Raw genomic sequence first — 114,161 nt, forward strand, 5'->3', positions numbered from 1 at the left:
CGGAACTGCTTCGCGCATATTCCCCTTCTCCCGCAGTTGCATCATAAAAAATGGCGCATTTTGCCTAATTTTTGGCGAATTCCGAGGGTGAGTTGGGCTTGACTCTGGTGGCCGATCACGAGAGATCACGCTCCGGTGATAGTGGTTAATAAATAGTTAATAAGTTCTGGACCCGTGGTTTTTGGGTGACATTGCGCTCCGCCATTTGGGATTTGGCGGGATTAAGCAAAAGTTTTTTCATCACTAGATTTGGTGTCTGAATCTCACAAAACCACGATTTATTACTATGCCGTTCCCCTCATGTTCTCAGAAGGTTAACTTATCCACAGAGTTGTCCAAGGTCATTAACCAACTGTTAGCTAAAAACCTATTGCCTCCCGTAAATTCCCGTGGCATCCCTAACTCATCGCAAAGGCGGGAACATAGAGGCACAAAGACCTCACGGCGAAAAGAGCAGTTTCATACAGGCACCCCCTGACGCGAAAAAGAGAGATCCGGCGCGCGAGCGAGCAGACATCCCCCCAGGTGGCGCGCGCAGTCGGACAGCCCAGAGATGGGAACGAGGGCGGCGGATTGGGCAGTGGCAGCAGCTCAATCCGCCGTTTTCATTCTGACCCTTCGGGGTCGCCAATACACCCGACGGCCAGAGGCAGAAGGTGCGTCGAGAGGGGCAGGAGAGGGTTCGCAATTGGCGGGCATGTTCATAGGCGAATACACCTTCAAGGTGGACAGCAAGGGTCGCATGTCGATCCCGGCTGCGTATCGCCAAGAACTGGCCGACGGTGACCCGAGCCGCCCCAATCAGGACCGCCCCCGCATGGTGATCGTCTACGGGGCCGACAATCAGAAAATGCTTACGGTTTACACGCAAAGCGCCTTCGAGGCGCTTGCGGCCGATATCGCGGCCCTGCCGCGCGGCTCGAAAAACCGTACCATCCTGCAACGTATGGTATTGTCCAAATCGCAGCCGCTGGAGATCGATCCGGATGGCCGTATGGTCCTTCCGGCATTCCTGCGCGAAAAGATCGGTCTTGAGAACGAGGCCTATTTCGCCGGTGTCGGCGAGACCTTCGAGATATGGAAGCCCGAGACCTTCGAAGATGCCGATCAGGCCAATGTGGATCAATGGATCGACGAGATGGGCGATGATTTCGACCCGCTCTCGCTTTTGGGGGCCTAAACCATGAGCGCGCCTGGCCGTCCGCATATTCCGGTTCTTCTGCGTCCCTTGCTGAAGGCTGTGGCCCCTGTCGAGGGTATCTGGATTGATGGCACCTTTGGCGCGGGCGGCTATTCGCGCGGGCTTTTGGCGGAAGGTGCAGCAACGGTGATCGGTGTGGATCGTGACCCGATGGTCTTTGACATGGCCGAAAGCTGGCGCAAAGACTATGGCGACCGGCTGCAGCTGGTGCATGGCACCTTCTCCGAAATGGATGACTATGCCGCCGGGATCGCGCCCGAGGGGCGTGTGGATGGCGTGGTGCTGGATCTGGGCATCAGCTCGATGCAGATCGATCAGGCCGAGCGCGGCTTCTCCTTCATGCAGGACGGCCCTCTGGATATGCGCATGTCGCAGAGCGGGCCGTCGGCGGCTGATCTGGTCAATACGCTGGATGAGGAGGAGCTGGCCGATATCCTCTATCATTATGGCGAGGAACGCGCCTCGCGCCGGATTGCCCGCAATATTGTGAAAGCCCGCGAGATCGCGCCATTTGCTACGACCAAACAGCTGGTCGAGGTGATCGAGCGCTCGCTTCCGCGCCCCAAGCCCGGTCAGTCGCATCCGGCGACCCGCAGCTTTCAGGCGCTGCGCATTGCGGTGAATGATGAATTCGGTCAACTGATCGAGGGGCTTGAAGCCGCCGAGCGCGCGCTGAAACCGGGCGGGCTTCTGGCTGTGGTCAGTTTCCATTCGCTGGAAGACCGTGTTGTGAAGCGCTTCTTGCAGGCGCGCTCTGGCGGGGGCGGGCAGGGCTCGCGCTATGCACCAGTGCAGAAATCCGCCGTGCCGGGCTTTGATAAGCCCTCAAAGGCTATTCCTCCGGACGAAGAAGAGCTTATAGACAACCCGCGCGCCCGTTCGGCCAAATTGCGAGTCGCGCGTCGTCTTGATACCCCCGCCGCACCGGCGGACCGTAGCACGCTGGGGCTTCCTGCCCCTGTTCTGGAACCCGCTGGCAAAGCCACGCCGCATAAACGGAGAACTCGATGAGATCGTTGATCTATCTTGCAACGGCTCTGTGTGTGATGGGGCTGGCCTTCTGGGCGTATCGCGTCAATTACGATACTCAGGACAAGCGGGACGAGCTGCGCGCACTGGATCGCGAGATCGCGTCGCTGAACGAGGGTCTGGGCGTTCTGCATGCCGAATGGGCCTATCTCAACCGGCCCGATCGTCTGCGGGAACTGGTGAACCTGAATTTCACCGATCTCGAGCTTTTGCCGCTACAGGCCGACCAATTCGCCACCGTATCGGAAATTCCCTATCCGAATCCGGTCGAGATGGCGGATCCGGATGCCCCGCAGGAGCCGGATGTCTTGGCGCAGAACGGTCAGGCGGCGAAAAACGGGCAGGCACCAAAAGAGGGGTTGTAAGATGATCCGCATTCCGCTCCGGCCTTTGGCAAAGATCATTTCGGCCCGCAATCGCGGCGAGAACCCCGACGATATCGAACGCGAGAATACCCGCATCCGTGGCGAGGCCACCCGCGACCGTGCGCGGGTGCGTGCCGAGGGGCGGCTTCTGGTGATGGGGCTCGCCTTTGTGGCGGGCTTTACCGTTGTGGGCGTGCGGATGGGTTCGCTTGCGGCCTCCGAGCCGGTCGAGCCGCGCGCGGCCGCCCCTTCGGGCATCCATGCGCAGCGGGCCGATATCGTCGATCGCGAGGGCCGCGTGCTGGCCACCAATCTTGTGACCCACGCGCTTTATGCACAGCCGCCGATGATGGTGGACCCTGTGGGCACGGTTGACAAGCTGATCAAGATTTTTCCCGATCTTGACCATGACCGGCTGATGAAGGATTTCACCGGCAACCGAAAATTCGTCTGGATCAAAAAGAAGATCTCGCCCGAGCAGATGCAGGCCGTGCATGATATCGGCGAGCCGGGGCTGTTGTTCGGCCCGCGCGAGATGCGGCTTTATCCCAATGGTGCCGTGGCGGCCCATATCCTGGGCGGGTCGCGCTTCGGGGCCGAGGGGGTGAATTCTGCCGAGATCGTGGGGACGGCAGGTGTCGAGAAAGAATTCGATAGCTGGCTGCGCGATCCGGCCAATAAGGGCGCGCCGCTGAGGCTGTCGATCGACCTGACCGTGCAGGCGGCGCTGGAAGAAATTCTGGACGGCGGCATGAAGCTGATGAATGCCAAGGGCGCCACCGCGATCCTGATGCAGGTGCAGACCGGCCAGATCGTGGCGATGGCCAGCCTGCCCGATTTCGACCCCAACAAACGCCCGCGTCCGCTGACCACAGGCGATGCCTCCGACAGCCCGCTGTTCAACCGCGCGGTTCAGGGGCTTTACGAGCTGGGCTCGACCTTCAAGATTTTTGCGGTCTCGCAGGCGATGCAGATGGGGCTGGTGACCCCTACCACCGTCGTCGATAGCCAGTCGCCGATGAAAGTCGGGCGGTTCCGTATCCGCGATTTCCACAATTACGGTGCCCATCTGACGGTGACCGATGTCATCAAACACAGTTCGAACGTCGGCACGGCGCATATTGTCGAGATGTTCGGCCCCGATGCGCAGAAGAAGTTTCTTGCCAAGCTGGGCTTTCTCAAACCGACCTCGGTCGAGCTGATCGAGGCCGAGACGGGCCAGCCGCAACTGCCGCCGAAATGGGGAGATGTTTCGGCGATGACCATCGGCTATGGGCATGGTCTGGCGGCCAGCCCGCTGCATCTGGCGGCGGCCTATGCCACCATTGCCAATCACGGTATCCGCGTCGAACCCACACTTCTGGCGGGGGTGGATAAAGGTCATGGCGAGCGGGTGATCAGCGATGATGTATCGCGCAAGGCACTGGCGATGATGCGGATCGTTGTGACGCAGGGGACGGCCTCGTTCGGCAATGTGCCGGGCTATGAGGTGGGCGGCAAAACCGGCACCGCCGATAAGGTGAAGCCGACGGGCGGCTATTATGACGACAAGGTCATCGCCACCTTTGCCGGCGCGTTCCCGATTTCGGATCCGAAATATGTGCTGGTGCTGACGCTGGACGAGCCTTCGGACAATTCCGGCCCGATCCCGCGCCGCACCGCAGGCTGGACCGCTGTGCCCGTGGCCGCCGAGGTAATCCGCCGTTGTGCCCCGCTTCTGGGCCTGCGCCCGATGCCCGCGCATGACCAGATTGCCGGTATTCAGGTCACCAAGAAGCCGGGCGAGAAGACGGTCGCCGACGAGTGATCGGGGCAGGTCGCGGGGCCTGTCCGCACCGGTCGGAATTTGCCGATACGGTCGGGCGGCAGGCAGGCGATGCGTTGACCTTGTCCACTTGCCCGCGATAAATGAAGCCTATGGGGCAGGGGCCGCTTTTGACGGAAGGCGCGTCATCTCCGGCACCCTTTTCGCCGCGCGCCGAAATTGAAACAGAGAGCCATAATCATGCCGACAGATGTGCCGCAATCGAGCCTGATCGCATTGGGGCTGACCCCGCATTCGGGGGGGGACCGCCAGATTACAGGGCTTTCGGTCGACAGTCGTCAGGTCCGGCCCGGTCATCTTTTTGCAGCCCTTCCGGGCACGAAGGTGCATGGGGCCGATTTCGTGCCTGCCGCGCTGGCCAAAGGTGCGGTGGCCGTTCTGACCGACCGCGCGGGGGCGGCGCTGGTGCAGGCGGCTCTCTCCGAGGCGGGGGCGACGCTGGTTGTGGCGGAAGATCCGCGGCAGGCGCTGGCCTATGCGGCGGCGCTGTTTTTCGGGCAGCAGCCTGCCACGATGATCGCGGTGACCGGCACCAACGGGAAAACAAGCGTGGCCACGTTCACCCGCCAGATCTGGCAGGTTCTTGGCTATGAGGCGGTCAATATCGGCACCACCGGCGTAGAGGGGGCCTATTCCGCCCCGTCCAATCACACGACCCCCGAGCCGATCACGCTGCACCGCCTTCTGGCCGAGATGGCCAAGACCGGCATCACCCATGCCGCGATGGAGGCTTCGTCGCATGGTCTGGCCCAGAAGCGGCTGGATGGTGTGACCCTGCGCGCGGCGGCGTTTACCAACTTCACGCAAGACCATCTCGATTATCACGCCACCTTCGAGGACTATTTCGCGGCCAAGGCGGGGCTGTTCGGCCGTGTCCTGCCGGAAGACGGGGTGGCCGTTATCAATATGGATGACCCCAAAGGCGAGGCAATGGCCGAGATCGCCCATGCCCGCGGGCAGCGGGTGATCCGTGTGGGGCATGGTGAAGAATGCGAGATGCGGCTTCTGGGCAAGCGTCCCGATGCCACAGGGCAGGATGTGCGCTTTGCATGGGAGGGCAAGCCGCAGATGGTGCGCCTGTCGCTGATCGGCGAGTTTCAGGCGATGAATGTGCTGACGGCTGCGGCGCTGGTGATCGGCTGCGGGGCCGACCCTCTGTCTGTGGTGCAGGCGCTGGGGCATCTGACGACCGTCAGGGGGCGGATGCAGCAAGTCGCGGTGCGCGAGAACGGTGCGACGGTGTTTGTCGATTATGCCCATACGCCCGATGCGGTGGCCACGGCGCTGAGCGCGCTGCGTCCGCATGTGCTGGGCAAGATCGTGGTGATCGTCGGGGCGGGCGGGGACCGTGACCGGACCAAGCGCCCGCTGATGGGCAGGGCCGCGACCGATCATGCCGATATGGTCTTTGTCACCGATGATAATCCGCGCACCGAAGATCCCGCCCTGATCCGCGCGGCGGTGATGGAGGGCGCGGGCCCGACCGCAATCGAGGTGGGCGACCGTGCCGAGGCCATCCTGCTGGCGGTCGACAAGCTGGAACCGGGCGATGCGCTTCTGATTGCGGGCAAGGGCCATGAGACGGGGCAGGTGATCGGTACGGATGTCTATCCGTTCGATGATGCCGAACAGGCATCGGTTGCGGTGGCTGCACTGGATGGGAAAATCTGATGACACTCTGGACCACAGCCGAGATTGCCCGTGCCACGCGGGGACGGGCCACCCTTGACGCACAGATCGGCGGGATCTCCATTGACACCCGCACGATCGCGCGGGGGGATCTTTTCGTGGCGCTGACCGCGGCGCGCGACGGCCATGATTTCGTGCGGCAGGCGCTGGATAAGGGGGCGGGGGCGGCGCTTGTGTCGCGTATTCCCGAAGGCTGTAGCGAGGCCGATCCGCTGGTGCTTGTGGCGGATGTGCTGGAGGGGCTGCAGGATCTGGGCCGTGCGGGGCGCGCGCGCTCTGGCGCGAAGGTCATCGCGGTGACGGGGTCGGTAGGGAAGACCTCGACCAAGGAGATGCTGCGCGAGGTGCTCAAGGGGCAGGGCAAGACCCATGCGGCCGAGGCCTCTTTCAACAATCACTGGGGGGTGCCGATCACGCTGGCGCGCCTGCCGGCCGATGCCGATTTCGCGGTGATCGAGATCGGGATGAACCATCCGGGCGAGATCGCGCCGCTGGCGCGGATGGCACGTCCGCATGTGGCGATGATCACCACGGTGGCTGCGGCCCATCTGGCGGCATTCGACGACCTCTTCGGCATTGCCCGCGAAAAGGCGGCGATCTTCGAGGGGCTGGAGCCCGGGGGCACCTGTGTCGTGCCCTTGGGGCTTGAGGTGTCGGACGTGCTGGTGCAGGCGGCGAAAGCGGCGGGCGAGGTGGTGACGTTCGGGGCGGATGAGGCGGCAGATTACCGGCTGGTCAGGGTGGATATTCATGGCGATACTACCGTGGTGCAGGCCGATGCGCGCGGGCAGGATCTGCTTTTCAAGGTACAAAGCCCGGGGCGGCATTTTGCTTCCAACGCTTTGGGCGCGATTGCCGCCTGCGCCGCGCTTGGCTGCGAGCAGGCGGTGGCGGCCATCGATCTGGGGCATTGGGTGCCACCGGCGGGGCGCGGCACGCGCGAGAGGGTGCTGTTTGACCCGATCAACCCCGAACAGGGGATCGATCTGTTTGATGATGCCTTCAACGCCAATCCGACCTCGATGGCGGTGGCGCTTGAAATGCTGGCCGCCCAGATGCCGCAAGATGGTGTGGGGCGGGTCAAGCATGGCCGCCGTGTGGCCATTCTGGGCGAGATGCTGGAGCTGGGGCCGGGCGAGGCGGAGATGCATGCGGGGTTGGCGCGTCTGGCACCGATGGCGTCGATCGATGTGGTGCATATGGTCGGTCCGCGCATGGCGGCCTTGCGCGATGCGCTGCCTGCGGCCAAGCGCGGCGAGTGGTATGAAACGGCGCAGGACATGGTCAGCCGCGTGCGCCATCTGGTCGATGCGGGCGATGTGATTTTGGTGAAAGGCTCCAAGGGGTCGAAGGTGAGCCTTGTTGTCGAGGCGCTGCGTAAGCTTGGTCAGCCGGTTTCGACCGAGGTATAAAGGATAAGACGGAATGCTCTATTGGTTGACAAATCTTTCGGACGGGGGCGACCTCTTCAACCTGTTCCGTTACCTGACCTTCCGTGCGGGAGCGTCGTTTTTTACCGCGTTGATCTTCGGGTTCCTGTTCGGTCCGGCACTGATCAATTTCCTGCGTCGCACGCAGGGCAAAGGGCAGCCGATCCGCAGCGACGGGCCGGAAAGCCATCTGGCCAAAGCCGGTACGCCGACCATGGGGGGCTTGCTTATTCTGGCCTCCATTCTGGTGTCTACGCTGCTTTGGGCGCGGCTGGATAACGGCTATGTCTGGCTGGTTCTGATGGTGACGGTGGGCTATGCGCTGATCGGGTTCGCCGATGATTACGCAAAGGTCTCCAAGCAGAATACCAAAGGCGTCAGCGGGCGCGTGCGGATGGGATTGGGGCTTTTGCTTGCGGCGGTTGCAGGGGTGTGGGCGGCATGGCTGCATCCGGCAGATCTGTCGGGGCAACTGGCGGTGCCGGTGTTCAAGAATGTGCTGATCAATCTGGGTGTGCTCTTCGTGCCTTTTGCGATGCTGGTGATCGTGGGGGCGGCCAATGCGGTCAACCTGACCGACGGTCTGGACGGTCTGGCGATCATGCCCGCCATGATCGCGGCAGGCACTTTGGGGGCGATTGCCTATATCGTGGGCCGGAGCGATTTCACCTCCTATCTGGATGTGCATTACGTGCCCGGCACCGGCGAGATTCTGGTGTTTACGGCGGCACTGATCGGCGCGGGGCTTGGGTTCTTGTGGTATAACGCGCCGCCTGCGGCGGTGTTTATGGGCGATACGGGGTCTTTGGCGCTTGGCGGCGCGATCGGGGCGATTGCGGTGTGCACCAAGCACGAGATCGTTCTGGCGATTGTCGGCGGGCTGTTTGTTGTGGAGGCCATGTCGGTGATCATTCAGGTGGCCTATTTCAAACGGACCGGCAAGCGGGTGTTCCTGATGGCACCGATCCACCACCATTTCGAGAAGAAGGGGTGGGCGGAGAGCCAGATCGTGATCCGGTTCTGGATTATTTCGCTGATCCTTGCGCTGATCGGTCTTGCGACGTTGAAGCTGCGCTAAGAGAGGGGGCTGTCTGCCCCCTTTTGGGCCTTGCGGCCCAATTCACCCCCGAGGATATTTCGGGCAGCTGGAAACAGGCGACATGGGAAGGGTTTTGTCATGATTGCAGTACGCGGTGTCGAGGGGCAGAAGATTGCCGTTCTGGGCTTGGGCCGTTCTGGGCTGGCGACAGCGGCAGCGTTGCAGGCGGGCGGGGCCGAGGTGCTGGCGTGGGATGACAGTCCGGAGGGCCGCGCGCGGGCGGAGGCGGCGGGGTTTGTCTGCCGCGATCTGTCGAAGGCGGGGGCTTTCGAGGATGTCGCCTTGCTGGTGGTCTCGCCGGGGATTCCGCATCTTTATCCGCATCCCAACCCGATTATCGCGCAGGCGATGCAGATGGGTGTGCCGGTGGATAACGATATCGGGCTGTTCTTCCGCTCTTGGGCGGGGCCGGACTGGGACAGCTTCGACGTGGCCCCGAAGACGATCTGTGTGACCGGATCGAATGGCAAATCCACCACCACCGCGCTGATCCATCATGTTCTGACCCATTGCGGGCGTCGGTCGCAGATGGCGGGCAATATCGGGCGCGGTGTGCTGGATCTGGAGCCTGCCGAGGATGGCGATGTGGTGGTGCTGGAATTGTCGAGCTATCAGACCGATCTGGCGCGGGCCTTGACGCCGGATGTGGCGGTGTTCACCAATCTGTCGCCGGACCATCTGGACCGCCATGCGGGAATGGGTGGTTATTTCGCGGCCAAGCGGCGGCTCTTTGCCGAGGGCGGGCCGGATCGGGCGGTGATTGGTGTGGACGAGCCCGAAGGGGTCTATCTGGCCAATCAGATCGCCACCAACCGCGAGGATGACCGGCTGATCCGTATTGCCGTGTCGCGCAAGCTGGGCGATTGGGGCTGGTCGGTTTTCGCGCGCAAGGGGTTTCTGGCCGAATGGCGCAAGGGGCGGCAGGTGGCCTCTATCGACCTGCGCGCGATCAAGGGGCTGCCGGGGGCGCATAACCACCAGAATGCCTGTGCGGCCTTTGCGGCACTGCGCGCCATCGGGCTTGCTCCGCGCGAGATCGAGGCCGCTTTCCACAGCTTTGCCGGTCTGCCCCATCGCAGCCAGACCGTTGCCGAGAAAGGCGGGGTGGCGTGGGTCAACGACTCCAAGGCGACCAATGTCGATAGTGCGTCCAAGGCGCTTCAGGCTTTCAAGAATATCCGCTGGATTGCGGGCGGGCTTGGGAAAGAGGGCGGGGTTGCCTCGCTGGCCAAGGATCTCGAACATGTGAAAAAGGCCTATTTCATCGGCCACTCGGCGCGGGATTTCGCCTTGCAGCTGACGGGGCTGGACCATGAGATCTGCGAAACGATGGACGCCGCTGTGGCGGCCTGTGCGCGCGATGCGGTGGCCGGAGATACCGTGCTGCTGGCACCGGCGGCGGCCAGCTTCGACCAGTATGGCAGCTTCGAAAAGCGCGGCGAGCATTTTGTCGCGCTGGTTGAGGCGCTGGCCGACTGAGAATCGCAAAGGTTTTCCGTTGTATAAATCAGGCTTTCCCTTTTATGGGATGGCCATGCATTTTCCTGAGTAGGAGCGGCGCGCGTTCTGGCGCACAGATCGCGGCAATCTCGTGGCGAAATCCTGCGAAATGCGCCGTAAATCGGACATAGTTTATCTGGCCATAAGGCATAAATTGCGCTAGCATCGAAGGCAGACCCGGAAAACGGGCATTTTTTCGAGGCAGTACGGCAGTAACAGCCCATGACAGATATGGTTTTCGGCACCGCGCCTTCGCGCGTCGGTGAACCTGTACTTCCACGCTGGTGGCGGACCCTTGACAAATGGGCGCTGTCTTGCGTGTTGATCCTGTTCGGGATCGGGATGCTTCTCGGGCTTGCGGCCTCGGTGCCGCTGGCCGAGAAGAACGGTCTTGAGGCGTTTTACTATGTGAAGCGTCAGGCCTTCTTTGGCGGTGCGGGCATCGTTGCCATGCTGCTGACCTCGATGATGAGCCCGCGTCAGGTGCGACGTGTGGGCGTGCTGGCCTTCTTTGCCTGCTTTGCCGCCATTCTGGCCTTGCCCTTCGTCGGCACGGATTTCGGCAAGGGGGCGATCCGCTGGTTCTCGTTCGGTTTTGCATCCGTGCAGCCTTCGGAATTTCTCAAGCCTGCCTTCATCGTGACCGCAGCATGGTTCATGGCGGCGGCCCATGAGATCGCAGGCCCGCCCGGTCGGCTATATTCCTTCATCCTGATGGTCATCATCGTGCTGATCCTTGCGATGCAGCCCGATTTCGGTCAGGCCTCGCTGATCCTCTTTTCGTGGATGGTGATGTATTTCGTCGGGGGCGCGCCGATCATGCTGCTTGTCTCGATCGGGGGGCTGACAGCCATCGGGGGCTTTACCGCCTATAACCTTTCCGACCACTTTGCCCGCCGTATCAATGGCTTCCTGTCCTCGGAGGTCGATCCGCGTACCCAGATCGGCTATGCCACCAACGCCATTCAGGAGGGCGGCTTCTTTGGCGTGGGCGTGGGCGAGGGCACAGTGAAATGGTCGCTGCCCGATGCGCATACCGATTTTATCATCGCGGTCGCGGCGGAAGAATACGGCCTGATCCTCGTGCTGATCATCATCGCGCTCTATGCCACGGTCGTCATGCGCTCGATGCTGCGTCTGATGCGCGAGCGTGATCCCTTCACCCGTCTGGCAGGCTGTGGTCTGGCCGCGGCGTTCGGGGTGCAGGCCTTTATCAATATGGGCGTGGCAGTGCGTCTTCTGCCTGCAAAGGGCATGACGCTTCCCTTTGTCAGCTATGGCGGTTCGTCGATGATCGCCTCGGGGATTGCCGTGGGCATGTTGCTCGCGCTGACCCGCTCGCGCCCGCAGGGGCAGATTTCGGATATTCTGGCGCGCAACAAACGCGGTTGAGAGGGGCTGGCATGACACAGGAGGCGGCACCTCTATTGCTGATCGCGGCAGGCGGCACGGGGGGGCATATGTTCCCCGCGCAGGCTCTGGCCGAAGAAATGGTGCGCCGTGGATGGCGTGTGAAGCTTTCCACCGATGATCGCGGCGCGCGCTATGCGGGCGGCTTTCCGCATGTGGTGCAGGTGGAACAGGTCAGCTCGGCGACGTTTTCGCGCGGGGGCCTGCTGGCGCGTCTGCTGGTGCCGCTGAAAATTCTGGGCGGTATCGCCTCGGCGGTGGGGCGCAACCTGCGGGATAAACCTGCCGCTGTGGTGGGCTTTGGCGGCTATCCGACAATTCCGGCATTGGCTTCGGCACAGTTGCTGGGGCTGCCGCGTGCGATCCATGAACAGAATGGCGTGATGGGCAAGGTCAACCGCAAATTCGCCCCCAAGGTGAATGCGGTGGCCTGCGGCACCTGGCCGACCGACCTGCCTGCCGGTGTGCGGGCAATCCATACCGGAAATCCGGTGCGCGGGGCCGTGCTGGAGCGGGCAGGGGCCCCCTATATCGTGCCGGGAGACTATCCTATGTCGCTGCTGGTGATGGGCGGGTCGCAGGGCGCGCGCATCCTGTCGGATGTGGTGCCTGCCGCACTGGCCCTGCTGCCGCCCGAGATCCGGCGCAATCTGCGGGTGGCGCATCAGGCGCGGCCCGAAGATCTGGAGCGGGTGATTGCCGCCTATGAAGAGGCAGGGATCACCGCCGAGGTCCAGTCGTTTTTCAATGATGTGCCGCGCCGTCTGACCGAGGCGCAGCTTGTGATCTCGCGCTCGGGGGCGTCTTCGGTGGCCGATATCTCGGTGGTCGGGCGTCCGGCTATCCTGGTGCCTTTCGCCGCCGCTGCGGGCGACCATCAGAGCGCCAATGCCAAAGGGTTGACCGAGGCCGGTGGTGCGATTGTGATCCCCGAAAGCCGTATGACCCCGGAGACCTTGGCCGAACAGGTGGCCCTGGTGCTTGCAAACCCCGAGGGCGCCTTGCAGATGGCGCGCGCAAGCCAGAGCTATGGCATCACCGATGCCACGGCACGGCTTGTGGATATGGTGGAACAACTGACAGGAGACGCGCGATGAACGCGACGAAACTACCCGGTGAACTTGGCCCGATTCATTTCATCGGCATGGGTGGGATCGGCATGTCTGGCATCGCCGAAGTGCTTTTGACCCAAGGCTTTACGGTGCAGGGATCGGATGCGAAAGCCTCCAAGATCACCGACCGGCTGCAAGAGCTGGGCGCCACTTTCTATGAGGGCCAGCGCGCCGAGAATATCGGCAATGCGGGGGTCGTGGTGATTTCTTCCGCGATCAAGCGCGGCAATCCCGAGCTGGAAGAGGCGCGCAAGCGTGGCCTGCCTGTTGTGCGTCGCGCCGAGATGCTGGCCGAGCTGATGCGCTTGCGTTCGAATATCGCGATTGCGGGGACGCATGGCAAAACCACCACCACGACGATGGTGGCCACCCTGCTGGACAAGGGCAATTTCGACCCGACCGTGATCAATGGCGGGGTGATCCATGCCTATGGCTCGAATGCGCGGGCGGGCGAGGGCGAGTGGATGGTGGTCGAGGCCGATGAATCCGACGGCTCGTTCAACCGGCTTCCGGCGACGATTGCGATTGTCACCAATATCGACCCCGAGCATATGGAGCATTGGGGCAATTTCGATGCCCTGCGCAAAGGGTTCTACGATTTCGTCTCGAATATCCCCTTCTACGGGCTGGCGGTCTGCTGCACCGACCACCCCGAGGTGCAGACGCTTGTGGGCAAGCTGACCGACCGTCGTGTGACGACCTTCGGGTTTAACGCTCAGGCCGATGTGCGCGCGCTGAACCTGCGCTATGAACGCGGGATCGCGCATTTCGACATAGCCCTTCAGGGCGAGGAACATGACGAGGCAGGCCGCGCCAAGCTGATCGAGGGCTGCACCCTGCCGATGCCCGGCGACCATAACGTGTCCAATGCGCTGGCGGCTGTGGCCGTGGCCCGCCATCTGGGCATGAAGCGCGACGAGATCCGCGAGGCGCTGGCCAATTTCAAGGGCGTGAACCGCCGCTTCACCAAGGTGGGCGAGGTTCTGGGCGGCGTGGCGATCATTGATGATTACGGCCACCACCCCGTTGAAATCGCAGCCGTTCTGAAGGCGGCCCGTCAGGCTGTTTCGGGCACGCCCGGCGCGCGGGTGATTGCTGTGCATCAACCGCACCGCTATTCGCGCCTGCATTCGCTGTTTGATGATTTCTGCACCTGCTTCAACGAGGCCGATGTGGTGGCCATCGCCGAGGTCTATTCGGCGGGCGAGGACCCGATCGAGGGCGCGACCCGCGAGGGCCTTGTGGCGGGGTTGATCCAGCATGGTCACCGCCATGCCCGCGCGATCCTGTCCGAGGACGATCTGGCGCGGCTGGTGCGTGAACAGGCGCGCCCCGGCGATATCGTGGTCTGCCTCGGGGCAGGGACGATTTCGACCTGGGCCAACGGGCTTCCGGCAAAGCTGGGCGCCTGATCTGTTTCGTCGGCCTTGAAGGGGGTGGGCGTTTGACAAGTGTGGCGCATGCCGTCGGAAACCGGCGTATTGCGCGTTGAAAAACAGAGACATGTTTTGTCTCTGGACGATGTCCGGGCTGTCCGCCGGTCAGGATGTCGCACTGGGCCGGTCTGTCATGGGCCGGCCATTTCTTGCCAGCAACCCGATTGCAGGGGGGCAGCATCTGTTTTCCGGCAGCCGGACCCGACGCGGGGTCCCGTCACCAGAGACCCGAAGTCCAAGGCCGATATCAGAGGAATGGAGCCGTCATAATGTCACTCTCGCTCACCCTTGCCTGCCTATGGGGCGTCTTTGCCTCGGTTCTGGCGATGGGGCCGCAACGTTGGCACTGGGTCGCGGCTTGGGTGCTGATTGTGACGGGGGTGCCGATCCTCGGGGCGGTGACCTATCAGCAGGGGCCGCTTTGGGGCTTGGTGGTGCTGGCGGCGGGGATGTCGGTCCTGCGTTGGCCGCTGCACCGGCTGATTGCCCGCCTGCATGCCGAGCCGCGTCCGGCGGACAACCGTCAGGACGCCTGATCGCGATCCGCCTTCTGCGATAAATCGGGATAAATAGCGCGAGGGCTTGCCGTGCTGACAGGGCTTCGCTAGGAACGCCTGTATGACCGATATGCTTTCTCCCTCTTCCTATCAGCCGCGCGGTGCCCTGACGCCGCAGCGCGCATTGTCCGAGCTGACATGGCTGCGTGTGGGTGGTCCGGCCGATTGGCTGTTCCAGCCTGCCGATACGGACGATCTTTGCGCGTTTCTGGCGGGGCTGCCGGAGACGGTTGCGGTGTTTCCGATGGGCGTCGGCTCGAACCTGATCGTGCGGGATGGCGGGCTGCGCGCCGTGGTGATCCGTCTGGGCCGTGGCTTCAACGGGATCGAGATCGAAGGCACGCGCATTCGGGCGGGCGCTGCGGCGCTGGATGCGCATGTGGCCCGCAAGGCGGCAGCAGGCGGCGTGGATCTGACCTTTTTGCGCACCATTCCCGGCTCTGTCGGCGGCGCGGTGCGGATGAATGCCGGGTGCTATGGCACCTATGTGGCCGACCATCTGGTGGAAATCGGTGTGGTCACGCGGGCGGGGGAGGCACGTCGCCTTCATGCGGCCGATCTGCATCTGGCCTATCGCCAGAGCGCGCTGCCGGAAGGCTGGGTGATCACCGATGCCGTGTTCGAGGGTCTCCCCGCCGAACCCGCCGATCTCGAAGCGCGCATGGCCGAACAGATCGCCAAGCGTGACGCCTCCCAGCCCAGCAAGGAGCGCAGCGCAGGCTCGACCTTCCGCAATCCGTCGGGGTTCAGCTCTACGGGGCGGGCCGATGACGTGCATGATCTCAAGGCGTGGAAAGTCATCGACGATGCCGGAATGCGTGGGGCCCGTCTTGGCGGGGCGCAAATGTCTGAAATGCATTCCAACTTCCTGATCAACGCGGGCGGTGCCAGTGCCGCCGATCTGGAAGGTTTGGGGGAAGAGGTCCGCAAAAAGGTTTTGCTCAACAGCGGAATTGAGCTACAGTGGGAAATCATGCGCGTCGGAGAAAGATAAGGCCATAGAAGAAGGGCCGTCTTTTGGCAGTAACCGATGGGCTTAACCAAAAGCGCAAAACGGGGAAAACCCCGACGAGGCAAAGTATGGCGGGTAAGTCGAGCAGGACGACCCAGCTTGTGGCGGTATTGATGGGTGGCGCGTCCGCAGAGCGGGATGTGTCTCTTTCTTCTGGGCGCGAATGCGCCATCGCCTTGCGGGCTGCGGGATATGAGGTGATCGAGGTCGATGCTGGCCCCGATCTGGCGCAGCGTCTCACCGAAATCGAACCGGATGTCGTCTTCAACGCGCTGCATGGCCGCTGGGGCGAGGATGGCTGTGTGCAGGGGCTGCTGGAATGGCTGCGTCTTCCCTATACGCATTCGGGGGTGCTTGCCTCGGCCATCGCGATGGACAAGGACCGCTCGAAGCAGGTCTATGCACAGGCCGGTCTACCGGTGGTCGACAGTGTGATTGCCGCGCGCGACGAGGTGCGTAAGCGCCATGTCCTGCCGCCGCCTTATGTGGTCAAACCCAATAATGAAGGCTCCTCCGTCGGCGTCTATATCGTGCAGGAGGCGGCCAATAGCCCGCCGCAGCTTTCCGATGACATGCCCGAAAGCGTCATGGTGGAAACCTATGTGCCGGGGCGCGAACTGACCTGTGCCGTGATGGAAGACCGCGCCTTTTGCGTGACCGAGATCGTGACCACCGGCTGGTATGACTATCAGGCCAAATATTCGGCAGGTGGCTCGCGTCATGTCTGCCCCGCCGATATTCCCGAAGAGATCGCGACGGCCTGTCAGGATTTTGCGCTGCGGGCGCATAAGGCGCTTGGCTGCCGCGGTGTCTCGCGCACCGATTTCCGTTGGGATGACACGCGCGGATTGGCGGGGTTGTTCCTGCTGGAAACCAATAACCAGCCCGGTATGACGCCGACATCGCTGGTGCCGGAACAGGCGATGCAGGCGGGGATCGACTTTCCTGCGCTGTGCCGCTGGATGGTGGAGGATGCCTCATGCGGAAGGTAGGGGCGTCGCATGATCCGTCCAAGGCGGATGCGGGCAGATGGGCGGGCACACGCGCGGTTGGCGGTGCCTCGCGCAGCCAGCAGGGCCAGCTTTACGTGCGTCGCTCGTCGCGCCGTAAGGACCCTGCCCCCTCGCGTCTGGCCTTCCGGCTGAACCGGCTCTGGCTGACGCCCATCGTGCGGTCGCTGACCCGTATCGGGGTGCCGACCTTTGCCGTGGTGCTGGGGCTGGGGATCTATTTCGGGGATTCCGGTCGGCGCGCGGATATGCTGCAGACCTACGAGGATATCAAGGCCTCGATCCAGAACCGTCCCGAATTCATGGTCAATGAACTCAAGGTCGAGGGGGCAAGCCCCGAGGTCGAGCGGGCGGTCTATACGATGCTGCCGACCGGTTTGCCGGTCTCTTCCTTCAATATCGATCTGGACCAGTATCGCGAGACGATCATGCGGCTGGATGCGGTGGCGGATGCCTCGATCAGCATCAAATCCGGCGGGGTGCTGGATGTGGTGGTGACCGAACGCACGCCGGTGATTTTGTGGCGCACGGCGACGGGGCTGGAGATGCTGGACCACGGGGGGCATCGCGTTGCGACGCTGATCGACCGTGCCGCGCGCTCCGATCTGCCGTTGATTGCCGGTGTCGGTGCCAATCAGGCGGTGCCCGAGGCGTTGGCGATCCTGAAGGCGATGGGGCCGCTTCTGCCCAAAGCGCGCGGTCTGATCCGTGTGGGCCAGCGGCGTTGGGACATTGTTCTGGAGGGAGATCGCCGCGTGATGCTGCCGCAGGATACGCCGGTACAGGCGGTCGAGCGGCTTCTGGCGATGAATACCGCCGAAGATGTGCTTGCCCGTGATTTTACGCGGATCGATTTGCGTGACAAGGATCGCCCCACGATCCGGCTGACACCCCATGCGATGGAAAGTTATCGCGCCATCGCCCATAATTACTGAGCCATAGCTACCGAGATTGCATCCTATGCCCGATTTTTACCAAGCCCAGAGAGCGATGCGCAATATGCGCAAGGCCGCGATGCAGCGCGGTGTTGTTGCGCTTCTGGATATAGGCACATCGAAGATTGTGTGCTTGGTGCTGAAAATCGAAGGGCCGAGCGGTCTGGCAGAGATGGAGGGCGGCGGGCCTCTGGCGGGGCAGGCGGGCTTCAAGGTGATCGGTGCGGCCACCACACAATCGCGCGGGGTCCGCTTTGGCGAGATCGACACGATGGCGCAGACCGAGCGGGCGATCCGCACCGTGGTGCAGGCCGCGCAGAAGAAGGCCGCAATCCGTGTGGATCATGTGATTGCCTGCTTTGCGGGCGGCGAACCGCGCAGCTACGGGCTGACCGGCCAGATCGATATTGCCGGAGATCAGGTCACGGGGCAGGATGTGGGCCGCGTGCTGGCCGCCTGTGATGTGCCTGATTTCGGGGCAGGGCGCGAGGTGCTGCATGCCCAGCCCGTCAATTTCGCGCTTGATCACCGGTCGGGCCTGTCGGACCCGCGTGGCCATGCGGGGCGCAAGCTGGCAACCGATATGCACCTGCTGACGGTGGACGGGTTCGCGCTGCAGAACCTTGTGAATGCGATCCGGCGCTGCGATCTGGAGCTGGCCGGTGTGGCAAGCTCTGCCTATGTGTCGGGCGTGGCCAGCCTTGTCGAGGATGAACAGGAACTGGGGGCCGCCTGCATCGATTTGGGCGGTGGCGCGTCGGGCCTGTCTATCTTTATGAAAAAACACATGATCTACTCCGATGCCGTGCGCATGGGCGGTGATCATATCACCTCCGATATTTCGGCGGGGCTTCAGGTTTCGGGCCAGTTGGCCGAGCGGCTGAAGACAATTCATGGCGGGGTCCATGCGACCTCGATGGATGACCGCGAGCTGATCGAGCTTTCCGCCAATTCCGGCGATTGGGAAAAGGACAGCCGCACCGCCACCCGCGCCGAGCTGATCGGCATCATCCGGCCCCGCGTCGAGGAGATCTTCGAGGAGATCAAGGCGCGGCTGGATGTGGCGGGCTTCTCGCATATGCCCAGCCAGCAGATCGTGCTGACGGGCGGCACCAGCCAGTTGCCCGGTATTGACGGTATGGCGGCGCGAATCCTCGGCCATAACGTGCGCTTGGGGCGGCCGCTTCGCGTGCAGGGGTTGCCGCAGCAGGCGACATCTGCCGGTTTTAGCGCCATTGTCGGTCTGGCGCTGCATGCGACCAACCCGCAGGACGAGTGGTGGGATTTCGAGATCCCCGTCGACCGGCTGGGCGGGCGCAGCTTCCGCAGGGCGTTCCGCTGGTTCAAGGATAACTGGTAAAGCCCAGAGGCTTGCGCGCCAATCTTAATGTTGACGTAACTGTATCTGCCGCGAAAGCTAGGTCTTCCGGGGTGTTTTTTGTCATTCTACCATATCCGGAGAACTGCGCGAAATACCGCTGAGTCGCGCTTCGATCTGCCCAGATTTTGTGTCTTAACCGTGTTTTTCGCGTGACGACGCGTCGTTTTCTGGTAAAATAAGGGTAATTTTTCAAACGGCCGGGACAGGGCCAATCACCAAAAAAACAGGCGGACCTCTATGACCTTGAACCTCATGATGACCGATCAACAGGATCTGAAGCCGCGGATTACCGTCTTCGGCGTTGGTGGCGCTGGGGGCAACGCCGTCAATAACATGATCGAACAGGCGCTGGAAGGCGTGGAGTTCGTTGTTGCCAATACCGACGCGCAGGCGCTCCAGCAATCCAAGAGCCAGGCGCGCATCCAGATGGGGATCAAGGCGACCGAAGGTCTGGGCGCGGGCGCGCGCCCGTCTGTGGGTGCGGCTGCGGCCGAGGAGACGATCGAAGAGATCGTCGACCACCTTGCAGGCGCGCATATGTGCTTCATCACCGCCGGTATGGGCGGCGGCACCGGCACCGGTGCGGCACCGATCATCGCGCAGGCCGCGCGTGAGCTGGGCGTGCTGACCGTTGGCGTCGTGACCAAGCCCTTCCAGTTCGAAGGCACCAAGCGCATGCGTCAGGCCGAAGAAGGTCTGGAAGCGCTGCAAAAGGTTGTGGATACGCTGATCATCATCCCCAACCAGAACCTGTTCCGCCTTGCCAACGAAAAGACCACCTTCACCGAAGCCTTCGAGATGGCCGATGATGTGCTCTATCAGGGCGTGAAGGGTGTGACCGACCTCATGGTCCGTCCGGGCCTGATCAACCTCGACTTCGCGGATGTTCGCGCCGTGATGGACGAGATGGGCAAGGCAATGATGGGCACCGGCGAGGCCTCGGGCGAGGATCGTGCGATCCAGGCGGCAGAGAAGGCGATTGCCAACCCGCTCTTGGACGAGATCTCGCTGAAAGGCGCGAAGGGTGTGCTGATCAACATCACCGGCGGTTACGACCTGACCCTGTTCGAACTGGACGAAGCGGCCAACCGTATCCGCGAGGAAGTTGATCCGGATGCGAATATCATCGTCGGTTCGACCCTCGACCCCGATATGGATGGCATGATGCGCGTGTCGGTTGTGGCAACCGGTATCGACGCTCTGGCCGCTCCGGCAGAAGTTCCGGTGCCGCGTCGCACTCTGGCAGAGCCGCTGCGCAATCCGCAGGAAGCGGCCGAAGAAGCCCGCGCGGCTGCTCCGCATGTGCAGGAACCGGCTCCGGCCCCGCGTCAGCCGCAAGTTGCCGTGACCTCGGCCCAGCCCGTTCAGCAATCGCGCGGCTATCAGGCCCCGCAGCACCGTGCCGCACAGGAATACCGTCCGGCACAGGCGGAGATGCGCCAGTCGGCCCCGCAACAGGCCGAGCGTCATTACGAGCAGCCGCGTCAGGCCGCAGCCCAGCCGCAATACGAGGCACCCGCTGCCCAGCCGCAATATCGCCAGCAACAGCCGCGCGCCCAATATGCCGCGCCGCAGGAAGAGCCGCAGCAGGCCCCGACCTACCAGTCGCGTCAGCCGCATTATAACGAAGCTGCCGAAGAGGCCGCCGAATATGTGGCCCCGCGTCCGCGTCAGCCCGGTCAGCCCTCGCCCGAGGCGCTCGCCCGTCTGCAGGCCGCTGTGAACCGTCAGCCGGCACAGGGTGTGGCTCCGCAGCAACCGCGTCAGGGCATGGCCGCAGAGCGCGCGCCGCAGCCGCAGGCCGAGAAGCCGCGTTTCGGGATCAACTCGCTGATCAACCGCATGACCGGCCACGCACATGATGCGCAGCAGCCCGCGCAGCAACCGGCCCGTCAGCAGCCGCGTGCTCAGGCGCCCGCACCGCAGCAGCCGCAGGCCCGCGCGGAAGACTATGATGACGAGCAGACCAATGATCAGGATCGCATCGAGATTCCGGCCTTCCTGCGCCGTCAGGCAAACTGATCGGTTTGAAATGTCTCGGTGAGAAACGCCAATCGCGCCGATCTTGCTGAAAAATTTCGATCACAAAATGCATAAAATAGGCCGGGTTTTCCCGGCCTATTTTCTTTTTTATTCAGGGGGTTGTGGGGTGCTTGGCGGGGTTCCGCTACGGCGTGTGGTTAATGTTTCATTCTGTTGCAAAGAGTGAGTTGAGAAAGTCGCAGGTTTTTCTTAACTGATGTTGCGATGGAACGAGGGACAACTTTCAACCGTTCGTCGCTAAGAATCGAAAGGAATTGATCGTGCAGACCAGCCTTGCAAAACCCGTGAGCTTCGATGGTGTCGGCCTCCACAAAGGCCAGCCCGTGCGCATGCGTCTTTTGCCTGCGCCCGCCGATCATGGCATCGTGTTCAACCGCGTGGATGTGACGGACCGTAACGGTCTGATCGCGGCCCGTTGGGATTATGTGACCAATGCCCGCCTTTGCACCCTGATCGAAAACGAAGACGGGATCACCGTCTCGACGATCGAACATATCATGGCCGCTCTGGCCGGTTGCGGCGTGCATAATGCGCTGATCGAAATCGACGGGCCGGAAGTGCCGATCCTTGACGGATCGTCGGCCCCCTTCGTCAAAGGCATCCGCGCTGCCGGTCTGGTGGAAGTGGGCGGCCAGTTGCGCGCCTTGCGTATCCTGCGCCCCGTCGAGGTGACGGAGGGCGAGGCATGGGCGCGGCTGGAACCCAACCGCACGCTCGAGATCGATTTCTCGATTGATTTCACCGACAAGGCGATCGGTCATCAGCACAAGCGTCTGGGCATGTCCAACGGCGCTTTCGTGCGCGAGTTGATGGATAGCCGCACCTTCTGCCGCCGTGCCGATGTGGAGATGATGCAGAAGAACGGTCTAGCCCTTGGCGGCACCTATGACAATGCGGTCGTGATCGATGGCGACAAGGTGCTTAGCCCCGGTGGCCTGCGCCACAAGGACGAGGCGGTGCGCCATAAGATGCTGGACGCGCTTGGCGACCTTCTGCTGGCAGGCGGGCCGATTCTCGGGCGCTATGTGGGCAACCGCTCGGGGCATGCGATGACCAACAAGCTGCTGCGCGCGGTCTTCGCCACGCCTGGCGCCTATGAGTGGGTCGTGCTTGATTCCGAAGCGGCAGACGCCACCCCCGGCGCGGGCGTCTGTATGCCGCATCTTTTCGCCGCCCAGTAACGGATCCGGTGGGTTCGCGCCGCTTTGCGGCATGGCGCTCTTGCGATTGTGAAGCCTTCATGCGCTTGTGTGCATGGAGGCTTTTTCATTTGTCACAGTGATGCTTGGCTTCTCAATGCGTTGACGCTAGGAAGGTGCAGTGAAAGGCGTTTTGCGCAGCCGATTGTTCTGTGTTAAGCGGTGTTGAACGTTACTGCCCTCGGGCAGATCAGGAAGAGATCCCGCCCATCGGGGCAGGGCAAGAATGGGATAGGGCAGGGCATGATGCACGGCAAATCAGCGGCTACAAGGGTCGGGTGTCTCTTGCTGGTGGCGACCCTCGCTGCCTGTTCGGGCAAAGGCGACAGCCCCAAGGATGTGCCTCTGGATAACTTCACCGCGCAGCAGATCTACGAGCGCGGCGAATACGAGCTGGAAGTGGGGAACCCGCGCCGTCCGACGGATGCGCTGCATTACTTCCAAGAGGTCGAACGTCTTTATCCCTATTCGGAATGGGCGCAGCGCTCTGTGATCATGCAGGCCTATGCCCAGCACCGCGCGAAGAATTACGAAGAGGCGCGCTCGACCGCGCAGCGTTATCTTGACACCTATCCGGGGTCGGAAGATGCGCCCTATGCGAAATATCTTCTGGCGCTGAGCTATTACGACCAGATCGATGAGGTCGGTCGCGATCAGGGCCTGACCTATCAGGCGCTGCAGGCGCTGCGCGAAGTGATCGAGCAATATCCCGACAGCGATTATGCGCGCTCGGCAATGCTGAAATTCGACCTTGCCTTCGACCATCTGGCGGGCAAGGAAATGGAGATCGGTCGCTATTACCTCAAGCACGGCAATTACACGGCGGCCATCAACCGCTTCCGTGTCGTGGTCGAGCAGTTCCAGACCACGACCCACACGCCCGAGGCGCTGGAACGTCTGGTCGAGGCCTATCTGGCTCTTGGTCTGACCGACGAGGCCCAGACGGCGGCGGCGATCCTTGGCCATAACTTCCAGTCTTCGCCCTTCTACGAAGACGCCTACAAGCTTTTGCGTGCCAAAGGGCTTGAACCGGAAAACAAGGGCGATAGCTGGCTTTCAACGATTTACCGCCAGGTTATCAAGGGGCAGTGGCTGTAAGCCCGCGCCCCGACTGGCCCTATAGCGGGACCACCCATGCTGCGCAGCCTTGAGATTCGCGATATCCTCATCGTGGAACGCACCGAGTTGGACTTCGGTGCGGGGCTCAATGTTTTGACGGGCGAGACAGGGGCGGGGAAGTCGATCCTGCTGGACTGTCTGGGCTTTGTGCTGGGCTGGCGGGGGCGTGCCGAACTGGTGCGCAAGGGGGCCGAACAGGGCGAAGTCACCGCCGAGTTCGACCTGCCCGAGGGCCATCCGGTGCGCGACATCTTGCGCGAGGCCGATCTGCCCGAAGATGACGCGCTGATCCTGCGCCGTGTGAACCGCGCCGATGGCCGCAAGACCGCCTATGTCAACGACCGCCGTGTGACGGGCGAGGTGCTGCGCCGGATCTCGGCGTCGCTGGTGGAGCTGCATGGCCAGCAGGATGATGGCGGTTTGCTGAATGAAAAAGGCCACCGCGCGATGCTGGATGCCTTCGCCGAAAACGCCCCGCTTCTGGCGCAGGTTGCGGCGGCGTGGAAAGATCGTTCTGCGGCGCGCAAGGCCCTGTCGGCGGCGCAGGCCGCATTGGCCGAGGTGCAGGCCGAGGAAGAATTCCTGCGTCATTCGGTGGCCGAGCTGGACAAGCTGGACCCTCAGCCGGGCGAGGAAGCGACCCTTGATACCGAGCGCCGCGTGATGCAGCAGGCCGAGAAGATCCGCTCGGATGTGGCGCGCGCCTTGCAGGCCTTGGGGCCGGAAGGGGCCGAAGGGCTGATGCGCGAGGCCGACCGCTGGCTTCAGGGTGCTGCCGATCGTGCCGAGGGGCGGCTCGATCAACCTCTCAGCGTGCTGGAACGCGCGCTGATCGAATTGGGCGATGCCACGCAAGGCGTGGAAGAGGCGCTGGATGCGCTCAGCTTCGACCCCTACGCGCTGGAAGCCACCGAAGAGCGTCTTTTTGCCATTCGCGCTTTGGCCCGCAAACATGGGGTGCAACCCGATGATCTGGGTGATTTCGCCACCGGACTGCGCGCGCGGCTTGAGGCGCTGGATGCAGGCGAGGGCCGGATCCGCGATCTCGAATCAGCCGTGACCAAGGCCGATCTGGCCTATCGCGAGGTGGCCGACAGGCTGGGTCTGGCGCGGCGCAAGGCGGCCACCCGTTTGGATCAGGCGATGGCGGCGGAACTGGCACCGCTGAAGATGGAACGCGCGGTGTTCGAGACCCGTGTGTCGGCGGGCGAACCCTCAGTGGAAGGCTCGGATAATGTGGCCTTCACCGTGGCCACCAACCCCGGCGCGCCTGCGGGGCCGTTGAACAAGATCGCCTCGGGGGGTGAGCTTTCGCGCTTCTTGCTGGCGCTGAAGGTGGTGCTGTCGAAAGGCGCCGATGCGCTGGTGCTGATTTTTGACGAGATCGACCGCGGGGTGGGCGGGGCCACCGCCGATGCGGTGGGCCGTCGTCTGGCGCGGGTTGCCGAAGAGGCGCAGGTGCTGGTGGTGACCCATTCGCCGCAGGTGGCCGCAAGGGGCGCACAGCATTTCCGCGTGCAGAAACGGGTGGAAGGCGGAATGACGCTGTCCGAGGTCGTGCCGCTGGATGAGACCGAACGCCGCGACGAGATCGCCCGTATGATCGCCGGTGCCGAGGTGACAGATGCCGCCCGTGCCGCCGCAGCCGAGCTTCTGGGGGCGGGCTGATCCCCGCCGAAAGGCCGGTTTGCACAGCCGCTCTGCATGCGGAATCTGGTCCGTGGGGCTTTTCTCTTGCCGGTTCCGGGCCTAGAACCGTGGGCAAAGATCCGGAGACAGATTATGGCATATGATGCAGCCCTCGACGCCCTGAAATCCCTGCTGGGGGACCGGTTGAGCCTGACGCAGGCCGATCGCGACCTGCATGGCCAGAATGAAACCTGGTTCGCCCCCGCGCCGCCCGATGCGGTGGCCTATCCCGCCACGACCGAAGAGGTGTCGCAGATCATGAAGATCTGCACCGCCCATAGGATGCCGGTGGTGGCTTGGGGCACGGGCACTTCGCTGGAAGGGCACGCACTGGCAATCCACGGCGGGCTCTGTTTGGATATGAGCCGGATGGATAAGCTGGTCGAGCTCTATCAGGACGACATGCAGGTCCGCGTCCAGCCCGGCATGACGCGCGAGGTGCTCAATACCGAACTGCGCGCCACGGGGCTGTTCTTCCCTGTCGATCCGGGGGCGAATGCGTCCTTGGGCGGCATGGCCTCGACGCGGGCGTCTGGCACCACCACGGTGGGTTACGGTACGATGAAGGATAACGTGATGGGGCTGGAGGTCGTTCTGGCCGATGGCACCATCATCCGCACCGGCTCGCGCGCGCGTAAATCTTCGGCGGGTTATGACCTGACCGCGCTGATGCTGGGCTCGGAAGGCACGCTGGGGATTATCACGGAACTCACGCTGAAACTGCATGGCCAGCCCGAGGCAGTCTCTTCGGCGGTCTGTGCTTTCGACACCCTGCATGCGGCGGTGGAAACCGTGCAGATGGTGATCCAGATGGGCATCCGCATGGCGCGGATCGAATTTGTTGACGCGATGACCGCGCAGATCTTCAACAAGATGAACGGCACTGACCTGCCGGAAAAACCACATCTGATGATCGAGTTCCACGGGTCCGAGGCGATGGTGGCTGAGCAATCCGAGCGCTTCGGCGAGGTGGTCACCGAGATGGGCGGCGCCAATTTCGACTGGGCGACCACCGCCGAAGACCGCACGCGGCTGTGGCGGATGCGTCATGGTGCCTATCCGGCCTGCATCGCCTATCGTCCGGGCTGTATGGGGCTGGTGACCGATATCGTGGTGCCGATCTCGCGTCTGGCCGAGGCGGTCGAGGACACCCGCCGCGACATTGATGCGGCAGGGCTGGTCGGCCCGATCCTTGGCCATGTGGGCGATGGGAATTTCCACTCGGTTCTGATGCTGGATCGCAACGACAAGGATGAATTCAAACGCGCCAAAGAGGTCGCCGCCAAAATGTCCGAGCGCGCGCTGTCGATGGGCGGGACGGTGACCGGCGAACATGGTATCGGTATGGGCAAGCTGGCCTATATGGAGGCCGAACATGGTGCGGCATGGCAGGTCATGGGCGCGATCAAACAGGCGCTCGACCCGTTGAATATTCTTAATCCCGGCAAGATGGTGCCGGACCAGACCAAGGCCGTCAGGGAGGCTGCTGAATGATCTCTTCCATCGAGGTTCCGTTTCCGAGCCCCGAAGATTTGCCGCGCGCGTTCACCCGCGCGTGGAGCTCGAAGGACGCGCGGCTTATGGCGTCTTTCTTTACCGACGATGCCGATTTCCTCGGGCTGACGGGGGAAGCCGCCGACGGGCGCGCACAGATTGCCGAATTGCTGGCGGGCGAGCTGGCAGGGGCGTTCTCCCGCGCGAGGCTGGTCACCGGCAAGGTGCGTTTCCGGCCTGTGGGGCGCGATGTGGTGATTGTGCAGCAACGTTTCGTGCTGTCAGGCATCATCAATGCCGATGGCTCGGATGCCGGACGGGTCGGGGCGGTGTTCATTTCGGTCATGACACGCGCGGGCACCGGCTGGTTGATCGTTTCGGGCCAGTTCGTGGTTGAAAGCTAAGGCGGGGGCCCTGCGGGGCCTCCGAATCCCCCTGATCCCGCGCGATGGATCCGGCTTGTAAGACGCCGTGGCAATGCGCGTCTGGGGCGAAATGATCCGACAGATTTTCCGCTTAATATTATAGACGTTTTTAAACTGCACTTTCGATGGGCGATGAATAGGTGCCAAAATGGTCGCTTCACGCATCAAAATGGCCGTATTTTGACCAGACACTTTCCGCATTGACCGGCCGTTCACCGGATTTTGCCTTCTTTCCAAGCGAAGGGTTGAAATAAAGGCAGAGCCTTGGTTAGGTTGGCTCACGGGAATGTAAAAACAATAAACCGAGATAAATCCGACGGGGAGCCCGATTTGGCTATGAACAGTGACAACGGCGGATTCGTCGTTTTCGACCGCGTGCAAAAAAGCTACGACGGTGAGAATCTGGTTGTAAAAGACCTCAACCTGTCCATCGGAAAAGGCGAGTTTCTGACGATGCTCGGGCCGTCAGGCTCGGGCAAGACGACCTGCCTGATGATGCTTGCAGGCTTCGAGACCGCGACCAATGGCGAGATTCGTCTTGGGGGAACTAATATCAACAACGTGCCGCCGCACAAGCGCGGAATTGGCATGGTGTTCCAGAATTATGCGCTTTTCCCGCATATGACGGTGGCCGAAAATCTGGCCTTCCCGCTGGAAGTGCGCAAAATGGGCAAGGCCGAACGCGAGGCCAAGATCAAACGCGCGCTGGATATGGTGCAGATGGGGGCGTTTGCCAACCGTCGTCCGGGCCAGATGTCGGGCGGTCAATGCCAGCGGATCGCGCTGGCGCGGGCGCTGGTCTTCGATCCCGAGCTGGTCTTGATGGACGAACCGCTCGGCGCGCTCGACAAGCAGCTGCGCGAGCATATGCAGTTCGAGATCAAGGCACTGCACGAGAACCTTGGCATCACCGTCGTCTATGTGACCCATGATCAGGGCGAGGCGCTGACCATGTCGGACCGCGTGGCGGTGTTCAATGATGGCCGCATCCAGCAGCTCGCGTCGCCCGACGAGCTGTATGAACGCCCCAAAAACAGCTTCGTGGCGCAGTTCATCGGCGAAAACAACCGCCTGCCAGGCAAGGTCGAAACCCTCGACAAGGCGGCGGGGCTGTGCACCATCCGGCTGCAGAATGGCGAGCTGATCGCGGCGACGGCGGTCAATATCCGCCATGAGGGGCAGGACACGCTGGTGTCGATCCGCCCCGAACGTATCGAATTCGACCCCGCTCGTATGGCGCCCGACTGGCACCTGATCGAGGCCGAAGTCCTTGATGTCGTCTATATGGGCGATATCTACCGCACCGTCCTGCGCGTCGCGGGCACGGAAGATTTCGTGATGAAGACCCGTAATACATTGGGCGCCTCGATGCTTCCGAAAGGCCAGAAGATCAAAATCGGCTGGCACCCTGATGATGCACGGGCACTCGACCCTCTGTGATCGAATTCTTAACCGCGGGCGGCGCAATCTGCCTGTGGACCGTCTAGGGACGACGGGAACACCTGACCTTTTTCAACGGGAGAGACTACATGACTTTCAAGAAAGCCCTTCTGGCGAGTACCGCCGCGGCTCTGTTTGCCGCGCCGCTCTCTGCAGAGGAGATGGCCAATTCCATGACGATCGTGTCTTGGGGCGGGGCCTACCAGAACAGCCAGAACAAAGCCTATGTTGAGCCCTATCTCGCCGAAAATCCCGGTTTGACCGCCCATTGGGATGAATCCTCCAATGAGGCCGTGGCCAAGCTGCGCGCAATGAACGAAGCCGGTAACGTGACCTGGGATCTGGTCGATGTCGTGGCCTCCGATGCGATCCGGCTGTGCGATGAGGGGCTGGCCGCCGAGATCGACCCCGAGACCGATCTTGTCAAAGGGGCCGACGGCTCCAGCGCCGAGGATGATTTCGGGGATCTGATGGTGTCGGACTGCTTCATTCCGCAGATCGTCTATTCGACCACCGTCGGGTACCGGACCGATATGGTGCCCGAAGGCACCGATCCGCCGACCGATATCTGCGCCCTGTTCGATACCAAAACCTATCCGGGCAAGCGCGCGCTTGAGAAGCGTCCGATCAACAATATGGAATGGGCGCTGTATTGTGACGGCGTCGCCAAAGACGATATTTACGATGTTCTGGAGACCGATGAAGGTCAGGAACGCGCCTTCAAGAAGCTCGATACCATCAAGAAGGATGTTGTCTGGTGGTCCGCCGGTGCCGATACGCCGCAGCTTCTGGCCGATGGCGAGGTCTTCATGGGCTCCACCTATAATGGCCGTCTCTTCTCGGTCATCGAAGAGCAGCATCAGCCGGTGGCCATGCTCTGGGATATGCAGGTCTTCGATATCGATGGCTGGATCATTCCGGCAGGGCTGCCCGCCGACCGTCTGGCGCGCGTGAAGGACTTCATCAAGAAGGAAACCACCACCGAGGCTCTGGCCCGCGAGGCCAGCTATATCTCCTACGGTCCGGCGCGGGCCTCTTCGGCACCGCTGGTTGGCAAACACGCGACGCTGGGCATCGATATGGCCCCGCATATGCCGACCGATCCGGCCAATGCGAAAAACACCCTTCTGTATAACTACGAATGGTGGGCCGATTACCGCGACGATCTGGATGCCAAGTTCCAGGCATGGCTCGCGCAGTAAGCGCCTGACATCATGACCATTCCGGGGGCCGCACGCCCGGCCCCCGATTGCCTTCCGACCCGCCCAGTTCAAGAGGCAGGCGGTTGAACCGACAGGGACCAATGACATGAGCGACACCGTCGAAAGCGCCGACCAGATTTCCGGCGAAGGCAGCCGCGAACTCAAGCGCAGTCTTGCGCGCGCGCTGCGGGCACAGAAGATGCGGGCGCTGGCAATGATCGCCCCGCTGCTGATTTTCATTCTCGTGACGTTTATCGCGCCGATTGCGGATATGCTGTTCCGTTCGGTCGAGAACGAGATCGTGTCCGACACGCTGCCACTGACGGTGAAGGCGCTTGACGATTGGGATTACAGCAGCGGCCAAGCCCCGTCCGAAAAGGTCTTTGCCGCTTTCTATTACGATATGTATGTCGCCTCCGAGCTGAAAGAACATACCCGTCTTGGCTCGCGGCTGAATTACGAGACCACGGGGATCTCGTCGCTGTTCCGCAAGTCGGGCCGCCGTGTGGACCGGTTCGATACGGATATCTACACCAAGCAGTTCACGGCGCTGGATCCGGCATGGGCGGCCCCCGCCACATGGGAGACGCTGGCCGGGGCTCTTGAAGAGACCCCCGATGCGCTGCCCGAAACCGCAGGCGCGCTGAAAGATTACGAACATATGCTGAAGGCGGATGGCAAGACGCTGGCCAAAACCAAGCCGGTCGATATGCTGTTCACCGCGCTTTACCGCGATCTGGCCGCCGGTGCGCCGGGGCCGGAGGGCACGCTTGCGCCGATCTTCGCGCAGGCCAAGGCGGCGGTGGGCAGCTTCGAGACCGTCTCGATCCGCGACCAGTTTTCGGCCATCGACAAGGGCTGGCTCGACCCCGAAGTATGGGGCACCATCAAGGCCTATGCGCCGAAATTCACTCCCGGCTATTTCCTGACCGCCATTGACTACAAACTGACCCCGCATGGCATCGAGAAACAGCCCGAAGACCAGCAGGTCTATCTGAAGCTGTTCTGGCGCACGCTGGTGATGTCGCTGGCGATTACGGTCAGCTGCATCCTGCTGGGCTATCCGGTGGCCTATCTGCTGGCCAATCTGCCGATGCGCACCTCGAACCTGTTGATGATCCTTGTGCTTCTGCCTTTCTGGACCTCGCTTCTGGTGCGGACCTCGGCGTGGAAGGTGCTGTTGCAAAATCAGGGGGTGATCAATGATATTCTCGTCTGGGCGCATATCATCGGGGAAGACGGGCGGCTGGCGCTGATCAATAACCAGACCGGCACGATCATCGCGATGACCCATATCCTGCTGCCCTTCATGATCTTGCCACTGTATTCCGTGATGCAGACCATCCCGCCAACCTATGTGCGTGCGGCCAAATCCTTGGGCGCGACCGACTGGACGGCCTTCTGGCGGGTCTACTTCCCGCAATCGGTGCCGGGCATCGGGGCAGGGTCCATTCTCGTGTTCATCCTTGCCATCGGCTACTACATCACGCCGGAACTGGTGGGGGGCACCTCGGGGATCTTCATCTCGAACCGCATCGCCTATCACATCTCCAGCTCGCTGAACTGGGGTCTCGCCGCCGCCCTTGGCAGCATCCTTCTGGCCGCCGTCATGCTGCTCTATTGGGCCTATGACAAAATCGTCGGCATCGATAACGTGAAACTGGGATAAGAGACATGAGCGCACTTCCCCCCTATGCCTCCACCGGCCAGCGGATCTGGTTCTATACGTTCCGTGTTCTGTGTGGCCTGATCTTCTTCTTCCTGATCGCACCGATCATCACGATCATTCCGCTTTCCTTCAACGCCGAGAACTTCTTTACCTTCACGCCGGGTATGCTGGCACTGGACCCCGATGCCTATTCGCTCAAGCATTATGTGGATTTCTTCACCAATCCCGACTGGCAGCAGGCGCTGAAAAACTCGGTCACGATCGCACCGGTGGCGACGCTGATCTCGGTGTCTTTGGGGACGCTGGCGGCCATCGGCCTCAGCCAGAGCCATGTGCCCTTCAAGCGTGCGATCATGGCGATCCTGATCTCGCCGATGATCGTGCCGCTGATCATCTCGGCGGCGGGGATGTATTTCTTCTACTCCCGCGTCGGCTTGCAGGGCACCTATATCGGTGTGGTGCTGGCCCATGCCGCTCTGGGCATCCCCTTCGTCATCATCACCGTGACGGCCACGCTGGTGGGCTTTGACCGCTCGCTGACCCGGGCTGCGGCGAATATGGGCGCAGGGCCGGTGCGCACCTTCTTCAAGGTGCAGATGCCGCTGATCCTGCCGGGCGTGATCTCGGGCGCGCTTTTCGCCTTTATCACCTCCTTCGATGAGGTGGTGGTGGTGCTGTTTGTGGGTTCGGCCTCGCAAAAGACCCTGCCGTGGCAGATGTTCATCGGCCTGCGCGAACAGATCTCGCCCACCATTCTGGCAGTGGCCACGATCCTTGTGGTGTTCTCTATCGCGCTGCTGGCAGCAGTAGAGCTGCTGCGCCGCCGGAATGAACGTCTGCGCGGTGTCACCCCGCGCTAAACGGGCAAGACGCAAGCTTGAATGAACCAGAAGGTCCGTGCGTTGCGCGGGCCTTTTTATGTTTCAATAGCTGCGGAAAACCGGTTCAAGTCGTTTTCCATGTCATGGCGCTGCTTATCTTGTGACAGGTGGGTTTCAATCTCCGGTTGCGGGATATGCAGCAACTCAAGCTTCAAGAACACCTCGGGCAGAAATCCGGAACTGACCGTTGCCAGCACCAGCCGGAGCTGCGCCAGCATATCATCGCCACGATGGGAGGCATGCATTAAGGCGATAGGCTTGTGAATAAGCTCCTCGCGCGAAACCAGCCAGTCGATGGCGTTTTTCAAGCCACCCGGAATAGAGCGCACATATTCGGGGCTCGCGATAATCAGCCCGTCGCTTTTTCTGATCATCCCGGTCAGAGTCACAACCGGTTCAGGGGGATCGCTCTCCTGATCTGGCGAAAACACCGGAAGATCCCCCAGCCGGTCATAGATAGCGCGTGTCTGCGGTAGATTCTACCGCAAGGGTTTATTGTCCATCAGGTGGCGGTTTGATAAGCCAAGGCACGTTAGACGGAGCCCGATATGATTGTGACCAGTGAAGCCGAGCTAGACGGGCTGAAAGAGATTGGCCGGATCTGCGCCAATGTGCTGCAGGGGATGGCTCGCGCGGTCGAGCCGGGGATGACGACGCTGGAGCTGGATGACATCGGGCGTGCCATGCTGGAGGCGGCAGGCGCGGTCTCGGCCCCCGAGGCGGTCTACCAGTTTCCCGGCGCCACCTGCATTTCGGTCAATGAGGAAGTGGCGCATGGCATTCCGTCGGGTCGGGTGATCCGCGCGGGCGATCTGGTCAATATCGATGTTTCGGCCAGCAAAAATGGCTATTTCGCCGATAATGGTGCAAGTTTCGGGGTGGGGCAGATGCGCCCCGTGCTGGACCAGCTGTGCCGCGACGGGAAGAAGGCCATGCAGATCGGCGTGAAACAGGTCGCGGCGGGCAAGCCCCTGAACGGCATCGGCATGGCGATCGAGCGCTTTGCCAAGCCGCGCGGCTATACGCTGATCCGCAATCTGGCCAGCCACGGGGTGGGCAATTCGCTGCATGAATACCCAGAGGAAATCCCGACATGGACCGAGAAACGCGACAAGCGTGTGATCGAGAAGGGGCTGGTGCTGACGGTCGAGCCCTTCCTGTCGATGGGCGGCGAATGGGCCGATACCGAGGAAGACGGCTGGACGCTTTATGCCGAGCCCTCGGCCCCCACCGTGCAATATGAACATACCGTGGTGGCGACCGAGAAGGGCGTGATCATCGTCACGATTCCCGACTGAAGTCCCGATTAAGGCAGGAAGGCGATCCACGTCCATATGGTCAGGGTCGAAAGCGCCGTGCCCACCAGCACCGCCGAAGCCGCCACCCGTTTGCCCACCCCATAGATATTGGCGAAGAGATAGGCATTGACCCCCGGCGCCATTGCCGCTGTCATCGTGACCGAACGCAGCTGGTCCATGTTCAGGCCAAAGCCGAACCGCGCCAGCACATAGGCAAGTCCCGGATGCACAAGCAAGGACAGCACGCAGACCATCGTGATCGCGCGGCTGTCCCCTTCGGGGCGATAGCGCACCAGCACGCCGCCCAGCCCGAAAAGCGCCGCCGGAATCGCCGCCCCCGCCATCATATCCATCGCCGCCCAGATCGGATGCGGCAGCGGCTGGCCGGTGACGAACTGCCCCAGCTTGATCAGCAGCCCGCAAAGGATGCCGATCACCAGAGGCGTTCGCAGCACGCCTTTCAGCGCATTGATCCCCACCCGCGCAAGGCTGATGCCCTGACTTGCCGAGCGTGTGGCCTCCATCGCCAGAATGCCTACCGTATAGAGGAAGGGCGAATGGATCGAGATGATCGCGAAATTGCCCGCCAGCGCCTCGGTGCCATAGGCGCGCTCGGTGATCGGGATGCCCAGCAGCAGCGAGTTGGAGAACAGGCAGCAGAAACCGATGGCGATTGCCTCGTCGGGATGGCGGCCCATCAGGCGCGCGCCCAGAATGCCGATCCCGAAGGCCAGCAGAGCGCCCGCGTAAAAGCTGACCATCAACCGCCAGTCGAAGCTTGCGCCCAGATCCAGTTTCGCAATCGACCGCGCCAGCAGCACCGGCACCGCGAAATTCTGCGCAAAGCGCATCAGCCCGTCAACCGCTGTCTCCGAAAACAGGCCTTTCCAAGTGGCAAGATAGCCAAGACCGACGATCAGGAAGACAGGCAGGATGACGTCGATCAATGCGCTCATGCGTCGGGCAGCTCCAGCACCATGCCATCATAGGCGGGGACCACATGATCGGGGGTCTCGCGCATCACCGCATCATAATCGAGGTCGATATGCATATTGGTGATCACGCCGTGGCGGTTGCCCGCGCGCTCCATCCATTCCAGCGCAAGCGCCAGATGGGCATGGGTCGGATGCGGCTTGCGACGCAGCCCGTCCAGCACCCAGATATCGAGGTTTTGCAGATAGGGCCAAGCCATCGGCGGAATCTCGGAGACATCGGGCAGATAGGCCAGACCGCCCTGCGGCCCGCCGATACGGAAGCCCAAAGCCTTGATATTGCCGTGATCCACCTCGAAAGGGGTGAACGGCAACTGCCCGCCCGCCCCATCAATCACAAACGGCCCGTCGATCTCGGTCAGCTCGCAGATCGGTTTGTAATTGCTGTCCTCGGGCTGGACAAAAGCATAGTCGAAGGCCTTGACCAGACGGCCAGCGGTCTCGGGGTCGGCCCACACCGGCAGACGCTGGCCCATGTTGAACACGATCTGGCGCAGGTCATCGAGCCCGTGGATATGGTCGGCATGGGAATGGGTATAGACCACGGCATCCAATTCGCCCACGCCCGCATCCAGTAACTGTGCGCGCATATCGGGGCCGGTGTCGATCAGCACGCGGGTGGTGCCTGCCGCGCCCAGACGTTCGACCAGCATCGAACATCGGCGGCGGGCGTTCTTGGGGTTTGCGGGGTCACATTCCCCCCAATGCCCGCCAAGCCGCGGCACGCCGCCCGAGGAACCACAGCCAAGGATCGTGAAGCGCAGGGTCATTTGGCCCTCCAGCTGGCGGCCTTGGCAAAGAGCGTGTCGAAGTTTTTCTGCGTTTGCGCTGCAAACTCGGCGTAGTCCATGCCGAAGACCTCGGCACCCACACGGGCGGTATGGGCGGTGTAGGCCGGTTCGTTGCGTTTGCCGCGATGGGGTTTGGGCGCAAGATAGGGGCTGTCGGTTTCCACCAGAATGCGGTCCACGGGAGCGGTGGCGAAAATATCGCGGATCTCCTGGCTTTTCGGGAAGGTCGCGATGCCCGACATCGACAGGTAGATCCCCATCTCCAGCGCGGCTTTGGCCAGTTCCGGCCCCGAGGAAAAACAATGCAGCACGCAAGGGTAGGTCTTGCGGGCCATGCCCTCGCCAAGGATCTTCGCCATATCCTCATCGGCATTGCGGGCATGGATGATCAGCGGCAACTGGGTTTCCTGCGCCGCCTCGATATGGATCTTCAGGCTGACCTTCTGCACCTCGGCGCTATCGGCGGAGTAGTGGTAATCCAGACCCGTCTCGCCCAGCCCCACGAATTTCGGGTGCTGGGCCAGCGCCACCAGTTCCTCGACCGAGACCATCGGCTCTTCGGCGGCGCTCATCGGGTGGGTGCCTGCCGCATAGAAGACCTGATCATAGCGCTCGGCAATCGCGCGGACCTGCGGTTCGTTTTTCAGCCGCGTGCAGATGGTCACCATCCGGCTGACGCCCGCCTCGAGAGCGCGGGCAATGACCTGATCGCGGTCCTCGTCGAAACTGTCGAAATCCAGATGGCAGTGGCTGTCGGTAATTTGCGGAATATCGGTCTCGCGGGCCACTTTGCCTCTCTTTCCGGGCGGCTCAGGCGGCCGCCGCTGTTAATTTAAGAACCATATCGACCACCAGCGCGGCAGGGTCAAGGTTCACCGCCCGCCCATGACGCGCGCGGGTGCCAAGTTCTTGGTGCAATGCTGCCCATTTCATCGCTGCCAGCTGATCGGGCGACAATCGCGCCATCAGCTTGGCCTCGCCCTGCGCCCCTTCGGGATGGGGCGGGCCCATCACGCCCGCACGCGCCAGCCGCGCCATGAACAGATCCAAGAGCCCCAGCGCCAGCTCGAACCGCTCGGCATTCTGGCGGCCGGTGAAACTTTCGGCCAAGGCCAGCGCCTTGGGGCGGTCAAGGCGGGGCAGGGTGGCCATAAGATCCACGATCTGGGCATAGGTCTCGAGCCCGCCCAGATTGATCAGCCGGATCGCCTCGCCCACCGACCCTGCCGACAGCGCCGAAAGCGCCATCATATCCACATCGGGGTCCATTGCCTCGGCCTGATCCAGCGCCTGCGCCATCGCCTCGGGGTCGAGCGCATGCAGACGTAGCTCGCGGCAGCGCGAGCGGATGGTCGGCAAAAGCCCCGCAGGCTGATGCGAGATCATCAGGAAGGTCACCCGCTCGGGCGGCTCTTCCAGAAGCTTCAGCAGCGCATTGGCGGCCTGCACATTCATCTCGTCGGCGCAATCCACGATCACCACACGGGGGCCGCCATCGCTGGCCGATAGATGCAGGAAGCTGCGCATCTCGCGCACGCGGTCCACGCGGATATCCTGAGATAGCGCCGATCCGGTGGCATTCGGCCCGCGCTTGAGCTCGAACACACCGGGTTCGGACCCTGCCATGATCCGCCGCACCGCCACATGGTCGGGGTCGGTAGTCAGGGTCTCGGGCGGCTCGGGGGCGAACATGCCGCCTGCCTCGGGCTGCGACATCAGGAATTTGGCGATACGCCATGCAAACGTCGCCTTGCCGATGCCGCGCGGGCCGGTCAGTAGCCAGCCGTGATGCAGGCGCCCTGCACGGAAGGCCTCAAGAAACTCGGCCTCGGCCTTCGACTGGCCAAAGACCGCCTCGGCCATACGCGGATGGGGTGCACCCTCGATGCAGGAGGGATCGGGCAGGCCCGGCTCGGTTTTGGCGGCTCTCGGGGCCATCAGGGGGCCTTCTTCAGGTCGGCGGCCATGTCCTGCGTGTAGCGCAGCACATCGGCGGCCACCTCTTCGGGGGAGCGCCCGCCATTGATCGTGCGGAACCGGTCGGGGAAAAGGTGGCTCAGATCCACAAATCCCGCGCGCATCTTCTTTTGCAGGTCCAGCCCGAAATCCTCGAACCGTTCCTCATGGCCCTGCCGTCCCTTGGCACGCGCGAGCCCCACTGCAGGGTCGATGTCGATCAGGAAGGTCAGATCGGGTTCGCGTCCGATCATCATATCGTGCAGGCGGTCCACCAAAGCGCGGATATCGCCGCGCGAGAGGCCCTGATACATGCGGGTGCTGTCGGCGAAACGGTCGCAGATCACCACTTTGCCGGCGGTCAGTGCGGGCGTGATCACCCGTTCCATATGGTCGCGCCGCGCGGCGGTGAACAGGAGAAGTTCGGTATGGGGCGACCAGCGGTCCGGTTCGCCCTGCAAGACGAGCGCGCGGATTTCCTCGGCCCCGGTCGACCCGCCGGGTTCACGGGTCAGAACGACATCGAGGCCCTCCTTGCGGAGAGCCTCTGCCAGAAGACGGGCCTGGGTCGATTTGCCCGACCCGTCAATCCCCTCGAAACTGATGAACATCAGAATCCCTTAGCTGTTAGCGGCCTCAAGGGCCTTCGCGGTTAGCCGCGACAATGCCGTTTTTATCCGGATCATGAAACCCCCTTCGGCCACATCTTCGCCCGCGACCAGATCGACCATCTTCGGCTTGTCGATCCCCGGAATGGTCAGGGCCAGTTCTCCCAGCTTGGTTCCGGCCTTGACCGGCGCTTCGATGGGGGTGGTGTAATGCGCCTCGGCCTTGATCGCATCCTGCGCGGTGGCGGGCACCAGCAGTTCGAGATCTTCGGCAGGCACCAGCGAGACATCTTTCTGCGCGCCCAGCCAGACCGGCACGCGGGCCACCTGCGTGCCCTTGGTGACAACGGTTTTCATAACGAATTGGCGAAAGGCCCAGTTGGCAACCGCCTCGGCCTCCTGACGGCGGGCGGTTTCGCTATCCATACCGGCCAGCACGAAAACGATGCGGCGGTTGCCCAGATGGGCCGATCCCACGATACCATAGCCCGCTTCCTGGGTATGGCCGGTTTTCATGCCATCTGCGGTCCAGTCAGCGGCCTTGATCTCCAGCAGCGGGTTGCGGTTTTGCGCATTCGCGGGCGCGCGGTCCTTGTAATTGAATTCGGTCATCCCGAAGAACTTATAATATTCGGGGAATTCGGTGATGATGCGGGTCGCGAGGATGCCCAGATCATGGGTGGACATGCGCTGGCCGGGGTCGGGCCAGCCCGAGGCATTGGCAAACATCGAGTTCTTCATGCCCAGTTGGTGGGCGCGTTCGGTCATCTGCTCGGCAAAGGCGGATTCCGAGCCTGCCAGCCCTTCGGCCACGGTCACACAGGCATCATTGCCGGAATTGATGATGATCCCGTGGATCAGCTCTTCCACCGTCGGACGGTCCATCGTGTTGAGGAACATCGTCGAGCCGCCCATCGATTGCGCATGGTCGGAGACGGAGAAGGTCGTGTCCATCGTCACCCGCCCGTCGCGCAGCGCCTCGAACAGCAGATCCAGCGTCATCAGCTTCGACATCGAGGCGGGCGGCAGCGGAATATCGGCATTTTTCGCCATCAGGACGGTTTTGGTCGAGACATCATAGACCCACGCCGCCGAGGCCGAGGTGTCGAATGCTTTTGCCTTGGGCGCCGTGAACGGCAGGACAGTCACCACCGTGAGGCAAAGTGCGGCGAACCGGTGCGCGAAACGCATCATATTTCTTCCTTATTTCGAGACGGCAAAGGCGTCGGTAAAGCCCAGCCCCTTGATTTTCGTCAGCAACGTGTTGCGGTCGGATTGGGACGCGGCGGGACCAGCCACAACGCGCCAGAATTTCTTGCCCTGCCAGTTTTCCTCGATGGTCTGGGCCACAACGCCGGATTTACCAAGCTTGGCGGTTGCGCTTTCGGCATTGGCCTTGACCGAGAAGATCCCGATCTGCACCAGCAGACCGCCGGGTTTGGCGGCGGAGGGCTGGACGGCTGCGGCCTGCGCGGCGGGCGGTTTGGAGGCCGCTTCGGGGGCGGGCTTGGCTGCCGGTTTCGCGGCAGGCTTGCCCGAGCCCTGCGGGGCGGGGGGGGCCTTTGCGGGCAGGGCGCCGGTGGTGATGGTTTCGGGCGTCATCGCGTCGGAGGCGGCCACGACCTCGGCTTCGGGGGCGGGGTCCGCCCCTTCGGGCGCGGCTTCCTGACGGCGCAGCGCCACCACCGAAAGCTTGGCAGGCGCACCGGCCAGCATGCCAAGCGCATCTGCCGCATCCGAGGACACCTGCAATTTGGGGCCGGGATTCTCGCGTTCGCGGCGGAACAGTGCGCCAATCACGAATTTGCCGTTTTCGGTGTTGCGGATGATCACGCGCTCGGGGTCCTTGACGGTCGGATGGGCGACCCAGACACCGCCCAGCGACGGCCGGCCATCCCAAAGCCCCTGCTCCTCGACGGAAAAGACCTGAGGGGCCTCGACATCACGCTCGACCAGCCGTGCCGAGGTCTGCTCGGTCACGGCACCGTCTTCGGTCTTGCTTTTGCCGAAGGGCAGGCCCGTGGTCTGGCAGGCCGCAAGCGACAGGCCTGCGCCAAGCATGAAGATCACCGGAGATAGACGTCGTCTGTGCATTCTGCCCTTCCCATTGACGGGTCGCGATGGGAATGTCCCTATCTGCCCTGAGCGCGCCCCGCAGGGCGGCGATTACATTGCCTCGGATGCCAGCCTCTTTCGGGCCGGTCGTGTCGCGCAACTGTAACTGGCAAATCGTCGCAAGGAAAGCACCTCTGGTGCCGTGAAAGGGGCCTGACAAGGCGTCTGGCCTCAGAAATGCGTGAGGGCGCGAAACCTTGCCGGTGCGCGCCCTGTGTGGCGGAGGTTTCCGCCCATGTGTCAGCCGGTGCGCTTACCGGTGTTCTGTGGCGCTAACCGGCCAGCCGCTCCTGCGGGACCTGCTGTGCCACAGGCGCGTCCAGAATGAACTTGCTGCTTTCTCTGGCCAGAGCCTCGGCCATATTCTGCAAGACGCGGGTGGTGGCCGACGCTTCCTCGAACATTGCGGCGTTCTGCTGGGTGACCTGATCGAGCTGGTTCACGGCCGTCTGGATCTCGTTCAGGCCGATCGATTGCTCGGCTGCCGAATTGGCGATATCGCGCACGGCCTGATCCAGCAACATGACCGCATCCTGAATTTCCTGCAAGGACACGCCCGACTGGTTGACGAGCGACACGCCCGAGGTCACCTGTTTCTCGGAGGTCGAGATCAGCTCGGCGATTTCCTGTGCCGCCCCCGATGACCGCTGGGCAAGCGCGCGGACCTCCGAGGCCACCACCGCAAAGCCGCGCCCTGTCTCGCCCGCCCGTGCCGCCTCGACACCGGCGTTCAGTGCCAGAAGATTGGTCTGGAAGGCGATGTCGTCAATCACCGAGGTGATGCGCGAAATGGCCTGACTGCTTTGGGCAATCGCATTCATCGCGACGATCGTATCCTGCACGATCTGCCGCCCGTTCTCGGCCCTTATACGCGCACTGCCCACCGACTTCTCGGCCTGACGCGCCCCATCGGCCGAACTTTTGACCGACGCCGCAAGCTGGTTGATGGCCGCCGCCGATTCCTCCAGCGAGGCCGCCTGTGCCTCGGTGCGCTGGCCCAGCTTGTCGCCGGCCTGAGTAAGGCTCAATGTCTCGACATTCAGCGTCATCGCGCTTTCGACGATGCTGCTGATCAGGGACGAAATCTGCTCGAGCGAGTTGTTCATATCGTCACGCAGCTTTTCCAGCTCTGGCGGCACCTCGACATGCAGCCGCTGGCTCAGATCGCCGCGGTTCATTGCCTCGGCGATACGCTGGAAATCGGCAATCGCGTTTTTGCGCAGGGTCACGTCCGTGGCGAATTTGACCACTTTGACAACCTTGCCCTCGTCATCGAAAATCGGGTTATAGGTGGCTTGAATCCAGATTTCCTTGCCCGATTTGCAGATCCGGCGATATTCCGCGCGCTGGAACTTGCCTGCCCCCAGATCCTGCCAGAACTGCGCATAGGCGGGGCTGGTCCGTTCCGCCTCGGCCACGAAAATCCGGTGATGCTGGCCCGTGATCTCGTCAAGCCGGTAGCCCAGAGCCTCTAGGAACAGGTCATTGGCGCGCAGCACCTTGCCCTCGGGGGTGAATTCGATCACCGCCTGAGACCGGCCCAAAGCCGCGATCTGCCCCTCGGCATCCGTCGTGCGGGCCTTGTCGGCGGTAATATCCGTGGCGATCTTGACCACGCGCAGCACCCTGCCGCGATGATCGGTGACCGGATTGTAGCTGGCATTCAGCCAGATATCGCGCCCCGATTTGGTGCGGCGTTTGAACTCGCCCGACTGGAACTTGCCCGCCCGCAGCTCTTCCCAGAACTGCATATAGGCCGGACTGTCCGCCTTACCCACCGGCATGAAGCTTGCATGATGCAGGCCCACCAGCTCGGGGGCCGTATAGCCCATCGCCTTGCAGAAGGCGGCATTGGCAAAAATCACCTCGCCCTCGGGGGTGAATTCGATCACCGCATTCGACTTGTCCAGCGCATCCAGCTTGCCCGTCATCGCCAAGCGGGCCATTTCCTGCTTGGTGACATCGCTGGCCGTTTCGATGATACCGCTGACACGGCCTTCAGGGCCATAGAACGGCGTATAGCTGGCGCTGATATAAACGCACCCGCCCTCGCGTGTCTTGCGTGCGAAGACCTGCGTCTGCGCTTTGCCATTGCGCAGCGCCTCCCAGAAGGCAGAATATTCAGGCAGGTCTGCCTGTCCGTCGGGCATGAAAATACGATGATGCTGGCCGATCAGCGCCTCGGGCGTATAGCCCATCAGATCGCAGAAAATCTGGTTGGCCTGACGGATCGTGCCGTCGGGGGCAAAGCAGATGACCGCTTGCGACTGCAGGACAGCCCATTCGATGGGAAAGCTGTCAGAGGGTGCGGCGGCGCGGCGTTTTTTGAAGGTTAACACGGGAGGTGCTCCGTAATCATTACGGAACCCAAACTAGGCTGAATTACTTAATAATCTGCTTCGTAAGATAAGCATGTGATTGATATACATAGGAAATATAGACAGGATTTACGATCTTAACATGCAGAAAAATTGCAGGTTTACCTAGAGGAAATGGCTAAGTCCCTTATTTCTAAAACAGAATTCGGGATCTACTGCGCGGCGGGCGATTTCTATATCGACCCGCACCGTCCGGTGCCGCGTGCGGTGATCACTCACGGCCATGCCGATCATGCGCGAGCGGGCCATGGGGCGGTTCTCGCTACAGGTGAAACGCTTGATATCATGAGGATTCGCTATGGCGAAACCTTCGCGGGGGCGACGCAGAAGCTGACAGATCCGATTCGCCTTGGCGGGGTGGATCTGCGGCTTGTGCCGGCCGGTCATGTGCTGGGCTCGGCGCAGGTGGTGATCGAGAAAGGCGGGCGGCGCGAGGTGGTGTCGGGGGATTATTCCCGCGTGGCCAATCCGGCCTGTGCGCCCTTCGAGCCTGTGCCCTGCGACCTCTTCGTGACCGAGGCCACCTTTGCCCTGCCGGTCTTCCGTCACCCCGACCCGCTGAACGAGATCAACCGGCTTCTGGCCTCGGTGCGCCGGTTTTCCGAACGGGCCCATATCGTCGGGGCCTATGCATTGGGCAAGGCGCAGCGGGTCATCATGTTGCTGCGGCAGGCAGGCTATAGCGAGCCGGTCTATATCCATGGCGCGCTTCAGGCGCTTTGTGACTACCATCTGTCACAAGGTATTGCCTTGGGGGATCTGCGCCCCGCGACAATGGAGACCGCGCAGGCGCGGGCGCTGCACGGGGCGATCATCATCGCGCCGCCCTCGGCCTTCGGCTCGGCCTGGGTGCAGCGTTTTGCCGATCCGGTGATCGCTTTTGCCAGTGGCTGGATGCAGATCCGCGCCCATGCGCGCAGGCGGGGGGTGGAATTGCCGCTGGTCATCTCCGATCATGTCGACTGGCCCGATGTGACCCGCACCATCCGGCAGGTCGACCCGCAGGAACTCTGGATCACGCATGGGCGCGAGGAGGCGCTGATGCGGTGGGCGGTGCTGGAGGGGCGGCATGCGCGCCCGCTGCATCTGCTGGGCTATGACGAGGAACCCGAGTGATGCGCGCCTTTGCCGAGCTTCTGGAACGTCTGGCCTTTACCGGTGGCCGCAATGCGAAACTGGCCTATCTGGCCGCATATTTCCATGCCACGCCGGACCCCGATCGGGGCTATGCGCTGGCCGCACTGACCGGTGATCTGTCTTTGGGCCGTGTGCAGCCCGCGCTTTTGCGCGAGATGGTGGCGGAGCGCGTGGATGTCGAGCTGTTTGCGCTGTCTTACGATTTTGTCGGGGATCTGGCCGAGACAATCGCCCTGATCTGGCCCGACCCTGCCACTTGCGAGGATCTGTCTCTGGCCGAGGTGGTCGGCACGTTGACACCGCTGTCCAGGCCCCAGGCCGCGCGGCAGATCGCGCAATGGCTGGACCATCTGGCCGCCCCCGCACGGCTGGCCCTGCTGAAACTGGCCACGGGCGGGCTGCGCGTTGGCGTTTCGGCACGGCTGGCGCGGCTGGCACTGGCGCAGATGGGCGCGCAGGACGGTGGGCCATCTGTCGAGGAGATCGAGGAACTCTGGCATGGGCTGACCCCGCCCTATACCGCGCTGTTTGGCTGGATCGAGGGTGGGCCGCGTCCCGCCCATGCCGCGCTTGCGCCGTTCCGTCCGGTGATGCTGTCGACGCCCGTCACCGAGGAGGAACTGTCGAAATTCGCGCCCGAAGACTATTTGGCCGAATGGAAATGGGACGGGATCCGCGTGCAGGCCGTGTCCGAAGGCGGCACCCGCAGGCTGTATTCGCGCACGGGCGACGATATTTCGGGCAGCTTTCCCGATCTGGTCGGGGCGATGGCTTTCGAGGGCGCACTGGATGGCGAGCTGCTGATCCGGCGCGGCGATCAGGTGGCCCCCTTTGCCGATCTCCAGAAACGTCTGGGGCGTAAGACACCCGGCCAGAAGATGATGGCCGAGGCCCCCGCCGCGCTGCGTGCCTATGACATCCTGACATGGCAGGGCGAAGACCTGCGACCGCTTCCCTTCACCGCCCGTCGCGCACGGCTGGAGCAGGCCGTGGCAGGGCTTGGTCCGCGGCTGGATGTGTCGCCGCTTGTGCCTTTCGCGGACTGGCAGGCGCTGGCGGCATTGCGGGCCAACCCGCCCGAGGCGGTGATCGAGGGGGTCATGCTCAAGCGTCCGGACAGCGCCTATCTGGCCGGCCGCCCGCGCGGGCCGTGGTTCAAATGGAAGCGCGAGGCGCGGCTGGTGGATGCGGTGCTGCTTTACGCACAGCGCGGGCATGGCAAGCGGTCGGGGTTCTACTCGGATTTCACCTTCGCGCTTTGGGATGGCGAGGCACCGGAGGCGCCGCTGGTGCCTGTCGGCAAAGCCTATTCCGGCTTCACCGATGAAGACCTGCGCCGTCTCGACCGTTTCGTGCGCACCCATACGCGTGAACGCTTCGGCCCCGTGCGCTCGCTTGTGCCGGAGCTGGTGGTCGAGGTGGCCTTCGAGGGGCTCAACCGCTCTGCGCGCCATAAATCCGGTGTGGCGATGCGGTTTCCGCGCATCAACCGCATCCGCTGGGACAAGCCCGCCCATGAGGCCGACCGCCTGCAATCGCTGCTGGATCAACTGCCCTGATGCCGATACCCTTCGGTCCGGTAGCAAAGGGGGGAGTGCAATGTCCGAGAAAACCAGTGCCCTGCGTATGGCGCGCTATAACAGCTGGCAGAACAACGCGATGATTTCGGCGGCCAACCAGTTGCCCATGCGCGAAAGACAGCGCGATTTCGGCACTTTCTTCAAATCGATCGAGGCGACATTCTCGCATCTCTATTGGGCCGACCAGACATGGCTGGCGCGCTTCGGGGTGGGGGCGCCCTTGGGGCTGGGCCTTCCCGAAAGCACCGGCCTGATCCACGATTGGGACCTCTTCCAGAGCGACCGTCAGGCACTTGACCAGCAGATTTTCGACTGGGTCGAGGGGCTGGACGAGACGTGGTTCTCTGGCACGCTGTCATGGTATTCCGGCGCATTGGGGCGCGATATGGTCAGACCGCATGCGCAGGTGCTGGCGCATATCTTCAACCATCAGACCCATCACCGTGGCCAGATCCATGCCATGTTGTCGATGGCAGGTGTCAATTCGGGCGTGACCGATCTGGCCTTCATGCCGGAGTAGGGCCTGTAGATAGAACGCGCCAAAGGGGCGCGCGTTAGGGCTGGCCTTCTGTCCGCTCGGCATCTGGCGCGGGGTCGGGATCGGGCAGATGGGCGGTGGTGTCGGGCGCCGCCGCCGCAGGCACCTCATCCGCAGGTTCGGTATCCGCAGGCAGCGCAGGGATCGGCACCCGCAGGATCTTGCGCCCCATCGCATAGGCAATGCCGCCGCCGGTCAGGCGGGCCAGTTCGGGATGGTCCATCTCCAACCCGCCGGTAAAGGTGCCGAAAGCGGGCAGGACCATGTGGGTTTCGCCCACCAGAAGTGCACGGGCGGCACGCCCCGCGATACGGGTCTTGGGGTGGAAATGCCCCGAGATATCCGGCCCCCGTCCGGCCTTGTGCCGGAAGGTCAGGTTGCCGAAGCGCAGCTCGGGCATGATATCTCCGGGCAGGTCATGCTGGCCCGGATCATGGTTGCCGGTGATCCAGATCCAGTCAGAGACCTTGGCAATCGCCGCCAGCCGCGCCTTGACCGAACGCGCCAGAGACCGCCCCGCCTCATCATCGTCAAACGCATCCCCCAGCGAGACCACGCAGGCGGGCTTGGTGAAAAACAGCGTGGCATCAAGGCGGGCCAGAGTGTCGAGATCCCCGAAAGGGGGCAGCAGCGCGCCGCCCCGCCGCGCCACGCGCTCGGCCTTGCCGAAATGCAGATCCCCCAAAATCAGGGTGCGCCGTTCGGGCCAGTAAAGCGCCCCTGTGGACAGCACCATGAAACTATGGCCCGCAAAGCGCACAGGCGCCGTGACCAGCTTCTCGTCGAAATCGGGGAGTATGCTCGACATCCCGTCCGTCATGTCAGACCTGCCTCTTTCATCAACCGCTCGGCTTCCTGTTCCATCAGACGCATTTCGCCCGAACCGCCACGGATCGCAACCCGTCCGGCCTCCAGCAGAAGTGGCGCGGCCAAGGGGGACACATGCGCCAGCGGGTGATAGACGATCCGCTCATGGGCCTGCAACATGTCCTCGATCCGGCCAAAATCCACAAGCCCCCGCTGCGCTTCGTCTTGGGTCATCCTTAACATGAGATGCTGCGGGTCGTGCCGACGCAGGGTGTCATACAGGATATCCGAGCTGAAAACCGCCTGTTTGCCAGAGCGCCGTCCGCCGGGCAGGGTGCGCTGGATCAGGCCCGCAATGGTGGCCACCGTGCGGAAGGCGCGCTTCATCACCGCATTCTGCCCCAGCCAGTCGGCAAAGCCCATGCGCAGTCCCGCAGGCTCCAGCAGGCTGGCGGGATGGTGCACCGGATCGACCGACCAGATCAGAACCGCATAATCGGTGGCGGTAAAGCCCAAAGGCCCCAGACCCAGATCCTCCATCCGTTTGGTGACAAGAAGGCCCAGTGTCTGATGGGCATTGCGCCCCGCAAAGCCGTAGATGCAGGTATAGTGGCGGTCCTTGCGGGGGAAGGTCTCGACCAGCAGGACGCGCGGCTGCGGCAGGCCGGAAAGGCGGCCCTGCCGGTCCAGCCAGTCGCGGCAATGGGGGGGCAGGGCCTGCCAGCGGGCAGGGTCCGCGATCAGCGCCTCGACGCGGTGGGAAAGCTGGGTCGAGGTGGCCAGCTTGGTGCCGGAATAGACCGCGATCTTCGGGTCGCGCCCGCGGGCGGGGCTGACCTCGACCACCAGATCATGCAGCCCCTCATAGCGCACCACCTGACCGCCAATCAGGAAGGTATCTCCGGGCGAGAGGGTGGCGGCAAAGGCTTCCTCGACCTCGCCTAAAGGCGCGCCGCCCCGCCGCGCTTTCATCCGCACCTTCAGGGTCTCGCTATCGACGATGGTGCCGATATTCATCCGCAGATCCCGCGCCGCACGGGGGTCGCGCAGCTGCCACACCCCCTGCCGCTGAATCAGGCGCTGCCAGCGGTCATAGGCCCGCAGCGCGTAACCGCCCGTGGCGCAGTAGTCCAGACAGGCGTCGAAATCCTCTTGCGAGAGACCGGTATAGGGGCCCGCCCGCTGGATTTCGGTATAAAGCGCCTCTGCCGAAAACGGGCCTGCGCAGGCGGTCAGCAGGATATGCTGGCACAGCACATCCAGAGGGCCGGGGCCGCGCGGGTCGCCATCCAGATCATGCGCGCGCACGGCCTCGAGGGCTGCGGCACATTCGATCTCCTCAAAGCGGTTGGCGGCGACGATACGCGCGCGCGAGGGCGTGTCATAGCGGTGATTGGCCCGCCCGATCCGTTGCACCAGACGTTTGACATTCTTGGGCGCACCCACCTGAATGACCAGATCGACATCGCCCCAATCCAGCCCCAGATCCAGCGAGCCGGTGCAGACCACAGCGCGCAGGCGGCCTGCCACCATCGCCGCCTCGACCTTCTGGCGGGCCTCACGCGCCAGCGAGCCGTGATGCAGCCCGATCGGCTCGTTGGTGTCATTGACCTCCCAGAGCGCCTGAAAGAATAGCTCGGCCTGCGCGCGGGTGTTCAGAAACACCAGCGTCAGGCGGGCCTCGCGAATGGCGGCCATCACATCGCGCACCGCATAGCGCCCGCCGCCGCCCGACCACGGTGGCGGATCGGTGGTGGCCAGCATGGCAATATCGGGGGGCGGTCCGGGATCGGCCTGCAGGATATGCGCCCCGCCCATAAAGCGGGCCAGCCCCTCGGGGTCTTCCACCGTGGCCGACAAGCCTGTGACGGTCAGTGCGGGCGAAAGGACGCGCAGCCGCGCCAGCCCCAGCATAAGCTGGTCCCCGCGGCGGCTTTCGGCCAAGGCGTGGATCTCGTCGAGGATCACCCGTTTCACACCGGCGAAAATTTTGGGGGCTTCGGGATAGGACAGCAGCAGCGCCAGCGATTCCGGTGTGGTCAACAGGATGTCGGGCGGGTCCACGCGCTGCCGCCTGCGGGTGGTGGCCTTGGTGTCGCCCGTGCGGTCCTCGATGCGGATCTGCAACCCCAATCCGGTCACAGGGGCGGTCAGCGCCCGCGCGATATCGGCACTCAGCGCCTTGAGCGGGGAGACATAAAGCGTATGAAGCCCGCCTTCGGTGCCCTTTAGCAGATCGGCAAGGCTGGGCAGAAAGCCCGCAAGAGTCTTGCCCCCGCCTGTGGGCGCGATCAGCAGCGTGTCGCCTGGCTGGCGCAACATTTCCAACTGGTGGGGATGGGGCACCCAGCCCTGATCTGTAAACCAGCGTTGCAGCTTGGGGGGCAGGGCCGGTTCTGGCGGAGGGGGGATCTGGGCTGTCATGCCTAGCAGATAGGGTGGTCCGGCGCCCGCGCAATAGGGCGCCGAAGGGTTCTGTCACCGCCCCGCCGTTACATGCACGGGAGGGGCGGAGGCAAGGGCAGGGTCAGTTCCGCAAAAAGCCCATCTTGGTCAGCACATCCGACAGATCCCCTGTGGTATAGGGCTTGCGCATCAGCTCGGCCTCGGGATAGGCGTCAATACCGGCTTCGTTCGCATCATAGCCGGAAGCCAGCACGATAGGGACCCCCTGCGCGGCGAGATGTTCGGCCACCGGCAACGAGGTTTCCTCGCCCAGATTGACATCCAGCACGGCAAGCTTCGGCACGAACCCGTCCTTCAGGATCGACAGCGCCTCGGCTACGGAGGCCGCCGTGCGCACCTCGTCCGCGCCCATGTCCTCCAGCATCCCTGCCAGATCCAGCGCAACGATCATCGTATCTTCCAGCACAAGAGCCGGACCACCAACCCAAGGTTCGCCACTGGCAGGAGAGGTTTCGTCTTGCATATTGATCTCTGGATTTCCATCAAACGGGTGATGAGTGATAACAATATTGGCCGGTAATGAGAAGCGCGCCTCGACGCCGGCCGAGTTGTAACGCACCTCGGCGGCACCTTTCAGCTCATGCGGGATGGTCTTCTCGATCACGGTCGAGCCGAAGCCGCGGCGCGTCGGTGCACGCACCACGGGTCCGCCCCGCTCGTGCCAGTCGATCGTCCATGTGCCATCGGGCTCTTCGGTAATGCCGATCTCGACCCGTCCGCTGGGCGCATGCAGGGCCCCGTATTTCACCGAATTGGTCACCAGTTCGTGGAAGACCAGCGCCAAGGGCGTGAACGCCTCTGCCGTGATGACGATATTCTGGCCCCTGAAATCCAGACGGCTCTTGTTGCCCAGCCCGAAGGCATTGGCCTCGACCTCGATCAGCTCGGCCAGCGGGATCGGCGCGAACTGGTCGCGGGTCAGCTGGTCATGGGCGCGCGCCAGCGCGTTGATGCGCCCGTCCAGTGCCACGGTGAATTCGCTCAATGTCTCGGCGCCGCTGCTGGACTGTTTCATGATCGAGCGGATGAGATTGAGGATATTGCGCACACGGTGGTTCAGCTCAGAAATCAGCAATGCCTGCCGTTCCTGCGCCTGTTTGCGCTCTTTCTCGGCCTGATCGGTCAGCTTGAGCACCACTTCCAGCAAGGTGCCGCGCAGAGCCTCGGCGGCCCGCAACTCGCCCGCCGCCCAAGGCGCACAGTGGCCATGCACCTCCTCGCGCCACGCCTCGAAAGATTTGCGCGGGCTCAGGCGGTCGCCATTGGGACCATGCTCGACCGGTTTCTCGGGGTTGCCCGCCCATGTCACCGATTTCGCGATCTCGCGGCGGAACAGCACCAGATAGTCGCGCGGACGGCGCGAGATCGGCAGCGCCAGCAGGCCGGCGCAGTCTTCCTGATAGGTCGCGGCCTCGGGAAAGCCTTTGGACAGATGGTCGGTCGCATAGACCCGCGATCCCGAAGCGGTGTTGAGATAGCGTGCAAGGCGGTAGAACTGTTCTTCGGTCGGGGTGGTGCCCTGTGTCAGCAGCTTGCCGTCACTGTAAAGCGCGATCCCGTCGAACTGGATCAGATCCTCGATCTGGCGGGCGATATCGCTGAAATTCTCGGCCCACTCGCTGGTGGCCGAAACCAGCGCCATGATCCGGTTATGGGTCTCTTGCGCGCGCAGGGCCGATTCATTTTCGATCATCGTCTCGGCGCGGGCCAGCTCGTAGGCGAAAAGCTGGCCGAAAAGTTCGACCGAGGTGCGCTTTTCGTAATCCATGATCAGCGGTTCGGGATGGTGGCAGGCAATCAGCCCCCACAATTCCCCCTGATTGAGGATGGACACCGACATCGAGGCTTGAACGCCCATATTGCGCAGATATTCCAGATGGATCGGCGAAACCGAGCGCGATACGGAAAGCGACAGGTCCAGTGGCTCCCCCATCGGGTTTTGCGCCGGTAAGATCTCGGAGCCCGCATCATCGACATTGCCGATCAGCCGCAGAAGCGAGCGTTTATAAAGGGCGCGCGCCTGTTTGGGGATGTCGGACCCCGGAAAGCGCAGCCCCAGATAGCCGCTCATGCCGGGGGCAAGCGCCTCGGCGATCACCTTGCCGGAGCCATCGGGCGAGAACTGGTAGACCATCACCCGCGCAAACCCCGTCAGGCGACGCAGGCTTTCGGCGGCAGAACTCGCCATCTGCGGCACATCGCGCATCGTCGACAGCTTCTGGATCAGCGGCTGCACTACGGCCAGATCACTGGCATGGTTGTGGCTTTTCTTGATTTCGAATTCCAGAATGAACCCATGCTTATAGGCATGGGCCGCTACGTCAAAAAGCACACCGCGCCGCCCGATTTCCAAGCCGAAAAGACGCACCGTTTGCTGGTCGAGGCTGAGCCGCGTCAGATGGGCACGGATCAGTTGCTTGGTCTGCACCGGCAGCAGATCGGCCAGCGGCAGCCCCAGCAGGTCTTCGGCAGCAAGGCCCAGCATGCGCGCGGCATTGGCCGAATGATGCTGCACGATCCAGTCATGGCTCAGCGCAATCAGGCAGGCCCAGCTTTGGACGCGCCCGAGCTGGTGGATCGGTTCGCGGTCGCAATTTGTAAGATCCGTTTGGGTCAAGGCGGAATAGTCCGGCATCTGGGTCATAAAGGTGCTTTCTCTGCCCGATGGGGATGCATCGGTGCAGCAGGGGACGAGAGATGCTGAGACAGGGCAAGGGCGAACCATTCGAAGCACTGTTCGGCATCTGCGATAATACTCTCGGTTTGAGGATTTTCTACCGAAATTTGAGATGTTTGATGAACGTAGTTTTGCCAAAGACGGGGGTCGAAAACATGCTCCAGATACTGGCTTGGCACCGCGTCGCGGCCCTGTTGCACAAGGGCCTCGCGACGGCGGCGGGCCAGCACCTGTGTGCCCAGCCGCGACCCGAATAGCACATAGTCTCGGGCCAGCGGATGCAGGCGCAGCGGGGCCGTGTTCTGGCTTTGAGGCGCGTCGCCACAAAGGGCATGACCCGTGAAAGGCGCGAGATCGGCCTCCAGCGCCGCCAGCAGCCTGCGGATCAGCGCCGAGCCCGCCATTTGCTCCGGTGCAGGATCCGTATCAATTGCGGCCTGCATCCGGCCCAGAGCCTGACGATGCGCGCGCAGGAAGACTGCATAATCGGCATCGATCCCGAGATCGAGCGCCGAGAACGCGCGGTCCAAGGCATCATGGGCAGGTGTCAGACGCTGCCGCAGGGCATCGCGCAGGGTTTGTGCACCGGAACTGGCCGTCTCTGGCGCGGCGGGGGAATGGGTCAATGGCAACATGCTTTCGCAGTAAGAGTGAACTTGTTACGCGCGGGTATAGCGAAACTTATAAAGAATGAGAGGGCACAAATTATGCGCCTCGTCCCCCTTGGCACAGGTGCCGCATCCCAACTATGTCAAAAGACATAACTCAAAGATTTTTCCCTCGTTTTTCGTGGCCTATCGGCTGAAGATTTCGGTTCATGCATACCAATCGGGCTAACCTGTCATGGTCGTGAAAGTTCCCTCGGTGCAAAAATAAAGTTCTCGCGCGACCAAGGTTGTCTTGGCGCTGGCTTGCGCCATTTGTGGGGAGAATATCACAGGCCCGCCCGCACAGGTTTCGCGTAGGTTTCGGGCGGTTGCGGAGGGTCTGCCCATGATGCGTTATCACTGCCCGTCCTGTCGCGCCGAAGTCTATTTCGGCAATGACACCTGTCTGTCCTGCGGGACGGAACTCGTGTTCGAGCCCGGACGCGGCTTTCTGGATTTGCGGGCGGAAGGCCTGCCGGCTTGTGAAAACCGTGCGCGTATCGGTTGTAACTGGGTGGCCGATGCGCAGGAGGGCGCGCAGGGAGGGCTGTGCCTGTCCTGTCGGCATACGACGGTGATCCCCGATCTTTCAGTGGAGGGCAATCTGCAGCGCTGGGCCGAGTTCGAAGCGGCCAAGCGCAATCTGATGCGGATGGCTGTCCTGCTGGATCTGCCCCTGACCGACAGCGCGGGGCCGCGCCCGCGTTTTCTGTTCAAAGCGCCGGATGCGGGCGAAGCGGTGGTGATGGGGCATGCCGATGGCGATATCACGCTCAATATCGCCGAGGCCGATGATGAGTATCGCGCCGCGACCCGTGCGGAAATGGGCGAGCCCTATCGTACCCTGATCGGGCATTTGCGCCACGAATCGGGGCATGCGTTCTGGGAGGTGCTGGTGAAGCCCTTTCCCGACCGTCTGGCGGCGTGCCGTGCGTTGTTCGGTGATGAGCGCGAAGATTACGGGCAGGCGCTGGAGCGCCATTACGCGCAGCCCGCGCCCGCAGGGTGGGAGCAGGCCTTCGTATCCGAATATGCCACCGCCCATCCCTATGAGGATTTCGCCGAAAGCTGGGCAAACCTGCTGCATATCCTCGACGGGCTGGAAACCGCGCTGTGTTACGGGCTGATGCCTGCAGGGCACGAACTGGCCGCGCCCGAGGCCCCGCGCGATATCCTGTTCTGGCTGCTGGGGATCGCGATGGAGGATCTGGTCTCGGCCTGGATCGCGCTGTCACTGGCGCTGAACGCGCTGAATGACAGTCTGGGCCATCCCAGCTTCTATCCCTTCATCCTCACCCCGAAGGTCTCTGAAAAGCTGGATTGGGTGCGGCAGGTCATCCGGCAGGGATGTCTGGCGGATTAGGGGGCGGCGGATCAGGGGGGCGCAAGGAAGCCATACTGCTGCAACTCGGCTTTCGAGAGCAGATAGATCCGGTCGGGGGCGGTTCGCATGGCAGGCTCCATCACCGCAGGGTCGATGCCCATCCTGATCAGATAGGCCATCACCGCCGCTTGCCCGCGCTGCACAGATTCCACCGCCATGAAGGCGGGTAGGATGGCGCTGGTGCCGAAGCTGTGCTGATGCACGCCAAGCTTGCCATTGGGCGCAACCTGCCGCGTGCGGCCTCCGGCAAAGAGATAGGGGCAGGCGGACAGGCAGATCGCCCCGTCCTTGACCGAGGTCGCAATGCCGCTGTCGCGCAGAACCTCGCCGATCTCCAGCGCATCCGAGACCGAACCGCCTGTCGAATCCAGACTGACCATGCGGATGGTCTGCCCCGTTTCGGCGCGGCGGCGCAGTTCCTCGGTGATGCGGGCCGCATCGCCGACGGCGATCTGGCCGGTCAGGGTCAGATCCGCCCCTTCGCCGCCAAGCTCCAGCCGCTCGGGCATCGGGCCTTGCGGGGCGGGCACGCCCGGAGCGGTGCCGGGCCTGCGATCGGGCGTATAGGGGCGGGTCGAGGGGCCGGAGGGCAGGGGCGCGGTCAGCGGGTCCTTGCCGCCCCAGCTACCGATCAGGTCAATCCCCATCAGCGCCACGCCAATGGCCACCTGCGCGCCGATCAGCGCAACGATGACGCGCCGGATCTGGTTGGGCGGTTGGGATATGTCGCGCATCGCTGCTTACTCCACCGGACGGAGGGAGGCGGCAGGCGCGGGCGTTCCGTGCCGCATCTCGGACGGGGGGACCGTGGGGGGCGGCGTCAGGTCAGGCCCGATATTCAGATCCCGCGCAGCCGCCAGCGCCGCGCGCAGCTCGGCCACGGTCATATGTTCTTCGGGGGCATGGGCGCCCTGCGCCTGACGGATTGCCGACTGCACCACCATCAGGATGAAGACCAGAACGGCAGGCAGCAGGTCGATGGCGATCGCCCCCGCCCAGGACGGGACGAAATTGCCCGCATAGCGGATCACCGCATCGGCAGCCGAAAGCGCGGTATATTCGATTTCGGCGGGGTCGGGCAGGGCCTGCACCTCGGCGGCGGCGCTTTCCAGCGTGCTGGCGCGGTCGGCCAGAAGGGTCATGACCGAGGCAATCGTGCTTTCTTGCGAGCTGCGCCCCGCATCGGTGCTGGCATCAAGGTCGGGCAGCACCACCGAATCCCGCAGGTCTGCCGCCGCCCGCATCACCAAAGGCGCGACATTCAACTGGCGCAGCTCGGCAATAATCGCCGACAGCCGCACCGCCTCTTCGGAAAACCGCACCGAGCGGCCCTCGACCGCGCCCGGCTCGACCGAAAGCGCCCGCATCCGCGACAGGATCGCATTGCCATTGGCAAAGGCTTCCTCCACCGCCTTGTCCTGTGCGGCAATCTGCGCCTCAAGGCCCTGTAGCTCGTTGGATTTCTGGGTCAGGACGCGGAAGACCGCACCACGCCCTGCAAGCCCCGACAGATCGCCCGTGGCTTCCTGCTGGGACAGCCCGTCGAATGTGTCGCGCACGCGGGCCACATCGCGGGCCAGCGCTTGACCGGCAATGGTCTTGGCATGGGTGCGTTCCAGCGCGGTCTGATACTCCTGTACGGTATGGGCCAGATGCTGTTCTACGGCCGCAGCCCCCGCCAGCGCTGCGGCATTCAGCCAGCTCGACATGGCGACAATCGCCAGCGATCCCAGCGCCATGCTCAGTAGCAAGCCCAGCCGCGAGGCCGCCGTGCGCATCGCGGGCAAAAGCCGCATCATATAGGACCAGAACACGAAGATCCCCACCGAGACCGCCAGCGAATAGCTGAGCGCGGCAAAGGTGGTCCATGCCCCGCTATCATCCAAGAGCGAGCGCACGCCCAGATAGGTATAGATCCCCGACGCCGCCGCCAGCACGCCAAGCGCCGCGCCGGTAAAACTGTCGAGCCAGCGCAGGTGGCGCGACAGCTCGTGGGCGTAACGATGGGCCTCGCTTTCGGGGGGGATGGAGGTCTGCGAAACGGGCGGAAGAGGCGTATCGGCCAAGGGCGGCTCCTTTAAAGGGGCAGGGCTGGGAAGAACGTCTGGTGGTGGGGGCGGTGCATCATCGGCACGGCCCCGTTATAAATCGCGATGGGAGGCGCGTATTTCAAGGGCGCGCGCCTGCCAGCCCCCGCCTCAGTAAAGGGGGAAGACGGGCCGCCGGATTTCGCGCCGTTGGGGCTTTCGCGGCTTTGGGGCCGTTTTGCCCCTTTGCTTTTGCCGCGCGCCCCATATCTTGAGAGCCAGCAAAGGAGATATCCATGAGCACCGAAAAGACCTATGCCAAGTCGCGCGACGCGATCGAACGCCTGACGCCCGAGCAGTTCCGCGTGACCCAGCAATCGGGCACCGAACGCCCCGGCACGGGCGCGTATCTGCACGAGAAGCGCCGCGGCCTCTATGTGGATGTGGTCTCGGGCGAGCCGCTTTTCGCATCCTCGTCCAAGTATGAATCGGGGTGCGGCTGGCCCAGCTTTACCCGCCCGCTCCTTGCTGACCACATCACCGAGATCCATGATACCAGCCACGGCATGATCCGCACCGAGGTCCGCTCGACCTATGGGGACAGCCATCTGGGCCATGTCTTTCCCGACGGCCCGCGCGAGCAGGGGGGCTTGCGCTATTGCATCAACTCGGCCTCGCTGCGGTTTGTCCCGCTCGAGGAGATGGAGGCCGAAGGCTATGGCGATCTGATTGCCCGCATCGACTGACAGCAAGGGGGGGCGGAGCGCTGGCGCGCCGCCCCCCTTTGTGGCCCGTTTTGTGGCCCGTTTCGTTGCCTGCCTGTCCCGCGCGGTGTCTCCGGTTCTGTTCCGGTTTGGCTCGGGGGCAGAAAAATATGTGAATCTGCGCACAAAAGGTCCTGCCTCGGGGCCTTTTGAATGGCGGGGCGCTGTGGCAGGCTCGCCCCCGATAGGCCCGACTGATGCGCGCGTCCCGCCGGACAGGGCGCGTCTTTGTGGCTTATGTCCATCCCGCGCGTCGGACCCGCAGTTGACCCCGCACTCTGAGAGGAATGAGTATATGCGTAAAGTAAAGCTTGGCCGGACCGATATCGAGGTGAGCGAGATCTGCCTCGGGTCGATGACATGGGGCTCGCAGGACAGCGAGGAAAACGGTCATGCCCAGCTCGATTATGCTTTGGAGCGCGGCGTGGATTTCATTGACACCGCCGAGATGTATCCGGTCAATCCTGTGTCGAAGGACACGGTGGGCCGCACCGAAGAGATCATCGGGAACTGGCTGGCCCGAACCGGCAAGCGGCAGGATGTCATTCTGGCGACCAAGATCACCGGCGAGGGCGGTGCCGCGCGCGAGGGGGCGGCGATCACCGGGCCGGCCATCCGCGCCTGTGTCGAGGACAGCCTGCGCCGCCTGCAAAGCGATTATATCGACCTCTACCAGTTCCACTGGCCCAATCGCGGCAGCTACCATTTCCGCAAGACATGGAGCTTTGCACCCGACCGGCAGCCCGCGAAATCGGAGATCCGCGCCAATATGGTCGAGTGTCTCGAAACGCTAGGGGCGTTGGTCAGGGAGGGCAAGCTGCGTGCGTTCGGTCTGTCCAATGAAAGCGCATGGGGCACGGCGCAGTTTCTGGAACTGGCCGAGGCGGGGCACGGCCCGCGCGTGGCCTCGATCCAGAACGAATATTCGCTGATGTGCCGCTATTACGATCTCGATCTGGCCGAACTGGGCGTGCAGGAGGATGTCACGCTTCTGGCCTATTCGCCGCTCGCCGCCGGTATTCTGTCGGGGCAGTATTCGGGCGGGGCTGTGCCTGCGGGGTCGCGGATGGCGGCCAATGGCAATCTGGGCGGACGGGCCAATCCGCGCGCCTTCGAGATTGCCGATCTGTATGTGAGGATTGCCCGCGATCACGGGCTGGACCCGATCACGATGGCCATCGCCTTCACGCTGGATCGCCCCTTCCCCTGCCTGCCGATCATTGGCGGGCGCTCGGTGGCGCAGATCGGGGCGTCGATCGATGCGGCGGGGCTGGTGCTGTCGGCTGACGTCAAAGAGGCGATCGCCAAGGTGCATCATGATCACCCGATGCCCTTTTAAGGTCATCCTGCTGGGGGCTGCGCTGATGGGCGTGGCTTCCTGTCGGCCCGGTTTCCTCCCATTCGGCACGCCCGGGGCGGCACAGACCCTGCCGCCCGTGGGCAAGGCGCGCGACAGCCTGTTGCAGCAGTCCTGCACAAAGCGCGGGGGCACGTGGAATCAGCGGGCGGATGGTGCAATCTGCGTGACGCGGCCGAAAGATGCAGGTAAGTCCTGTCGCAAGGCGTCCGATTGCGAGGGTGAATGTCTTGCCCGGTCGAACACCTGTGCGCCGGTGCGCCCCTTGATGGGCTGCAACGACATCCGCACCGAAAACGGTATGAGTGTGACCCAATGCCTTGGCTGAGCCGGAACCTGGCCCTTGCAACCGCGATTGCTGCTGTGACTTTGGCCAGCTGTGGCCGCGCACCGCAGCAAAAGCTGGTGCGTGATCCGAAATCGGGGATTTCCTCTGCGGCACTTTTCGACCCCGAACGCTTTGCCGGCGAGTGGCTGGTGGTGGCCTCCAGCACGCCGCGCTGCGCGGGGAGCAAGCAGAACTGGGCCCTCTCCGGCAAGACCGGCTATCGCCTCTCGGGCACCGATTGCAGCGATGGCACGGCACCGCGCATGCTTGGCGGGACGGCGGTTGTAACCGGACCGGGCGGGCGGATCTCGACCTCGGACAGCTTTGGCCGCGAACCGGTCTGGGTGCTATGGGTCGATCAGGATTACCGCATCGTCGCATTGGGCACTCCGTCGGGCCGCTGGGGCCAGATCATGGTGCGCCCCTCGGTCGGGCCGCGCTCGGACCTGTTGACGGCGGCGCGCGAAGTCATGGCCTTTAACGGCTACTATCTGAACCTTATTACCAACTGATCCCGCCTGCGGGATCGTCACCATTGATCCTGCGCGAGCTTCTCGCGCGGGACGGAAAGCGTTGTATAATGTGGATTCTCCTGACCCTTTGCGCCGCAGCCCTGCAGACAGGGCGTTTCGTGCTGCAAAAGAAGCTGGCCGGGTCGGGTCTGTCGGCCGCAGGGGCCACGTTCTCGCGCTTTGTGTTCGGGGCACCGCTGGCGATTGCGGGCGCATTGATCTTGCTGCCCGAGATGGGCCGTCCTGCGGATCTGTTCGGCCAGATGGGGGCGGGGTTCTGGGCCTATGTGGTGATCGGCGGCGCGGCGCAGGCCTCGGCGACGCTGCTTCTGGTGCGGTTGTTTGCCTTGCGTAATTTCGCGGTGGGGATTGCCTTTACCAAAACCGAAGTGGTGCAGGTCGCGCTGATGTCGCTTGTCTTTCTGGGGGACCGGATTGCCGTGCTGGGCTGGGTCGGGATCGTGCTGGGGCTGGTGGGGGTGTTGTGCCTTTCGCGCCCGCCCGAAGGGGGCATCGCGGGCAGAGCGGCGGTATACGGGATTGTGGCAGGCGGGCTGTTCGGGCTGTCGGCCATCGCCTATCGCGGGGCGACGCTGGAGCTCATGCCCTTGCCCTTCATGGGGCGTGCCTTTGTCACGCTGGCCTGTGTGACATCGGTGCAGACATTGGGGATGGGGCTGTGCCTGCGCCTGTTCCAACCCGGCGAACTGACGCGCGTGCTGCGGGCATGGTCGCGCACGATCTGGGTCGGTATTCTTGGCGCGGCAGGCTCTGCGGGCTGGTTCATGGCCTTCGCCCTCCAGAATGCCGCCTATGTGCGGGCATTGGGGCAGGTGGAGATGGTCTTTACCCTCTGCGCGTCGGTGCTGATTTTCCACGAGCGGCTGCACCGCCGCGAGGCGGTGGGCATCGCGCTGGTGCTGGCCTCGGTGATTGTGGTGGTGCTGGCCGCCGCCTAGCAGATCCGCGAAAAGACAGGACGCGGGCCGCGATTGTCAAAAAACGGGACCCCCTCAGCGGGGGCCATATCCTGCAGTCTATGGGCCGCAGCCAGCAAGGCACCCGCCTCGGCCAGCACCAGTTCGGTGACAAAGGGCAGATCCAGCGCGCGCGCCTCGTGCAGGGGAACCCATGTCAGATGGCGCAATTCCCCATCATTGGGCAGAGGGGCGTCGGGATTGGCAAGGTCGCGGGCATCGGCCATCAGGAAACGCGCATCGAATCGTCTGGGGCGCTGGCGCGGCGTGATGGCCCGGAAGATGAAGTGTAATCCGGCGCCCTGACGCAGCGTCAGTCCCGTTTCCTCCTGCAATTCGCGCAATCCGCAACTGATCAGCGCATCGGCCAGCGCCCCGAGTCGCCGATGGCAGCGCGGCGAGAGACCCGAATTCTGCGGGCTTGAGGTGTCCTGCGGGTCCAGCCCGCCGCCCGGAAATACGAATTTATTCGGCATGAACTGGGCCTTCGCCCCGCGCTGCCCCATCAGAACGGCCGGCCCCTGCGTGGTTTGGCGCCATAAAATAAGGCTGCAGGCATCGCGGATCGGTGGCGGGGTCTGGGGGGGGAGCGGCGCGGACATGGGGTCTCCGTTTTTCGTGATGCGGATGTGATCGGGGCTTAAGTTTGCTTCAGGCTCACTTCAGGGTCGGGCGACAAAAAGAACAGGTCGAAGGCGCACACGCCCCTTCGGAGGAATTGGAAACGCAATGATACCGCGCCGATCTGGCAACGGAAAGACAGGCGGCGCACGTAGCAAATAGGACAGGTCCTGAACGGATCGGTGAGGAGTTCGAGATGAAAACGACGATCAAGAAATCCATCGGAGCAGTTCTTCTGGCCACGACCGGCCTCGCCATGGTGGCAGGCGGCGTTTCGGCCCAGCAAGCCCAGCCCGCCCCCGCGCAGTCAGAGGCCCCGATGCCTCCGCGCGATGGGAAAGCTGGCGCTGCAATGGATTTCTCGCGCTTTGATACCGATAAAGACGGTGTTGTAACCCTGAAAGAACTGCAGGCCCCGCGGGCGGAAAAAGCCGCCAAGCTTGATGCGAACGGGGATGGCTATATCACCGAAGAAGAGATGGTTGCCGCAGAGATGGCGGACGCTCAGGCCCGCATCGAGAAGCGCGTGAAGGCCTATTTCGAGATGATGGACAGCAATGGCGACGGTAAGCTGAGCGCAGCCGAGCTGGCCGCCAAGCCCGATCCGGAAATCCGGTTCTTCATGATGGCCGATACCAATGGCGACGGCAAACTTGATGCCGACGAGCTGGCAGCGGCCAAGCAGAAGATGGCGGCGGGCCATGACCGTTTTGACGGCAAGGGTGGTCCGCGTGGCGAGCGTGGCATGCGCGGGGATCAGGGCGCAAAAGGCGATCATGGTGCCCGTGGGGACCAAGGGGGCCGTGGGGATCACGGTGCGCGCGGTGACGGGCATGGCCCGAAAGGGGATCGTGGTCCGCGCGGTGACGCGAATGGCCGCCCGCCCATGCCGCCCGCAGATGCGCCCGAGGCTCCCGCAGCCGATAATGCAAACTGAGTTTGGTCTTCCATAAGTGATTGGCCGGTCCGTTTTTTCGGGCCGGCTTCGTTATGTGTCTGGCGCTCTGTCTTGCGGAAATTCCGGTATCTGCTAGGGGGAGAACAGGCGAAAGGAATGGCAGTCGAAATGGGGGCAGAAACATCCGACGAGGCATTGCTTCTGGCCTATGGTCAGGGCGACCGTGCTGCAGCGCAGGCGCTGACAGTGCGCCTTGCGCCATTGAGCTATCGTCTGGCCTGCCGCATGCTGCGCGATGAGGCCGAAGCCGAGGATGTGGCGCAGGAAGCCATGTTGCGGCTGTGGAAAATTGCCCCGCAATGGCGTGTGGGGGAAGCCAAAGTTTCCACATGGCTGTATCGTGTGACCTCGAATCTGGCGACGGACCGTTTGCGCAAACGGCGCGCCACATCTTTGGACGAAGCGGGCGATCCTGCCGATGAAACTTTGTCTGTTGATGAACAAATGCTGGAAAATCAGCGCGCTGAGGCGTTACAATGGGCACTGGACCAGTTGCCGATCCGCCAGAAACAGGCGGTGATTTTACGCCATCTTGAAGGTTTATCCAATCCGGAGATCGCGGAAGCGATGGAAACCGGCGTGGAGGCCGTAGAAAGTCTGACAGCACGGGGGAAACGTGCATTGGCCGCCCTGTTACGCCAACGTAAGGATAGTCTTGGCTATGACAGGGATTAAGGCCGTGAAGGAGGGTGTGATGATGGTTGACGAACATAAGCTTGAGCCATTCTGGCAAGCCGCGCGGGACCAGCAGCCCGAGCCGTCGCCCGAATTTCTGGCGCGCGTGCTGGCGGATGGTCTACAGATGCAGGCACAGCACTTGCGTCCCGGCGCTCCGGGGGCGGCGGATGTGGCCTGGACCGGCGGTCTATTCGGTCTGATATCCGTGCTGCGCGATGCCGCACGCAACTGGTTGCCGATGGGCGGCATGGTGGCGGCAACCTGCACGGGCGTCATTATTGGTTTGTCGAGTGGCAATCCTTTGTCCTATGTTGGGCTGAAGACGATTTCCACCGCTGAGGCAACAACTGTTGAGCTGTTGCCGACCGGTGATCTGTTCTCCGTTGCCGCGCAGGTCGCAAGCGAGTCTGGAGCTTATTAAATGAACGAGACAAGGCGCAAAGGGGATCGTAAGACCCGCTGGGCACTTATGATTTCCGTCACGCTCAATCTCTTGGTCGCAGGCGTTATCATTGGCGGTGCCTTCGGTCCCGCCAATCGCGGCCCCCAGCCGCCGCAGGTCGGGCTGGGGCCTTTTGACCGTGGGTTGACCGATGCGGACCGCCAGACCCTGACCAAGATGGCCAAGGCCGAAGGGTTCGAGTTCAACAATTATCCCGGTGCTATGGATGTCTGGCTGGACAGGATTCTGACGGCGATCGAGCAGACCCCCTATGACGAGGTCGCCGTGCGCGATGCGCTGAATGCGCACCGGATGCATATCGTGTCCCGTATCCAGACCGGCGAGGATATTATGGTGAAGTGGCTCGGGACACTCACCCCCGAGGACCGCAAGACCTTTGTCGAGCGGATTCGCACCCATGAAGAAGAAGGGGGTGGCCCGCCACCGCAGCATTAGCCTGCCGCGTGAGCGGTTGCAGGACGCGCTGTTCGAACGCCCCGCTGGAAAAACCGGCGGGGCGTTTTGTTGTTCCTATCGCTGTTGCGGGGGCTTCGGGCCTTGGGGGCAGAGGCGGGGGCGGGGGCGTTCAGGCGGCCGAGGGGCAGGGAAAGACCTGCACCTGATTGCGCCCGTTATGTTTGGACAGCAGCATCGCGTGATCTGCCGCCTCGAACAGATGATCGATGGACCGGAGGCGCTCGTCGCCCAGCACCAGCCCGATCGAGATCGTCACGTTCAGATCCGGCCCATTGGCGCGGTGGAAGGGGCGTTCGTTGATCACCCGACAAAGCAGGTCCGCCGCCAGTCGCGCCTCTTCGGGCGGGCAGTCGGGCAGAGCGATCAGGAACTCCTCGCCGCCGATGCGGGCAAGGAGGTCATTACCGTCCAGCACGGTGCTCAGACGATGGGCAACCTCGGTCAGCACGCTATCTCCGACGGCATGGCCATAGGTGTCGTTGATGTCCTTGAAACGGTCCAGATCCAGCAGCATCACGGCAAAATCCTTGCCGGTGCGGCGGGCATGATCGGCGATCCGTTCCAGCTGCGGCATGGCATAACGGCGGTTATACAGCCCCGTCAGCGGGTCGATCGTGGCAAGGCGCAGCCCTTCGGTCAGGTTCTTCCGGCTTTGGTCAAGGCGGCGTTTGCGGGCCAGATGGCGGCGCAGGCGTAAGGCGATATCCTCGGTGGTTTCGCGGGCGGTCATATCGGCGGGCAGCACATCATCGGCCCCCAGATCCAGAGCCATCACCGCCGTTTCGCGGGCCTCGGCCTCGGCGGCAATGCAGATCACCGCCGCTTTCGATCCGGCACGGGCACGCAGCTCGGCCATCAGGCGCAACCCCTCGTCGCGGCGCGACAGATCCGCAGCCAGAATAAGCGCGTCGAAAGCGCTTTGGGCTTCGGTGGCCACGCTCAGCGCCTCGGAGCGTTCGAGAATGGTCAGGTAATTGGCGGGGAGATGCCGCGCCAAGGCCTGTTTCCATGCGGCGGCCTGCACGCGGGTCGGGGCGATCAGCCCGATCCGTGCCGGTGCGGCGAAGGTGGCCGGCCCTTCGGCAAAGCCCAGATCGCGGAAGGTGCTTTCGCGCAGGCGCATTTCGGCATCGGTGGAACGGGTCCGCAGCAGGCTGCGCAGACGCGCCAGCAGCAGCACCTCGTCATAGGGTTTGGGCAGGCAGACATCGGCCCCCGCCCGCAATGCGGCCAGACGGTTGGCGATATCTTCCGGCTGATGCAGGAAAATCACGGGAATTTCGCTGGTCAGCGGGTCGGTTTTCAGATGGTGCACAAGCTCCACCCCGCTCATATCCGGTTGCGCCTGATCGATCAGGATCAGCTCGGGGCGCTCGCGGATGGCAAGGTTTAGTGCCATCTGCCCGTTACTGGCCAAGACGACATCGTAGCGTGCTCCGGCAAGCTTTGCCTTGAGCATGATGCGATTGGTCGCGATCTGGTCTGCAATCAGGATCTTGCCTGCCATGACGCCTTGTTCTCCCTCGGCGTTAATTCACTTGTGCATATTGCTTGGTATTAGGTTAATAAAATGTTTCGACTTGTCGGAAAGGAAATTCAAATGCGGCAAGAAACTGCCGAAGAGATCGCGCTTGGTGCATTGGGCTGGCTGGCTGGTCGGGAAAACCTGCTGGAGGCCTTTCTCAACGTCAGCGGCGCCGAGGCCAGCCAGATCCGTTCCATCGCGCGCGAGACCGGTTTCCAGACGGCGCTGCTGGATTTTATCCTGACGCAGGACGCATGGGTGATCGACTGTGCGCAGGATCTGGGCTATCGCCCCGACGAACTTGTTGCCGCGCGGGCCGTTCTGGGCGGCGGCGACCAGATGCATTGGACCTGAGGAGCTTTCATGCAGATTGCGGCGCTGCTGTTTGACAAAGACGGAACCCTGTTCGATTTCCATGCGACATGGAGCGCATGGGCCCGCGATCTGCTGCAGCATCTGTCGGACGGCGATCCGGCCTTGGCAACGGTGCTGGCGGAGGCCATAGACTATGACCTTCAGGCGGGGCGGTTCCGGCCCAGCTCGGTGGCGATTGCGGGAACAATGGACGAGATCGTTGCCGCGCTGGCCGCGCATCTGCCGCAATGGTCCCGCGCGGATCTGGCGCAGGAGATGCACCGCATGGCGCAGGGCGCACCGCAGGTGGCCGCAGCACCGCTGGCAGATTTGCTGCCGCGCTTGCGTGCGCGGGGGTTGAAACTGGGGGTGATGACCAATGATGCCGAGGCGTCGGCGCGGGTCCATCTGCACCGCGAGGCGGCGCTGGATTATTTCGACTATGTGATGGGCGCCGATAGCGGGTTCGGGGCCAAACCCGATCCGGCACCGCTGCTGGCACTGGCGCAGAAGCTGGGGGTCGCGGCGGAGGCTTGTGTGATGCTGGGTGACAGCCTGCATGACCTTCAGGCGGCAAAAGCGGCGGGTATGATGCCGGTCGGGGTGCTGACCGGTCCGGCCACCGCCGAGGTGCTGGCCCCTTTCGCGCAGGCTATTCTGTCCGATATTGGTGAATTGCCCGAATGGCTTGCCAGTCAGGGTTGAGGCTGATGTCTTATGACGGGTTGAGGGTATTTTAACAGTCAGGATCTAGGCTGGGCGCATATGTCGCTTAACCCGGGTCCGATTGTCATGCATGGCCTTATAAATACCTCGATTCAGACCTTTTTGATTGGAAATTACGGCACGGCTGTCTGGCTGGATGTCGCGACTGAAATCGGCATTCCTCCCGAAGGCTATGAGGCGATGCTGACCTATGACCATTCCCATACGGACGCCTTGCTGGCGGCGGCTTCCACACGGCTGAACAAGCCGCGGCTGGGCTTTCTGGAAGACCTCGGGGCCTATGTCGCCATGATCGAGCCGGTGCGCAGGCTCTTGCGGTTCAGCGGCCCCGACTATCCGGAATTTCTGTTATCTCTGAACGAGATGCAGGGCAGGGCGCAGATGGCTCTGCCCGATCTCGAAATGCCGGAACTTACCTGCTCTCTCGAGCATGTGGGGGTTTACCGGCTGTCCGTTCATAGCAAGATGCTGGGCTGGGGGGCGGCGATGACCGGTCTGGTCCGCGCGATGGCCGATGATTACGGGGCTCTGGCCTTTATCGAATATCTCGATCATGTGCAGGATCGGGGCGGCGTCTGTGACGACCAGATGGTGCAGGAAGACGTTTTGGTCACCCTGCTTGAAGAAAGTTTTGCCGAAGGTCGCAGCTTCGACCTCGCGGCACCGGCGGGGAGAGTGTGATGTTGATCAGCCAGATGGAGACCGCCCCCGTGCCGCGCGCGCCCACCTTGTCGGTCGAGGCTCTGGGCCAGTTGATGCCGATGTTTCTGTGGCTGGACGGGGATGGCACGATTTTGGGCATGGGGCCGACCCTGATGAAAGTGGTGGGCGGTGCCTCCGCGCTCGGGCATTCGGTGACGGATTGCTTCCAGATGGGGCGGGGCCGGACACGGCAGGCCACGTTCGATATTTCCCCGTCGCGGCGGATCCATCTGACCCCGCGCAGCTGGCCCGACGTGTCTTTGCGTGGTGTGGTGGTGCCGATCGTCCAGCGGGGGGTGATGCTCAACCTGACATTCGGGGTGCATCTTAACAAGGCAATCCGGGCCTTCCGCCTGACCGAAGCCGATTTCTCCACCTCCGACCTCACGATGGAGCTGCTCTATCTGCAAGAGGCCAAGACGGCCGTTCTGGGAGAGTTGCGTGCGCTCAATCACCGGCTGGAGCGCGCCCGCCGCAGCGCGGAAGATGCGGCGCGCACAGATCCGCTGACCGGCCTGTCCAACCGCCGCGCCTTCGATATCGCACTGGAGGCCAGTCTAGAGGCCGGTCGTCGCGGGGGGGCGCCCTTCGCGCTGGCCCAGCTTGATCTGGACCATTTCAAGGCGGTGAATGACACGCTTGGCCATGCGGCGGGCGATCATGTTCTGGCGGTGGTGGCCAAAATCCTGCGCGAGGAAACGCGCGAGATGGATGTCGTCTCGCGGGTGGGGGGCGATGAATTCGTGATGCTGCTGCGCGATTCGGTCGATCCGGAGCGGCTGCGGATGATGGGCGCGCGCATCATTGCCCGTCTGGAAGAGCCGATCCCCTTCGAGGGGCATGAATGCCGGATTTCAGGCTCGATCGGGGTGGCGATGTCGCAAGATTACGACGATCCGGTGGCGGAAGAAATGATGGCCGATGCCGATGCCGCGCTTTACACCTCGAAGCGGGAAGGACGCGCCCGTTGCACCCTGTCGGTGCCGGGGTCGGGGGGAGCATCCTAGGCAGGCCCTTTCACGGGCCGCCGTGCAGGAAAACCGCGCAAACATGCGGCTTTGCGCTGCGGAGCACAGCCTTTTGTGCGGTGTCCTGCCCACGGGCAGTTTCCGCACGCGGCAGTGGCATAATGTCGCATTTGGGCTTCCCATCCGCAGGTGCTTTGGCTAGGTCTTCGCGCATGAGCCAGAATTTTCCTATAGCCCGTCCGGGAATGCGCATCGGCCTCTTGGGGGGATCTTTCGATCCGGCCCATCAGGGGCATGCCCATATCAGTCGTGTGGCACTACGGCGGTTCGGGCTGGATCAGGTCTGGTGGCTGCTCAGTCCGGGCAATCCGCTCAAGGCCAAGGGGCCTGCGCCGCTGGCCGCGCGGATGCGGCGCGCGCGCGAGGTCATGCCCGATCCCCGGATCAAGATCACCGATCTGGAACAGCGGCTGGGCACATGTTTTACCGCCGATACGCTGCGTGCGCTGCAGGCCCATTATCGGCAGGTGGATTTTGTCTGGCTGATGGGGGCGGACAACCTGATCCAGATCGACCGCTGGGATCACTGGCAGGATATTTTCGACCGGATGCCGGTCGGGGTTCTGGCGCGCCCCGGGGTGCGGTTGCGGGCACGCTGTTCGAAAGCGGCGCGGGTTTTCGCCCATGCCAAACTGCCCGGATGGCGTTCGCAGGAACTGGCGGCGGGGCCTGCGCCGCGCTGGTGCTTTATCAACATGCCGATGTCTTCGGAATCCTCGACCCGTATCCGCGATGCCGGAGACTGGAAAAGCCCTGCGCGCGAAGCTTGAACCAGAGCCTCGCGCGGGTTATTCTCGCCAGACATTCCAGAAAAAGGCGGTTTGGCACGATGCAGGTTTCTCGGCGCGGTTTCGTTACGGGTCTGGCGGCTTCTACTCTTGGGCTGGCGGCACCGCCGACATTGGCGCAGGCCCAGGTGGCCTCGGGCGAGGGGTATGTGCAGGCGGCGCGGCTGGGGGGCGATGTCGGCTATGTGGTGATGGATGCGCGCAGCGGGCAGGTGCTGGAAGCGCGCAACCCGACGATGGGTCTGCCGCCCGCCTCGACGGCAAAAACCATCACGACGCTTTATGCCCTTGAAACCCTTGGAACAAACTACCGTTTCGGCACGTGGCTGATTGCGACGGGGCCGGTGGTGAATGGCGTGATTCAGGGCGATCTGGTCCTGTCGGGCGGGGCGGACCCGACGCTTTCGACCGATCATCTGGGGGCAATGGCGGCAGAGCTTGCGCGGATCGGGGTGCGGGGCGTGACGGGGCGGTTTCTTGTCTGGGGCGGGGCGCTGCCCTATGCCGAGGAAATCGCGAAGGACCAGCCCGTTTATGTCAGCTATAACCCCTCTATCTCTGGGCTGATCCTGAACTATAACCGCGTCTATTTTGCGTGGAAACGTGCCGGAAACGGCTATCAACTGACGATGGATGCCCGCGGCGACAGCTACACGCCGACGGCCTATACCGCGTCGATGCAGGTGGCAGCGCGCCAGTCGCCGCTTTTCGCCTATTCGGATCGCGGGGGAAAAGAGCAATGGACGGTGGCGGCCCCTGCCTTGGGGCGCTCTGGGTCGCGCTGGCTGCCAGTGCGGCATCCGACGGCCTATGCGGGGGATGTGTTCCAGACGCTGGCGCGCGGGCAGGGCTGCCCCCTGCCCAGCCCGCAAGAGGCCAAGACGGCTCCTGTCGGCACGGTTCTGGTGACCCATGCCTCGCAGCTTCTGCCGACTATCCTGCAGGATATGCTGAAATATTCCACCAACCTGACGGCCGAGGCGGTGGGGATGACCTCCTCGACGGTGCGTGGTTTGCCGGCCGCGCGCGGGCGCTCGGGGACCGCGATGAGCCGGTGGATTGCAGCGAAGGCGGGCACGCAGGCGATCGATCTTGTCGACCATTCGGGGCTGGGCGGCGCGTCGCGTGTGACGGCGATGGATATGGTGCGGGTGATTGCCGCAGGCCAGCCGATGGGTCTGCGCAACCTTGTCAAACCTTTCAAGCTGCGTGATGCGGCAGGGCGCAACCTGCAAAGCCAGCCTTTTGCGGTAGATGCGAAGACCGGCACGCTGAATTTCGTGTCCTCGCTGGCGGGCTATATGACGGCACCGAACGGGCGCGAGCTGATGTTTGCCATCCTGACCGGCGATGTGGACCGCCGCCGCCGCACGCAGGACGAAGATCGTCCGGCGGGGTCGGTGGAATGGGTGAAGCGTTCGAAAATACTTCAGTCGCAACTGCTTATGCGATGGGGTGCTGTTTACGGCTAACCCCTGCGCAGTCGGTATTCAGGCCGGTAGCACCATATGACGGGCGCGGGCTCCACGCTCGATTGCGGCGGCGTGCAGGCGGTCAAGCCCCAGTTCGATCCGCGTTTCTTCCAGCATGCGCAATTCGGGCTGGTTGAGAAGCCCGTCGGCTGCGGCTACATCGCAGGCCAGCGCATAGGCGGTTTCGGACATCGCTTGCGGCAGGCTGTCGCGCACAAGCCCGAATAGCGCCTCGATACCGTCTTCCTCCTCGAACAGCGCAAAGACGGTGCGGGCGATCGTGCCGATCCGGTCCGCATCGTAATCGGCAAAGACCGGCAGGTGGTTCACGATGCGCTCGATCGCCACCAGTTCCGAGGTGCGGATCTCTTCATCCGAGGCGGAAACCGCCACCATGACCGCCACAAGGGCATCTTGCGGCGAAAGCGAGGGAAGGGCATCCGGCATGGTCTTTGGTCCTTTGCAAACAGGGTTATGAGGCTTGAGTTATTGACGACCCTGCCCGCGTTCAATAGGGGAAGGGCAACGGGGCGGTTTTTCGCCCAATTCCACCGTTATGAGGTATAGCATGAGCACTCTGCGCGACGCCGCACTGAAGTCCAAAGCATGGCCCTTTGAAGAAGCGCGCAGCATCCTCAAACGGTACGAGAAACAGCCGCCCGAAAAGGGCTATGTGCTGTTCGAGACGGGCTATGGTCCCTCGGGGCTGCCGCATATCGGCACCTTTGGCGAGGTGGCGCGCACGACGATGATCCGCCGCGCGTTTGAAGCGATCTCGGATATCCCGACCCGCCTGATCTGTTTCTCGGATGACATGGACGGGATGCGCAAGATCCCGTCGAATGTGCCCAATCAGGAGATGCTGCACGAGAACGCGCAAAAGCCGCTGACCTCGGTGCCGGACCCGTTCGAGGAATATGAGAGCTTCGGCCATCATAACAACGCGATGCTGCGTCGTTTCCTTGATACGTTCGGCTTTGAATACGAGTTTTATTCGGCAACCGAATTCTACAAATCGGGCCAGTTCGACGAGGTGCTGAAACGCGCGGTCGAGCGCTATGATGACATCATGAAGGTGATGCTGAAATCGCTGCGCGACGAGCGGGCCTCGACCTATTCGATCTTCCTGCCGATCCATCCCGAGACGGGGCGTGTTCTTTATGTGCCGATGAAATCGGTGAATGTGGCGGATTACACGATCACCTTCGACGACGAGGATGGCCGCGAATGGACGCTGCCGGTGACGGGCGGCAATGTGAAGCTGCAATGGAAGCCGGATTTCGGCGCGCGTTGGGCGGCTTTGGGCGTCGATTTCGAGATGTATGGCAAGGACCACTCGACCAACACCCCGATCTACGACCGTATCTGCGAGATCTTGGGCGGCAAGAAGCCCGAGCATTTCACCTATGAGCTTTTCCTTGATGCCAATGGCGAGAAAATCTCGAAGTCCAAGGGCAATGGCCTGTCGATCGACGAATGGCTGACCTATGCCTCGACCGAGAGCTTGGGCTATTTCATGTTCCTCAAGCCGAAGACCGCGAAACGGCTGCATTTCGATGTCATCCCGAAGATGATGGACGAATATCACCAGCAGCTGCGCGCCTTCCCCGATCAGACGCTGGAGCAGCAGGTGGCCAACCCTGTCTGGCACATCCACGGCGGTCAGCCGCCGGAATCGAAGATGGTGGTGCCGTTCTCGATGCTGCTGAACCTTGCGTCGGTGGCAGGGGCTGCGGATAAGGACGGGCTATGGGGCTTTATCCGCCGCTATGCGCCGGAAGCGACCCCCGAGAGCCATCCCGATCTGGATCAGGCGGCGGGCTTCGCGCTGCGTTACTTCGATGATTTCGTGAAGCCCACGCTGCAATTCCGCCTGCCGTCGGATCAGGAGCGTGCGGCGCTGGAAGATCTGCTGGACTGCCTGCAAGATCCGGCCCGCGCTGTGGCCGAGATTGCCAAGAAAAACGACGCCGAGGGCAAAGGCGAGGCCGCTCCCGAAGCCGATATGACCTCGGATGATTTCCTGCAGACCTTGGTGTTCGCGATTGGCAAGAACCACGGGTTCGACAACCTGCGCGCGTGGTTCCAGGCGCTGTACGAGGTGCTGTTGGGGCAATCCCAAGGACCGCGTTTCGGCGGGTTTATCGCACTTTACGGGGCGGATGAGACCGTGGCGCTGATCACGCGTGCGCTGAAGGGCGAACTGGTCGCCTGAGCCAGATCCAAGACTTGTGAAACCGCTCCGGATTTTTGCTTCGGGGCGGTTTTGTTAACTATAGATTGAGCTATCCGCGCGACACTTGGCCTATCTCCTGCCAGAGGTGCTGCCATGCTTGTCCGTCTCAGTCTATGCTGTCTGCTTGCCGGTGTGTCTTCCGGTTATGCATTTGATATTGATCGTGATTTCTTCATAGATACCGGCATGTCCAGCCTTGGGGCCTATCTGGCGCCCGAGGTGGCACTGGGGCCGAATCTGTCGCTGCGGCTGCCGGTTTATGCGGCGGAGCTGGGATCTGTATCTGTTAACCAGAGAGGCACGGCCTTTCACGGCGGGCTCGACTCGTTTCAGGGCGGGGTGGTGCTGGATTACAGGCCGTGGGAAAATGGTGTGTTTGTCTCGGGGGGTGTGCTTTGGGGCGGATATGATTTTTCGGGACAGTTGCGCGAGATTGACACCGGGAGCGGCCCTGTATCGGGGGCCTTCGGTTTCGAGGTGGCACAATCGCAGGATGTGGCGCCGGTGGTGTCGGTGGGCTATCGTTATTTCTCGGGCTCGGCGTTTTATGCAGGGGTCGAGCTGGGCGGAAAAATTGCCACCCATACTCTGCATCTGACGGGGCTCGAGGCGCTTGATTCTGTGGACAAGCGCGCGGTCGAGGTGGAGCAGGCCCGCATTAATGCCGATCTGGAGGAAGTCTCGGTGGTGCCGTTTATGACGGTTTCTGCCGGTTTTGCCTTCTGAAATCCTCGCCCTGTTGCGCCGGCTGTTGCAAGCGGACGCTGCGGTCGGAAGATGTTCATACCTGAGGACCAGCCTGTGATCAGATGCCGTAATGGGGCTCGGCGCGTCCGACCAGCACTGTGAGTTGATCACCGTGTGGAGTTAAGGTGTCGTTACCCTTTGGCACGCCAGTTGCGTGTCAAAGGGGTCGTGCCGTGAAGCGCGCCCCTATCAGGTAAATGATGAGGGCAACGACATGGAAGTTTATATTGGTTTGGACGTTTCGCTGATAAGCACTGCGATCTGTGTGGTGACGGCGCATGGGAAGGTGGTCAAGGAAACGACGGCTGCCAGTGAGCCCGAGGAGTTGGCAAGCGTCCTGCGCAGCCTGGCAGGCAATCCGGTTGCTGTGGGTCTGGAAGCCGGACCTCTGTCGCAGTGGCTGCACAAGCACCTGACAGAGGTTGGCTTCAAGACTGTGTTGATGGAGACGCGCCTCGTGAAGGGGGCCATGAAAGCGATGCCGATCAAGACCGACCGGCGCGACGCCCAAGGGATCGCGCGTCTGTTGCAAATGGGCTGGTTCCGGCAGGTCCATTGCAAGTCGTTGTCGGCGCAGGAAATGCGGGCTCTGCTTACAGCGCGGAAGTCGATCCAGAAGGCCATGCTGGACCTTGAGTTGTCGATCCGTGGCGTGCTGCGCAACTTCGGGCTGAAGATCGGGACGATTTCCAAGGGGCGCTTCGAGGAACGGATTCGGGAACTGAGCGCCGGCAATCCCATGCTGGAGGCCGCAGCCAATCCGATCCTGACAGCGCGCAGGTCCTTGCGCGATGAGCTGGCTGGTCTGGAAAAGCTGCTCCGCGCGCACGCCAAGTCCGATCCCATCTGTCGCTTGATGATGACAATGCCTGGTGTCGGCGCGATCATCGCGCTCACCGTCAGATCCGGCATCGACGATCCGGAGCGATTTCACTCATCGAAGGATGTCGGCCCATGGGTCGGCTTGACGCCCCGACGGGACCAATCCGGGGAGCGCGACGTCGTCGGCCAGATCACCCGGGCAGGAGATGCCTCCTTGCGCACGGCGCTCTATCTGGCCGCGACGGTGATGTTGAACCGAGCGCGACCCAACTGGCTGACAGCTTGGGCGTTGCGTGTTGCCGGGCGGCGCGGGAAGAAACGTGCGACGGTCGCTCTTGCGCGGCGCATCGGGGTCGTGCTGCACCGCATGTGGCGTGATGGCACCGAGTTCCAATTCACACGTGAAAAGGCGATGGCCGCGTCGGCGTAAGCGTCGACGGCCACCGAATACGCGCAACCTGCAAAAGGAGGATAGGGCCGCGCCGATACGCGATGCTCACCGAGGTCCCTGCCGGGACGCGGTCCCCGATGATGCCGACAGCCGCCTTGTTGCCAGACACTTGCTGTCTGAGCGCGCTGATCAGATAGGCACTCGGGCACCGCATTTGGACCAGGCATGATGTGGCAGCCACCGCGCTGACTACGGACGGAAGCATCATCCCGGTACGGGAAACCCCTCGGCACACTCGCAAAAGCACGGCCTTGAGCGGACAACACCGAACAAGCGGTGGGCTGGCCAGAGATCCGGTGCGTCCGGCGCTCCGATGTGCGAGGTCTCCGCGCCGAACACACCTCGCCTCACCACCACGCCAAGGGCGTAGGGGGCTGATTTATAAGTGGGAAAAGCGCTTGACAGAGTACGCCCCATTACGGAAGGCGGCAGAAGATCTTTGCAGATGGCGTTGGCCGGAGCTTTCCGGAGCACGCCTTGCGGGTGATGCCGATGATCACAGGAGGATGCTATGAATGTCGCGATAACCGAGGGGCTGGCCATCATGCCGCCCGCATTTTCGGACGGGTTGGATGTCTGGTCTTCGGCCAACGGAACCAGCGGGTCTGCGACATATGCGGGTTCGGCCTCGGCGGCTTATGTGCCCTCGGATGCCGATTTTGGGGGCTGTCTGGAACTGCAGAAGACCCAGTCCACGCAGAAACTGCGCTGGATGGGTCAGGTGCCAATCCGGCCCGGTCTCTATCTGCAGATCACCGCACGGGTGAAGGCGGTCAGCGGGAACCTTCCCAGCGTGCGGATTGCGGGCTATGCGATGGGCGCGTCGGCGCATGTGTCGGGGCTGACCGAGGTGGGGGCGGCCACAGCGCTATCGGCCTATGGCGAGGTGGTCACGGTGCGGGCCATCGTTTCGGTTGCCGCCCGCGAAGGCGTGGATATGGCTTGGGGAATGGACCCTGTTTACGGCCATTTCGGCATTGATCTGACCGGACAGACGGGCGGAGTGGTGCGCATCGACGATCTGGAGATCGAGGATGTCAGCGAGTATTTCTTCCGCGATCTGATCGGCATGGTGGATGTGCGCGATTACGGGGCCAAGGGCGATGGCAGCACCGATGATGCGGCAGCCTTTGCGGCAGCCGATAGTGATGCGGGCGGGCGCACGGTTCTGGTGCCGGAGGGCAGCTACTACATTGCGTCCTCGATCTCGTTGCAATCGCCCATGCGGTTTATCGGGACGCTGGTGATGCCCGCGGCGGCACGGCTGGCGCTGATGACGAGCTATGATTTCCCGACCTATGCCGCGGCCTTTGGCGATGAGGAGCTTGGCCTGCGCAAGGCGTTGCAGGCGCTGTTCGGCTATGTGGATCATAACGTTCTGGACCTGAAAGGCCGTCGGGTGGAAATCACCAAGCCGCTGCGGGTCGAGGAATATGCCCCCGATCTGTCCAGCTTTTCCAACCGTCGTGTGCTGCAGAACGGCCAGTTGAATGTGATCGAGGGGACGGCATGGAATGATGTGACGGTGACGAGCGCGGCCACCTATAATATCGCGCAGCCGACGACCCTGACGGGGGTTGCCAATGTGGCGAATATTCCCGTGGGCGCGCATATCACCGGCACAGGGGTCGGGCGCGAGGTCTATGTGCGGGCCAAGAATGTGGGCGCGCAGACCATCACCCTGAGCCAGCCGCTTTATGGCGGGTCGGGCACGCGGAGCTATACTTTCACCCGCTATCAGTATGTGCTGGATTTCTCGGGGATGGACAAACTGGACCGCTTCAATATCGCCAATGTCGAGATCCTGTGTAACGGCGTGTCCAGCGCGTGGATGTTTGCGCCGGACGGGCAGATGAACCAGATCCGCGACAGCTATGTGGTGCGGCCCAAGGATCGGGTCTTCACCTCGATCGGGCGGGGGTGTCAGGACTTTCTGATCGACGGTTGCCAGTTCCTCTCGGACGAGCAATCCACCCCCGCCCAGGACCGCAAATCGGTGGTGCTGAATGTCAACGCCAATGACGTGAAGATCCGCGACTCGCGCTTCGTGCGCTTTGGCACCACCTTCGTGCTGAACGGCTCGGGGCATCTGATCGTGGGCAACCACTGGTTTCAGGGCGATAACGAGACCTCGGCCACGCGGGTGGCGGGGCTGGTCTTTACCCAGACCAATGTGCAATCGGCAGTCACCGGCAATTACATCGATAACAACATTATCGAATGGACCAATGAACATGACGCCACCCCCGATTTCGGCAATGAATACAGCTTTGGCGGGCTGACGGTGACTGGCAATACCTGTGTGTGCATCAACACGGCCGCCTGGTTCACATGGTTCTCGATCAAGCCCTATGGCACGGGGCATTTCATTCAGGGGCTGAATATCTCGAACAATGTGTTCAAGTCGCTCAATGGCACCATCGACAAGATCGAGAAGGTCGATACCACCTTTGCCGATCTGGATTATTCCCGTATCCGGAATGTGATGATTGAAGGGAATATGTTCAACGGGGTCACCAAATTCACCTGTTCGCCGGTGACGCTGGAGATGAACCAGTCCACCGCGCAGCAGGTCTGGGTGCTGGATGCGGCCGAGTACATGCCGTTCGGGGGATGGGCGCGCAATGTCGAAGGGATCGTGGCCGAGGGGATGGTGCGTGATGGCAGCGCGGCACGGGTGACCGAAATGCCCTATGTGCAGGTCGAACAGGGCACGGCGAAGCAACAGGTCTGGCTGAACTGGTCAAAGGCCACGCGCGGGCGGTTGCAGGTCAGGCTGCGGATGGACACACCTGTTTGACCGAGCCATGCGGGTTTCGGGCCGATACACGCCGCTTCCTTCGGGGGGCGGCTTTCAGCTTTGCAGCAGGTCGGTAGCGGTCAGGCGATAGCTACGGGCAAAACCGCCATTGAGCTGGGCTGCGAGGATATGGAACTCGATGAAGTAGAAATCGCCCAGATCGATATAGAGCTTGGATTTGGGATGGTCGGCCAGCCAGCGGTCGCGCAGGCTGGGATGACGCGGGTCCATCCGGTCCAGCGGGCGGGCCTCGACCTGAAGGCTGAGGCGGGGATGGGTCAGCGGGTCGCCCTTGCTGCCCGGAATGCCGATCAGCATACCTGCCCGCGGGTCCGCAGCCAGTGCGCGGGCATGGACCGAAAGCCCAGAGACCAACGACCATAATCCACCCGCCGGACCGGGCCCGATGGCGATGCGCGAGACATGCGGAAAGCCGGTGGCCGGATCAATGGTGCCGATGGCGGCGAACAGCGACTCTGCCAGCAATCTGCGCGCAAGATCGCGCGACTCCTGATCGGCGTCCTGCACTGGATCGGCCCGTTGCACAGCTCCCGAAAGCGGCAGCGGGTCTTTTGGTATGTCGATCGGTGCGGGCATCGGATGTCCCTCTCTGGGGTGGTTTTACAAAGGGTAGGATTGCGGGCGGAGCTTGGCAAGTTTGTGGATAAATCACGCCGTCTCCGGGGCAGTCTTTCGGGCGGATCGAATCAGGTCATTTTCGTCTTCGGGCCATGCTGCACACGCATAAAGTGTTTCTGCGATGCGGCGAAGCCCCTTGGCCTAAAGTTGTAGATGCTGATTTTGCGCTACAGGCAACAGTTTGACGAAACGTCATAAAATCGGCGTAATTTTTCAAAAATTTACAAATACGTAAATATAGACGTGAATAAATTAACAGGAAAAATGAACGAAAAAAGGGGGTTATCAAAAATCGTATCTCGTGTTTACACTCGTCTCTGGGGAAAGGTGCATCTGATGGAGGTCGGAGGCACCGCGCGGCTCAAAAGGGCCGCAGGATATAGCTGAGGGAGGAAAGCTTATGGCTGCTCAGGAACAGGTGCTGGCTGCGCCGGATATGCGCGAAGTACCGAGCCATTTCGGGCCGGCACATGCCGATGCCGCTAAATATCGCGAGATGTATAACGAGTCGGTCGAAAATCCGGAGGCCTTCTGGGGCCGTGAAGGCAAACGGCTGGACTGGATCACCCCCTATACCAAGGTCAAGGACACCGATTTCACCTTTGGCAATGTGTCGATCAAGTGGTTCCATGACGGGGTGCTCAATGCCTCGGTCAACTGCATCGACCGCCATCTGGCCACGCGCGGCGATCAGACCGCGATCATTTTCGAGCCCGACGAGCCGAGCGATCCGGCGCAATACATCACCTATCGCGAACTGAGCGAGAAGGTGAACCGTATGGCCAACGTCCTGCTGTCGCAGGGCGTCATGCGTGGCGACCGTGTGGTGATCTATCTGCCGATGATCCCCGAGGCCGCCTATGCGATGCTGGCCTGTGCGCGGATCGGCGCGATCCATTCGATCGTCTTCGCGGGCTTCTCGCCGGATGCGCTGGCCAACCGGATCAATGACTGTGGCGCGAAGCTGGTGATCACCGCCGACACCGCGCCGCGCGGGGGGCGTCGCACGCCGCTGAAGTCGAATACCGATGCCGCGCTTCTGCACTGCTCGGACAAGGTGCGCTGCCTTGTGGTCAAGCATACCGGCGACCAGACCACGTGGATTCAGGGCCGCGATGTGGATGTGAAGGCGATGATGGAAGACGTCTCGCCCGAGTGCCCGCCGCGTCCGATGAATGCCGAAGACCCGCTGTTCATCCTCTATACCTCCGGCTCGACCGGCAAGCCCAAGGGCGTGGTGCATTGCACCGGTGGCTATCTCGTCTATGCGGCGATGACCCATGAATATGTCTTCGATTATCATCAGGGGGATGTCTACTGGTGTTCGGCGGATGTGGGCTGGGTCACCGGCCACAGCTATATCGTCTATGGTCCGCTGGCCAATGGCGGCACCTCGCTGATGTTCGAAGGTACCCCGACCTATCCGGATGCGGGCCGCTTCTGGGAAGTCTGCGAAAAGCACAAGGTCAACCAGTTCTACACCGCGCCGACTGCGATCCGCGCGCTGATGGGGCAGGGGCCGGAATATGTCGAGAAATACGATCTGTCCGCGCTGAAAACGCTGGGGTCGGTGGGCGAGCCGATCAACCCCGAAGCCTGGGCCTGGTATGACAAATACGTGGGCAAAGGCAAATGCCCCATCGTCGATACCTGGTGGCAGACCGAGACCGGCGGCCATATGATCACGCCGCTTCCGGGCGCGATCCCGACCAAACCCGGATCTGCCACGCGTCCGTTCTTCGGTGTGAAGCCGGTGATCCTTGATCCGACCACGGCGGTCAAACAGGATGAGACCGCCACCGAAGGCGTGCTGTGTATCGCCGATAGCTGGCCGGGTCAGATGCGCACTGTCTGGGGCGATCACGAGCGCTTCCAGGAGACCTATTTCAGCCAGTACAAGGGCTATTACTTCACCGGCGACGGCTGCCGCCGTGACAGCGATGGCTATTACTGGATCACGGGTCGCGTGGATGATGTGATCAACGTCTCGGGGCACCGGATGGGCACGGCCGAGGTGGAATCGGCGCTGGTGGCGCATCAGGCTGTGGCCGAGGCCGCCGTGGTGGGCTTCCCGCATGAACTCAAGGGGCAGGGCATCTACGCCTATGTCACCCTGATGAACGATGTCGAGCCCTCCGACGATCTGCGCAAGGATCTGGAAAAATGGGTGCGCACCGAGATTGGCCCGATTGCCAAGCCCGATGTCATCCAATGGGCGCCCGGTCTGCCGAAGACCCGTTCGGGCAAGATCATGCGCCGTATCCTGCGCAAGATCGCCGAGAACGACACCGGTGCCTTGGGCGATATCTCGACGCTGGCCGATCCGTCGGTGGTTGATGATCTGATTGCCAACCGTGCAAACAAGGGGTGAGCTCATGGCCGATACCGTCAAGACAACACCTGCTGTTCTGATCCTGCTTGGGCCTCCGGGCGCAGGCAAGGGCACTCAGGCCCGGATGCTGGAGGAAAAATTCGGGCTGGTGCAGCTTTCGACCGGTGACATGCTGCGCGAGGCCGTGGCTCAGGGCACGCCTGCCGGTCTGGCCGCGAAATCGGTGATGGAGGCCGGTGGCCTTGTCAGTGACGAGATTGTTCTGGCGATCCTGCGGGACCGTCTTGGCAATCCCGATACCCGTTCTGGTGTTATTCTTGACGGCTTCCCCCGCACGGCGGGGCAAGCGGCGGCGCTGGATGATCTGCTGCATTACACCGATCAGCAGGTGACGGCGGCGATCTCTCTGGCGGTCGATGACGAGGCGATGATCGCCCGTGTTGCTGGCCGCTATACCTGCGCCAAATGCGGCGAAGGATACCACGATACGTTCAAACAGCCCGCCGTGGCGGGCACGTGCGACAAATGTGGCGGCACCGAATTCAAACGTCGGGCCGACGATAATGCCGAAACTGCGCGGACAAGGTTGGAGGCCTATCACGCGCAGACGGCACCGCTCATCGCGCATTACCGCGCGTTGGGCAAGCTGGAAGAGGTGGATGCGATGGGCAGCATCGATACCGTCGCTTCCGAGCTTCGCATGGTCATGGAGGAGAAGGGCGTGACCACGCGCGACTAAGGATCGAAGGACCGGCCCTTGCGGGGGCCGGTCGCCCGATCCGGTTTAAGGGAGGGGCCTGTTTCGGGCAGCCTGAGGGCTGTGCGCGGCTGGTCTATGGAGAAAATCCAAGGGAGACAAACACAATGGCTGATCAACCATCATCCAATGCTTATTGGAAAGCGAATATACGCACGATCCGGCTTTACCTTGTAATTTGGTTCATCTGTTCCTTCGGCTTCGGCATTCTGCTGCGACCGATGCTTGCGGGCATTCCGGTCGGCGGCACAGACCTCGGCTTCTGGTTCGCCCAGCAGGGCTCTATCCTCGTGTTCCTCGTGCTGATCTTTGCCTATGCGGCCAAGATGAACAAGCTCGACCGTGAACATGGCGTCGAAGAGTAACGGAGGCAAGTAAGACTTATGGATCAGTTTACCCTGAATCTGCTGGTAGTCGGCGCGACCTTCGCCCTCTATATCGGCATCGCGATCTGGGCCCGTGCCGGATCGACCTCGGAATTCTATGCGGCAGGGCGCGGTGTCCACCCCGTGCTCAACGGCATGGCCACCGGCGCGGACTGGATGTCGGCGGCGTCCTTCATCTCGATGGCCGGTATCATCGCCTTCGGCGGTTTCAATACCTCGGCCTATCTGATGGGCTGGACCGGCGGCTATGTGCTGCTGGCGATGCTGCTGGCGCCTTACCTGCGCAAATTCGGCAAATTCACCGTGCCGGAATTCATCGGCGACCGTTTCTACAGCCAGACCGCGCGCACCGTAGCCGTGATCTGCCTGATCATCGCATCGGTCACCTATGTGATCGGCCAGATGACCGGCGTGGGCGTTGCTTTCTCGCGCTTCCTCGAAGTGGATAACGCGACCGGCCTCTATATCGGTGCGGCGATCGTCTTCATGTATGCCGTGCTTGGCGGGATGAAGGGCATCACCTACACGCAGGTTGCGCAATATGTCGTGCTGATCATCGCCTATACCATTCCGGCGGTGTTCATCTCGCTGCAACTGACCGGCAATCCGATCCCGGGTCTGGGTCTGTTCTCTGACAGCACCGCCACCGGCAAGCCGATCCTGCAGGAACTCAATGGTCTGCTGGGCGATCTGGGCTTCTCCAGCTATACCGAGCAGTCGGACACCAAGCTGAACATGTTCCTGTTCACCATGTCGCTGATGATCGGCACCGCCGGTCTGCCCCACGTTATCGTGCGCTTCTTCACCGTGCCGAAAGTGTCGGATGCCCGTACCTCGGCTGGCTGGGCGCTGGTGTTCATTGCGCTGCTCTATCTGACCGCGCCTGCGGTTGGGGCGATGGCCCGTCTGAACCTGATCAACACCGTCTATCCCGAAGGCACCCAATCGGCACCGCTGGCCTATGATGCGCGTCCCGACTGGATGAAGAACTGGGAACAGACCGGTCTTCTGAAATTCGAAGACAAGAACGGTGACGGCCTGATCAACTATGTCGCAGATCCGGCGGCCAACGAGTTCGATGTCAACCGCGACATCATCGTGCTGGCCAACCCCGAAATCGCCAATCTTCCGGGCTGGGTGATCGCATTGATCGCAGCCGGTGGTCTGGCAGCGGCTCTGTCCACGGCGGCAGGTCTGTTGATGGCGATCTCTTCGGCGGTCAGCCACGACCTGATCAAGGGTCAGATCAATCCGGGCATCTCCGAGAAGAACGAGCTGCTGTCGGCACGGATCTCGATGGCGGTGGCGATTGCGGTGGCCACGTGGCTGGGCCTCAATCCTCCGGGCTTTGCGGCGCAAACCGTGGCACTGGCCTTCGGTCTGGCAGCCGCCTCGATCTTCCCCGCACTGATGATGGGCATCTTCTCGAAGCGCATCAACAACAAGGGGGCCGTGGCCGGCATGCTGACCGGTCTGATCGTGACCATCATCTATATCTTCCTGCATAAGGGCTGGTTCTTCATCCCCGGCACGGCAAGCTTCGATGATGCGGACCCGCTGCTTCTGTCGGTGAAATCCACCTCCTTCGGGGCGATTGGCGCAGTGATCAACTTCGTGGTGGCCTATATCGTGTCCTCCGCGACCGAAGAACCGCCGGAAGAAATTCAGGATCTGATCGAATCGATCCGTATCCCGAAAGGCGCAGGCCAGGCCGTGGATCACTGATCCACCAAGGCTGGCGATGACTGCAGGCGGGGCCTTCGCCTGTAGTGCTCCGGGGGGCGGGCCCACGTCACCCCCGGAGCATTTTCCCCCCAACCTGATTACTGGCGAACGGATAGAGATCATGCGTGACGATCTTGCCTCTGTTATGACATTTCTCGAAGGGGTCCACCCCTACGACACCCTGCCGCGTAACGATCTGGCCCGTGTGGCCCGATCCTTTGACCGCAGGACGCTGGAGGCCGGTGCCGAGATCTACCGTTTGGGCAGCGTGCTGGACGGGCTGTATCTGGTGCAATCCGGTGCCGTCGAGGTGAGTGATGCCAACGGGGCGCTGGTCTCGGTGCTGGGGCCGCGCAACAGTTTTGGCGAACGCGGCCTGATGCGCGACGGTCAGGCCGCCACCACCGCGCGGATGCGCGAGGCGGGCGTTCTGCTGCTTTTGCCTGCCGCCGAATTTACCCGTCTGTGCCAGAGCGTTGACAGTTTCCGGCGGTTTTTTGACCGGATGCCGGTGCGCAAAGCCCGTGCAGGGGCCGATCTGGCGACGATGCGGGTGGCCGATCTGCTGTCGGGCAAGGCGGTGGCCTGCCGCCCCGAGACCAATGTGGTCGAGGCGGCACGGATGATGCGCGACCGTCATGTATCGTCCTTGGGGGTGACGGACCCGCAGGGCCGTCTGCTGGGCATCGTGACGCAGCGCGATATGTCGAACAAGGTTCTGGCGGGCAATTTCCCGATGTCGGCAGAGGTGGGGCGGGTGATGACCCCCGATCCGGTGACCCTGCCGCCCGATGCGCTGGGGTCGGATATCCTGCACCGGATGCTGGAAAAAGGGATCGGGCATCTGCCGGTGACCGAGCACGGGCGTTTTATCGGCATGATCACCCAGACCGATCTCACCCGCTTTCAGGCGGTCAGTTCCGCGAGCCTGATCCACGAGATCGCGCGCGCGCAGGATGTCGCCGGTATGGCCGCGATAACCGCGCGTATCCCGCAGCTTCTGGTGCAGCTGGTGGGGGCCCATCACGCGCATGAGGTCACCACGCGGCTGATCACCGATATCGCCGATGCGGTGACCCGCCGTCTGCTGGCGATGGCCGAGGCACAGCTTGGCCCCGCGCCTGCGCCTTGGGTCTGGGCGGCCTGTGGCTCTCAGGGGCGGCAGGAGCAGACCGGCGTCTCCGATCAGGATAACTGCCTGATCGTCGGGGACACGGCCACCGAAGCCGATATGGAGTATTTCCGCCGCTTCGCGCAGATCGTCTCGGACGGTCTGCACGCGTGCGGTTACGTCTATTGTCCGGGCGATATGATGGCGACCAATCCGCGCTGGTGCCAGCGTGCCGAGGTCTGGGCGCGCTATTTCCGCGGCTGGATCGCGACGCCCAATCCCGAGGCGCAGATGCTGGCCTCTGTCATGTTCGACCTGCGGGTGATCGGCGGCACAGCCCCTGCGCTGTTCGAGGCATTGCAGGCCGAAACCCTTGCCAATGCGGCAAAAAATTCGATTTTCGTGGCGCATATGATTGCCAATAGCCTCAAACACCACCCGCCGCTGGGGCTGATCCGCGGCTTTGCCACCATCCGTTCGGGCGAACACCGCCACCAGATCGACCTCAAGCATAATGGTGTGGTGCCGGTGGCCGATCTGGGGCGGGTCCATGCGCTGCGGGGGCAGCTTGCGGTGGCCAATACGCGCGCGCGCCTGCTGGCGGCCTGCGAGGCGGGCACGATATCGGTGGCGGGCGGGCAGGACCTGATTGCCGCCTATGACCTGATCGCGATGACGCGGCTGGAAAATCAGGCACGCCAGATCCGCAAAGGCGCGGCCCCCGACAACTATCTGGCCCCCTCGGCGCTGCCCGATTTCGAACGTTCCCATCTGCGCGACGCTTTCGTGGTGGTGCGCAGCCTGCAATCGGCTCTGGGTCATGGTAAGGCCAGTGTCAGCTAGGGCGGGTGCCCGTGCAACTGTGACGGTTTAACGAAGGAGACCCCTTATGATCGTGGATTTTATCGCAATGCTTTCCGCCGCGGCTCTGGCGGTTCTGGTGGTCTTCGCGTTCCGGCACGGCTTGCGCAAATGGGGCGGGGTCGTGCTGCCCAAATGGGTGATGCCCGCAATGGCGGGGCTGGCGATGCTGGGCTATACCATCCATGCCGAATACCGCTGGTATCCCGATCTGAAGGCGGGGCTGAATGGCGATATGAGCGTGGTAATGACGGTCGAGGACCGTAACTGGTGGCGCCCGTGGACCTATGCGGCCCCGGTGACCACCCGCTTCATGGCGGTCGATCTGGCGCAGGTCACCGATCCGGCACCGGGGGTGCGGGCGGGCAAGCTGCTGCTGGTCTCGCGCTGGCAACCGATGCAGCAGGTGCCCGTGGCCTATGATTGCGCAGGCCATCGGCGCGCGGATCTGATTGGTGGCGCGCATCTGCAGGACGGCACCCTGACCGGCGGCGAATGGTTGACTGTCTCGCCGCAAGATCCGGCGCTTGCCGCCCTTTGCGGGAGCGCGCGTCATGGCTGAGGGTGCCCCGCGCCGTGTGCTGATTGTCGAGGACGAAGACAATATTGCCTTGGCGCTTGATTTTCTGATGGGCCGCGAAGGGTTTGATCATGCTCGGATTTCCACAGGTGCAGGGGCGCTGGACCTGATCCGCGAAATGCGCCCCGATCTGGTCTTGCTGGATATCATGCTGCCCGAGGTTTCGGGATATGAAATCTGCGAGGCCATGCGCACCGACCCCGATCTGCGCGGCGTGAAGATCCTGCTGATGACGGCGCGCGGCTCTTCGGTGGAACGGCGCAAGGGGCTGGCGCTCGGGGCGGACGGGTTTATCGCCAAACCTTTCGAACTGAAGGAACTGCGCGCCGAGCTGCACCGCCTGCTGGACGAGGCCGCCTGATGTCCGACTGGATTGCCACGCTGGGTCTGCGTCTGCGGGTCTTCCTGCTGTTTGCGGGGCTCGCCTTCGGACTTGTGCTGGCGCTGCTGGCGGGGGTGTGGCTGGGCGCACGGCAAGGGGCCGGGCATGAGGCGCTGATCGTCATGGCGCTGGTGTCCGGTCTTCTGGGGGTGACGCTGATTGCGGGACTGTGGCTGCTGTTCGACGAGCATGTCGCCCGCCCGATCGAGGCGCTGTCGGGAGCCATGCGCATGGGAGGCTGGGGCGACAGGGCCGCGTTCGACGCCCCCTATCTGGGCGATCTCGCCTCGGCGGGGGCGGCGCTCGGTGCGGCGATGTCGGCCCAGAAGGACCGGCTTGCCGCCGATGTCGAACAGGCGCTGGGGCAGGCGGCAACCAGTCAGGCGCGGCTGGAGCTGCTGCTGGCGGATCTGCCGGTGGGCGTGGTGCTTCTGTCAGCCGACCAGCGGCTGGTTTTCTATAATCCGCAAGCGGCAGAGCTGCTTGGCCACGGTGCCAACCGTCCGGGGCTGGGCCGTAAACTGGAAGATTTCCTCTCGATCGCGCCGATCCTGCATGCGGTGGAACGTCTGGCCAAAAGCGCCGACCCCGAGGCGCGCTCGGATGTGCTTTGTGTCACCGGTGCAGGCCAGACCCTGACCGGTCATCTGCGCGCCGTACCGGCGGGGGAAGGGGGGCATGTGCTGACCTTGCAGGACATGTCGGCAATGATGGCGCAGAACCGCGCGCAGATCGCCCTGACGGCAGAGCTGCTTGCCCGCACCCGACCGGGCGTCGCGGCGCTGCAATCGCTGATGGAAACGCTCAGCGATCCCGATGGCCCCGTTGGCGAGACCCGCGACCGCATCCGTCAGGCGGCCCGCCACGAGGCGCAGACGCTGGCGCAGGACCTGCACCGGATGGCACAGGCTTTCGAAACCCTGCCCGATTGCACCCTGACCGCGCTGCGTGCCTCCGATCTGGCCGAGGCGCTGAGGGCGCGCGTCGAGACGCAGGGAACGGCACTGACCTTGGCCACAGCCCCGCTGATGCTGCGCTGCGATGCGGGCGGGGTGCTGGCGCTCTGGTCGGCGCTGGCGGCGCTGGTCGCGGAGGATCGGCGCAGCGACTTCCGGTTCGAGATCACGCAGGAAGGGGCGGGGGCACTTCTGTCCCTCGAATGGCAGGGCCCGTCCTTGGGGCTCGGCGCTCTGGAAGCCTTCCTGCACCAACCGGACCTGTCGCTGGGGCAATCGCCACGCCAGATCCTCGACCATCACCACAGCGATCTCTGGCCCGAACCCCTGCATGACGGACGCGCGCGCCTGTGTATGCCCTTGCGGGAACTGGCGGGCCACAACGATCCGCCCGCCGCCCTGCCGCGCCGCGTCACCTATGATTTCGACCTGCTCGACCGTCAGCCGCTGGGCGATATCCGTGCCAGCACGCTCGACAGGCTGACCTATGTGGTCTTCGATACCGAAACCACGGGGCTCGATCCCCAACGGGACGCCATCGTGCAGATCGCCGGACAACGTATCGTCAACGGGCGGGTGTCGGAAACCTTCGATATGCTGGTCAACCCCGCCCGTCCGATCCCTGCCTCCGCGACCGCCATCCACGGCATTTCCGATGAAATGGTGGCGCAGGCCCCCTCGGTGGCAGATGCCCTTTCGGCCTTCCACCATTTTGCCAAGGATGCGGTGCTTGTGGCACATAATGCGCCCTTCGATATCGGCCTGCTTCAGGCGGCAGAGCAGACCCACCGGCTGGGATACCAATTCGACCATCCGGTGCTCGATACGGTGCTGCTCTCGGCCATCCTGTTCGGCCAGTCGCAGACCCATACGCTGGATGCGCTCTGTGACCGTCTGGGCATCATCATCGCGCCGGAATTGCGCCATAGCGCGATGGGCGATGCCGATGCCACAGCCTCCGCCTTCCTGCGCATGTTGCCCGCACTGAAATCCAAGGGCTTGCAGACGCTGTCCGAGGTGATCATCGCCGCGCGCAAACACGGGCGCCTGATCCGCGACCTCAATCTGTGAACCAGACCGGCTGCGAAAAAAACGGGCTGCGGTAAAACGGGCTACGGTAAAAACGGGCGCCCCGAAAGCGCCCGTCCCGCAGTCCAGCTGCATGAAATATCCCGGGGTGAATTGGGGCCTCAAGGCCCCAAGAGGGGCAGCGCCCCTTACTTGAAGAAGCGGCTATCCTTCAACTGGTCCCACGCCCAGACAACCTCCTGCAGCATCTCCTCCTGCGACCGGTCGCCCCCGTTCATATCGGGGTGCAGCACCTTGATCAGCGCCTTATAGGCCTTGCGCACCTCGGCCTTGGTCTCGGCATTGGTCACCTCGAGGATCTCGGCGGCCTTGCGTTCGGTTGGCGGCAGCTTGCGTCCCACAGAACGGCGGCCCGGATTCTGCGTCGCATTCTCGCCCAGAATCTCATGCGGGTCGGTCACCCCATGACGGGCAAGGCCCAGCTTCTCGTCATTGGCGCGGTTGAACGGCTTGGTCGGGCGCTCCCAGACGGTGGCATTGTCCAGAAAGGCCTGAAACTCTTCTTCGGACTGGCCTTGGAAATAGTTCCAGTTCAGGTTGTATTCGCGGATATGTTCCTTGCAGAACCAGAAATATTCGTCCAGCACCTTCGGGCTTTTGGGGGCGCGGTATTTCGCGGGCTCGTTGCAGCCCGCCTTGTCACAGACACGGGTCGAGGTCTCGAAGGCCCCCGACATGCCACGGCGGCCCTTCTGGCGGCGCTTCTTGTCTGCCGCAGCCGAGATGTTAAATCCAAACGGGTCGTTCTTTTCCATAAGGGTGGGTCTCCGTAATCTGACGGCTCGGGGGGAGTATGACGGCATGCGGGGAGGGCAGACCCCGCCTCCGACTCGGGTCACGCATTCTATGTCATTTTTCGTCGGGTGAAAGCCCTGGATCTCACTTTTGATCGCGACGCGAGCGACCATGAACCCAGCCCGTTCGACGGGCGTATAGGGGGCTCTCCTTGGAACAGGCGTGGCAGACGGCACGGGCTTTATGTGACCTGAGGCGGGGGCCTCCGGTGCGGACCGGAGGCGCGGGGCATCCTGTTAGCTGCGGCCCGTCCCGTCATCGCTCTCGCTGGCGGCACCGCCGAGTTTGGGCGATTTGCCTTCCGGCCCGTTGGCCGATAGCGAGCGGGCGCGCTTTTCGATCGCACTGGGGATGCGCGGCGGTTGCGGCGTTGCAGTGCCGACTTCGGCTTTTGGCAATGTCGCATTGGCGGCTCTGGCGGGCGCGGTCGGCGCAGGCGCAGAGGGCGCTGGTGCAGGGGCAGGCGCCGCATATGTAGCGGCTGGTTCTGCCCGAAGCGGGGCCTTCGGCACCGGTGCCGGATGGTCCTCGGCAACAGGACGCGGGGCAAGCGCGGATTTCGGGCGGCGGAAGACCAGAAGATTGTGATAGGTGGTGGTCTTGCTGCGCAAGCCGCTGCGCTCTTCGGCAGGGAGGGTCTCGGCGCGCAGATAGTGCCAGCCATCTACGGCCATAGCGTTCAGCGTGGCCGTAAGAGTATTGGCAAAACGGTCCTCGGCGGTTTTCAGGCCGCGATCGCGTTCGCCACGCACGGGGGCGGGAATGACTTTATACTCATACTCTTGCATCGGAAGCCTCGCGCGTTCTGGTTCGGGCGGAACTTGTCGGTCATGTGAGGCCCGGGGTCAAGTGACGGATGGGTGAACGCTCTGCAAAGCGGGCATGGAAAAGGGGCGCCAAAGCGCCCCTTCGCAATCTGTTCCGAGCGTTTCAGGACCGGCCGCGTTCAGGACTGGCCGCGTTCAGGACTGGCCGCGTGCAGGATTGGCCGCGTTACTGCCCGAGCTTCTTGACCACCAGCTCGTTGACCGCTGCCGGATTGGCCTTGCCACCCGTCGATTTCATCACCTGGCCCACAAACCAGCCCGCCAGTTTCGGGTTGGCCTTGGCCTTTTCGACCTGCGCGGGGTTGGCGGCGATCACCTCGTCCACGGCGGCCTCGATGGCGCCCATATCGGTGACCTGCTTCATACCGCGCTCTTCGACCAGAACCTCGGGGTCGCCGCCTTCGCTATAGACGATCTCGAAGAGATCCTTACCGATCTTGCCCGAGATATCGCCCGATTTGATCAGCTTGACGATCTTGCCCAGCTGTTCGGGCGACACGGGCGAGGTGGTCACATCATGGTCGTCCTTCTTCAGACGACCGAAGAGTTCGTTGATCACCCAGTTGGCCGAAAGCTTGCCATCGCCGCCGACGGCCAGAACAGCCTCGAAGTAATCGGCATTCTCGACCTCGGCGGTCAGCACCGAGGCGTCATATTCCGACAGGCCGAGTTCTTTCACGAAACGCGCCTTCTTGGCGTCGGGAAGTTCGGGCATGGAGGCTGCGATGTCATCGACCCAAGCCTGTTCGATTTCCAGCGGCAGCAGGTCGGGGCAGGGGAAATAGCGGTAATCATGCGCTTCTTCTTTCGAGCGCATGGAACGGGTCTCGTTCTTGTCGGGATCATAGAGGCGGGTTTCCTGCACCACCTCGCCGCCATCCTCGACGATGGCGATCTGGCGGCGGGCCTCATATTCGATGGCTGCCTGAATGAAGCGCATGGAGTTCATGTTCTTGATCTCGCAGCGCGTGCCCAAGACCGAGAAATCGCCGGTTTCGCGGAATTTCTCGTAATCGCCCGGCTTGCAGATCGAGACGTTCACATCGGCGCGCAGGTTGCCGTTTTGCATATTGCCGTCACAGGTGCCCAAGTAGCGCAGGATCTGGCGCAGCTTGCCGACATAGGCGGCCGCCTCTTCGGGGCCACGGATATCGGGGCGCGAGACGATTTCCATCAGCGCCACGCCCGTGCGGTTGAGGTCGACGAAGGACATGTTCGGGTCCATGTCGTGGATCGATTTGCCCGCATCCTGTTCGAGGTGGATCCGCTCGATACGGACCATGCGCCCGACGCCCGGCCCCATATCGACAAGCATTTCGCCTTCCCCCACGATGGGGTGGTAGAGCTGGCTGATCTGATAGCCCTGCGGCAGGTCGGGGTAGAAGTAGTTCTTGCGGTCAAAAGCCGAGAAGAGGTTGATGTCGGCTTTCAGCCCCAGCCCCGTGCGCACGGCCTGTGCCACGCAATATTCATTGATGACCGGCAGCATGCCCGGCATGGCGGCATCCACGAAGGCGACATTCGAGTTGGGCTCGGCGCCGAAAGTGGTGGAAGCGCCCGAGAACAGCTTGGCATTGGAATGGACCTGCGCGTGGACCTCGAGACCGATCACCAGTTCCCAATCCGATTTGGCCCCGGCGATGACTTTCGGTTTGGGCGCTTCATAAGCGAGATGGTCGAGCATATCCGCATTCCTCGTGTCTTTGGCAGGCCTCTGGCCCCAACGTGCTTGAGTGTCTTCTAGGACAGGGGCAGATCGGGGGCAAGAGGGGGAATGGGCAGAGGGGGCTCTGCCCCCGCGCCCTTGCGGGCGCCCCCCGGGATATTTGGAGCAGCTGGAACTGGGGCGGCGGATCTTTATTGACGGGGGCTGGCCGGATTTGGGGGATAGGGGGCTGCGTGTGCGTTAACGGGAAAGGCCCGCGCGGGGCGGGCCTTTGGGGTTATCCGAGCAGGCGTTGCGACATTTCGCTAAGGTCGCGCGAGAGGCCGCGGGTCTCGGTGATGCGGGTCAGTTCCTCGCGGATCATCTGCTGGCGGGTTGCATCATAGCGGCGCCATGTCTCGAAGCTGGTGGACATGCGGGCGGCTGTTTGCGGGTTCATCGGGTCCAGCTTGATCAGCCAATCGGCCAGGAAGGCATAGCCCGAGCCGTCCTTCGCGTGGAAGCCCGCGTGGTTGGCGGTGAGCCCGCCCACCAGCGCGCGGAAGCGGTTGGGGTTTTTCCAGTCGAAGGCGGAGTCTTGCGCCAGTTCGCGCGCGCGGGACACGGCACTTTCGGGCGGGCAGGCAGCGACTTCGACCATGAACCATTTGTCCATTACGAGGCGGTTGTCCTGCCAGCGGTTGCGGAAGGCTTGTGAGGCCTCTTGGCCTAGCCCCGCGCGGATCAGGATCGAGAGGGCACCGAAGCTTTCGGTCATATTATTCGCCTGATCGAAGAGGGCTTTGGCGCGGGTGCCGCCGTCGAGTTTGGTCAGGAGGCTCAGGCAGGCAAGGCGCAGGCCCCTTTTGCCTGCGGGCTCGGCATCGGGGGAATAGGGGCCTTTGACCTCCAGCGCGTCGTAAAGCGCGGCGAGACGGGTCTCATGCGTGGTGGCGATGGCTTTCGACAGCGCATTGCGGGCCGCGTGGATCGCATCGGGGTCGGGCGTGCCACCTGCGGCGAAGATCGCCTGTGCCAATTCGTCCTCGCCCGGAAGCGCGAGACAATGGGCGATGAAGGCGGGTTCCAGTGTGTCGTCGGCCAGCAGGTTGCCGATGGCCTCCAGATAGGCGGGGGCCGGTTCCGCGCCCGTTGTCATGTCGATCAGCGTGCGTTGGGCGAGGCTGCGGCCTGCTTCCCAGCGGTTGAACCCATCGGTGTCATGGGCCAGCAGGAAGGCCTGTTCTTCGGGGCTCTGCTCGCGCTGCAGCACGACGGGTGCCGAGAAATCGCGCAGGATCGAGGGGACGGGCTTTTCGGCCACATCAAAGCTGAAGCTCTGTTCTTCCTCGGTCATTTCCAGAAGCTGGGTGGACAGCACCTCGCGGCCTTGCAGGTCTAGCAGGCCCAAGGCAATCGGGATATGGCGCGGGGCTTTCTCGGCCTCGCCCGGAGTGGGGGGCGTGGATTGGCGGAAGGTCAGCGTGTAGCGGCCATCGGCATAGGTGTCGGTGACCTTCAGATGCGGCGTGCCCGCCGAAGTATACCACAGCGCGAATTGCGACAGATCGCGCCCCGTCACATCCTCGAAGACCTTCAGCCAGTCCTCGATCGTGCAGGCCTGCCCGTCATGGCGGTCGAAGTAGAGATCAAGCGCGCGGCGGTAGCCCTCATCGCCCGCAAGCCGTTTGAGCATGCCGACGATCTCGGCGCCTTTTTCATAGACGGTGACGGTGTAGAAGTTGTTGATCTCGCGGTAGTGGTTGGGGCGCGGGGGGTGCGCCAGCGGGCCTTGGTCTTCGCGGAACTGGCGGGTGCGCAGCGTGGCGGCATCCTCGATCCGCTTGACCGGACCAAGGCGCACGTCGCGGGTGAAGCTCTGGTCGCGGAAGACGGTCAGGCCTTCCTTCAGGCACAGCTGGAACCAGTCGCGGCAGGTGATGCGGTCGCCTGTCCAATTGTGGAAATACTCATGCCCGATGACGGCCTCGATACGCATGTAATCGGTATCGGTTGCGGTTTCGGGAGAGGCCAGAACCAGTTTGGAGTTGAAGATATTCAGCCCCTTATTCTCCATAGCCCCCATGTTGAAATCATCGACCGCCACAAGATTGAAAACCGAGAGGTCATATTCGCGTCCATAAGCCTCTTCATCCCAGACCATCGAGCGCACAAGGCTTTCCAGCGCGAAATCGCAGCGGTCCTCATCGCCCGGACGGACCCAGATGTTCAGATCGACCTCGAGGCCGGATTTCGTGGTGAATTTGCCCGAAGTCGCCACCAGATCGCCCGCCACCAGCGCGAAAAGATAGGCGGGTTTGGGCCAAGGGTCATCCCATTCGGCCCAACCCTGACCGGAGGCGCCCGCATTGCCATTCGACAGAAGCACCGGCAGGTCGCCTTCGATGCGCACATGGAAGCGCGCCATCACATCGGGACGGTCGGGGTAGAAGGTGATCTTGCGGAAGCCCTCGGCCTCGCATTGGGTGCAATACATGCCGTTCGACATATAAAGCCCCTCTAGCGCGGTATTGGCATTGGGCGCGATCTCGACCTCGGTCTCCAGCGTAAAGGCGCCTTCGGGCAGGGCGGCGGCATGCACCGTCAGACCCGTCTCGGTCATCAGGTAATCGGCAGGTTGCAAGGCGGTGCCGTCAATGCCCAGCGAGATCAGCTTGAGGTCTTCGCCATCCAGATGCAGCGAGGCGCCCTCGCCCTTGGGGGTCAGATGCAGCCGCGCAAGCACGCGGGTGGCGGAAGGGGCCAGCCGGAAGGTCAGATGTACCTGATCCAGATCGAACGGGTAGGGCGTATAGTCTGACAGGTAGATCGTGCCGTCCATCGGGGTGGCTCCTTTGCTTCGTCTTGTGACGTCTTTATAGGCGGCTCAGGGTAGGCCTGCGCGCGGGGAGGTTCAAGACGGGGTCATGTCTTTGTGTCACTGGACACTCCGGTGATCTCGGGTCAGGTTGTAAGCCAAATCACGAATGACGGGAGGGTGCGATGGTTGATCGGGTCGAGCGCGCAGGATTACAGGTCGCGGCAGAGCTTGCCGCCTTTATCGAAGAGCAGGCGCTTGCGGGCACGGATGTGACGCCCAAGCGGTTCTGGGCAGGTCTTGCGGTGCTGATGAGCGATTTCGCTCCGAAAAACCGCGACCTGCTGGAGGTGCGCGAGAAGATGCAGGCGCAGATCGACGCATGGCATCTGGAGCGGCGCGGCCAGCCGCATGATGGCGCGTCCTATAAGGCCTTCCTGCAAGAGATCGGCTATCTGCTGCCCGAGGGCGCGGATTTCACCGTCGAGACCCCCGCGACAGATCCGGAATTCGCGCAGATCTGCGGGCCGCAGCTGGTGGTGCCAATTATGAACGCGCGCTATGCCCTGAATGCCGCCAATGCGCGTTGGGGATCTTTGTATGATGCGTTTTACGGCACCGATGCTTTGGGCGATCTGCCCGAGGGCAAGGGTTTTGATGCTGCCCGCGGGGCGAAGGTAGTCGCCGCCGCCAAGGCGTTTCTGGATAGGACCTTCCCGCTTGTGTCGGGCAAATGGGCGGATGTCAGCAGCCTGCGGGTTGATCATGGCGGGCTGTTTGTCACCACCGATGATCTGACCGGCCTGATGAATCCTGCGCAATTTGCGGGCTATCAGGGCGCGGCAGAGGCGCCCTCGGCCATTGTGCTGAAGAATAACGGGCTGCATGTGATCGTGAAGATCGATGCCTCCCATCCCATCGGCAAAACCGATCCGGCGCATATCAGCGATGTGGTGATGGAGGCGGCTGTTTCCGCGATCATGGATTGCGAGGATTCGGTCGCCGCTGTGGATGCCGAGGATAAGGTGCTGGCCTATTCCAACTGGCTGGGGCTGATGCGCGGTGATCTTACCGAAAGCGTCGATAAGGGGGGCAAGGCCTTCACCCGCGCGCTGAACCCCGATCTGGCCATCACCCTGCCTGAAGGGGGCGAGGCGCAGCTGAAGGGCCGCTCGATGATGCTGGTGCGCAATGTCGGCCATCTGATGACCAACCCTGCGGTGCTGGATGCTGAGGGCCGCGAGATCCCCGAGGGGCTGATGGATGCGCTGGTCACGACGCTTTGCGCCATGCCCGATCTGGCCAAGACGGAGGGGCCGCGCAACTCCGAGACGGGCTCGGTCTATGTGGTCAAGCCGAAGATGCATGGGCCTGCCGAGGTCGCTTTTGCCTGTGCGGTCTTTGACTATGTCGAAGAGGTGCTGGGCCTGCCGCGCTATACGGTGAAGCTGGGGATTATGGATGAGGAACGCCGCACCTCGGTGAACCTCAAGGAATGCATCCGCGCGGCCAAACATCGCGTGGCCTTTATCAACACGGGCTTCCTTGACCGGACGGGCGACGAGATCCATACGTCGATGGAGGCGGGGCCTCTGCTGCCCAAGGGCGAGATGAAATCCCAGCCGTGGATTGCCGCCTATGAGGACCGCAATGTGGATATCGGCCTGCGCTGCGGGCTGTCGGGGCGGGCGCAGATTGGCAAGGGCATGTGGGCGATGCCCGATCTGATGGCCGCCATGCTGGAGCAGAAGGTGGGCCACCCCAAGGCGGGCGCGAATTGTGCTTGGGTACCTTCGCCCACAGCAGCTACATTGCATGCGATGCATTACCATGCGGTGGATGTTCTGGCCCGTCAGCGCGAGATTGCGGCGGAGGGGCGCCCCGAGCGGCTGGACGATCTGCTGTCGATCCCGCTGGCTGCGGGGCGCAATTTCTCGGAAGAGGAAACCACCCGCGAGATCCGCAATAACGCGCAGGGCATTCTGGGCTATGTGGTGCGCTGGGTCGATCAGGGGGTGGGCTGCTCCAAAGTGCCCGATATCCATGACGTGGGGCTGATGGAAGACCGCGCCACCTGCCGGATTTCGGCGCAGGCTCTGGCCAACTGGCTGCACCACGGGGTGGTCTCGGAAGAGGCCGTGATGCATGGGCTGCGCGAGATGGCCATTGTGGTGGACCGCCAGAACGCGGCCGATCCCGCCTATCAGCCGATGGCGCCCGATTATAATGGCGTGGCCTTTCAGGCGGCCTGCGATCTGGTGTTTCAGGGGCGCAACCAGCCATCAGGCTATACCGAGCCGGTCCTGCATCACCGTCGCCTGCAATATAAGGCGACCCGCTAGGTAACCGAACCGGATCTGCTTGCGGTGCGGGCAGATCCGCTTTGTCGCGCTGCATTCGCGGGCAGAATGTTACGCGACGGGCAGGCTGTGCGTATCTTTGGCAGGCTCTTCGCCGTGGCGCACATTTGTTGCGCATATGAAGCCTTTTCTTGCGAAACCTTCCCGCTTAGCTTGACCGCAAAGGAGAGCAGGCATGACCAGACCCATCGTAGGCATTATCGGCAACACCGCGCTGATCAATGATCGTTTTCCGGTGCACGAGACCGGCACCATGGTGTCCGAGGCGATTGCGGAAGTGTCTGGCTGTATCCCGATGATCATTCCGCCCGACCCCGGCTGGATGACGGTGGCCGAACTGATGGAAAGCTGTGACGGCTTCCTTCTGCCCGGCGGGCGCCCGAATGTGCACCCGTCCGAATATGGCGATGAGGAAACCGAGGCGCATGGCACTTTTGACCGCAAGCGCGATGCCATTGCACTGGAGCTTGTGCGGGCCTGTGTAGCGACCGGTCAGCCGATTTTCGGGATCTGCCGCGGCTTTCAGGAAATCGCCGTGGCGATGGGGTCCACCCTGCATCCCGAGATCCGCGAATTGCCGGGGCGGCGCAATCACCGGATGCCTGTGGATGTGTCGCTGGAGGAAGGGTTTTCCAACCGGCACAAGGTCTCGCTTGCTGCAGGGGGGCGATTTGCGCGGCTCTTCGGGGCGGAAGAGGTGGAAACCAATTCGCTGCACGGTCAGGGCATTCTGGAAGCGGGCCCTCGCATCGTGATCGAGGGGCGGGCCGATGATGGCACTGCCGAGGCGATCTATGTGAAAGACGCGCCCGGGTTTACCATGTCGGTGCAATGGCACCCCGAGCATCGGGCGGCGCAGGACCCTGTGTCGCGGCCCCTGTTCGAGGCCTTTGGTCATTCGGTGAGGTCGTGGGCGATTGCGCGGCGTGGTGCGGTGAAAGTGGCCTGATCTTGGTGGCAGATGTGGAAAAGGGGGCGATCTCGCCCCCTTCTTTCATATTCGGGGAATATGAAATTCATCCCCCGAGGATATTTTTGGCAGCTGGACTCAGAGGCCGTTCTGGGCTTCGCGGCGCAGGGTGCGCGGCAGATGTTCCTGTGTGGCAAGGAAATGTTCGACGCGGGCGCGTTCGAATTTTGCCAGATCTGCCAGCCAGCGGCCGATGGCGCGCGACAGATCGACCGGCGCGCCCGGTGCCAGACGTGCGGCCAGTGTCAGCAGGTGGTCTTGTACGCGGTGGTCTTCGGGTTTGGGGTTGCGCAGCTTGGTATAGGGGCGCGTCATCAGGAAGATGGCGAGCTTCGGGCCGATCGGGCCTTGGGGCTGTTCGACCGCTTCGTCGAGGTCTTCGGAGAGGGGCTGGCCCTCATTCGCCCATGCGTCAAGCTGGCTGAGGCGCGCGAGATTGGCCTGCAGGCGTTTGGCCGCTGGCTTGCTGAGCGCGTCGATCAGGGCGAAGCAATCGGCCTCTTCGATCCAGCGGGTCAGCAGTTGCCACGCCATATCGTCGGGGCGCATGCGGGCTTGGGTCAGCAGCTTGGTGGCGGCGATGCGGGCCTCATAGATGCCCGATTGCCAAAGCTCATTGGCGAGGCTGACACGGCCTTCATTGTCCAGCGCCTCGCGCCACATGGCGGCCATATCGGTGAGGCCGGTGGCGGTTACGCCGATGACGCGGCAGCTGGTGCCGGTTTGCGCTTGCAGTTGTGCGGCGCGTTCCGCATCGGCCCATGCCTCGAGGGCATAGAGCGCATCTTCGATGCTGGGCGGTGCGAGGGTGTCTTCCGGCTCGGCCTCTTCCTCGAAGAACTCGTAATCGGCATCCGAGGCGGCATAGGCTTCGGCCTCGGCGCTGAGTTTTGCGGTTTCTTCGGGCGAGAGGCGGGTGCCATCGTCCTGCAGGATTTCGGGTTTGGGGCCTTTGCGGCCCCCACGTTTGCGGCTCATTCGACGGTCACCGATTTAGCTAGGTTGCGGGGCTGGTCCACATCGGTGCCTTTAGCGATGGCGGTGTGATAGGCCAGAAGTTGCGCGGGCAGCGCATAGAGGATCGGCGCCCATGGTTCAAGCACTTCCGGCAGCTGCAGCGTGGCCCATGTGCCCTCGGAGGCCTCGGAGAGGCCTTGGGCATCGGAGACCAGAAGCACCTTGCCGTGGCGCGCCATGACCTCTTGCATATTGGAGACGGTCTTGTCGAAAAGCCCGTCATGGGGGGCGAAGACGATCACCGGCACCGTGCGTTCGATCAGCGCGATGGGGCCGTGTTTCAGCTCGCCGCTGGCGTAGCCTTCGGCGTGGATATAGCTGATTTCCTTCAGCTTCAGCGCGCCTTCCATGGCCAGCGGATACAGCGGGCCGCGCCCGAGGAAGAGGATGTCTTGCGCCTCGGCCAGCTGGCCCGACAGCTCGGCGATCTTCTCGCCGATGCCGAGGCCTGCATTCATCAGGCCGGGCAGGGCGCGCAGGGCCTGCATATGATTTCGGGCGTCTTCGGGGCTGAGATGGCCGCGATCCAGACCCGCCTTCAGTGCCAGAATGCCGAGTGTCAGCAGCTGGCAGGTGAAGGCTTTGGTCGAGGCCACGCCCACTTCGACGCCCGCATGGATCGGCAGGGCGATGCCCGCCTCGCGCGCCATAGTGGAGGTGGGGACATTGACCACCGCGATGGTTTTCTCGACCTTCTCGTTGCAATAGCGCAGCGCGGCCAGCGTATCGGCGGTTTCGCCCGACTGGCTGACAAACAGCGCCGTGGAGCGCGCGGGCATCGGCGGCTCGCGGTAGCGGAACTCGGAGGCGACATCAATCTCGCAGGGGATGCCCGCGAGCTTTTCAAACCAGTATTTCGCGGTCTGGCAGGCATAGAAGGCCGTGCCACAGGCCACCAGCGTCAGCCGCTCGGTGCCGGAAAAATCCACGCTTTCCGGCAGGTTGAGGCTGTCGCCCCGCAGATAATGGGTCAGCGCATCGGCCAGAACCACCGGTTGCTCGGCGATCTCCTTGGCCATGAAATGCTTGTATCCGCCCTTTTCGACGCGGGTCTGGCCCAGATCGATACGGGCCTCATCGCGATTGGCGCGGCGGCCCGCGTGGTCGAAGATCTCCGCGCCCTGACGGGTGATGAAGGCATAATCGCCCTCTTCCAGATAGGTGATGCGGTCGGTCATCGGCGACAGCGCGATGGCATCCGAGCCCACGAACATCTCGCCCTCGCCATGCCCGATCGCCAGAGGCGAGCCCTTACGCGCGGCGATCATCAGATCGTCCTCGCCGTCAAACAGCCACAGAAGGGCGAAGGCGCCCTCAAGCTTGGCCAGCGTGGCCACGGCTGCCTCGCGCGGGGGCATGCCGCGGTCCATCATCAGACGGGTCAGCTGGGCCACGGTTTCGGTGTCGGTCTCGGTTTCGGGGGTGATGCCGGCTTGGGCCAGCTCGGCGCGCAGCTCGCGGAAGTTCTCGATGATGCCGTTATGGACCACCGCCACCGGCCCCGAGCGATGCGGATGCGCATTGGTCACCGTCGCCGCGCCGTGGGTCGCCCAGCGGGTATGGCCGATGCCGGCTTTGCCCGGCAGCGGTTCATGCACCAGAAGATCCGAGAGGTTGACCAGCTTGCCCACCGCGCGGCGGCGGTCAAGGCGGCCTTCGTTGATGGTGGCGATGCCCGCGCTGTCATAGCCGCGATATTCCAGCCGCTTGAGGCTTTCGACCAGAAGGGGGGAGACTTCATGCGTGCCAAGCACGCCGATGATTCCGCACATGGGCTCAGCCTTTCTTTTCGGATTTCGCGGCGGCGCGGCGGGCTTTTTCCTCGCGCAGCATGGTCATCAGTTTGCGGGCCAGACCGGGTTTGTTGACCTGTTGGCCACGCGCCACGGAAAGGGCGTCATCGGGCACATTCTTGGTAATCACCGACCCCGATCCGGTGAGCGCGCGCGCACCGATGGTCACGGGGGCCACCAGCATGGTCGAGGAGCCGATAAACGCGTCTTCCCCGATTACCGTGCGATGTTTGAAGACGCCATCATAGTTGCAGGTGATGGTGCCCGCGCCGATATTGGTGCGCGCGCCGATCTCGGCATCGCCCAGATAGGTCAGATGGCCGACCTTCACCCCCTCGGCCAGCGTCGCATTCTTGACCTCGACGAAATTGCCCACATGGACATCCTCGGCCAGTTCCGCGCCGGGGCGCAGGCGGGCAAAGGGCCCGATAGTGGCCCCGCGCGAGATATGGCAGCCTTCAAGATGGCAGAAGGCTTCGATGGAGGCGCCGGATTCAACGGTGACCCCCGTGCCGAACACCACATTCGGGCCCACGGTCACATCGCGGCCCAGATACGTATCGAGTGCGAAATAGACGCTGTCGGGATCGGCCATGCTGACGCCGTTTTCCAGAGCGTCGTTGCGCTGGCGGGTCTGGAACAGGGCCTCGGCACGGGCCAGTTCGGCGCGGGTGTTGATGCCCAGCGTCTCGGCCTCGTCGCAGGTGACCACTTCGGCGCTCAGGCCGCGGGCACGCGCCGCGCCCACGATATCGGTCAGGTAATATTCGCCCGCCGCATTGTCATTGCCCAAGCCCTGCACCAGCTCGGTCAGCAGCACCGCATCACAGGCGATGACGCCGGAATTGCATAGCCGGATCCCCCGCTCGCTTTCGGAGGCGTCCTTGTATTCCACGATCCGCTCCAGCGCGGGACCCTGCGCGATCAGGCGTCCGTAACGGCCCGGATCGGCGGCCACAAAGCCCAGCACCGCAACCGCCGCATCCGAGGCGGCAAGCGCATCCAGCGTTTCGGGGCGGATGAAGGGTGTGTCGCCATAGAGCACGATCACGCGCCCGTCGAAGCCCTCCAGCAGCGGCAGCGCCTGTGCCACAGCATGGCCGGTGCCAAGCTGCTCGGCCTGCCGGACAGATTGCGCATCGGGTGCCCATTGGGCGACCGCCTTCTCCACCAGATCGGCCCCGTGGCCGGTTACGGCGATAATCCGCTCGGGCTCCAGCGCGCGTCCTGCGGCCAAAGCATGCGCGACCAGAGGCGCGCGGCCCACCTGATGCAGCACCTTCGGCAGGTCGGAATTCATGCGGGTGCCTTGCCCGGCAGCAAGGATAATCAGCGCGTTTGCCATAGCTCTGCCTTTTCTTCTGGCCTTTTCTTCTGCTCATCCCCGTTTTACCCATAGTGCAACGGGCCGCAAGGTGCCTGATCATCACGTCGTCTTTCGGCGTGTTTCAACATCGCCCCGGCTTCGGGGCAGGAAGGACTGCATGCAGACGGTTGTCTTCGATCTGGACGGCACATTGGCCGATACCTCGGCGGATCTTATCGCGGCGGCCAATGCCTGTTTCGTGGCGCGCGGCTATGCGCCGGTGCTGCATCCGCTGGACGATGCGGTGATCGCTTTTCATGGCGGGCGGGCGATGCTGCGCGAGGGGTTCGGGCGGCTGGGCCATGAGGATGTTGAGGCGGCCATCGATGCCGATTTCGACCGCCTTCTGGCCCATTACGACGCCCATATCTGCGTCCACACCACGCTGTATCCCGGTGTGGTGGCGGCGATAGAGGCGCTGCGCGAGGCGGGGTACAAAACCGCCATCTGCACCAATAAGCCCGAAGGCCTTGCGGTGAAGCTGGTGGATCAGCTTGGCATTGCGCCTCTGTTCGATGCGCTGATCGGGGCCGATACCCTGCCCACCCGCAAACCCGACCCCGCCCCCTATCTTGCGGCAGTCGAGCGGGCAGGGGGGGCTGTGGCGCAATCGGTCCTGATCGGTGATACCGAAACGGACCGGAAGACCGCCGCCGCCGTGGGGGTGCCTTGTGTGCTGGTCACTTTCGGACCCGAGGGCGAGGCTATCTTGCGTCTGGAACCCGAGGCGGCGATGGCCAGCTATACGATCCTGCCCGCTTTGGTCGCGCAGCTTCTGCCCGCGCGTCCACAGGGCTGAGGGGCGGGGCGGCGGCTGCGCGTTGTGCCGCCCGCCGAATGGTGCCGATTTTCCGCCGAACTCTGGAGCATGGCCGATGCCTGACGAGATCTTTACCAAGCCCTTCACCCAGCAGGAGCCTCTCCCCGAGGCGGCCATCGCCCGCGCCGTCGAGGTGATGCACCACGGGCGGCTGCACCGCTATAACACCCTTCCGGGCGAATATGGCGAAGTGGCCGATCTCGAGATCGAGTTTGCCGATTTCACCGGCGCGCGCTTTGCGTTGGCGGTGGCATCGGGGGGCTATGCTCTGGGCTGCGCCTTACGGGCGATTGGTGTGCGGCAGGGCGAGCACGTGCTGACCAATGCTTTCACGCTGGCGCCTGTGCCCGGCGCGATTGCGGCGGTGGGGGGCGTGCCGGTGCTGGTCGAGGTCACGGAAGATCTGGTGATCGATCTGGACGATCTGGAGGCCAAGGCCGATCAGGCGCGGGTGCTGCTGCTGAGCCATATGCGCGGCCATATCTGCGACATGGACCGGCTGATGGAGATTGCCCGCCGCCATGACCTGACGGTGATCGAGGATTGCGCCCATACGATGGGGGCGGCGTGGAAGGGGGTGCCTTCGGGGCGGCATGGGGTGATCGGCTGCTATTCGACCCAGACCTACAAGCATATGAATTCGGGCGAGGGCGGATTGCTGGTCAGTGACGATCCGCAGGTGATGGCGCGGGCGATCCTGCTGTCGGGCAGCTATATGCTTTATCCGCGCCACCGCGCTGCCCCCGCCAGCGACTATTTCGAGCAGTCGAAATATGACACGCCCAACGTCTCGGGGCGGATGGATAACCTGCGCGCGGCGATCCTGCGCCCGCAACTGGCCGATCTGCCGCAGCAGATCGCACGATGGAATCGCCTTTACCAGAGATTGGAAGCCGAGCTTGCAGGGGGGCAGGGGCTGGCCTTGGTGTCGCGTGCCGAGGGCGAATCCTATGTGGGATCGTCATTCCAGTTCCGCCTGCCCGCCTTTAGCGCCCCTATGGTTGTGGATTTTGTGACGCGCTGTCTGGCGCGCGGGGTCGAGCTGAAATGGTTCGGCGCGAAGGAGCCGATGGGTTTTACGTCACGTCATGAGAGCTGGCACTATGTTCCGCCCCAATCCCTGCCACGTAGCAATGCCATTCTGGCCGGATTGCTCGATCTGCGGCTGCCTTTGAGCTTCGATCTGGACGATATCGCGCTGATCGCCCGTATTCTGCGCGAAGAGCTGCAAAAAACACGGGCGATATAAACCGGAAGTTGTGCATCCTTTGCCGTCTCGGGGCGGGTGATCCGGAAATGAAACACCTGCGACAAAGAATTTCGCGGGATTTCAACATGGAATTTTCCCTGTGAAACAAGCCATTTGCGGAAAATAGGGTTAATAAATGCATATTTTAGAGGAAAACATTTCGCCGTAAACGGTCGATTCACGCTTGCTCGTTAGCTCTCATGCCATATCCTGAGCGGTGAGTTGGACTGATCGGTTTGCTTCGGATCTTATTGTCGATATTCGCTTTTTCAGGGTTTCTTATCTAAAATGACTGCCCTGAAATATACGAAATAGACCCGACATCTGTTGACCCCGGAGCGACACGAGTCTATTGCTCACCGCAGCTTGAACCGGCGCGACGAAACGTCGCGAGTCTAGGGAGCCAGACAGTGCACGAATACCTGCGCGAATATCTTCCCATCCTCATCTTTCTGTGCGTTGCCATTGCCTTGGCACTATTGCTTCTGGGGGCAGCCGCGATCATTGCGATCCGCAATCCTGACCCGGAAAAGGTCTCGGCCTATGAATGTGGTTTCAACGCATTCGATGACGCGCGGATGAAATTCGACGTGCGCTTCTATCTCGTGTCGATCCTTTTCATCATCTTCGACCTCGAAGTGGCCTTCCTGTTCCCGTGGGCGGTGGCGTTCCAGGATATCTCTATGACCAGTTTCTGGGCCATGATGGTGTTCCTTGGCGTGCTGACCGTGGGCTTTGCCTATGAATGGAAGAAAGGGGCGCTGGAATGGGCGTGATGACCTCTGCCAATACCGCCGCCGTGGACAAAGAGTTCGCGACGCAGGCCATCAACAAAGAGTTGCAGGACAAAGGCTTCCTGCTGACCTCGACCGAGGATGTGATCAACTGGGCGCGCAATGGCTCGCTGCACTGGATGACCTTCGGTCTTGCCTGCTGCGCCGTGGAGATGATGCAGGCTTCCATGCCGCGCTATGACGTCGAACGGTTCGGCATGGCGCCGCGGGCCTCGCCGCGCCAGTCGGACCTGATGATCGTGGCCGGCACGCTGACCAACAAGATGGCACCCGCGCTGCGCAAGGTCTATGACCAGATGCCCGAGCCGCGCTATGTGATCTCGATGGGGTCCTGTGCCAATGGCGGTGGCTATTACCACTACAGCTATTCGGTCGTGCGTGGCTGCGACCGCATCGTTCCGGTCGATATCTATGTGCCGGGCTGCCCGCCCACCGCAGAGGCGCTGCTTTACGGTCTGCTGCAGCTGCAACGCAAAATCCGCCGTACCGGCACGCTGGTTCGCTAAGGAGGGCAGGCTATGACCGATGATCTGCAAACCGACGCCCGTCAGGACGCCCGCCTTGATGCGCTGGCCGAGCTGGCCGCCCATATCGAGGCCCGTCGCCCCGATGACGTGATTTCCACCGAGATCGCCTTTGGCGAGCTGACGGTGAACGTGACCCTTTCGGGGATCGAGGATTTCGTGGCCTTCCTCAAGGAAGACCCGAACTGTATGTTCTCCTCGCTGACCGATATCACGGCGGTCGACCACCCCGAGCGCGCGAAGCGCTTCGATATGGTCTGGCAGTTCCTGTCGATGTATCGCAACCAGCGCATCCGCGTGAAGGCCGAGGTCCGCATCGACGAGATGGTGCCCTCGATCACCGAGGTGCATAAATGCGCCAACTGGTTCGAGCGCGAGGTCTTCGACATGTTCGGCGTGCTGTTCTCGGGCCATCCCGACCTGCGCCGTCTGCTGACCGATTACGGCTTCCGTGGCCACCCGCTGCGCAAGGACTTCCCGACCACCGGCTATGTCGAGGTGCGTTGGGACGAGGTGCAGAAACGTGTGGTCTACGAGCCCGTCAAACTGGTGCAGGAATTCCGCCAGTTCGACTTCCTCAGCCCGTGGGAAGGGGCGAAATACATCCTTCCGGGCGACGAGAAGGCGGGGGCGAAGTGATGCACATCAAGACTTTTGCGATGGAGATGGGCGCATGATGGACGGCGATATCCGGCAGAACCATTATGACGACGGCACGCAGGACGCCCTGACCGGCGAACAGCGCATCCGCAACTTCAACCTCAACTTCGGGCCCCAGCACCCCGCAGCGCACGGCGTTTTGCGGATGGTTGTCGAGCTTGACGGCGAGATCGTGGAACGTGTGGACCCGCATATCGGCCTGCTGCATCGCGGCACCGAGAAGCTGATGGAAAGCCGCACTTATCTGCAGAACCTGCCCTATTTCGACCGGCTCGATTATGTCGCGCCGATGAATCAGGAACATGCATGGTGTCTGGCGATCGAGAAACTGACGGGGACCGAAGTGCCGCGTCGCGCCTCGCTGATCCGCGTGCTCTTCTGCGAGATCGGCCGCGTGCTGAACCACCTGCTGAACGTGACGACCCAAGCTATGGACGTGGGCGCGCTGACGCCGCCGCTCTGGGGCTTCGAGGAACGCGAGAAGCTGATGATCTTCTACGAGCGGGCCTGTGGCGCGCGTCTGCACTCGGCCTATTTCCGGCCCGGCGGCGTGCATCAGGACCTGCCGCCCGAGCTGATCGAGGATATCGACATCTGGGCCAAGGAATTTCCGGCCAAGCTCGACGATATCGACACGCTGATCACCGAAAACCGCGTGTTCAAGCAGCGGAACGTGGATATCGCCATCATCACCGAACAGGACATTCTCGACTGGAGCTATTCCGGCGTGATGGTCCGTGGCTCGGGGCTTGCATGGGATCTGCGTCGCAGCCAGCCCTATGAATGCTATGACGAATTCGATTTCGACGTGGCCGTGGGCAAGAACGGCGACTGCTATGACCGTTATCTGGTCCGTATGGCCGAGATGCGCGAATCTGTGAAGATCATCCGTCAGGCGCTGGATAAGCTGCGCGTGGAAAAGGGCGATGTTCTGGCTCGTGGCAAGATCACGCCCCCCAAACGCGGCGATATGAAAACCTCGATGGAGAGCCTGATCCACCATTTCAAGCTTTACACCGAAGGGTTCAAGGTTCCGGCAGGCGAGGTCTATGCCGCCGTCGAGGCGCCCAAGGGCGAGTTCGGCGTGTTCCTCAAATCCGATGGCACCAATAAACCTTACCGCGCGAAGATCCGCGCGCCGGGGTATCTGCACCTGCAATCCATGGACTATGTCGGCAAGGGCCATATGCTCGCCGATCTGGCCGCAATCATCGGCACGATGGATATCGTGTTCGGGGAGGTCGACCGCTAATGCTTCGCCGTCTACATCACGAACAGCCCGAGAGCTTCGAATTCACGCCCGCCAACCATGAATGGGCGCTGGCGCAGATGACCAAATATCCGGTCGGGCGTCAGGCCTCGGCCATCATTCCGCTCTTGTTCCGCGCGCAGGAGCAAGAGGGCTGGCTGAGCCGTCCGGCAATCGAATATGTCGCGGATATGCTGGAAATGCCCTATATGCGGGCGCTTGAGGTTGCGACCTTCTACTTCATGTTCCATCTGGCTCCTGTTGGGTCGGTGGCGCATATCCAGATCTGCGGCACCACGTCCTGCATGATCTGCGGGTCGGAAGACCTGATGAAGGTCTGCAAGGAAAAGATCGCGCCCAACCCGCATGAGCTGTCGGCAGATGGCACCCTGTCTTGGGAAGAGGTCGAATGCCTTGGCGCTTGTGCCAATGCGCCTATGGCCCAGATTGGCCGCGATTACTATGAAGACCTCTCGGAAGAGAGCATGTCGACCCTGATCGACCAGCTGAAAGCGGGCGAGCGTCCGGCTCCGGGGTCGCGCATCGGGCGCTTCTCGTCGGAACCGAAGACCGGCCCAAATGCCTGTGTCGATGTTCCGGGCGATAAGGAAGCCCATAACGCGACCACTTCGATCGCGCTGCAATATGGCACCTATATCAAGAAAATCGATGGCACCGAAGTGCCGCTGACCGCGCCGTGGCAGGCGACGGGCCAGATTGGCCCTGTGGGCCTGATGGGCACCCAGCCGCGTCCGAAAACTGCCGCTCAGCAGGCGGCTGCCCGTGCTCCGCGCCCCGCACATGGCGTGCCTGCAAGCACCCACGGCATCACCGAGCAGGACGCAGAGGCCGATTCCAAAGGGAAGCCGACCGAAGAGTCCAAGCCGCTTTAATTCACGCCCCGTGCCCCGTTAGGGGCATGGCCCTCTCCGCAGCCCGAAAGGCCTGACGCGCATGATGAACGAAATGAAGAGCCAAGCGCAGAAAACAGTGACCCTCTGGGGTGCTGTTCTGGGTGTTATCGTCTTCTTGTTCACTCTTAGCTCGGGTTTTCTTGCGGCACTGTTTTTGGGGATCGTGGCAGGGGCGCTGTTTCGCGGGGTTCTGAATTGGGCCTTCATGGACGGGACACTGGATCTGCAGGAGGCCGAAATCGAGGTAGGCAAAGCGGCGCGTGCCGTCCCGCCGATGCATTCGGTCAATCATGACGCTGTGGTGGCCTATACGCATAAAAGCGAGCCTGCCGCCGAGTTGAGCGAAAAGCTGGCCGACGGTCTGGACGCGGCAGAATCGCAGGCCAAGGTGCATATGGACAAGGTCGATATCATCGCGGCCACGGCGGAAAGCCGCATCCGTCACCAGAAGGACCAGCCCGGCTGGGTCGATCCGGACGAGGAGGATGCCGAAGAGGCGGATCCCGCCGAGGGGGCCGCAGATCCGGGCGAGGCACCGCAAGGGATTGCCGCACCGCGGAACGGGCAGGGCGACGATCTCAAGCTGATCGAGGGGATCGGGCCCAAACTGGAAGAGCGCTTGAACAGCTGGGGGATCTGGCATTACGACCAGATCGCGGCTTGGGGGCCTGCACAGGTGGCTTATGCCGATGCCAATGTGCCGCGCTTCAAGGGGCGCTGCACGCGGGATAAATGGGTCGCACAGGCCAAGCTGATTGTGGAGGAAGGCAAAGAGGCCTTTCTTGCACGCGCGAAGACGAATGATTACTGAGCGTTAGCTCGATTACAATACCGCGCTGGTCGGAACGGCGCATCTGCCGCCGGAAATCCGGTAACAGCCGGCCAAAGGGCCAGGGAAGTGAGGAAAGTGACATGCTGAAAGATCAGGATCGGATCTTTACCAACCTCTACGGGATGTATGACCAGTCGCTGGCTGGCGCGATGAAACGCGGGCATTGGGATAATACCGCCGGTCTTCTGGCCAATGGGCGCGACTGGATCGTGGACCAGATCAAGGCGTCGGGGCTGCGTGGCCGTGGTGGTGCAGGTTTCCCGACCGGTCTGAAATGGTCCTTCATGCCGAAGGAAACCGATGGCCGTCCGTCCTTCCTTGTGATCAATGCCGATGAATCCGAGCCCGCGACCTGTAAAGACCGCGAGATCATGCGCCACGACCCGCATTGTCTGGTCGAAGGGGCGCTGGTTGCCGGTTATGCGATGGGCGCGCGCGCGGCCTATATCTACCAGCGCGGCGAATATACCCGCGAGAAAGAGGCGCTGCAGCGCGCGATCGACGAGGCCTATGACGCGGGCTTCCTTGGCCCGAATGCTTGCGGCTCGGGCTATCAATTCGATGTCTTCCTGCATCACGGGGCCGGTGCCTATATCTGCGGCGAGGAAACCGCGCTTCTGGAAAGCCTCGAAGGCAAGAAGGGCATGCCCCGCATGAAGCCGCCATTCCCCGCAGGCGCGGGCCTTTATGGCTGCCCGACCACGGTGAATAACGTTGAATCCATCTCGGTAACGCCCACGATCCTGCGTCGCGGGCCGGAGTGGTTTGCAAGCTTTGGCCGCCCCAACAACGTGGGCGTGAAGCTGTTCGGCTTCTCGGGCCATGTGAACACGCCCTGCGTTGTCGAAGAGACGCTGGGCCTGTCGATGCGCGAGATGATCGAGAAACATGGCGGCGGTGTCCGTGGTGGCTGGAAAAACCTCAAGGCGGTTATTCCGGGCGGCGCGTCCTGCCCGATCCTGCCCGCCTCGATGTGCGAAGACGCGATCATGGATTTCGACGGGATGCGCGACAAGAAATCGGTCTTCGGCACGGGCTGCATGATCGTGATGGACCAGAACACCGATGTCATCAAAGCGGTGGCGCGCCTGTCGAAATTCTTCCATCACGAAAGCTGCGGCCAATGCACGCCCTGCCGTGAAGGCACCGGCTGGATGAGCCGCCTGATGGACCGTCTTGTGACCGGCGATGCCGAGATCGAAGAGATCGACATGCTGCAATCGGTCACCAAACAGGTCGAAGGCCACACCATCTGCGCCCTTGGCGACGCGGCGGCTTGGCCGATCCAGGGCCTGATCCGTAACTTCCGTGAAGAGATCGAAGACCGGATCAAGGCCCGTAAGACCGGTCGCATGGGGGCGTTTGCGGCAGAATGACCCTGAGCTTCCCTCATATCGCCCGCGGGGCTGTCCTTGCCAGTGCGCTTCTGGCGCTTGCGGCATGTGGCGACAAGCCTCTTGATGGTCCGGATGCACTGGTGGATGGCGCGGCGCGTGCGGTGCCTGCGGGGTACCAGATCGCGCAATCGCCTTCGGGGCTGATCGTCATGCGCGACGGGGCGCCCTTCGCCGCCGATGAGGGGGCCGAGGCCAAGAAAGTCCTCAGCCGCTGGTGTGGCGCGCAGGGGGTCAATTCGGGGCTGGATGACAGTTTCAGCAACGGAACCTGGGTCTTTCCGGGGGGCTGTAAATGATGGCCCTTCGCACAGATATCACCGCGCGGATTGCCGCGCCCGAGCATACTGACGGATTGTGACATGGCAGACCTCAGAAAAATCAATATTGATGGCACCGATTACGAGGTGGATGGCAGCCTGACGCTTCTGCAGGCCTGCGAGGAAGCCGGTATCGAGGTTCCGCGTTTCTGCTATCACGAGCGTCTGTCGATTGCGGGCAACTGCCGGATGTGTCTGGTGGAAGTCGTGGGCGGCCCGCCCAAACCTACGGCCTCCTGCGCGATGCAGGTCAAGGATCTGCGGCCCGGGCCGGAAGGCCAGCCGCCGGTCATGAAGACCAAATCGCCGATGGTGAAGAAGGCGCGCGAGGGTGTGATGGAGTTCCTCCTGATCAACCACCCGCTCGACTGCCCGATCTGTGACCAGGGCGGCGAATGCGACCTTCAGGATCAGGCGGTGGCTTATGGCGTCGATTTCTCGCGCTATCGCGAGCCCAAGCGTTCGGCCACCGAGCTGAACCTCGGCCCGCTGGTCGAAACCCATATGACGCGCTGCATCTCCTGCACCCGCTGCGTGCGCTTCACGACGGAAGTCGCGGGCATCACCCAGATGGGCCAGACCGGACGCGGCGAGGATAGCGAGATTTCCTCCTATCTGGACCAGACGCTCGACAGCAATCTTCAGGGCAATATCGTTGATCTTTGCCCCGTTGGCGCGCTGGTGTCGAAGCCCTATGCCTTTACCGCCCGCCCGTGGGAGCTGACCAAGACCGAATCCATCGACGTGATGGATGCGCTTGGGTCGAACATCCGCGTGGATACCAAAGGCCGTCAGGTCATGCGGATCCTGCCGCGCAATAATGACGCGGTGAACGAGGAGTGGCTGGGCGATAAGTCGCGCTATATCTGGGACGGGCTGAAACGCCAGCGTCTGGACAAGCCCTATATCCGCAAAGATGGCAAGCTGACCCCCGTCAGCTGGCCCGAGGCTCTGGAAGCGGCCGCAGCGGCGATCAAGGGCAAGAAGGTTGCGGGCCTCGTTGGCGATCTGGCCTCGACCGAAGCGGCCTTCGCGTTGAAACAGTTGATCGAGGCGCAGGGTGGTAAGGTGGAATGCCGCACCGATGGCGCGCGTCTGCCGGTTGGCAATCGCTCGGCCTATGTGGGCAATGCGACGATCGCCGATATCGACAATGCCAAGATGATCCAGCTGATCGGGACCAATCCGCGCGTCGAAGCGCCGGTGCTGAATGCGCGTCTGCGCAAGGCATGGCTGAATGGGGCGAAGATCGGTCTGGTCGGTGAGGCTGTCGATCTGACCTATGATTACGCCCATGTCGGCACCGATCGCGCGGCGCTGGAAAGCCTGTCCTCGCGCGAGATCTCGGACGAGACCAAAGAGAAACCCAGCCTTGTGATCGTGGGGCAGGGCGCGCTGTGCGAGGCGGATGGCGAGGCCGTTCTGGCCCATGCGATGAAGCTTGCGGAAAACAGCAATTCGAAGCTTCTGGTTCTGCATACGGCGGCTGGCCGTGTGGGGGCGATGGATGTGGGGGCTGTTACCATGGGCGGTCTGCCGGTGGCGATCGAGGGTGCAGAGGTGATCTATAACCTTGGTGCTGATGAGGTCGAGATCGCGCCGCGTTCCGAGGGTGGCCCGCTGGTCATCTATCAGGGCAGCCACGGCGATCGCGGTGCGAACCGCGCCGATATCATCCTGCCAAGCGCCTGCTACACCGAGGAAAACGGTCTGTTCGTCAATACCGAGGGCCGTCCGCAGCTTGCCTTCCGCGCCGCTTACCCGCCGGGTGAGGCGAAGGAAAACTGGGCGATCCTGCGTGCGCTTTCCGCCGAGCTGGGCGCGAAACAGGGCTGGGATACGCTGGCCGGTCTGCGCCGTGCGATGGTGGCCGCCGTGCCGCATCTCGCACGCGTGGACGAGGTTGTCGAAAGCGACTGGACGCCGGTCGAGATCCGCGACATGGGCAAGGCGACCTTCCGTGCCCCCTTCCGCGACTATTATCTGACCAACCCCATTGCACGGGCTTCGGTGCTGATGGCGGAGCTTTCCGCCGGTGCCAAGGAACGTGCGAAATCCCAACTGGCCGCTGAATAAGGACCCCGCCCGATGCGCCCCAGCCTTTGCCAGATCGCGCTTGCCACAACCGGCCTTTTGGTCGGTCTGTCGGCCTGTGCCTCGGCAAAAGGGACGTATCGGGACGTGACCTACCAGCCGGTTGAAACCCGCCTGCTACAGGATGATCTGGTCGAATTCAGGGCATCCGTGGGCGGTAAGGGGGCAACCGCCGAGGCGGCAACCGATTTCGCGGCCTGCGCTGCGGCACAATATTCCCTGATCAGGGGCTTCGGGTTCGCGCGGCATATCCGCACGACCCTTGACGACAAGGACGGTCTCTGGCGGGCAGATGCCGTTTACACAATTTCACCCGCATTGCCGCGGGGTCTGCGCACCATCGATGCCGAAGTGACGGTATCCGATTGCGCTGATCGTGGCATCCCGACGGTTTAAGAGAAGGCGATCTGAGGAACATCATGGCCGAGTTTATCGCTACACCCTTTGGCACATTCGTGATCATCCTCCTGCAGGCGGTCGCATTGATTGCCTTCGTGATGGTTGCATTGATCTTTCTGGTCTATGGCGACCGCAAGATCTGGGCGGCGGTGCAAATGCGCCGCGGTCCCAACGTTGTCGGTCCGTGGGGTCTGTTCCAGACCTTCGCCGATGCGGGGAAATACGTTCTCAAAGAGATCGTGGTTCCCGCCGGTGCCGATAAATTCGTGTTCTTCCTCGCACCTGTGATGTCGATGGTGCTCGCGGTCCTCGCTTGGGCCGTGATCCCGATGGCTGATGGCTGGGTGCTGGCCGATATCAACGTGGCGATCCTGTTCGTCTTCGCGATCTCCTCGCTCGAGGTTTACGGCGTGATCATGGGCGGCTGGGCGTCGAACTCGAAATACCCCTTCCTCGGCTCGCTGCGCTCTGCGGCACAGATGATCTCCTACGAGGTCTCTCTCGGTCTGATCATCATCGGGATCATCATCTCGACGGGGTCGATGAACCTGAGCGATATCGTGCGTGCGCAGGATGGCTCCTTCGGTCTGTTCAACTGGTACTGGCTGCCGCATCTGCCGATGGTAGCGCTGTTCTTCATCTCGGCACTGGCCGAGACGAACCGTCCGCCCTTCGACCTTCCCGAAGCCGAGTCCGAACTGGTTGCGGGCTTCATGGTGGAATATAGCTCCACCCCCTATCTGCTCTTCATGGCGGGCGAATATATCGCGATCTGGCTGATGTGTGCGCTGATCTCGATCCTGTTCTTCGGTGGCTGGCTGTCGCCGATCCCCGGTCTGCCCGATGGTGTGCTGTGGATGTTCCTGAAGATGGTCTTCTGGTTCTTCATGTTCGCCATGGTGAAAGCCATCACGCCGCGCTATCGCTACGACCAGCTGATGCGCATCGGTTGGAAGGTCTTCCTGCCGCTGTCGCTGGGTTGGGTCGTGATCATCGCGTTCCTGGCGAAATTCGAAATCCTTGGTGCCTTCTGGGCCCGCTTCGCGATTGGAGGCTAATATGGCATTCGATTATGCCCGCGCCGCGAAATACTTCCTGCTTGTCGATTTCATCAAAGGCTTCGGCATCGGTATGCGGTATTTCTTCAGCCCGAAGCCCACGCTGAACTACCCGCATGAAAAGGGGCCGCTATCGCCCCGTTTCCGTGGCGAACACGCGCTGCGCCGCTATCCCAACGGGGAAGAGCGCTGCATCGCCTGCAAGCTGTGCGAAGCCGTCTGCCCCGCGCAGGCGATCACCATTGATGCGGAACCCCGCGCCGATGGCTCGCGCCGCACCACGCGCTACGATATCGACATGACGAAATGCATCTATTGCGGCTTCTGTCAGGAAGCCTGCCCTGTGGATGCCATCGTCGAAGGCCCGAACTTCGAGTTTTCCACCGAGACCCGTGAAGAGCTGTTCTACAACAAGGAAAAGCTTCTGGATAACGGCGCGCGCTGGGAAGCCGAGATCGCCCGTAACATCGAAATCGACGCCCCTTATAGGTAACGTGCCATGACGCAGGATTTCACCAAACTTTTCCAGACGATGATGGAGCAGGGGGCTGAAATGGCCCGCCGCTTCAATCCCGCATTGGAGAGCTTCAATCCTGCGGCGTTCGATAGCTATTTCCCCACCATGTCGCGCGACATGATGGAGATGTGGTTCGGCAATACATTCAATCGCGATGGTCTGGATGCGAAGACACGTCTTCTGCTGACCCTCGCGGCACTGACCGCCATGGGCGCGCAGGCCGACGGCCAGATCCGGCTGACGATCCGCCACGCGATGGAGGCCGGTGCAACCCAGCGGGAGGTCGCCGAGACGATCTTCCAGATGAGCATGTTTGGCGGGGTGCCCGCCATGAGCCGTGCCTTCGAGATCGCCAAAGCGGTCTTTGCAGAGCAGGCAGAAGAATCTGCGGGAGATGACGCATGATGGTATTTTCGTTTTATCTCTTCGCCATCCTCGTGGTGGTGTCGGGGCTGATGGTTGTGCTGGCGCGCAACCCTGTGCACTCGGTGCTGTGGCTGATTTTGGCCTTCTTCTCGGCGGCGGGGCTGTTCATTCTGATGGGCGCGGAATTCGTCGCCATGCTGATGGTCATCGTCTATGTGGGCGCGGTCGCGGTGCTGTTCCTCTT

At 62.6% G+C, this 114,161-nt stretch carries 101 protein-coding genes and 1 pseudogene (1 of these 102 running past the window's edge); 76 read left to right on the top strand and 26 right to left on the bottom strand.

Annotated elements, in window-relative coordinates; genetic code table 11:
* Positions 1–697: 697 nt before the first annotated feature.
* The 26 genes from mraZ to WDB86_RS00130 all read left to right on the top strand — a co-directional run bounded on the left by mraZ (position 698) and on the right by WDB86_RS00130 (position 32,131).
* Positions 698–1,180 (top strand): division/cell wall cluster transcriptional repressor MraZ, encoded by a 483-nt coding sequence (gene mraZ, locus WDB86_RS00005; protein ID WP_406721678.1) that lies wholly within the window; start codon positions 698–700, stop codon positions 1,178–1,180.
* Positions 1,181–1,183: 3 nt separating this feature from the next.
* Positions 1,184–2,212, top strand: coding sequence for a 16S rRNA (cytosine(1402)-N(4))-methyltransferase RsmH (gene rsmH / locus WDB86_RS00010; RefSeq protein ID WP_406736246.1), 1,029 nt, complete (start codon positions 1,184–1,186; stop codon positions 2,210–2,212).
* Positions 2,209–2,595 carry a cell division protein FtsL gene (locus tag WDB86_RS00015; RefSeq protein WP_339107796.1) on the top strand — a complete coding sequence of 129 codons (387 nt, stop codon included), beginning with the start codon at positions 2,209–2,211 and terminating at the stop codon, positions 2,593–2,595. Before rsmH ends, WDB86_RS00015 begins: the two co-directional genes overlap by 4 nt.
* Before the next feature lies 1 nt (position 2,596).
* Positions 2,597–4,402 (top strand): penicillin-binding protein 2, encoded by a 1,806-nt coding sequence (locus WDB86_RS00020; RefSeq protein WP_339107795.1) that lies wholly within the window; start codon positions 2,597–2,599, stop codon positions 4,400–4,402.
* 198 nt (positions 4,403–4,600) lie between these two features.
* A complete protein-coding gene (locus tag WDB86_RS00025) occupies positions 4,601–6,091 on the top strand; it encodes a UDP-N-acetylmuramoyl-L-alanyl-D-glutamate--2,6-diaminopimelate ligase (RefSeq protein WP_339107794.1) in 1,491 nt (496 codons plus the stop codon).
* Positions 6,091–7,521 (top strand): UDP-N-acetylmuramoyl-tripeptide--D-alanyl-D-alanine ligase, encoded by a 1,431-nt coding sequence (gene murF / locus WDB86_RS00030; RefSeq protein WP_406736247.1) that lies wholly within the window; start codon positions 6,091–6,093, stop codon positions 7,519–7,521. Before WDB86_RS00025 ends, murF begins: the two co-directional genes overlap by 1 nt.
* A gap of 13 nt (positions 7,522–7,534) precedes the next feature.
* A complete protein-coding gene (mraY, locus tag WDB86_RS00035) occupies positions 7,535–8,617 on the top strand; it encodes a phospho-N-acetylmuramoyl-pentapeptide-transferase (RefSeq protein ID WP_339107793.1) in 1,083 nt (360 codons plus the stop codon).
* Between the two features lie 99 nt (positions 8,618–8,716).
* Positions 8,717–10,117 carry a UDP-N-acetylmuramoyl-L-alanine--D-glutamate ligase gene (gene murD / locus WDB86_RS00040; protein ID WP_406736248.1) on the top strand — a complete coding sequence of 467 codons (1,401 nt, stop codon included), beginning with the start codon at positions 8,717–8,719 and terminating at the stop codon, positions 10,115–10,117.
* 243 nt (positions 10,118–10,360) lie between these two features.
* Entirely contained in the window at positions 10,361–11,530 is a 1,170-nt protein-coding gene (gene ftsW / locus WDB86_RS00045; RefSeq protein ID WP_339107791.1) for a putative lipid II flippase FtsW, read from the top strand.
* 11 nt (positions 11,531–11,541) lie between these two features.
* On the top strand, positions 11,542–12,645 hold the full coding sequence (locus WDB86_RS00050) for a UDP-N-acetylglucosamine--N-acetylmuramyl-(pentapeptide) pyrophosphoryl-undecaprenol N-acetylglucosamine transferase (RefSeq protein WP_339107790.1): 1,104 nt from the start codon (positions 11,542–11,544) through the stop codon (positions 12,643–12,645).
* Positions 12,642–14,072, top strand: a complete 1,431-nt coding sequence (murC, locus tag WDB86_RS00055; protein ID WP_339107789.1) for a UDP-N-acetylmuramate--L-alanine ligase — start codon at positions 12,642–12,644, stop codon at positions 14,070–14,072. Before WDB86_RS00050 ends, murC begins: the two co-directional genes overlap by 4 nt.
* A 293-nt stretch (positions 14,073–14,365) precedes the next feature.
* Positions 14,366–14,632: a DUF2484 family protein gene (locus WDB86_RS00060; RefSeq protein WP_339107788.1), complete on the top strand. Its 267-nt coding sequence runs from the start codon at positions 14,366–14,368 to the stop codon at positions 14,630–14,632.
* A 91-nt stretch (positions 14,633–14,723) separates the two neighbouring features.
* Positions 14,724–15,647, top strand: a complete 924-nt coding sequence (gene murB / locus WDB86_RS00065; protein WP_406737058.1) for a UDP-N-acetylmuramate dehydrogenase — start codon at positions 14,724–14,726, stop codon at positions 15,645–15,647.
* Positions 15,648–15,733: 86 nt separating this feature from the next.
* Complete coding sequence (locus WDB86_RS00070; protein WP_406721055.1) at positions 15,734–16,657, top strand: D-alanine--D-alanine ligase; 924 nt, start codon at positions 15,734–15,736, stop codon at positions 16,655–16,657.
* Positions 16,645–17,610, top strand: a complete 966-nt coding sequence (locus WDB86_RS00075; RefSeq protein WP_406736249.1) for a cell division protein FtsQ/DivIB — start codon at positions 16,645–16,647, stop codon at positions 17,608–17,610. The genes WDB86_RS00070 and WDB86_RS00075 overlap by 13 nt, the downstream gene beginning before the upstream one ends.
* Positions 17,611–17,635: 25 nt before the next feature.
* Complete coding sequence (gene ftsA / locus WDB86_RS00080; RefSeq protein WP_339107784.1) at positions 17,636–18,970, top strand: cell division protein FtsA; 1,335 nt, start codon at positions 17,636–17,638, stop codon at positions 18,968–18,970.
* A gap of 258 nt (positions 18,971–19,228) precedes the next feature.
* On the top strand, positions 19,229–21,013 hold the full coding sequence (gene ftsZ, locus WDB86_RS00085; RefSeq protein ID WP_339107783.1) for a cell division protein FtsZ: 1,785 nt from the start codon (positions 19,229–19,231) through the stop codon (positions 21,011–21,013).
* 281 nt (positions 21,014–21,294) lie between these two features.
* Positions 21,295–22,215, top strand: a complete 921-nt coding sequence (lpxC, locus tag WDB86_RS00090; protein ID WP_406736250.1) for a UDP-3-O-acyl-N-acetylglucosamine deacetylase — start codon at positions 21,295–21,297, stop codon at positions 22,213–22,215.
* Positions 22,216–22,476: 261 nt separating this feature from the next.
* On the top strand, positions 22,477–23,331 hold the full coding sequence (locus WDB86_RS00095) for an outer membrane protein assembly factor BamD (RefSeq protein WP_339107781.1): 855 nt from the start codon (positions 22,477–22,479) through the stop codon (positions 23,329–23,331).
* A gap of 36 nt (positions 23,332–23,367) precedes the next feature.
* The gene (gene recN, locus WDB86_RS00100) at positions 23,368–25,020 is read left to right on the top strand and encodes a DNA repair protein RecN (protein ID WP_406736251.1); all 1,653 of its coding nucleotides are present in this window, start codon (positions 23,368–23,370) and stop codon (positions 25,018–25,020) included.
* Positions 25,021–25,134: 114 nt separating this feature from the next.
* The gene (locus WDB86_RS00105; protein ID WP_406736252.1) at positions 25,135–26,535 is read left to right on the top strand and encodes an FAD-binding oxidoreductase; all 1,401 of its coding nucleotides are present in this window, start codon (positions 25,135–25,137) and stop codon (positions 26,533–26,535) included.
* Positions 26,532–26,939, top strand: a complete 408-nt coding sequence (locus WDB86_RS00110) for a YybH family protein (RefSeq protein ID WP_406721050.1) — start codon at positions 26,532–26,534, stop codon at positions 26,937–26,939. The genes WDB86_RS00105 and WDB86_RS00110 overlap by 4 nt, the downstream gene beginning before the upstream one ends.
* Before the next feature lie 357 nt (positions 26,940–27,296).
* A complete protein-coding gene (locus WDB86_RS00115) occupies positions 27,297–28,400 on the top strand; it encodes an ABC transporter ATP-binding protein (protein ID WP_406736253.1) in 1,104 nt (367 codons plus the stop codon).
* 89 nt (positions 28,401–28,489) lie between these two features.
* Positions 28,490–29,602 carry an extracellular solute-binding protein gene (locus WDB86_RS00120; protein WP_339107776.1) on the top strand — a complete coding sequence of 371 codons (1,113 nt, stop codon included), beginning with the start codon at positions 28,490–28,492 and terminating at the stop codon, positions 29,600–29,602.
* Positions 29,603–29,708: 106 nt separating this feature from the next.
* The gene (locus WDB86_RS00125) at positions 29,709–31,271 is read left to right on the top strand and encodes an ABC transporter permease (RefSeq protein WP_406736254.1); all 1,563 of its coding nucleotides are present in this window, start codon (positions 29,709–29,711) and stop codon (positions 31,269–31,271) included.
* A gap of 5 nt (positions 31,272–31,276) precedes the next feature.
* Positions 31,277–32,131 (top strand): ABC transporter permease, encoded by an 855-nt coding sequence (locus WDB86_RS00130; RefSeq protein WP_339107774.1) that lies wholly within the window; start codon positions 31,277–31,279, stop codon positions 32,129–32,131.
* A gap of 56 nt (positions 32,132–32,187) precedes the next feature.
* Here WDB86_RS00130 and WDB86_RS00135 read toward each other — a convergent pair whose 3' ends face one another.
* Positions 32,188–32,610, bottom strand: a complete 423-nt coding sequence (locus WDB86_RS00135) for an NADPH-dependent FMN reductase (RefSeq protein ID WP_406737059.1) — start codon at positions 32,608–32,610, stop codon at positions 32,188–32,190.
* Positions 32,611–32,700: 90 nt separating this feature from the next.
* Between WDB86_RS00135 and map the strand changes: the two genes are divergently transcribed.
* Positions 32,701–33,450: a type I methionyl aminopeptidase gene (map, locus tag WDB86_RS00140; RefSeq protein WP_406721047.1), complete on the top strand. Its 750-nt coding sequence runs from the start codon at positions 32,701–32,703 to the stop codon at positions 33,448–33,450.
* A gap of 8 nt (positions 33,451–33,458) precedes the next feature.
* Here the strand turns inward: map and WDB86_RS00145 are convergent, their stop codons facing one another.
* From WDB86_RS00145 to WDB86_RS00180, 8 genes are all read right to left on the bottom strand, one after another.
* Positions 33,459–34,406 (bottom strand): AEC family transporter, encoded by a 948-nt coding sequence (locus WDB86_RS00145; protein WP_406736255.1) that lies wholly within the window; start codon positions 34,404–34,406, stop codon positions 33,459–33,461.
* Positions 34,403–35,212: an MBL fold metallo-hydrolase gene (locus WDB86_RS00150; RefSeq protein ID WP_406736256.1), complete on the bottom strand. Its 810-nt coding sequence runs from the start codon at positions 35,210–35,212 to the stop codon at positions 34,403–34,405. Before WDB86_RS00150 ends, WDB86_RS00145 begins: the two co-directional genes overlap by 4 nt.
* On the bottom strand, positions 35,209–36,021 hold the full coding sequence (locus WDB86_RS00155) for a TatD family hydrolase (RefSeq protein ID WP_406736257.1): 813 nt from the start codon (positions 36,019–36,021) through the stop codon (positions 35,209–35,211). Before WDB86_RS00155 ends, WDB86_RS00150 begins: the two co-directional genes overlap by 4 nt.
* A 22-nt stretch (positions 36,022–36,043) precedes the next feature.
* Complete coding sequence (locus WDB86_RS00160; RefSeq protein WP_406736258.1) at positions 36,044–37,171, bottom strand: DNA polymerase III subunit delta'; 1,128 nt, start codon at positions 37,169–37,171, stop codon at positions 36,044–36,046.
* A complete protein-coding gene (gene tmk, locus WDB86_RS00165; protein WP_339107768.1) occupies positions 37,171–37,800 on the bottom strand; it encodes a dTMP kinase in 630 nt (209 codons plus the stop codon). The genes WDB86_RS00160 and tmk overlap by 1 nt, the downstream gene beginning before the upstream one ends.
* Positions 37,801–37,809: 9 nt before the next feature.
* Positions 37,810–38,988 carry a D-alanyl-D-alanine carboxypeptidase family protein gene (locus tag WDB86_RS00170; RefSeq protein WP_339109527.1) on the bottom strand — a complete coding sequence of 393 codons (1,179 nt, stop codon included), beginning with the start codon at positions 38,986–38,988 and terminating at the stop codon, positions 37,810–37,812.
* 12 nt (positions 38,989–39,000) lie between these two features.
* On the bottom strand, positions 39,001–39,891 hold the full coding sequence (locus tag WDB86_RS00175) for an SPOR domain-containing protein (RefSeq protein WP_406736259.1): 891 nt from the start codon (positions 39,889–39,891) through the stop codon (positions 39,001–39,003).
* Positions 39,892–40,184: 293 nt separating this feature from the next.
* Positions 40,185–42,251, bottom strand: coding sequence for a PAS domain S-box protein (locus WDB86_RS00180; protein WP_406736260.1), 2,067 nt, complete (start codon positions 42,249–42,251; stop codon positions 40,185–40,187).
* 153 nt (positions 42,252–42,404) lie between these two features.
* Here WDB86_RS00180 and WDB86_RS00185 point away from each other — a divergent pair, with 153 nt between their 5' ends.
* From WDB86_RS00185 to WDB86_RS00195, 3 genes are read left to right on the top strand one after another with little or no spacing between them, the layout of a single operon-like run.
* Entirely contained in the window at positions 42,405–43,406 is a 1,002-nt protein-coding gene (locus WDB86_RS00185; protein WP_406736261.1) for a ligase-associated DNA damage response exonuclease, read from the top strand.
* Entirely contained in the window at positions 43,406–44,986 is a 1,581-nt protein-coding gene (locus WDB86_RS00190) for a cisplatin damage response ATP-dependent DNA ligase (protein ID WP_406736262.1), read from the top strand. Before WDB86_RS00185 ends, WDB86_RS00190 begins: the two co-directional genes overlap by 1 nt.
* Positions 44,987–45,026: 40 nt before the next feature.
* On the top strand, positions 45,027–45,527 hold the full coding sequence (locus WDB86_RS00195; RefSeq protein WP_339107763.1) for a DinB family protein: 501 nt from the start codon (positions 45,027–45,029) through the stop codon (positions 45,525–45,527).
* A 34-nt stretch (positions 45,528–45,561) separates the two neighbouring features.
* On the opposite strand, the gene pdeM is transcribed toward WDB86_RS00195, so the two are convergent.
* The 4 genes from pdeM to WDB86_RS00215 all read right to left on the bottom strand — a co-directional run bounded on the left by pdeM (position 45,562) and on the right by WDB86_RS00215 (position 52,121).
* Complete coding sequence (pdeM, locus tag WDB86_RS00200; RefSeq protein WP_406736263.1) at positions 45,562–46,353, bottom strand: ligase-associated DNA damage response endonuclease PdeM; 792 nt, start codon at positions 46,351–46,353, stop codon at positions 45,562–45,564.
* An 8-nt stretch (positions 46,354–46,361) separates the two neighbouring features.
* The gene (locus WDB86_RS00205) at positions 46,362–48,776 is read right to left on the bottom strand and encodes a ligase-associated DNA damage response DEXH box helicase (protein ID WP_406736264.1); all 2,415 of its coding nucleotides are present in this window, start codon (positions 48,774–48,776) and stop codon (positions 46,362–46,364) included.
* 103 nt (positions 48,777–48,879) lie between these two features.
* Positions 48,880–51,462, bottom strand: a complete 2,583-nt coding sequence (locus WDB86_RS00210; protein ID WP_406736265.1) for an HWE histidine kinase domain-containing protein — start codon at positions 51,460–51,462, stop codon at positions 48,880–48,882.
* Positions 51,459–52,121 carry a hypothetical protein gene (locus WDB86_RS00215; protein WP_406736266.1) on the bottom strand — a complete coding sequence of 221 codons (663 nt, stop codon included), beginning with the start codon at positions 52,119–52,121 and terminating at the stop codon, positions 51,459–51,461. The genes WDB86_RS00210 and WDB86_RS00215 overlap by 4 nt, the downstream gene beginning before the upstream one ends.
* Before the next feature lie 367 nt (positions 52,122–52,488).
* Between WDB86_RS00215 and WDB86_RS00220 the strand changes: the two genes are divergently transcribed.
* Complete coding sequence (locus WDB86_RS00220) at positions 52,489–53,505, top strand: putative zinc-binding metallopeptidase (RefSeq protein ID WP_406736267.1); 1,017 nt, start codon at positions 52,489–52,491, stop codon at positions 53,503–53,505.
* Positions 53,506–53,516: 11 nt separating this feature from the next.
* Here the strand turns inward: WDB86_RS00220 and WDB86_RS00225 are convergent, their stop codons facing one another.
* Together WDB86_RS00225 and WDB86_RS00230 are read right to left on the bottom strand one after the other, a co-directional pair.
* The gene (locus WDB86_RS00225; RefSeq protein ID WP_406721032.1) at positions 53,517–54,260 is read right to left on the bottom strand and encodes a hypothetical protein; all 744 of its coding nucleotides are present in this window, start codon (positions 54,258–54,260) and stop codon (positions 53,517–53,519) included.
* 6 nt (positions 54,261–54,266) lie between these two features.
* A complete protein-coding gene (locus tag WDB86_RS00230; RefSeq protein WP_406736268.1) occupies positions 54,267–55,592 on the bottom strand; it encodes a hypothetical protein in 1,326 nt (441 codons plus the stop codon).
* Between the two features lie 257 nt (positions 55,593–55,849).
* Between WDB86_RS00230 and msrB the strand changes: the two genes are divergently transcribed.
* From msrB to WDB86_RS00255, 5 genes are all read left to right on the top strand, one after another.
* A complete protein-coding gene (gene msrB / locus WDB86_RS00235) occupies positions 55,850–56,299 on the top strand; it encodes a peptide-methionine (R)-S-oxide reductase MsrB (protein ID WP_339107756.1) in 450 nt (149 codons plus the stop codon).
* A 313-nt stretch (positions 56,300–56,612) separates the two neighbouring features.
* Positions 56,613–57,656 carry an aldo/keto reductase gene (locus WDB86_RS00240; protein WP_406721030.1) on the top strand — a complete coding sequence of 348 codons (1,044 nt, stop codon included), beginning with the start codon at positions 56,613–56,615 and terminating at the stop codon, positions 57,654–57,656.
* On the top strand, positions 57,634–58,002 hold the full coding sequence (locus WDB86_RS00245; protein WP_339107754.1) for a hypothetical protein: 369 nt from the start codon (positions 57,634–57,636) through the stop codon (positions 58,000–58,002). Before WDB86_RS00240 ends, WDB86_RS00245 begins: the two co-directional genes overlap by 23 nt.
* Positions 57,990–58,514 (top strand): lipocalin, encoded by a 525-nt coding sequence (locus WDB86_RS00250; RefSeq protein ID WP_406736269.1) that lies wholly within the window; start codon positions 57,990–57,992, stop codon positions 58,512–58,514. The genes WDB86_RS00245 and WDB86_RS00250 overlap by 13 nt, the downstream gene beginning before the upstream one ends.
* A gap of 68 nt (positions 58,515–58,582) precedes the next feature.
* The gene (locus WDB86_RS00255) at positions 58,583–59,473 is read left to right on the top strand and encodes a DMT family transporter (RefSeq protein ID WP_406721028.1); all 891 of its coding nucleotides are present in this window, start codon (positions 58,583–58,585) and stop codon (positions 59,471–59,473) included.
* Here WDB86_RS00255 and WDB86_RS00260 read toward each other — a convergent pair.
* Positions 59,470–60,093 (bottom strand): NUDIX hydrolase, encoded by a 624-nt coding sequence (locus tag WDB86_RS00260; RefSeq protein WP_339107751.1) that lies wholly within the window; start codon positions 60,091–60,093, stop codon positions 59,470–59,472. The genes WDB86_RS00255 and WDB86_RS00260 overlap by 4 nt on opposite strands.
* 215 nt (positions 60,094–60,308) lie before the next feature.
* Here WDB86_RS00260 and WDB86_RS00265 point away from each other — a divergent pair, with 215 nt between their 5' ends.
* From WDB86_RS00265 to WDB86_RS00280, 4 genes are all read left to right on the top strand, one after another.
* The gene (locus WDB86_RS00265; RefSeq protein WP_339107750.1) at positions 60,309–61,049 is read left to right on the top strand and encodes an EF-hand domain-containing protein; all 741 of its coding nucleotides are present in this window, start codon (positions 60,309–60,311) and stop codon (positions 61,047–61,049) included.
* 117 nt (positions 61,050–61,166) lie between these two features.
* Positions 61,167–61,745 carry an RNA polymerase sigma factor gene (locus WDB86_RS00270; RefSeq protein WP_339107749.1) on the top strand — a complete coding sequence of 193 codons (579 nt, stop codon included), beginning with the start codon at positions 61,167–61,169 and terminating at the stop codon, positions 61,743–61,745.
* A 19-nt stretch (positions 61,746–61,764) separates the two neighbouring features.
* Positions 61,765–62,169, top strand: coding sequence for a hypothetical protein (locus WDB86_RS00275; RefSeq protein WP_406736270.1), 405 nt, complete (start codon positions 61,765–61,767; stop codon positions 62,167–62,169).
* Complete coding sequence (locus WDB86_RS00280; RefSeq protein ID WP_339107747.1) at positions 62,170–62,646, top strand: periplasmic heavy metal sensor; 477 nt, start codon at positions 62,170–62,172, stop codon at positions 62,644–62,646. It abuts the gene before it with no gap.
* Between the two features lie 130 nt (positions 62,647–62,776).
* On the opposite strand, the gene WDB86_RS00285 is transcribed toward WDB86_RS00280, so the two are convergent.
* Positions 62,777–64,174 carry a diguanylate cyclase domain-containing protein gene (locus WDB86_RS00285; protein ID WP_339107746.1) on the bottom strand — a complete coding sequence of 466 codons (1,398 nt, stop codon included), beginning with the start codon at positions 64,172–64,174 and terminating at the stop codon, positions 62,777–62,779.
* Between the two features lie 93 nt (positions 64,175–64,267).
* On the opposite strand from WDB86_RS00285, the gene WDB86_RS00290 reads away from it, so the two are divergent.
* From WDB86_RS00290 to dacB, 6 genes are all read left to right on the top strand, one after another.
* On the top strand, positions 64,268–64,546 hold the full coding sequence (locus tag WDB86_RS00290; protein ID WP_339107745.1) for a DUF3572 domain-containing protein: 279 nt from the start codon (positions 64,268–64,270) through the stop codon (positions 64,544–64,546).
* A gap of 9 nt (positions 64,547–64,555) precedes the next feature.
* Entirely contained in the window at positions 64,556–65,251 is a 696-nt protein-coding gene (locus WDB86_RS00295) for an HAD family hydrolase (protein WP_406736271.1), read from the top strand.
* 60 nt (positions 65,252–65,311) lie between these two features.
* Positions 65,312–65,953: a heme NO-binding domain-containing protein gene (locus tag WDB86_RS00300; protein ID WP_406736272.1), complete on the top strand. Its 642-nt coding sequence runs from the start codon at positions 65,312–65,314 to the stop codon at positions 65,951–65,953.
* A complete protein-coding gene (locus tag WDB86_RS00305) occupies positions 65,953–66,981 on the top strand; it encodes a GGDEF domain-containing protein (RefSeq protein ID WP_406721023.1) in 1,029 nt (342 codons plus the stop codon). The genes WDB86_RS00300 and WDB86_RS00305 overlap by 1 nt, the downstream gene beginning before the upstream one ends.
* A 173-nt stretch (positions 66,982–67,154) precedes the next feature.
* Positions 67,155–67,772: a nicotinate-nucleotide adenylyltransferase gene (locus WDB86_RS00310; protein WP_339107741.1), complete on the top strand. Its 618-nt coding sequence runs from the start codon at positions 67,155–67,157 to the stop codon at positions 67,770–67,772.
* A 59-nt stretch (positions 67,773–67,831) separates the two neighbouring features.
* The gene (dacB, locus tag WDB86_RS00315; RefSeq protein ID WP_406736273.1) at positions 67,832–69,262 is read left to right on the top strand and encodes a D-alanyl-D-alanine carboxypeptidase/D-alanyl-D-alanine-endopeptidase; all 1,431 of its coding nucleotides are present in this window, start codon (positions 67,832–67,834) and stop codon (positions 69,260–69,262) included.
* Between the two features lie 18 nt (positions 69,263–69,280).
* On the opposite strand, the gene WDB86_RS00320 is transcribed toward dacB, so the two are convergent.
* A complete protein-coding gene (locus WDB86_RS00320) occupies positions 69,281–69,709 on the bottom strand; it encodes a tellurite resistance TerB family protein (protein WP_339107739.1) in 429 nt (142 codons plus the stop codon).
* Positions 69,710–69,830: 121 nt separating this feature from the next.
* Between WDB86_RS00320 and WDB86_RS00325 the strand changes: the two genes are divergently transcribed.
* From WDB86_RS00325 to WDB86_RS00340, 4 genes are all read left to right on the top strand, one after another.
* Positions 69,831–71,477, top strand: coding sequence for a lysine--tRNA ligase (locus tag WDB86_RS00325; RefSeq protein WP_406736274.1), 1,647 nt, complete (start codon positions 69,831–69,833; stop codon positions 71,475–71,477).
* 114 nt (positions 71,478–71,591) lie between these two features.
* Positions 71,592–72,224, top strand: coding sequence for a hypothetical protein (locus tag WDB86_RS00330; protein ID WP_406736275.1), 633 nt, complete (start codon positions 71,592–71,594; stop codon positions 72,222–72,224).
* A 235-nt stretch (positions 72,225–72,459) separates the two neighbouring features.
* Complete coding sequence (locus WDB86_RS00335) at positions 72,460–73,497, top strand: IS110 family transposase (RefSeq protein ID WP_406736276.1); 1,038 nt, start codon at positions 72,460–72,462, stop codon at positions 73,495–73,497.
* Between the two features lie 532 nt (positions 73,498–74,029).
* Positions 74,030–76,318 (top strand): glycosyl hydrolase family 28-related protein, encoded by a 2,289-nt coding sequence (locus WDB86_RS00340; RefSeq protein ID WP_339107736.1) that lies wholly within the window; start codon positions 74,030–74,032, stop codon positions 76,316–76,318.
* Between the two features lie 54 nt (positions 76,319–76,372).
* Here the strand turns inward: WDB86_RS00340 and WDB86_RS00345 are convergent, their stop codons facing one another.
* Entirely contained in the window at positions 76,373–76,915 is a 543-nt protein-coding gene (locus WDB86_RS00345) for a HugZ family protein (protein ID WP_406736277.1), read from the bottom strand.
* A 478-nt stretch (positions 76,916–77,393) separates the two neighbouring features.
* On the opposite strand from WDB86_RS00345, the gene acs reads away from it, so the two are divergent.
* From acs to WDB86_RS00385, 8 genes are all read left to right on the top strand, one after another.
* Positions 77,394–79,328, top strand: a complete 1,935-nt coding sequence (acs, locus tag WDB86_RS00350; RefSeq protein WP_339109525.1) for an acetate--CoA ligase — start codon at positions 77,394–77,396, stop codon at positions 79,326–79,328.
* A 4-nt stretch (positions 79,329–79,332) separates the two neighbouring features.
* On the top strand, positions 79,333–80,028 hold the full coding sequence (locus WDB86_RS00355) for an adenylate kinase (RefSeq protein ID WP_339107734.1): 696 nt from the start codon (positions 79,333–79,335) through the stop codon (positions 80,026–80,028).
* Positions 80,029–80,153: 125 nt separating this feature from the next.
* Complete coding sequence (locus tag WDB86_RS00360; protein WP_406721017.1) at positions 80,154–80,411, top strand: DUF4212 domain-containing protein; 258 nt, start codon at positions 80,154–80,156, stop codon at positions 80,409–80,411.
* Positions 80,412–80,429: 18 nt separating this feature from the next.
* Positions 80,430–82,157, top strand: coding sequence for a sodium:solute symporter family protein (locus WDB86_RS00365; RefSeq protein ID WP_406736278.1), 1,728 nt, complete (start codon positions 80,430–80,432; stop codon positions 82,155–82,157).
* 121 nt (positions 82,158–82,278) lie between these two features.
* Complete coding sequence (locus WDB86_RS00370) at positions 82,279–84,111, top strand: DUF294 nucleotidyltransferase-like domain-containing protein (RefSeq protein WP_339107731.1); 1,833 nt, start codon at positions 82,279–82,281, stop codon at positions 84,109–84,111.
* A 46-nt stretch (positions 84,112–84,157) separates the two neighbouring features.
* A complete protein-coding gene (locus tag WDB86_RS00375) occupies positions 84,158–84,691 on the top strand; it encodes a hypothetical protein (protein WP_339107730.1) in 534 nt (177 codons plus the stop codon).
* Positions 84,684–85,070, top strand: a complete 387-nt coding sequence (locus tag WDB86_RS00380) for a response regulator transcription factor (protein ID WP_406736279.1) — start codon at positions 84,684–84,686, stop codon at positions 85,068–85,070. Before WDB86_RS00375 ends, WDB86_RS00380 begins: the two co-directional genes overlap by 8 nt.
* The gene (locus tag WDB86_RS00385) at positions 85,070–87,118 is read left to right on the top strand and encodes an exonuclease domain-containing protein (protein ID WP_406736280.1); all 2,049 of its coding nucleotides are present in this window, start codon (positions 85,070–85,072) and stop codon (positions 87,116–87,118) included. The genes WDB86_RS00380 and WDB86_RS00385 overlap by 1 nt, the downstream gene beginning before the upstream one ends.
* Before the next feature lie 146 nt (positions 87,119–87,264).
* Here the strand turns inward: WDB86_RS00385 and WDB86_RS00390 are convergent, their stop codons facing one another.
* The 4 genes from WDB86_RS00390 to pepN form a co-directional block, all read right to left on the bottom strand.
* Positions 87,265–87,891, bottom strand: a complete 627-nt coding sequence (locus tag WDB86_RS00390; RefSeq protein ID WP_339107727.1) for a DnaJ domain-containing protein — start codon at positions 87,889–87,891, stop codon at positions 87,265–87,267.
* A gap of 276 nt (positions 87,892–88,167) precedes the next feature.
* Positions 88,168–88,719, bottom strand: a complete 552-nt coding sequence (locus WDB86_RS00395) for a DUF4177 domain-containing protein (protein ID WP_406736281.1) — start codon at positions 88,717–88,719, stop codon at positions 88,168–88,170.
* 205 nt (positions 88,720–88,924) lie between these two features.
* Positions 88,925–90,442 carry an Asp-tRNA(Asn)/Glu-tRNA(Gln) amidotransferase subunit GatB gene (gene gatB, locus WDB86_RS00400; RefSeq protein ID WP_339107725.1) on the bottom strand — a complete coding sequence of 506 codons (1,518 nt, stop codon included), beginning with the start codon at positions 90,440–90,442 and terminating at the stop codon, positions 88,925–88,927.
* Between the two features lie 259 nt (positions 90,443–90,701).
* A complete protein-coding gene (pepN, locus tag WDB86_RS00405; RefSeq protein WP_406736282.1) occupies positions 90,702–93,245 on the bottom strand; it encodes an aminopeptidase N in 2,544 nt (847 codons plus the stop codon).
* 161 nt (positions 93,246–93,406) lie between these two features.
* Between pepN and WDB86_RS00410 the strand changes: the two genes are divergently transcribed.
* Both WDB86_RS00410 and WDB86_RS00415 read left to right on the top strand, forming a co-directional pair.
* The gene (locus WDB86_RS00410) at positions 93,407–95,563 is read left to right on the top strand and encodes a malate synthase G (protein WP_406736283.1); all 2,157 of its coding nucleotides are present in this window, start codon (positions 93,407–93,409) and stop codon (positions 95,561–95,563) included.
* Between the two features lie 193 nt (positions 95,564–95,756).
* On the top strand, positions 95,757–96,530 hold the full coding sequence (locus WDB86_RS00415; RefSeq protein ID WP_339107722.1) for a gamma-glutamyl-gamma-aminobutyrate hydrolase family protein: 774 nt from the start codon (positions 95,757–95,759) through the stop codon (positions 96,528–96,530).
* Positions 96,531–96,629: 99 nt separating this feature from the next.
* On the opposite strand, the gene WDB86_RS00420 is transcribed toward WDB86_RS00415, so the two are convergent.
* The 3 genes from WDB86_RS00420 to glmU are packed head-to-tail and all read right to left on the bottom strand — an operon-like array spanning position 96,630 to position 100,706.
* Positions 96,630–97,529 (bottom strand): DNA alkylation repair protein, encoded by a 900-nt coding sequence (locus tag WDB86_RS00420; protein ID WP_406721013.1) that lies wholly within the window; start codon positions 97,527–97,529, stop codon positions 96,630–96,632.
* Positions 97,526–99,340, bottom strand: a complete 1,815-nt coding sequence (gene glmS / locus WDB86_RS00425) for a glutamine--fructose-6-phosphate transaminase (isomerizing) (RefSeq protein ID WP_406736284.1) — start codon at positions 99,338–99,340, stop codon at positions 97,526–97,528. The genes WDB86_RS00420 and glmS overlap by 4 nt, the downstream gene beginning before the upstream one ends.
* Positions 99,341–99,344: 4 nt before the next feature.
* Entirely contained in the window at positions 99,345–100,706 is a 1,362-nt protein-coding gene (glmU, locus tag WDB86_RS00430; protein ID WP_406736285.1) for a bifunctional UDP-N-acetylglucosamine diphosphorylase/glucosamine-1-phosphate N-acetyltransferase GlmU, read from the bottom strand.
* Positions 100,707–100,845: 139 nt separating this feature from the next.
* Here glmU and WDB86_RS00435 point away from each other — a divergent pair, with 139 nt between their 5' ends.
* The 16 genes and pseudogenes from WDB86_RS00435 to WDB86_RS00510 all read left to right on the top strand — a co-directional run.
* On the top strand, positions 100,846–101,526 hold the full coding sequence (locus tag WDB86_RS00435) for an HAD-IA family hydrolase (protein ID WP_339107718.1): 681 nt from the start codon (positions 100,846–100,848) through the stop codon (positions 101,524–101,526).
* 76 nt (positions 101,527–101,602) lie between these two features.
* Positions 101,603–102,796, top strand: coding sequence for a DegT/DnrJ/EryC1/StrS family aminotransferase (locus WDB86_RS00440; protein WP_406736286.1), 1,194 nt, complete (start codon positions 101,603–101,605; stop codon positions 102,794–102,796).
* Between the two features lie 410 nt (positions 102,797–103,206).
* A complete protein-coding gene (locus WDB86_RS00445; RefSeq protein WP_339107716.1) occupies positions 103,207–103,572 on the top strand; it encodes an NADH-quinone oxidoreductase subunit A in 366 nt (121 codons plus the stop codon).
* Positions 103,563–104,096, top strand: a complete 534-nt coding sequence (locus WDB86_RS00450; protein ID WP_339107715.1) for an NADH-quinone oxidoreductase subunit B family protein — start codon at positions 103,563–103,565, stop codon at positions 104,094–104,096. The genes WDB86_RS00445 and WDB86_RS00450 overlap by 10 nt, the downstream gene beginning before the upstream one ends.
* Positions 104,097–104,108: 12 nt before the next feature.
* A complete protein-coding gene (locus tag WDB86_RS00455; protein WP_339107714.1) occupies positions 104,109–104,753 on the top strand; it encodes an NADH-quinone oxidoreductase subunit C in 645 nt (214 codons plus the stop codon).
* Between the two features lie 34 nt (positions 104,754–104,787).
* Positions 104,788–106,026: an NADH-quinone oxidoreductase subunit D gene (locus WDB86_RS00460; protein WP_406721009.1), complete on the top strand. Its 1,239-nt coding sequence runs from the start codon at positions 104,788–104,790 to the stop codon at positions 106,024–106,026.
* Positions 106,026–106,892 (top strand): annotated as a pseudogene (gene nuoE, locus WDB86_RS00465) (NADH-quinone oxidoreductase subunit NuoE); the annotation flags it as partial. The gene WDB86_RS00460 and the pseudogene nuoE, both read left to right, overlap by 1 nt.
* An 85-nt stretch (positions 106,893–106,977) precedes the next feature.
* Positions 106,978–107,748: a hypothetical protein gene (locus tag WDB86_RS00470; protein ID WP_406736287.1), complete on the top strand. Its 771-nt coding sequence runs from the start codon at positions 106,978–106,980 to the stop codon at positions 107,746–107,748.
* Between the two features lie 101 nt (positions 107,749–107,849).
* Positions 107,850–109,145, top strand: a complete 1,296-nt coding sequence (gene nuoF / locus WDB86_RS00475) for an NADH-quinone oxidoreductase subunit NuoF (protein WP_339107710.1) — start codon at positions 107,850–107,852, stop codon at positions 109,143–109,145.
* The gene (locus WDB86_RS00480) at positions 109,142–109,462 is read left to right on the top strand and encodes a hypothetical protein (RefSeq protein ID WP_406736288.1); all 321 of its coding nucleotides are present in this window, start codon (positions 109,142–109,144) and stop codon (positions 109,460–109,462) included. The genes nuoF and WDB86_RS00480 overlap by 4 nt, the downstream gene beginning before the upstream one ends.
* A gap of 63 nt (positions 109,463–109,525) precedes the next feature.
* The gene (nuoG, locus tag WDB86_RS00485) at positions 109,526–111,559 is read left to right on the top strand and encodes an NADH-quinone oxidoreductase subunit NuoG (RefSeq protein ID WP_406736289.1); all 2,034 of its coding nucleotides are present in this window, start codon (positions 109,526–109,528) and stop codon (positions 111,557–111,559) included.
* Between the two features lie 12 nt (positions 111,560–111,571).
* Positions 111,572–111,973, top strand: coding sequence for a hypothetical protein (locus tag WDB86_RS00490; RefSeq protein WP_339107707.1), 402 nt, complete (start codon positions 111,572–111,574; stop codon positions 111,971–111,973).
* 23 nt (positions 111,974–111,996) lie between these two features.
* Complete coding sequence (gene nuoH / locus WDB86_RS00495; RefSeq protein WP_339107706.1) at positions 111,997–113,034, top strand: NADH-quinone oxidoreductase subunit NuoH; 1,038 nt, start codon at positions 111,997–111,999, stop codon at positions 113,032–113,034.
* Position 113,035: 1 nt separating this feature from the next.
* Complete coding sequence (nuoI, locus tag WDB86_RS00500) at positions 113,036–113,527, top strand: NADH-quinone oxidoreductase subunit NuoI (RefSeq protein WP_339107705.1); 492 nt, start codon at positions 113,036–113,038, stop codon at positions 113,525–113,527.
* A gap of 6 nt (positions 113,528–113,533) precedes the next feature.
* Positions 113,534–113,956: a carboxymuconolactone decarboxylase family protein gene (locus WDB86_RS00505; RefSeq protein ID WP_339107704.1), complete on the top strand. Its 423-nt coding sequence runs from the start codon at positions 113,534–113,536 to the stop codon at positions 113,954–113,956.
* A protein-coding gene (locus tag WDB86_RS00510) for an NADH-quinone oxidoreductase subunit J (RefSeq protein ID WP_339107703.1) crosses the window boundary here: on the top strand, positions 113,953–114,161 show its beginning. 394 nt of this gene lie beyond the right edge of the window; the window shows 209 of its 603 coding nt (coding positions 1–209); the start codon lies at positions 113,953–113,955; its stop codon lies beyond the right edge, outside the window. Before WDB86_RS00505 ends, WDB86_RS00510 begins: the two co-directional genes overlap by 4 nt.

Origin of the sequence: Thioclava sp. GXIMD4215 (genome assembly GCF_045291555.1) — a bacterium.
Taxonomy (GTDB): Bacteria; Pseudomonadota; Alphaproteobacteria; order Rhodobacterales; family Rhodobacteraceae; genus Thioclava; species Thioclava litoralis.

Bases quoted from the DNA above. Each gene is read 5' to 3' on its own strand.
- mraZ (WP_406721678.1), top strand. From the start codon at position 698: ATGTTCATAGGCGAATACACCTTCAAGGTGGACAGCAAGGGTCGCATG.
- rsmH (WP_406736246.1), top strand. From the start codon at position 1,184: ATGAGCGCGCCTGGCCGTCCGCATATTCCGGTTCTTCTGCGTCCCTTG.
- WDB86_RS00015 (WP_339107796.1), top strand. From the start codon at position 2,209: ATGAGATCGTTGATCTATCTTGCAACGGCTCTGTGTGTGATGGGGCTG.
- WDB86_RS00020 (WP_339107795.1), top strand. From the start codon at position 2,597: ATGATCCGCATTCCGCTCCGGCCTTTGGCAAAGATCATTTCGGCCCGC.
- WDB86_RS00025 (WP_339107794.1), top strand. From the start codon at position 4,601: ATGCCGACAGATGTGCCGCAATCGAGCCTGATCGCATTGGGGCTGACC.
- murF (WP_406736247.1), top strand. From the start codon at position 6,091: ATGACACTCTGGACCACAGCCGAGATTGCCCGTGCCACGCGGGGACGG.
- mraY (WP_339107793.1), top strand. From the start codon at position 7,535: ATGCTCTATTGGTTGACAAATCTTTCGGACGGGGGCGACCTCTTCAAC.
- murD (WP_406736248.1), top strand. From the start codon at position 8,717: ATGATTGCAGTACGCGGTGTCGAGGGGCAGAAGATTGCCGTTCTGGGC.
- ftsW (WP_339107791.1), top strand. From the start codon at position 10,361: ATGACAGATATGGTTTTCGGCACCGCGCCTTCGCGCGTCGGTGAACCT.
- WDB86_RS00050 (WP_339107790.1), top strand. From the start codon at position 11,542: ATGACACAGGAGGCGGCACCTCTATTGCTGATCGCGGCAGGCGGCACG.
- murC (WP_339107789.1), top strand. From the start codon at position 12,642: ATGAACGCGACGAAACTACCCGGTGAACTTGGCCCGATTCATTTCATC.
- WDB86_RS00060 (WP_339107788.1), top strand. From the start codon at position 14,366: ATGTCACTCTCGCTCACCCTTGCCTGCCTATGGGGCGTCTTTGCCTCG.
- murB (WP_406737058.1), top strand. From the start codon at position 14,724: ATGCTTTCTCCCTCTTCCTATCAGCCGCGCGGTGCCCTGACGCCGCAG.
- WDB86_RS00070 (WP_406721055.1), top strand. From the start codon at position 15,734: ATGGCGGGTAAGTCGAGCAGGACGACCCAGCTTGTGGCGGTATTGATG.
- WDB86_RS00075 (WP_406736249.1), top strand. From the start codon at position 16,645: ATGCGGAAGGTAGGGGCGTCGCATGATCCGTCCAAGGCGGATGCGGGC.
- ftsA (WP_339107784.1), top strand. From the start codon at position 17,636: ATGCCCGATTTTTACCAAGCCCAGAGAGCGATGCGCAATATGCGCAAG.
- ftsZ (WP_339107783.1), top strand. From the start codon at position 19,229: ATGACCTTGAACCTCATGATGACCGATCAACAGGATCTGAAGCCGCGG.
- WDB86_RS00095 (WP_339107781.1), top strand. From the start codon at position 22,477: ATGATGCACGGCAAATCAGCGGCTACAAGGGTCGGGTGTCTCTTGCTG.
- recN (WP_406736251.1), top strand. From the start codon at position 23,368: ATGCTGCGCAGCCTTGAGATTCGCGATATCCTCATCGTGGAACGCACC.
- WDB86_RS00105 (WP_406736252.1), top strand. From the start codon at position 25,135: ATGGCATATGATGCAGCCCTCGACGCCCTGAAATCCCTGCTGGGGGAC.
- WDB86_RS00110 (WP_406721050.1), top strand. From the start codon at position 26,532: ATGATCTCTTCCATCGAGGTTCCGTTTCCGAGCCCCGAAGATTTGCCG.
- WDB86_RS00115 (WP_406736253.1), top strand. From the start codon at position 27,297: ATGAACAGTGACAACGGCGGATTCGTCGTTTTCGACCGCGTGCAAAAA.
- WDB86_RS00120 (WP_339107776.1), top strand. From the start codon at position 28,490: ATGACTTTCAAGAAAGCCCTTCTGGCGAGTACCGCCGCGGCTCTGTTT.
- WDB86_RS00125 (WP_406736254.1), top strand. From the start codon at position 29,709: ATGAGCGACACCGTCGAAAGCGCCGACCAGATTTCCGGCGAAGGCAGC.
- WDB86_RS00130 (WP_339107774.1), top strand. From the start codon at position 31,277: ATGAGCGCACTTCCCCCCTATGCCTCCACCGGCCAGCGGATCTGGTTC.
- map (WP_406721047.1), top strand. From the start codon at position 32,701: ATGATTGTGACCAGTGAAGCCGAGCTAGACGGGCTGAAAGAGATTGGC.
- WDB86_RS00145 (WP_406736255.1), bottom strand. From the start codon at position 34,406: ATGAGCGCATTGATCGACGTCATCCTGCCTGTCTTCCTGATCGTCGGT.
- WDB86_RS00150 (WP_406736256.1), bottom strand. From the start codon at position 35,212: ATGACCCTGCGCTTCACGATCCTTGGCTGTGGTTCCTCGGGCGGCGTG.
- WDB86_RS00160 (WP_406736258.1), bottom strand. From the start codon at position 37,171: ATGGCCCCGAGAGCCGCCAAAACCGAGCCGGGCCTGCCCGATCCCTCC.
- tmk (WP_339107768.1), bottom strand. From the start codon at position 37,800: ATGTTCATCAGTTTCGAGGGGATTGACGGGTCGGGCAAATCGACCCAG.
- WDB86_RS00170 (WP_339109527.1), bottom strand. From the start codon at position 38,988: ATGCGTTTCGCGCACCGGTTCGCCGCACTTTGCCTCACGGTGGTGACT.
- WDB86_RS00175 (WP_406736259.1), bottom strand. From the start codon at position 39,891: ATGCACAGACGACGTCTATCTCCGGTGATCTTCATGCTTGGCGCAGGC.
- WDB86_RS00185 (WP_406736261.1), top strand. From the start codon at position 42,405: ATGGCTAAGTCCCTTATTTCTAAAACAGAATTCGGGATCTACTGCGCG.
- WDB86_RS00190 (WP_406736262.1), top strand. From the start codon at position 43,406: ATGCGCGCCTTTGCCGAGCTTCTGGAACGTCTGGCCTTTACCGGTGGC.
- WDB86_RS00195 (WP_339107763.1), top strand. From the start codon at position 45,027: ATGTCCGAGAAAACCAGTGCCCTGCGTATGGCGCGCTATAACAGCTGG.
- pdeM (WP_406736263.1), bottom strand. From the start codon at position 46,353: ATGTCGAGCATACTCCCCGATTTCGACGAGAAGCTGGTCACGGCGCCT.
- WDB86_RS00205 (WP_406736264.1), bottom strand. From the start codon at position 48,776: ATGACAGCCCAGATCCCCCCTCCGCCAGAACCGGCCCTGCCCCCCAAG.
- WDB86_RS00210 (WP_406736265.1), bottom strand. From the start codon at position 51,462: ATGACCCAGATGCCGGACTATTCCGCCTTGACCCAAACGGATCTTACA.
- WDB86_RS00220 (WP_406736267.1), top strand. From the start codon at position 52,489: ATGATGCGTTATCACTGCCCGTCCTGTCGCGCCGAAGTCTATTTCGGC.
- WDB86_RS00225 (WP_406721032.1), bottom strand. From the start codon at position 54,260: ATGCGCGACATATCCCAACCGCCCAACCAGATCCGGCGCGTCATCGTT.
- msrB (WP_339107756.1), top strand. From the start codon at position 55,850: ATGAGCACCGAAAAGACCTATGCCAAGTCGCGCGACGCGATCGAACGC.
- WDB86_RS00240 (WP_406721030.1), top strand. From the start codon at position 56,613: ATGCGTAAAGTAAAGCTTGGCCGGACCGATATCGAGGTGAGCGAGATC.
- WDB86_RS00245 (WP_339107754.1), top strand. From the start codon at position 57,634: ATGATCACCCGATGCCCTTTTAAGGTCATCCTGCTGGGGGCTGCGCTG.
- WDB86_RS00250 (WP_406736269.1), top strand. From the start codon at position 57,990: ATGCCTTGGCTGAGCCGGAACCTGGCCCTTGCAACCGCGATTGCTGCT.
- WDB86_RS00255 (WP_406721028.1), top strand. From the start codon at position 58,583: ATGTGGATTCTCCTGACCCTTTGCGCCGCAGCCCTGCAGACAGGGCGT.
- WDB86_RS00260 (WP_339107751.1), bottom strand. From the start codon at position 60,093: ATGTCCGCGCCGCTCCCCCCCCAGACCCCGCCACCGATCCGCGATGCC.
- WDB86_RS00265 (WP_339107750.1), top strand. From the start codon at position 60,309: ATGAAAACGACGATCAAGAAATCCATCGGAGCAGTTCTTCTGGCCACG.
- WDB86_RS00270 (WP_339107749.1), top strand. From the start codon at position 61,167: ATGGCAGTCGAAATGGGGGCAGAAACATCCGACGAGGCATTGCTTCTG.
- WDB86_RS00275 (WP_406736270.1), top strand. From the start codon at position 61,765: ATGATGGTTGACGAACATAAGCTTGAGCCATTCTGGCAAGCCGCGCGG.
- WDB86_RS00280 (WP_339107747.1), top strand. From the start codon at position 62,170: ATGAACGAGACAAGGCGCAAAGGGGATCGTAAGACCCGCTGGGCACTT.
- WDB86_RS00285 (WP_339107746.1), bottom strand. From the start codon at position 64,174: ATGGCAGGCAAGATCCTGATTGCAGACCAGATCGCGACCAATCGCATC.
- WDB86_RS00290 (WP_339107745.1), top strand. From the start codon at position 64,268: ATGCGGCAAGAAACTGCCGAAGAGATCGCGCTTGGTGCATTGGGCTGG.
- WDB86_RS00295 (WP_406736271.1), top strand. From the start codon at position 64,556: ATGCAGATTGCGGCGCTGCTGTTTGACAAAGACGGAACCCTGTTCGAT.
- WDB86_RS00300 (WP_406736272.1), top strand. From the start codon at position 65,312: ATGTCGCTTAACCCGGGTCCGATTGTCATGCATGGCCTTATAAATACC.
- WDB86_RS00305 (WP_406721023.1), top strand. From the start codon at position 65,953: ATGTTGATCAGCCAGATGGAGACCGCCCCCGTGCCGCGCGCGCCCACC.
- WDB86_RS00310 (WP_339107741.1), top strand. From the start codon at position 67,155: ATGAGCCAGAATTTTCCTATAGCCCGTCCGGGAATGCGCATCGGCCTC.
- dacB (WP_406736273.1), top strand. From the start codon at position 67,832: ATGCAGGTTTCTCGGCGCGGTTTCGTTACGGGTCTGGCGGCTTCTACT.
- WDB86_RS00320 (WP_339107739.1), bottom strand. From the start codon at position 69,709: ATGCCGGATGCCCTTCCCTCGCTTTCGCCGCAAGATGCCCTTGTGGCG.
- WDB86_RS00325 (WP_406736274.1), top strand. From the start codon at position 69,831: ATGAGCACTCTGCGCGACGCCGCACTGAAGTCCAAAGCATGGCCCTTT.
- WDB86_RS00330 (WP_406736275.1), top strand. From the start codon at position 71,592: ATGCTTGTCCGTCTCAGTCTATGCTGTCTGCTTGCCGGTGTGTCTTCC.
- WDB86_RS00335 (WP_406736276.1), top strand. From the start codon at position 72,460: ATGGAAGTTTATATTGGTTTGGACGTTTCGCTGATAAGCACTGCGATC.
- WDB86_RS00340 (WP_339107736.1), top strand. From the start codon at position 74,030: ATGAATGTCGCGATAACCGAGGGGCTGGCCATCATGCCGCCCGCATTT.
- WDB86_RS00345 (WP_406736277.1), bottom strand. From the start codon at position 76,915: ATGCCCGCACCGATCGACATACCAAAAGACCCGCTGCCGCTTTCGGGA.
- acs (WP_339109525.1), top strand. From the start codon at position 77,394: ATGCGCGAAGTACCGAGCCATTTCGGGCCGGCACATGCCGATGCCGCT.
- WDB86_RS00355 (WP_339107734.1), top strand. From the start codon at position 79,333: ATGGCCGATACCGTCAAGACAACACCTGCTGTTCTGATCCTGCTTGGG.
- WDB86_RS00360 (WP_406721017.1), top strand. From the start codon at position 80,154: ATGGCTGATCAACCATCATCCAATGCTTATTGGAAAGCGAATATACGC.
- WDB86_RS00365 (WP_406736278.1), top strand. From the start codon at position 80,430: ATGGATCAGTTTACCCTGAATCTGCTGGTAGTCGGCGCGACCTTCGCC.
- WDB86_RS00370 (WP_339107731.1), top strand. From the start codon at position 82,279: ATGCGTGACGATCTTGCCTCTGTTATGACATTTCTCGAAGGGGTCCAC.
- WDB86_RS00375 (WP_339107730.1), top strand. From the start codon at position 84,158: ATGATCGTGGATTTTATCGCAATGCTTTCCGCCGCGGCTCTGGCGGTT.
- WDB86_RS00380 (WP_406736279.1), top strand. From the start codon at position 84,684: ATGGCTGAGGGTGCCCCGCGCCGTGTGCTGATTGTCGAGGACGAAGAC.
- WDB86_RS00385 (WP_406736280.1), top strand. From the start codon at position 85,070: ATGTCCGACTGGATTGCCACGCTGGGTCTGCGTCTGCGGGTCTTCCTG.
- WDB86_RS00390 (WP_339107727.1), bottom strand. From the start codon at position 87,891: ATGGAAAAGAACGACCCGTTTGGATTTAACATCTCGGCTGCGGCAGAC.
- WDB86_RS00395 (WP_406736281.1), bottom strand. From the start codon at position 88,719: ATGCAAGAGTATGAGTATAAAGTCATTCCCGCCCCCGTGCGTGGCGAA.
- gatB (WP_339107725.1), bottom strand. From the start codon at position 90,442: ATGCTCGACCATCTCGCTTATGAAGCGCCCAAACCGAAAGTCATCGCC.
- pepN (WP_406736282.1), bottom strand. From the start codon at position 93,245: ATGGACGGCACGATCTACCTGTCAGACTATACGCCCTACCCGTTCGAT.
- WDB86_RS00410 (WP_406736283.1), top strand. From the start codon at position 93,407: ATGGTTGATCGGGTCGAGCGCGCAGGATTACAGGTCGCGGCAGAGCTT.
- WDB86_RS00415 (WP_339107722.1), top strand. From the start codon at position 95,757: ATGACCAGACCCATCGTAGGCATTATCGGCAACACCGCGCTGATCAAT.
- WDB86_RS00420 (WP_406721013.1), bottom strand. From the start codon at position 97,529: ATGAGCCGCAAACGTGGGGGCCGCAAAGGCCCCAAACCCGAAATCCTG.
- glmS (WP_406736284.1), bottom strand. From the start codon at position 99,340: ATGTGCGGAATCATCGGCGTGCTTGGCACGCATGAAGTCTCCCCCCTT.
- glmU (WP_406736285.1), bottom strand. From the start codon at position 100,706: ATGGCAAACGCGCTGATTATCCTTGCTGCCGGGCAAGGCACCCGCATG.
- WDB86_RS00435 (WP_339107718.1), top strand. From the start codon at position 100,846: ATGCAGACGGTTGTCTTCGATCTGGACGGCACATTGGCCGATACCTCG.
- WDB86_RS00440 (WP_406736286.1), top strand. From the start codon at position 101,603: ATGCCTGACGAGATCTTTACCAAGCCCTTCACCCAGCAGGAGCCTCTC.
- WDB86_RS00450 (WP_339107715.1), top strand. From the start codon at position 103,563: ATGGGCGTGATGACCTCTGCCAATACCGCCGCCGTGGACAAAGAGTTC.
- WDB86_RS00455 (WP_339107714.1), top strand. From the start codon at position 104,109: ATGACCGATGATCTGCAAACCGACGCCCGTCAGGACGCCCGCCTTGAT.
- WDB86_RS00460 (WP_406721009.1), top strand. From the start codon at position 104,788: ATGATGGACGGCGATATCCGGCAGAACCATTATGACGACGGCACGCAG.
- WDB86_RS00470 (WP_406736287.1), top strand. From the start codon at position 106,978: ATGATGAACGAAATGAAGAGCCAAGCGCAGAAAACAGTGACCCTCTGG.
- nuoF (WP_339107710.1), top strand. From the start codon at position 107,850: ATGCTGAAAGATCAGGATCGGATCTTTACCAACCTCTACGGGATGTAT.
- WDB86_RS00480 (WP_406736288.1), top strand. From the start codon at position 109,142: ATGACCCTGAGCTTCCCTCATATCGCCCGCGGGGCTGTCCTTGCCAGT.
- nuoG (WP_406736289.1), top strand. From the start codon at position 109,526: ATGGCAGACCTCAGAAAAATCAATATTGATGGCACCGATTACGAGGTG.
- WDB86_RS00490 (WP_339107707.1), top strand. From the start codon at position 111,572: ATGCGCCCCAGCCTTTGCCAGATCGCGCTTGCCACAACCGGCCTTTTG.
- nuoH (WP_339107706.1), top strand. From the start codon at position 111,997: ATGGCCGAGTTTATCGCTACACCCTTTGGCACATTCGTGATCATCCTC.
- nuoI (WP_339107705.1), top strand. From the start codon at position 113,036: ATGGCATTCGATTATGCCCGCGCCGCGAAATACTTCCTGCTTGTCGAT.
- WDB86_RS00505 (WP_339107704.1), top strand. From the start codon at position 113,534: ATGACGCAGGATTTCACCAAACTTTTCCAGACGATGATGGAGCAGGGG.